The sequence below is a fragment of the Amycolatopsis sp. TRM77291 genome (assembly GCF_054166285.1).
Map to the genome: position 1 here is coordinate 8565669 of NZ_JBSZHF010000001.1, position 110544 is coordinate 8676212.

Annotated in this window: 105 protein-coding genes and 5 pseudogenes (2 of these 110 running past the window's edge); 53 read left to right on the forward strand and 57 right to left on the reverse strand. The window is 69.1% G+C overall.

Features of this window, described 5'->3' with window-relative positions; genetic code table 11:
- Positions 1-240 carry the end of a GMC oxidoreductase gene (locus ACXIZN_RS40270; protein ID WP_457959992.1) on the forward strand. Its footprint begins 1368 nt before the window's first position, so 240 of the gene's 1608 nt are visible here — the last part of the coding sequence; the start codon falls outside the window, past its left edge; the stop codon is at positions 238-240.
- A 1-nt stretch (position 241) separates the two neighbouring features.
- Here the strand turns inward: ACXIZN_RS40270 and ACXIZN_RS40275 are convergent, their stop codons facing one another.
- On the reverse strand, positions 242-847 hold the full coding sequence (locus ACXIZN_RS40275; protein ID WP_457959993.1) for a dTDP-4-dehydrorhamnose 3,5-epimerase family protein: 606 nt from the start codon (positions 845-847) through the stop codon (positions 242-244).
- A gap of 391 nt (positions 848-1238) precedes the next feature.
- Here ACXIZN_RS40275 and ACXIZN_RS40280 point away from each other — a divergent pair, with 391 nt between their 5' ends.
- Entirely contained in the window at positions 1239-2414 is a 1176-nt protein-coding gene (locus ACXIZN_RS40280) for an NAD(P)-dependent malic enzyme (RefSeq protein WP_126735727.1), read from the forward strand.
- A gap of 87 nt (positions 2415-2501) precedes the next feature.
- Here ACXIZN_RS40280 and ACXIZN_RS40285 read toward each other — a convergent pair whose 3' ends face one another.
- On the reverse strand, positions 2502-3191 hold the full coding sequence (locus tag ACXIZN_RS40285; protein ID WP_457959994.1) for a DUF4190 domain-containing protein: 690 nt from the start codon (positions 3189-3191) through the stop codon (positions 2502-2504).
- A gap of 46 nt (positions 3192-3237) precedes the next feature.
- Complete coding sequence (locus ACXIZN_RS40290) at positions 3238-4641, reverse strand: bis-aminopropyl spermidine synthase family protein (RefSeq protein ID WP_457959995.1); 1404 nt, start codon at positions 4639-4641, stop codon at positions 3238-3240.
- A 91-nt stretch (positions 4642-4732) separates the two neighbouring features.
- Between ACXIZN_RS40290 and ACXIZN_RS40295 the strand changes: the two genes are divergently transcribed.
- The 4 genes from ACXIZN_RS40295 to ACXIZN_RS40310 are packed head-to-tail and all read left to right on the forward strand — an operon-like array spanning position 4733 to position 8086.
- Positions 4733-5821: an ABC transporter ATP-binding protein gene (locus ACXIZN_RS40295; protein WP_457959996.1), complete on the forward strand. Its 1089-nt coding sequence runs from the start codon at positions 4733-4735 to the stop codon at positions 5819-5821.
- The gene (locus ACXIZN_RS40300; protein WP_457959997.1) at positions 5821-6504 is read left to right on the forward strand and encodes an ABC transporter permease; all 684 of its coding nucleotides are present in this window, start codon (positions 5821-5823) and stop codon (positions 6502-6504) included. Before ACXIZN_RS40295 ends, ACXIZN_RS40300 begins: the two co-directional genes overlap by 1 nt.
- Positions 6501-7190 carry an ABC transporter permease gene (locus ACXIZN_RS40305; protein WP_457959998.1) on the forward strand — a complete coding sequence of 230 codons (690 nt, stop codon included), beginning with the start codon at positions 6501-6503 and terminating at the stop codon, positions 7188-7190. Before ACXIZN_RS40300 ends, ACXIZN_RS40305 begins: the two co-directional genes overlap by 4 nt.
- The gene (locus tag ACXIZN_RS40310; protein WP_457959999.1) at positions 7187-8086 is read left to right on the forward strand and encodes an ABC transporter substrate-binding protein; all 900 of its coding nucleotides are present in this window, start codon (positions 7187-7189) and stop codon (positions 8084-8086) included. Before ACXIZN_RS40305 ends, ACXIZN_RS40310 begins: the two co-directional genes overlap by 4 nt.
- Positions 8087-8165: 79 nt before the next feature.
- On the opposite strand, the gene ACXIZN_RS40315 is transcribed toward ACXIZN_RS40310, so the two are convergent.
- Positions 8166-8681: a GNAT family N-acetyltransferase gene (locus ACXIZN_RS40315; protein ID WP_219148607.1), complete on the reverse strand. Its 516-nt coding sequence runs from the start codon at positions 8679-8681 to the stop codon at positions 8166-8168.
- 393 nt (positions 8682-9074) lie between these two features.
- Here ACXIZN_RS40315 and ACXIZN_RS40320 point away from each other — a divergent pair, with 393 nt between their 5' ends.
- Both ACXIZN_RS40320 and ACXIZN_RS40325 read left to right on the forward strand, forming a co-directional pair.
- Positions 9075-10640: a S8 family serine peptidase gene (locus ACXIZN_RS40320; protein WP_457960000.1), complete on the forward strand. Its 1566-nt coding sequence runs from the start codon at positions 9075-9077 to the stop codon at positions 10638-10640.
- A 132-nt stretch (positions 10641-10772) separates the two neighbouring features.
- Positions 10773-11489: a hypothetical protein gene (locus tag ACXIZN_RS40325; protein ID WP_457960001.1), complete on the forward strand. Its 717-nt coding sequence runs from the start codon at positions 10773-10775 to the stop codon at positions 11487-11489.
- Here ACXIZN_RS40325 and ACXIZN_RS40330 read toward each other — a convergent pair.
- From ACXIZN_RS40330 to ACXIZN_RS40340, 3 genes and pseudogenes are all read right to left on the reverse strand, one after another.
- Positions 11486-12274 (reverse strand): SMP-30/gluconolactonase/LRE family protein, encoded by a 789-nt coding sequence (locus ACXIZN_RS40330; protein ID WP_457960002.1) that lies wholly within the window; start codon positions 12272-12274, stop codon positions 11486-11488. The genes ACXIZN_RS40325 and ACXIZN_RS40330 overlap by 4 nt on opposite strands.
- A 126-nt stretch (positions 12275-12400) precedes the next feature.
- Positions 12401-13075, reverse strand: a pseudogene (kgd, locus tag ACXIZN_RS40335) (multifunctional oxoglutarate decarboxylase/oxoglutarate dehydrogenase thiamine pyrophosphate-binding subunit/dihydrolipoyllysine-residue succinyltransferase subunit); the annotation flags it as partial.
- A 369-nt stretch (positions 13076-13444) separates the two neighbouring features.
- Positions 13445-13564 (reverse strand): annotated as a pseudogene (locus tag ACXIZN_RS40340) (2-oxoglutarate dehydrogenase E1 subunit family protein); the annotation flags it as partial.
- A gap of 361 nt (positions 13565-13925) precedes the next feature.
- On the opposite strand from ACXIZN_RS40340, the gene ACXIZN_RS40345 reads away from it, so the two are divergent.
- Positions 13926-14192: a hypothetical protein gene (locus tag ACXIZN_RS40345; protein WP_126735715.1), complete on the forward strand. Its 267-nt coding sequence runs from the start codon at positions 13926-13928 to the stop codon at positions 14190-14192.
- Here the strand turns inward: ACXIZN_RS40345 and ACXIZN_RS40350 are convergent.
- On the reverse strand, positions 14189-14758 hold the full coding sequence (locus tag ACXIZN_RS40350) for a DUF4291 domain-containing protein (RefSeq protein WP_457960003.1): 570 nt from the start codon (positions 14756-14758) through the stop codon (positions 14189-14191). The two genes, ACXIZN_RS40345 and ACXIZN_RS40350, sit on opposite strands and share 4 nt — an antisense overlap.
- A 74-nt stretch (positions 14759-14832) precedes the next feature.
- Here ACXIZN_RS40350 and ACXIZN_RS40355 point away from each other — a divergent pair, with 74 nt between their 5' ends.
- Complete coding sequence (locus tag ACXIZN_RS40355) at positions 14833-15144, forward strand: hypothetical protein (RefSeq protein WP_457960004.1); 312 nt, start codon at positions 14833-14835, stop codon at positions 15142-15144.
- Positions 15145-15405: 261 nt separating this feature from the next.
- On the opposite strand, the gene ACXIZN_RS40360 is transcribed toward ACXIZN_RS40355, so the two are convergent.
- The 4 genes from ACXIZN_RS40360 to ald form a co-directional block, all read right to left on the reverse strand.
- Entirely contained in the window at positions 15406-19128 is a 3723-nt protein-coding gene (locus tag ACXIZN_RS40360) for an ABC transporter ATP-binding protein (protein ID WP_457960005.1), read from the reverse strand.
- 124 nt (positions 19129-19252) lie between these two features.
- The gene (locus ACXIZN_RS40365) at positions 19253-20137 is read right to left on the reverse strand and encodes an ABC-2 transporter permease (RefSeq protein WP_005150670.1); all 885 of its coding nucleotides are present in this window, start codon (positions 20135-20137) and stop codon (positions 19253-19255) included.
- Positions 20137-21288 (reverse strand): ABC transporter ATP-binding protein, encoded by a 1152-nt coding sequence (locus tag ACXIZN_RS40370; protein WP_457960006.1) that lies wholly within the window; start codon positions 21286-21288, stop codon positions 20137-20139. Before ACXIZN_RS40370 ends, ACXIZN_RS40365 begins: the two co-directional genes overlap by 1 nt.
- A gap of 596 nt (positions 21289-21884) precedes the next feature.
- Positions 21885-23000 carry an alanine dehydrogenase gene (gene ald / locus ACXIZN_RS40375; protein WP_457960007.1) on the reverse strand — a complete coding sequence of 372 codons (1116 nt, stop codon included), beginning with the start codon at positions 22998-23000 and terminating at the stop codon, positions 21885-21887.
- A gap of 167 nt (positions 23001-23167) precedes the next feature.
- Between ald and ACXIZN_RS40380 the strand changes: the two genes are divergently transcribed.
- From ACXIZN_RS40380 to ACXIZN_RS40390, 3 genes are all read left to right on the forward strand, one after another.
- Complete coding sequence (locus ACXIZN_RS40380; protein WP_457960008.1) at positions 23168-24109, forward strand: zinc-binding dehydrogenase; 942 nt, start codon at positions 23168-23170, stop codon at positions 24107-24109.
- Entirely contained in the window at positions 24109-24528 is a 420-nt protein-coding gene (locus ACXIZN_RS40385; protein WP_457960009.1) for a pyridoxamine 5'-phosphate oxidase family protein, read from the forward strand. Before ACXIZN_RS40380 ends, ACXIZN_RS40385 begins: the two co-directional genes overlap by 1 nt.
- 92 nt (positions 24529-24620) lie before the next feature.
- Positions 24621-24848: a hypothetical protein gene (locus ACXIZN_RS40390; protein ID WP_034309241.1), complete on the forward strand. Its 228-nt coding sequence runs from the start codon at positions 24621-24623 to the stop codon at positions 24846-24848.
- Between the two features lie 122 nt (positions 24849-24970).
- On the opposite strand, the gene ACXIZN_RS40395 is transcribed toward ACXIZN_RS40390, so the two are convergent.
- The 3 genes from ACXIZN_RS40395 to ACXIZN_RS40405 are packed head-to-tail and all read right to left on the reverse strand — an operon-like array spanning position 24971 to position 27345.
- On the reverse strand, positions 24971-26524 hold the full coding sequence (locus tag ACXIZN_RS40395; RefSeq protein WP_457960010.1) for a helix-turn-helix domain-containing protein: 1554 nt from the start codon (positions 26522-26524) through the stop codon (positions 24971-24973).
- Positions 26525-26560: 36 nt separating this feature from the next.
- The gene (locus ACXIZN_RS40400; protein ID WP_457960011.1) at positions 26561-26998 is read right to left on the reverse strand and encodes a VOC family protein; all 438 of its coding nucleotides are present in this window, start codon (positions 26996-26998) and stop codon (positions 26561-26563) included.
- Positions 26995-27345 carry a PadR family transcriptional regulator gene (locus ACXIZN_RS40405; RefSeq protein WP_125788427.1) on the reverse strand — a complete coding sequence of 117 codons (351 nt, stop codon included), beginning with the start codon at positions 27343-27345 and terminating at the stop codon, positions 26995-26997. The genes ACXIZN_RS40400 and ACXIZN_RS40405 overlap by 4 nt, the downstream gene beginning before the upstream one ends.
- A 56-nt stretch (positions 27346-27401) precedes the next feature.
- Between ACXIZN_RS40405 and ACXIZN_RS40410 the strand changes: the two genes are divergently transcribed.
- From ACXIZN_RS40410 to metX, 3 genes are all read left to right on the forward strand, one after another.
- Positions 27402-27800 (forward strand): VOC family protein, encoded by a 399-nt coding sequence (locus ACXIZN_RS40410; protein ID WP_457960012.1) that lies wholly within the window; start codon positions 27402-27404, stop codon positions 27798-27800.
- 78 nt (positions 27801-27878) lie between these two features.
- On the forward strand, positions 27879-29180 hold the full coding sequence (locus tag ACXIZN_RS40415; protein ID WP_457960013.1) for a bifunctional o-acetylhomoserine/o-acetylserine sulfhydrylase: 1302 nt from the start codon (positions 27879-27881) through the stop codon (positions 29178-29180).
- Positions 29177-30271 (forward strand): homoserine O-acetyltransferase MetX, encoded by a 1095-nt coding sequence (gene metX, locus ACXIZN_RS40420; protein ID WP_457960014.1) that lies wholly within the window; start codon positions 29177-29179, stop codon positions 30269-30271. Before ACXIZN_RS40415 ends, metX begins: the two co-directional genes overlap by 4 nt.
- Before the next feature lie 140 nt (positions 30272-30411).
- Here metX and ACXIZN_RS40425 read toward each other — a convergent pair whose 3' ends face one another.
- Together ACXIZN_RS40425 and ACXIZN_RS40430 are read right to left on the reverse strand one after the other, a co-directional pair.
- Positions 30412-30909 carry a hypothetical protein gene (locus tag ACXIZN_RS40425; RefSeq protein WP_005150645.1) on the reverse strand — a complete coding sequence of 166 codons (498 nt, stop codon included), beginning with the start codon at positions 30907-30909 and terminating at the stop codon, positions 30412-30414.
- Positions 30910-30966: 57 nt separating this feature from the next.
- Complete coding sequence (locus ACXIZN_RS40430) at positions 30967-31557, reverse strand: SACE_7040 family transcriptional regulator (protein ID WP_016337026.1); 591 nt, start codon at positions 31555-31557, stop codon at positions 30967-30969.
- A gap of 151 nt (positions 31558-31708) precedes the next feature.
- Here ACXIZN_RS40430 and ACXIZN_RS40435 point away from each other — a divergent pair, with 151 nt between their 5' ends.
- From ACXIZN_RS40435 to ACXIZN_RS40470, 8 genes are all read left to right on the forward strand, one after another.
- Positions 31709-32518, forward strand: a complete 810-nt coding sequence (locus tag ACXIZN_RS40435; RefSeq protein WP_457960015.1) for an SGNH/GDSL hydrolase family protein — start codon at positions 31709-31711, stop codon at positions 32516-32518.
- Positions 32519-32666: 148 nt separating this feature from the next.
- Positions 32667-34280: a carboxyl transferase domain-containing protein gene (locus ACXIZN_RS40440; RefSeq protein WP_457960016.1), complete on the forward strand. Its 1614-nt coding sequence runs from the start codon at positions 32667-32669 to the stop codon at positions 34278-34280.
- 2 nt (positions 34281-34282) lie between these two features.
- Positions 34283-36268 (forward strand): acetyl/propionyl/methylcrotonyl-CoA carboxylase subunit alpha, encoded by a 1986-nt coding sequence (locus tag ACXIZN_RS40445; protein ID WP_457960017.1) that lies wholly within the window; start codon positions 34283-34285, stop codon positions 36266-36268.
- Positions 36265-37419 carry an acyl-CoA dehydrogenase family protein gene (locus ACXIZN_RS40450; RefSeq protein WP_126735697.1) on the forward strand — a complete coding sequence of 385 codons (1155 nt, stop codon included), beginning with the start codon at positions 36265-36267 and terminating at the stop codon, positions 37417-37419. Before ACXIZN_RS40445 ends, ACXIZN_RS40450 begins: the two co-directional genes overlap by 4 nt.
- A 43-nt stretch (positions 37420-37462) precedes the next feature.
- The gene (gene map, locus ACXIZN_RS40455) at positions 37463-38230 is read left to right on the forward strand and encodes a type I methionyl aminopeptidase (RefSeq protein WP_457960018.1); all 768 of its coding nucleotides are present in this window, start codon (positions 37463-37465) and stop codon (positions 38228-38230) included.
- Between the two features lie 9 nt (positions 38231-38239).
- On the forward strand, positions 38240-38746 hold the full coding sequence (locus ACXIZN_RS40460; protein ID WP_125673904.1) for a GNAT family N-acetyltransferase: 507 nt from the start codon (positions 38240-38242) through the stop codon (positions 38744-38746).
- Between the two features lie 86 nt (positions 38747-38832).
- Positions 38833-39696, forward strand: a complete 864-nt coding sequence (locus ACXIZN_RS40465; RefSeq protein WP_038508730.1) for an SDR family oxidoreductase — start codon at positions 38833-38835, stop codon at positions 39694-39696.
- A gap of 117 nt (positions 39697-39813) precedes the next feature.
- Positions 39814-40881: an alpha/beta fold hydrolase gene (locus ACXIZN_RS40470; RefSeq protein WP_457960019.1), complete on the forward strand. Its 1068-nt coding sequence runs from the start codon at positions 39814-39816 to the stop codon at positions 40879-40881.
- 56 nt (positions 40882-40937) lie between these two features.
- Here ACXIZN_RS40470 and ACXIZN_RS40475 read toward each other — a convergent pair whose 3' ends face one another.
- From ACXIZN_RS40475 to ACXIZN_RS40490, 4 genes and pseudogenes are all read right to left on the reverse strand, one after another.
- Positions 40938-42146, reverse strand: coding sequence for an acyl-CoA dehydrogenase family protein (locus ACXIZN_RS40475; protein ID WP_007033833.1), 1209 nt, complete (start codon positions 42144-42146; stop codon positions 40938-40940).
- 18 nt (positions 42147-42164) lie between these two features.
- Positions 42165-43460, reverse strand: a complete 1296-nt coding sequence (locus ACXIZN_RS40480; protein WP_257489893.1) for an acyl-CoA dehydrogenase family protein — start codon at positions 43458-43460, stop codon at positions 42165-42167.
- A gap of 110 nt (positions 43461-43570) precedes the next feature.
- Positions 43571-44795 (reverse strand): annotated as a pseudogene (locus ACXIZN_RS40485) (low temperature requirement protein A).
- A 38-nt stretch (positions 44796-44833) separates the two neighbouring features.
- Positions 44834-46021, reverse strand: a complete 1188-nt coding sequence (locus ACXIZN_RS40490) for a TetR/AcrR family transcriptional regulator (RefSeq protein WP_457960020.1) — start codon at positions 46019-46021, stop codon at positions 44834-44836.
- 146 nt (positions 46022-46167) lie between these two features.
- Here ACXIZN_RS40490 and ACXIZN_RS40495 point away from each other — a divergent pair, with 146 nt between their 5' ends.
- Entirely contained in the window at positions 46168-47379 is a 1212-nt protein-coding gene (locus ACXIZN_RS40495; RefSeq protein ID WP_192743331.1) for an acetyl-CoA C-acetyltransferase, read from the forward strand.
- Between the two features lie 10 nt (positions 47380-47389).
- A complete protein-coding gene (locus tag ACXIZN_RS40500; RefSeq protein ID WP_457960021.1) occupies positions 47390-49561 on the forward strand; it encodes a 3-hydroxyacyl-CoA dehydrogenase NAD-binding domain-containing protein in 2172 nt (723 codons plus the stop codon).
- A 75-nt stretch (positions 49562-49636) separates the two neighbouring features.
- Here ACXIZN_RS40500 and ACXIZN_RS40505 read toward each other — a convergent pair whose 3' ends face one another.
- The 3 genes from ACXIZN_RS40505 to ACXIZN_RS40515 form a co-directional block, all read right to left on the reverse strand.
- Positions 49637-51739: an MMPL family transporter gene (locus tag ACXIZN_RS40505; protein WP_457960023.1), complete on the reverse strand. Its 2103-nt coding sequence runs from the start codon at positions 51737-51739 to the stop codon at positions 49637-49639.
- Positions 51740-51848: 109 nt separating this feature from the next.
- On the reverse strand, positions 51849-52517 hold the full coding sequence (locus ACXIZN_RS40510; protein WP_257484491.1) for a response regulator: 669 nt from the start codon (positions 52515-52517) through the stop codon (positions 51849-51851).
- Positions 52514-53590, reverse strand: coding sequence for a sensor histidine kinase (locus tag ACXIZN_RS40515; RefSeq protein WP_457960024.1), 1077 nt, complete (start codon positions 53588-53590; stop codon positions 52514-52516). The genes ACXIZN_RS40510 and ACXIZN_RS40515 overlap by 4 nt, the downstream gene beginning before the upstream one ends.
- Before the next feature lie 84 nt (positions 53591-53674).
- Between ACXIZN_RS40515 and ACXIZN_RS40520 the strand changes: the two genes are divergently transcribed.
- The 5 genes from ACXIZN_RS40520 to ACXIZN_RS40540 all read left to right on the forward strand — a co-directional run bounded on the left by ACXIZN_RS40520 (position 53675) and on the right by ACXIZN_RS40540 (position 57914).
- Positions 53675-54232, forward strand: coding sequence for an ArsR/SmtB family transcription factor (locus ACXIZN_RS40520; protein ID WP_457960025.1), 558 nt, complete (start codon positions 53675-53677; stop codon positions 54230-54232).
- The gene (locus ACXIZN_RS40525; protein ID WP_457960026.1) at positions 54225-55112 is read left to right on the forward strand and encodes an SRPBCC domain-containing protein; all 888 of its coding nucleotides are present in this window, start codon (positions 54225-54227) and stop codon (positions 55110-55112) included. Before ACXIZN_RS40520 ends, ACXIZN_RS40525 begins: the two co-directional genes overlap by 8 nt.
- A gap of 9 nt (positions 55113-55121) precedes the next feature.
- The gene (locus tag ACXIZN_RS40530) at positions 55122-55874 is read left to right on the forward strand and encodes an SDR family NAD(P)-dependent oxidoreductase (protein WP_457960027.1); all 753 of its coding nucleotides are present in this window, start codon (positions 55122-55124) and stop codon (positions 55872-55874) included.
- 72 nt (positions 55875-55946) lie between these two features.
- The gene (locus ACXIZN_RS40535) at positions 55947-56429 is read left to right on the forward strand and encodes a DUF3761 domain-containing protein (RefSeq protein WP_457960028.1); all 483 of its coding nucleotides are present in this window, start codon (positions 55947-55949) and stop codon (positions 56427-56429) included.
- Between the two features lie 57 nt (positions 56430-56486).
- Positions 56487-57914 (forward strand): MFS transporter, encoded by a 1428-nt coding sequence (locus tag ACXIZN_RS40540; protein ID WP_457960029.1) that lies wholly within the window; start codon positions 56487-56489, stop codon positions 57912-57914.
- A gap of 47 nt (positions 57915-57961) precedes the next feature.
- On the opposite strand, the gene ACXIZN_RS40545 is transcribed toward ACXIZN_RS40540, so the two are convergent.
- Positions 57962-59515, reverse strand: coding sequence for an acetolactate synthase large subunit (locus tag ACXIZN_RS40545; protein WP_457960030.1), 1554 nt, complete (start codon positions 59513-59515; stop codon positions 57962-57964).
- A 12-nt stretch (positions 59516-59527) separates the two neighbouring features.
- Complete coding sequence (locus ACXIZN_RS40550) at positions 59528-60910, reverse strand: FAD-binding oxidoreductase (protein WP_457960726.1); 1383 nt, start codon at positions 60908-60910, stop codon at positions 59528-59530.
- 291 nt (positions 60911-61201) lie between these two features.
- Here ACXIZN_RS40550 and ACXIZN_RS40555 point away from each other — a divergent pair, with 291 nt between their 5' ends.
- Positions 61202-61447 (forward strand): hypothetical protein, encoded by a 246-nt coding sequence (locus ACXIZN_RS40555; RefSeq protein WP_457960031.1) that lies wholly within the window; start codon positions 61202-61204, stop codon positions 61445-61447.
- Positions 61448-61553: 106 nt separating this feature from the next.
- Here the strand turns inward: ACXIZN_RS40555 and ACXIZN_RS40560 are convergent, their stop codons facing one another.
- Entirely contained in the window at positions 61554-62051 is a 498-nt protein-coding gene (locus ACXIZN_RS40560; RefSeq protein ID WP_007033814.1) for a DUF3830 family protein, read from the reverse strand.
- The gene (locus ACXIZN_RS40565; protein WP_457960032.1) at positions 62051-63301 is read right to left on the reverse strand and encodes an aspartate aminotransferase family protein; all 1251 of its coding nucleotides are present in this window, start codon (positions 63299-63301) and stop codon (positions 62051-62053) included. The genes ACXIZN_RS40560 and ACXIZN_RS40565 overlap by 1 nt, the downstream gene beginning before the upstream one ends.
- Before the next feature lie 88 nt (positions 63302-63389).
- On the opposite strand from ACXIZN_RS40565, the gene ACXIZN_RS40570 reads away from it, so the two are divergent.
- From ACXIZN_RS40570 to ACXIZN_RS40580, 3 genes are all read left to right on the forward strand, one after another.
- Entirely contained in the window at positions 63390-64853 is a 1464-nt protein-coding gene (locus ACXIZN_RS40570) for an NAD-dependent succinate-semialdehyde dehydrogenase (RefSeq protein WP_457960033.1), read from the forward strand.
- Positions 64850-65923 (forward strand): tartrate dehydrogenase, encoded by a 1074-nt coding sequence (locus ACXIZN_RS40575; RefSeq protein ID WP_457960034.1) that lies wholly within the window; start codon positions 64850-64852, stop codon positions 65921-65923. Before ACXIZN_RS40570 ends, ACXIZN_RS40575 begins: the two co-directional genes overlap by 4 nt.
- Positions 65924-66424: 501 nt before the next feature.
- Positions 66425-66901, forward strand: coding sequence for a DUF4262 domain-containing protein (locus ACXIZN_RS40580; RefSeq protein WP_457960035.1), 477 nt, complete (start codon positions 66425-66427; stop codon positions 66899-66901).
- Between the two features lie 4 nt (positions 66902-66905).
- On the opposite strand, the gene ACXIZN_RS40585 is transcribed toward ACXIZN_RS40580, so the two are convergent.
- From ACXIZN_RS40585 to ACXIZN_RS40595, 3 genes are read right to left on the reverse strand one after another with little or no spacing between them, the layout of a single operon-like run.
- Complete coding sequence (locus ACXIZN_RS40585) at positions 66906-67598, reverse strand: GntR family transcriptional regulator (RefSeq protein ID WP_192743318.1); 693 nt, start codon at positions 67596-67598, stop codon at positions 66906-66908.
- 3 nt (positions 67599-67601) lie between these two features.
- A complete protein-coding gene (locus tag ACXIZN_RS40590; protein ID WP_457960036.1) occupies positions 67602-68372 on the reverse strand; it encodes a maleate cis-trans isomerase family protein in 771 nt (256 codons plus the stop codon).
- 44 nt (positions 68373-68416) lie between these two features.
- Positions 68417-69157, reverse strand: coding sequence for a maleate cis-trans isomerase family protein (locus tag ACXIZN_RS40595; RefSeq protein WP_126735675.1), 741 nt, complete (start codon positions 69155-69157; stop codon positions 68417-68419).
- A 98-nt stretch (positions 69158-69255) separates the two neighbouring features.
- Between ACXIZN_RS40595 and ACXIZN_RS40600 the strand changes: the two genes are divergently transcribed.
- Together ACXIZN_RS40600 and ACXIZN_RS40605 are read left to right on the forward strand one after the other, a co-directional pair.
- On the forward strand, positions 69256-70245 hold the full coding sequence (locus ACXIZN_RS40600) for a D-2-hydroxyacid dehydrogenase (protein WP_457960037.1): 990 nt from the start codon (positions 69256-69258) through the stop codon (positions 70243-70245).
- Between the two features lie 7 nt (positions 70246-70252).
- Positions 70253-71629: an amidase gene (locus tag ACXIZN_RS40605; RefSeq protein WP_457960038.1), complete on the forward strand. Its 1377-nt coding sequence runs from the start codon at positions 70253-70255 to the stop codon at positions 71627-71629.
- A 52-nt stretch (positions 71630-71681) separates the two neighbouring features.
- On the opposite strand, the gene ACXIZN_RS40610 is transcribed toward ACXIZN_RS40605, so the two are convergent.
- Positions 71682-72902, reverse strand: a complete 1221-nt coding sequence (locus ACXIZN_RS40610; protein ID WP_457960039.1) for an MFS transporter — start codon at positions 72900-72902, stop codon at positions 71682-71684.
- Positions 72899-73417 carry an ArsR/SmtB family transcription factor gene (locus ACXIZN_RS40615; protein ID WP_457960040.1) on the reverse strand — a complete coding sequence of 173 codons (519 nt, stop codon included), beginning with the start codon at positions 73415-73417 and terminating at the stop codon, positions 72899-72901. The genes ACXIZN_RS40610 and ACXIZN_RS40615 overlap by 4 nt, the downstream gene beginning before the upstream one ends.
- A 107-nt stretch (positions 73418-73524) precedes the next feature.
- Between ACXIZN_RS40615 and ACXIZN_RS40620 the strand changes: the two genes are divergently transcribed.
- A complete protein-coding gene (locus ACXIZN_RS40620; RefSeq protein WP_457960041.1) occupies positions 73525-74499 on the forward strand; it encodes an aldo/keto reductase in 975 nt (324 codons plus the stop codon).
- Here the strand turns inward: ACXIZN_RS40620 and pqqB are convergent.
- The 5 genes from pqqB to pqqA all read right to left on the reverse strand — a co-directional run bounded on the left by pqqB (position 74496) and on the right by pqqA (position 77566).
- Positions 74496-75353 (reverse strand): pyrroloquinoline quinone biosynthesis protein PqqB, encoded by an 858-nt coding sequence (gene pqqB, locus ACXIZN_RS40625; protein WP_457960042.1) that lies wholly within the window; start codon positions 75351-75353, stop codon positions 74496-74498. The two genes, ACXIZN_RS40620 and pqqB, sit on opposite strands and share 4 nt — an antisense overlap.
- On the reverse strand, positions 75350-76432 hold the full coding sequence (gene pqqE / locus ACXIZN_RS40630) for a pyrroloquinoline quinone biosynthesis protein PqqE (RefSeq protein WP_457960043.1): 1083 nt from the start codon (positions 76430-76432) through the stop codon (positions 75350-75352). The genes pqqB and pqqE overlap by 4 nt, the downstream gene beginning before the upstream one ends.
- Entirely contained in the window at positions 76423-76695 is a 273-nt protein-coding gene (pqqD, locus tag ACXIZN_RS40635) for a pyrroloquinoline quinone biosynthesis peptide chaperone PqqD (protein WP_378344204.1), read from the reverse strand. Before pqqD ends, pqqE begins: the two co-directional genes overlap by 10 nt.
- Positions 76696-76697: 2 nt before the next feature.
- Positions 76698-77375 carry a pyrroloquinoline-quinone synthase PqqC gene (gene pqqC, locus ACXIZN_RS40640; protein ID WP_457960044.1) on the reverse strand — a complete coding sequence of 226 codons (678 nt, stop codon included), beginning with the start codon at positions 77373-77375 and terminating at the stop codon, positions 76698-76700.
- An 83-nt stretch (positions 77376-77458) separates the two neighbouring features.
- Positions 77459-77566 carry a pyrroloquinoline quinone precursor peptide PqqA gene (gene pqqA / locus ACXIZN_RS40645; RefSeq protein ID WP_126735666.1) on the reverse strand — a complete coding sequence of 36 codons (108 nt, stop codon included), beginning with the start codon at positions 77564-77566 and terminating at the stop codon, positions 77459-77461.
- 294 nt (positions 77567-77860) lie between these two features.
- Here pqqA and ACXIZN_RS40650 point away from each other — a divergent pair, with 294 nt between their 5' ends.
- A complete protein-coding gene (locus ACXIZN_RS40650) occupies positions 77861-78844 on the forward strand; it encodes a PQQ-dependent sugar dehydrogenase (RefSeq protein WP_457960045.1) in 984 nt (327 codons plus the stop codon).
- 51 nt (positions 78845-78895) lie between these two features.
- Here the strand turns inward: ACXIZN_RS40650 and ACXIZN_RS40655 are convergent, their stop codons facing one another.
- Positions 78896-80272: a WS/DGAT/MGAT family O-acyltransferase gene (locus tag ACXIZN_RS40655; RefSeq protein ID WP_457960046.1), complete on the reverse strand. Its 1377-nt coding sequence runs from the start codon at positions 80270-80272 to the stop codon at positions 78896-78898.
- A gap of 95 nt (positions 80273-80367) precedes the next feature.
- Here ACXIZN_RS40655 and ACXIZN_RS40660 point away from each other — a divergent pair, with 95 nt between their 5' ends.
- The 9 genes from ACXIZN_RS40660 to ACXIZN_RS40700 all read left to right on the forward strand — a co-directional run bounded on the left by ACXIZN_RS40660 (position 80368) and on the right by ACXIZN_RS40700 (position 91646).
- On the forward strand, positions 80368-81381 hold the full coding sequence (locus ACXIZN_RS40660; RefSeq protein ID WP_457960047.1) for a glutathione S-transferase family protein: 1014 nt from the start codon (positions 80368-80370) through the stop codon (positions 81379-81381).
- Entirely contained in the window at positions 81365-82522 is a 1158-nt protein-coding gene (locus tag ACXIZN_RS40665; RefSeq protein WP_457960048.1) for an NAD(P)/FAD-dependent oxidoreductase, read from the forward strand. The genes ACXIZN_RS40660 and ACXIZN_RS40665 overlap by 17 nt, the downstream gene beginning before the upstream one ends.
- On the forward strand, positions 82515-83138 hold the full coding sequence (locus ACXIZN_RS40670; protein ID WP_192743304.1) for an MSMEG_1061 family FMN-dependent PPOX-type flavoprotein: 624 nt from the start codon (positions 82515-82517) through the stop codon (positions 83136-83138). The genes ACXIZN_RS40665 and ACXIZN_RS40670 overlap by 8 nt, the downstream gene beginning before the upstream one ends.
- A 120-nt stretch (positions 83139-83258) precedes the next feature.
- Positions 83259-84890 (forward strand): thiamine pyrophosphate-binding protein, encoded by a 1632-nt coding sequence (locus ACXIZN_RS40675; protein ID WP_457960049.1) that lies wholly within the window; start codon positions 83259-83261, stop codon positions 84888-84890.
- Positions 84887-86947, forward strand: coding sequence for a hydantoinase/oxoprolinase family protein (locus ACXIZN_RS40680; protein WP_457960050.1), 2061 nt, complete (start codon positions 84887-84889; stop codon positions 86945-86947). Before ACXIZN_RS40675 ends, ACXIZN_RS40680 begins: the two co-directional genes overlap by 4 nt.
- A complete protein-coding gene (locus tag ACXIZN_RS40685) occupies positions 86944-88641 on the forward strand; it encodes a hydantoinase B/oxoprolinase family protein (RefSeq protein WP_457960051.1) in 1698 nt (565 codons plus the stop codon). Before ACXIZN_RS40680 ends, ACXIZN_RS40685 begins: the two co-directional genes overlap by 4 nt.
- A gap of 2 nt (positions 88642-88643) precedes the next feature.
- Positions 88644-89429 (forward strand): SDR family NAD(P)-dependent oxidoreductase, encoded by a 786-nt coding sequence (locus ACXIZN_RS40690; protein ID WP_457960052.1) that lies wholly within the window; start codon positions 88644-88646, stop codon positions 89427-89429.
- Between the two features lie 4 nt (positions 89430-89433).
- Complete coding sequence (locus ACXIZN_RS40695; protein WP_457960053.1) at positions 89434-90129, forward strand: GntR family transcriptional regulator; 696 nt, start codon at positions 89434-89436, stop codon at positions 90127-90129.
- Between the two features lie 245 nt (positions 90130-90374).
- A complete protein-coding gene (locus ACXIZN_RS40700; RefSeq protein ID WP_457960054.1) occupies positions 90375-91646 on the forward strand; it encodes an aminotransferase family protein in 1272 nt (423 codons plus the stop codon).
- A 289-nt stretch (positions 91647-91935) separates the two neighbouring features.
- Here ACXIZN_RS40700 and ACXIZN_RS40705 read toward each other — a convergent pair whose 3' ends face one another.
- From ACXIZN_RS40705 to ACXIZN_RS40725, 5 genes are all read right to left on the reverse strand, one after another.
- Positions 91936-92346, reverse strand: a complete 411-nt coding sequence (locus ACXIZN_RS40705; protein WP_457960055.1) for a helix-turn-helix domain-containing protein — start codon at positions 92344-92346, stop codon at positions 91936-91938.
- Between the two features lie 38 nt (positions 92347-92384).
- Positions 92385-92807: a VOC family protein gene (locus ACXIZN_RS40710; protein ID WP_126735655.1), complete on the reverse strand. Its 423-nt coding sequence runs from the start codon at positions 92805-92807 to the stop codon at positions 92385-92387.
- Positions 92786-92980 (reverse strand): hypothetical protein, encoded by a 195-nt coding sequence (locus tag ACXIZN_RS40715; protein WP_020631236.1) that lies wholly within the window; start codon positions 92978-92980, stop codon positions 92786-92788. The genes ACXIZN_RS40710 and ACXIZN_RS40715 overlap by 22 nt, the downstream gene beginning before the upstream one ends.
- Before the next feature lie 111 nt (positions 92981-93091).
- Positions 93092-93586: a GNAT family N-acetyltransferase gene (locus ACXIZN_RS40720; protein WP_457960056.1), complete on the reverse strand. Its 495-nt coding sequence runs from the start codon at positions 93584-93586 to the stop codon at positions 93092-93094.
- A gap of 100 nt (positions 93587-93686) precedes the next feature.
- Positions 93687-94466: an IclR family transcriptional regulator gene (locus ACXIZN_RS40725; RefSeq protein WP_457960727.1), complete on the reverse strand. Its 780-nt coding sequence runs from the start codon at positions 94464-94466 to the stop codon at positions 93687-93689.
- A gap of 111 nt (positions 94467-94577) precedes the next feature.
- On the opposite strand from ACXIZN_RS40725, the pseudogene ACXIZN_RS40730 reads away from it, so the two are divergent.
- Positions 94578-95488: pseudogene (locus ACXIZN_RS40730) on the forward strand (SDR family oxidoreductase).
- Here the strand turns inward: ACXIZN_RS40730 and ACXIZN_RS40735 are convergent.
- Together ACXIZN_RS40735 and ACXIZN_RS40740 are read right to left on the reverse strand one after the other, a co-directional pair.
- The gene (locus tag ACXIZN_RS40735; RefSeq protein WP_457960057.1) at positions 95479-96990 is read right to left on the reverse strand and encodes a PH domain-containing protein; all 1512 of its coding nucleotides are present in this window, start codon (positions 96988-96990) and stop codon (positions 95479-95481) included. The pseudogene ACXIZN_RS40730 and the gene ACXIZN_RS40735 overlap by 10 nt on opposite strands.
- On the reverse strand, positions 96987-97484 hold the full coding sequence (locus tag ACXIZN_RS40740; RefSeq protein ID WP_457960058.1) for a PH domain-containing protein: 498 nt from the start codon (positions 97482-97484) through the stop codon (positions 96987-96989). The genes ACXIZN_RS40735 and ACXIZN_RS40740 overlap by 4 nt, the downstream gene beginning before the upstream one ends.
- A 147-nt stretch (positions 97485-97631) precedes the next feature.
- On the opposite strand from ACXIZN_RS40740, the gene ACXIZN_RS40745 reads away from it, so the two are divergent.
- Positions 97632-98552, forward strand: a complete 921-nt coding sequence (locus tag ACXIZN_RS40745) for a proteasome assembly chaperone family protein (RefSeq protein ID WP_457960059.1) — start codon at positions 97632-97634, stop codon at positions 98550-98552.
- Positions 98553-98870: 318 nt separating this feature from the next.
- Here the strand turns inward: ACXIZN_RS40745 and ACXIZN_RS40750 are convergent, their stop codons facing one another.
- Positions 98871-99524: an NAD(P)-dependent oxidoreductase gene (locus tag ACXIZN_RS40750; RefSeq protein WP_457960060.1), complete on the reverse strand. Its 654-nt coding sequence runs from the start codon at positions 99522-99524 to the stop codon at positions 98871-98873.
- 141 nt (positions 99525-99665) lie between these two features.
- Here ACXIZN_RS40750 and ACXIZN_RS40755 point away from each other — a divergent pair, with 141 nt between their 5' ends.
- A complete protein-coding gene (locus ACXIZN_RS40755; RefSeq protein ID WP_457960061.1) occupies positions 99666-100490 on the forward strand; it encodes a class I SAM-dependent methyltransferase in 825 nt (274 codons plus the stop codon).
- Here the strand turns inward: ACXIZN_RS40755 and ACXIZN_RS40760 are convergent.
- The 3 genes from ACXIZN_RS40760 to ACXIZN_RS40770 all read right to left on the reverse strand — a co-directional run bounded on the left by ACXIZN_RS40760 (position 100483) and on the right by ACXIZN_RS40770 (position 101719).
- Positions 100483-100842 carry a hypothetical protein gene (locus ACXIZN_RS40760; protein ID WP_457960062.1) on the reverse strand — a complete coding sequence of 120 codons (360 nt, stop codon included), beginning with the start codon at positions 100840-100842 and terminating at the stop codon, positions 100483-100485. The genes ACXIZN_RS40755 and ACXIZN_RS40760 overlap by 8 nt on opposite strands.
- A 107-nt stretch (positions 100843-100949) precedes the next feature.
- On the reverse strand, positions 100950-101276 hold the full coding sequence (locus ACXIZN_RS40765) for a YciI family protein (RefSeq protein WP_457960063.1): 327 nt from the start codon (positions 101274-101276) through the stop codon (positions 100950-100952).
- Between the two features lie 8 nt (positions 101277-101284).
- A complete protein-coding gene (locus tag ACXIZN_RS40770; protein WP_457960728.1) occupies positions 101285-101719 on the reverse strand; it encodes a MarR family transcriptional regulator in 435 nt (144 codons plus the stop codon).
- Positions 101720-101829: 110 nt separating this feature from the next.
- On the opposite strand from ACXIZN_RS40770, the gene ACXIZN_RS40775 reads away from it, so the two are divergent.
- The gene (locus tag ACXIZN_RS40775) at positions 101830-102504 is read left to right on the forward strand and encodes a nitroreductase/quinone reductase family protein (RefSeq protein WP_457960064.1); all 675 of its coding nucleotides are present in this window, start codon (positions 101830-101832) and stop codon (positions 102502-102504) included.
- 96 nt (positions 102505-102600) lie between these two features.
- Positions 102601-103458 (forward strand): DUF11 domain-containing protein, encoded by an 858-nt coding sequence (locus ACXIZN_RS40780; protein WP_457960065.1) that lies wholly within the window; start codon positions 102601-102603, stop codon positions 103456-103458.
- A gap of 35 nt (positions 103459-103493) precedes the next feature.
- Here ACXIZN_RS40780 and ACXIZN_RS40785 read toward each other — a convergent pair whose 3' ends face one another.
- From ACXIZN_RS40785 to ACXIZN_RS40815, 7 genes and pseudogenes are all read right to left on the reverse strand, one after another.
- On the reverse strand, positions 103494-104720 hold the full coding sequence (locus ACXIZN_RS40785; protein WP_457960066.1) for an RNA polymerase sigma factor: 1227 nt from the start codon (positions 104718-104720) through the stop codon (positions 103494-103496).
- The gene (locus ACXIZN_RS40790) at positions 104721-105116 is read right to left on the reverse strand and encodes a YciI family protein (protein WP_457960729.1); all 396 of its coding nucleotides are present in this window, start codon (positions 105114-105116) and stop codon (positions 104721-104723) included.
- 105 nt (positions 105117-105221) lie between these two features.
- Positions 105222-105776: a 2OG-Fe(II) oxygenase family protein gene (locus tag ACXIZN_RS40795; RefSeq protein WP_457960067.1), complete on the reverse strand. Its 555-nt coding sequence runs from the start codon at positions 105774-105776 to the stop codon at positions 105222-105224.
- A 124-nt stretch (positions 105777-105900) separates the two neighbouring features.
- A pseudogene (locus tag ACXIZN_RS40800) lies at positions 105901-106215 on the reverse strand (2-oxoglutarate and iron-dependent oxygenase domain-containing protein); the annotation flags it as partial.
- A gap of 31 nt (positions 106216-106246) precedes the next feature.
- Positions 106247-107836, reverse strand: a complete 1590-nt coding sequence (locus ACXIZN_RS40805; RefSeq protein WP_457960068.1) for a DHA2 family efflux MFS transporter permease subunit — start codon at positions 107834-107836, stop codon at positions 106247-106249.
- A 67-nt stretch (positions 107837-107903) separates the two neighbouring features.
- Positions 107904-109262: a UDP-glucose dehydrogenase family protein gene (locus tag ACXIZN_RS40810; protein ID WP_457960069.1), complete on the reverse strand. Its 1359-nt coding sequence runs from the start codon at positions 109260-109262 to the stop codon at positions 107904-107906.
- Between the two features lie 97 nt (positions 109263-109359).
- Positions 109360-110544 carry the 3' portion of a hypothetical protein gene (locus ACXIZN_RS40815; protein ID WP_457960070.1) on the reverse strand. Its footprint extends 6 nt past the window's final position, so only the last 1185 of its 1191 coding nucleotides appear in the window; its start codon lies off the right edge, out of view; it ends in the stop codon at positions 109360-109362.

The window sequence follows — 110544 nt, forward strand, 5'->3', positions numbered from 1 at the left end:
CGCAGTGACCTGTTCGGGGATACGCGGTCGTTCGAGAACCGGTTCACCTATCACCCGCTGGGTGGATTGGTGCTGGGTGAGGCCACCGACCTGTACGGCCGGGTGAAGGGCTACCGGAACCTCTACGTCACCGACGGGTCGCTGATCCCGGGCAGTACCGGCGTGAATCCCTTCGTGACGATCACCGCGCTGGCGGAACGGAACGTGGAACGGGTGCTGCGCGAGGACGTGGCGCGCTAGCTCAGTTCGCGGCCCGCAACTTCTCGTAGTAGGCCACGCAGTCGTCGTACTGAGGCAGCAACCCCTGCTCCAGGGCCTCTTTCAGGTACGGCGCCGTGGTGTCCTTTTCGGACAGCAAGGGTTCGATGTCCTGCGGCCAGGGCAGCGCGAGGTCGGCGTCCATCGGGTTGACGCCGTGCTCTCCCGCCGGGTTGTACGGCTCGGAGCAGAAGTACGTCATGACCGTGTCTTCTTCGAGCGCCATGAAGGCGTGGCCGAGGCCTTCGGCGATGTAGACCGCTTTGTATTCGGTGCTGTCGAGCAGCACGGAGGCCGATTCGCCGAAGGTGGGCGAGCCGACCCGGAGGTCCACGATGATGTCGAGCAGCGCGCCTCGCGGGCAGTACACGTATTTCGCCTGCCCGGGCGGGGTGTCCGCGAAGTGCACGCCGCGGATCGCGCCGCGCCGGGAGACGCTGGTGTTGGCCTGGCCGAGGCGAAATCGGTGCCCGACCGCGTCGGCGAACCCCTGCTCCTGGTACGGCGCCACGAACAGGCCGCGGTGATCGGGGAAAACCCGCGGGGTGAACTCGAAACAGTGGGAGATGCTGAGGCGCCTGGCTTGCATGGCCCCAATGCTAACCAGGGCTGAAACCGCCTTCCCAAACCGGATGGACGTCTTGCGAAAGGTCTCTTGAGCTGCGGAAATCGGGGGCGGTCTGTGACATGAACCGCACCAGAGGGGCACACTGGTCCGCATGCCTGTCACAATGATCTGACCGCTGCGTCCGCGGCCGTCGCCACACCCACGGCACCGATGGCCGATTGGACGCTTCGCCGACAGGCCGGCGCTACCGCGCTGGGCTGCCGTGTCGGAGGACGAGTTACCCCAGGTGGCCGGGCCATGCCCAGTTTTGGCCTGCTCACCGGCCAGTTCCCCCGCTCGCAGTCCCAGGAGAAGAATCCCCATGACCTTCGCTCGAATCGAGACTCCGCCGTCCTTAGACACGGCGGAAGCAATGACGGGAACCACGATGACCACGCCAGTGACGGACACCGAGATCTTCGAGGGCCACGAGGGCGGCAAGCTCTCCGTGGCCGCGACGCGCCCGATCTCCTCGCCCCGTGACCTTTCGGTCGCGTACACGCCTGGCGTGGCGAAGGTGAGCCGTGCGATCGCCGAGGACGCGGCCAAGGCGAAGCGGTACACGTGGGCGGACAGGCTGGTCGTGGTGGTCAGTGACGGTACGGCGGTGCTCGGCCTCGGTGACATCGGCGCGAGCGCCTCGCTGCCGGTCATGGAGGGCAAGTCGGTCCTGTTCAAGACCTTCGGCGGGCTCGACTCGATCCCGCTGGTGCTCGACACCACCGACGTCGACGAGATCATCGAGACCCTGGTCCGGCTGCGCCCGTCGTTCGGCGCGGTGAACCTGGAGGACATCTCGGCGCCGCGCTGCTTCGAGCTGGAGGACCGCCTCAAGGAGGCCCTCGACTGCCCGGTCATGCACGACGACCAGCACGGCACGGCGATCGTCACGCTGGCCGCGCTGCGCGGGGCGAACCAGGTCCTCGGCAAGGACATCTCCGGCCAGCGCGTGGTCGTCTCGGGAGCGGGCGCGGCGGGTGTGGCCTGCGCCAGGATCCTGCAGAACGCCGGCGTCGCGGACGTCACCGTGCTCGACTCGCGCGGCATCATCCACTCCGGCCGCGAGGGCCTGAACCCGATCAAGCAGAAGCTCGCCGAGACCACGAACGCGGCCGGTCTGCGCGGCGGCCTCGGCGAGGCGCTGCGGGGTGCCGACGTCTTCCTCGGCCTGTCCGGGGCGACCATCGACGAGACGCTGCTGGCCGGGATGGCCGACGACGCGATCGTGTTCGCGCTGTCGAACCCGGACCCGGAGGTTCACCCGGTCGCGGCGTCGCGGTACGCCAAGATCGTGGCGACCGGGCGCAGCGACTTCCCGAACCAGATCAACAACGTGCTGGCGTTCCCCGGCGTCTTCCGCGGCGCGCTCGACTCCGGCGCGCGGGCGATCACGGAGAACATGAAGCTGGCCGCGGCCGACGCGATCTTCGCGGTCGCGCAGGACGACCTCGGCCCCGACCGGATCGTCCCGAGCCCGCTGGACCCGCGTGTCGCGCCCGAGGTGGCGGCGGCCGTCGCGAAGGCCGCCGAGGCCGACGGCGTGGTGTGACGGTCCTTTTCACGCTCGCTCAAGCGCTGTGAAAGGCCCTTCATTGCGAATTTCGCAATGAAGGGCCTTTCACAGCGTGGGGGTAGGTCAGCTGGTGGGGACGGCGAGGTCGGCGCCGGGGACGAGGACGGAACCGGTCAGCCGTGAGTCGGGCGAGACGAGCGTGCAGAAGACGGTGCGCACACCGTGTTTCCAGGGCTCGCGCTCAGGCTTCAAATAGCCCAGGTCGGTGTAGACACCTTCCGCGTTGAGTCGCGGACTGTCCACGTTCTTGGCCATGATCCGCTGACAGTGGTCCAACGCCTCCGATTTCAGTTCCCCGCCGCCGGGCCAGGGGCCGTCCGTCGCGGTGAAGGCTCCGATCACCTCGGTGCTGTGCGGGGTCCCGCACGCGGTGAGTTCGACGCTCGTGGCGGAGCCCACGGGCTGTCGCAAGCAATCTCCCGGCTTCAGGGTGCAGATGTTGGCGTGCCCGGCGGGCGGGGTCGCGCAACTCGCGCCCGTCGGGCCCGCGGTGTAGCTGTCCGGGCTCCCCAGATTCCCGAGCAAGGCGACCCAGCCGATGATCCAGAATCCGGCGGCCGCGAGGCCGCCGATGGCCAGGCCCCTGCCCTGTTGTTTCCCTTGGCCGGTCTGAGTGAGCGCGACGATGCCCAGGATGATCGCGGGGAGCAGTGGCAGCGCCAGGCAACCGGCCAAGCCCAGTACGAGCGTGGCGATCGCCAGGCCGCTGGTCTTGGGGCGTTGCGGGTAGGCAAACCCGTACGGCTGGTTCATGGGACCGAAACTAGGCAGGGCCCATGAAGTTCCGATGACACGCGCCTCAGGCGAGCAGTTCCGCCAGCCGGTGCCGCGGCAGGTCGATCAGCCGCGCGTCCGTCAGGTCCGGCGGCACGTCCAGTGAGACGTTCGCCAGCCGCGCGTGCGCCCGGGTCAGCAGCTCTTCCTGGTGCTCGGCGGCGTCCGCGACGACGATGGCGTGCCGGTTGTCCGGGGTGCTCCGCAGCAGCCGCAGCTTGTACTTCGCGCCGATCAGCCGGTTCAGCGCGGCCTGCGCCTCGGCGTTCGTGAGGTCGGGATGCGAGTTCGGGACCAGCAGCGCCAGCCGTCGCGCGTTGGTGCCCAGCAGGGTCCGCAGCAGCCACGGCCCGGGGTCGGCCGAAAGGTCCATCGCGACCGCGTCGCCCTCGGGGCCGGAGACGGACCAGTCGACCGGACGCGATTCGAGCGCCAGCCCGCCTTCGGTGGCGATCTCGTGCAGCTTGTCCAGCAGCGACGGCTTGGCCGCGCCGGCGGACTCCACCGACTGCGGGCCGTGCGTGTAGATCGCGGCCTTCCCCTTACCGCCGCGGTTCTTCTTCGATTTCGCGGTCGGCTGGCAGACGTAGAGGTCGGCCGCGCTCCCGATCGCCTGCGCGCCGAAGTACCGGTTGAAGCCCGGCAGGATCGCCTCGAAGGTCAGCCCGAGCGTCGCGAGCGCCCGCTGCACCTGCGCGCCCAGAGCGGGATGGCGCGGGCTGTAGCCGTAGGCGAGCAGCAACCGCCCGTCCGAGGGTTCGGTGAGCGCCTGGACCCCGCGTGCGGCGAACAGCCCCATTCCCTCGGGGGTGTAAGGCGGATCACTGAACACGAGGTCCATCCGCCCGGTCACCGATGGCGGCAGGCCGACGCGCAGATCCGTGTGCAGGGTGCGGATGGACCGCTCGCTGAGTTCGTCGATGTAGGCGAGGACACGATCGTCGAGGTCGACGACGGTGAGGTCGGCGTCGGGCCGCAACGCGCGCACGGCCAGGGAAGTGAGGTCGTGGTCGCCGAGGAACAGCAGCTTCGCCGTGCCGAGGTCGTACCGCTCGTCCAGCCACAGCGCCCGGTTCAGCACCGTTTCCGGGGTCGCCTGCACGTGGTCCAGCGCGGCCAGCGGCGCGGGCACGTTCTCGACGTAGCTGGTGATGATCTTCAGCAGGTCGGGGTCGGGTTTCCGGTCCCGTGCCCCGAAGCGCCCGTACTTCTCGCGCGCGGCGGGGGCCAGCCGGAAGCGGGACTCGTTCCGCTCGAGGTCGTCGCCGAGCGCGTTCAGGACGTCTTCGACGCTCCGGCGTGGCGCGGTGCTGATCCGGACCAGTTCGCCGAGGTCACGCCAATCCGTCCGGAGCAGGGAAATCACCTGATGGAGCGGTCGCACGTGGACACCGTGCGCCGCGAGGACGTCTTCGACGGAAGGACTCACGGGCAGCAGCCTAGTAACCCGGTCCCTGGGACACCGTGCCAACAGGCAGGATCTGGGCTACGGTTTTTCGACCAGACATGGGGAGAGACACGTGACTATCGAGTTCCGTGGCGTGACCAAGCGGTATCCGGACGGGACGGTCGCGGTCGACGACCTGAACCTCACCGTGGAGGACGGCACCATCACCGTCTTCGTCGGGCCGTCCGGCTGCGGCAAGACCACGTCGCTGCGGATGATCAACCGGATGGTCGAACCGACGTCGGGCACGGTGCTGCTCGACGGCAAGGACGTCAGCGACGGCGACCCGGCGTTGCTGCGCCGCGGCATCGGCTACGTCATCCAGCACGCCGGCCTCTTTCCACACAGGACGGTGCTGGACAACGTCGCCACCGTGCCGCTGCTGTCCGGCTGGGACAAGGGCAAGGCGCGCAAGCGCGCGGCCGAGCTGCTCGAAACCGTCGGCCTGCCCGCGGAACTCGGCAAGCGGTACCCCGCCCAGCTTTCCGGCGGCCAGCAGCAGCGCGTCGGCGTCGCCAGGGCGCTCGCGGCGGATTCGCCGGTGCTGCTGATGGACGAGCCGTTCTCCGCCGTCGACCCGATCGTCCGCGAAGAACTGCAGGACGAATTGCTGCGTCTGCAGTCGCAGCTGGGGAAGACGATCGTGTTCGTCACCCACGACATCGACGAGGCCGTGCGGCTCGGCGACAAGATCGCGGTGCTCCGCGTCGGCGGGGTGCTCGCGCAGTACGGCACGCCTTCGGACGTGTTGCGCCATCCCGTCGACGACTTCGTCGCCTCCTTCGTGGGCAAGGATCGCGGCTATCGCGGGCTCTCCTTCCTTTCGGCGGACGGGATCGTCGTCGAAGAGGTCGAACGGGTCGAGGTCGGCAAACCCGCCCCCGGGCCGTCCGGCGACTGGCAGGTCGCGGTCAACGCCGAGGGGCAGCCGCGCGGCTGGCTGCGCCCGGGGTCCACTGTGGACGGTGAGCTGGCGGAGACCGATCTCGTCGCGGGTGGATCCCTGTACGTCCAGGGCTCGCCGATCCGCGGCGCGCTCGACGCGGCCCTTTCCTCGCCCGCGAGCCTCGGTGTCGTGGTCGACGCCGATCTGAAGGTCCTCGGCGTGGTCAGAGCCAAGCAGGTCCTCGAAGTGATCGAAGCGCCGTCGCCGAGTTCCTGATGGGGGACTTCTTCGCGGAGCTCGGCCGCTACCTGGGCAGCGCCAACAACCGGTCGCAGTTCTTCGGCGACCTGCTCGACCACATCTATCTGTCGCTGGTCCCGCTGGTGCTCGGCCTGCTGATCGCGGTGCTGGCGGGCTGGCTCGGCCACCGGTTCACGGCGGTGCGCTCCGTGCTGCTGGTGGTGTCGAACCTGCTGTACACGATCCCGTCGCTCGCCCTGTTCGTGGTGATCCCGGGCATCATCGGTTCCAAGATCCTCGACAGCGTCAACGTCATCGTCGCGCTCACCGTCTACACCGCCGCCCTGCTCGTGCGCCCGGTGCTGGACGCGCTCGACGCCGTCCCGCCGCACGTCGTCGCCGCGGCCACGGCGATCGGCTACAAACCCGCGCGCCGCTTCCTCGCCGTCGAGCTGCCGCTTTCGGTGCCGGTGCTCGCGGCAGGCGTCCGGGTGGCCTCGGTCAGCAACATCAGCCTGGTCAGCGTCGGCGCGCTGATCGGCACGGGCGGGCTCGGCGTGCTGTTCACCGACGGCTTCCAGCGCGAGTACTTCTCGCCGATCGTCGTCGGGATCGTCGCGACCCTGCTGCTCGCGCTGATCGTGGACCTCGTGCTGGTCCAGCTCCGCAATCTCCTCACACCCTGGGACCGGGTGGCGACCACGGCGGGGGCGAAATGATCGGCGACGTCCTGAACTGGTTCGGCGACCCGGCCCACTGGCAGGGCCCCGACGGCGTCCCGGCCCGGCTGCTGCAGCATCTCGGCTACACGGCGCTGGCGCTGGTCTTCGCGCTGCTCGTCGCGATCCCGCTCGGGCTCTACGTCGGGCACACCGGCCGCGGCGCGGTGCTGCTGGTGAGCGGCGGCAACGCGATCCGCGCGCTGCCGACGCTGGGACTGGTGACCTTCCTGTTCCTGCTCTTCACCGAGAGCGAGCTCTCGACGATCATCGGGCTCGTGGTGCTCGCCATCCCGCCGATCCTCGCCGGGACGTACGCGGGCCTGCAGGCGACCGATCACGGCGTGGTCGACGCGGCTCAGGGCATCGGAATGACCGGCTGGCAACGGTTGTGGAAGGTCGAGGTGCCCATCTCGCTGCCGCTGGTGCTCGGCGGGGTGCGGAACTCGGTGCTGCAGCTGGTGGCGACGGCCGCCGTGGCCGCCTACGTCGGGCTCGGCGGGCTGGGCCGGTTCCTGCTCGACGGACTGGCCATTTTGGACTATCCGCAGGTGGTCGCGGGCGCGGTGCTGACGACGTTGCTCGCCGTCGTGCTGGACCTGGCACTCGCGGGCGTCCAGCGGGTGCTGGTGCCCAAGGGAGTTCGGCTGGCGCAGGCGGCGAGCGGGAAGAAGGCGAAGTCATGAGGCGGACGGTGGCGGCCCTGTTCGCCGGGATCGCCCTGCTGGCGGCGGGATGCGGCGACCCGCTCGCCGGAGGCGCCGAGGGCGGGGCGACCGGCGACATCATCATCGGCGCGTCCGACGTCGGGGAAAGCCTTCTGCTGGCCCAGATCTACGCGGGCGCGCTGCGCAACGCGGGCGCCGAGAACGTGACGGTGCGCCCGCCGGTCGGCAGCCGCGAGGTCGTCGTCAAGGCGCTGCAGGACAAATCGCTTTCGGTGGTGCCGGACTACAGCGGGAACCTGTTGCGCTACTTCGACAAGGAGACGCAGGCGACCACGCCGCGGGACGTCTACGCGCAGCTGAAACAGAAGGTGCCGTCCGGGTTCGAGGTCCTCGAACAGGCGCCCGCGGAGGACAAGGACCTGCTGGTGGTGCGGAAGGAACTCGCCGATTCCGGGATCCGGACCTTCTCCGATCTTGGCAAGCGGTGCGGGGAATTCGTCTTCGGTGGTCCCGGCCAGTGGAGCAGCCGCTGGAAGGACAAGATCAAGACGCTCTACGGCTGCGAGTTCGCCGAGATCCGCACGACCGACACCGGTGGCCCGGTCACGGTCGCCGCGCTGAAGTCGGGCGACATCCAGGTCGCCGATCTGTTCAGCACGTCGTCGTCGATCGCCGCGAACGGGTTCGTCCCGCTGGTGGACGACAAGAACATGTTCCCCGCGCAGAACATCGTCCCGCTCGTCGCGAAGGGGACGTTGTCGCCGAAGGAGTCGGACGCGTTGAACCGGGTTTCGGCGGTGCTCACGACCGAGGAGCTCACCGAGCTGAACGTCCAGTTCAGCGAGGAGAAGCGCAACCCGCTCGACGTCGCCGAGGAGTTCCTGCGCCGGCACAACCTCCTCGCGCCCGCCTGATCACCCCATGCATTTAGTCCTCTGGATGCGGTAGTTGCACGCGCAAGGACCGCATCCAGAGGACTAAATGCGGGAGGGGCTAGAGGCGGTCGAAAGCGGGCGAGTAGCGGAACTCGCCCTGAAGGCCGGGCGTGTACGCGCGAAGGGTGCGGACCTGGAAGTGCGGCGCCCATTCCGCGACCGGCGGCGTGATCCCGTGCTGTGCGGCGAGCACGAAACCGAAGCGGGAGTAGTAGTTCGGGTCGCCCAGCAGGACCACTGCGCCGTAACCGAGCGCGTCCGCCGCGCCGAGCACGGCGTGCACGAGCGCGGAGCCGACGCCGGAGGCGTGGTACTGGGGCAGGACACCGAGCGGGCCGAGGCCGACCGCCGACTTCTCGTCCGAGCCGAGTACGGCCGGGCTGCAGCACACGTGCCCGACGACCTTCCCTTCGCGTTCGGCCACGATGGACAGTGCGCCGATCAGGTCACCGTCCTCCCGCAGTTCGTCGACGAGTTTCGCCTCGACCACCGGGACACTGAGTTTCTCGAACGCGGCCAGATGGACGGCGTGGATCGCCTCGCGGTCGGCCGGGGTTTCCTGTCGGAGCAGCATGCGGCCGAGTGTGCTCCATCCGAAGGTAGGATGGAAATCGATTTCCGCGGCCGGAGGTCGCGACTTTAGTAGGCGGCCATCCGTGTGTAGTTCCACGGCGTTGAAACGGCCGGGGGGACGGAAAACGACCACCAGATGTGCGGATCCCCAATTCTTCGTGGGCCGTACGGCGGTAAAACGCGACTAAAGGCGGGGGCTGAACGGTGCCCGAGCTGCGCCGACGCGACGTCCATTACTACCGGGATGTCCGTAATGCAAGGTCTTCCTTGGGGTGAATCCGCCACTTAGTCTCAGCCTGCGCTCCTAAGTGGAACGCGCTTCACCTCTGAGTCACCCCAACGATCCGGCGGGCTTCTTCATGCCCGTGGGTCGACCCTGCCTGGGAGGAATATCTTGAACAATTCCCTGGGAACCTTGAAGAGACGACTGCCCGCCTTCGGCGTGGCCGCGGCCGTCGCCGTGCTGACGGCGCTGGGCGGCACCACCGTCGCGTCGGCGGCCGAGGGTTCGATCGTCAACGCGGGTAGCGACAAGGCGATCAAGGACAGCTACATCGTCGTGCTGAAGGACGGCTCGTCGGTCGAAGCCACCGCGAAGAGCGTGACCCAGCGCCACGGCGGCACGGTCGAGAAGACCTTCGCGTCTTCTGTCCGTGGTTTCTCCGGTGCGCTGACCGAAAAGCAGGCGAAGCGCGTCGCCGCCGACCCCGCCGTCGCCTACGTGGAGCAGAACCAGACCGTCTCGATCTCGGCGGACCAGCTGAACCCGCCGTCGTGGGGCCTGGACCGGGTCGACCAGCAGAGCCTTCCGCTCAACCAGAAGTACAGCTACAGCACCACGGCGTCGAACGTCACCGCGTACGTCGTCGACACCGGCATCCTCACCACGCACCCCGACTTCGGCGGGCGCGCGACCCACGGCCGTGACACCGTCGACAACGACAACGACGCCACGGACTGCCAGGGTCACGGCACCCACGTCGCCGGCACCATCGGCGGTACCGCGCACGGTCTGGCCAAGGGCGTCAAGCTCGTCGCCGTCCGCGTGCTGAACTGCTCCGGTTCCGGGACGACCGCCGGCGTCATCGCCGGTGTCGACTGGGTGACCGCGAACGCCGTCAAGCCCGCCGTCGCGAACATGAGCCTCGGTGGCGGCGCTTCGGCGACGCTCGACCAGGCCGTCCAGCGGTCGATCGCGGCAGGCATCACCTACGGTGTCGCGGCCGGTAACGACACGGGTGCCAACGCCTGCAACGTCTCGCCCGCCCGGACGCCGGAAGCGATCACCGTCGGCTCGACGACGAACACGGACGCGCGGTCCAGCTTCTCCAACATCGGCACCTGCCTCGACATCTTCGCGCCGGGCAGCGGTATCACGTCGACGTGGCTGAACAACGGCACCAACACCATCAGCGGTACCTCGATGGCGACCCCGCACGTCGTGGGCGCGGCGGCCCTGTACGCCTCCGCCAACCCGTCGGCCACGCCGAAGCAGGTCCGTGACGCGCTGGTCGCCAACGGCACCAAGGACAAGGTGACCAACCCGGGCACCGGTTCGCCGAACGTCCTGCTCTACACGGGCGCCGGCGGTGGCCCCGACCCCGAGCCGACCCCCTGCGGCACGCAGACCAACAGCGGCGTCGTCGCCATCCCCGACGCCGGTGCCGCGGTGACCAGCACGATCACCGTCGCGAACTGCGCCCGCAACGCCTCGGCCACCACCAAGGTCGCGGTGAACATCACGCACACCTACGTCGGTGACCTCGTCATCGACCTGGTCGCGCCGGACGGCAGCTCGTACCGCCTGAAGGGTTCGAGCAACGACTCGTCCGACAACATCAACACCACCTACACCGCCAACGTCTCGTCCGAGGCCGCCAACGGTGCCTGGAAGCTGAAGGTCCAGGACGTCTACCGGGTCGACACCGGCTCCCTCAACAGCTGGTCGCTGACCGTCTGATCCACCCCTGGAGTACGTGAAGGCCCCCTTCCTCCTGCTGGGAAGGGGGCCTTCACGTCTCTCGAGAGTGATTCGGCGCCCAGTTGCCGCGTTCGTCCACTAAGGACCTTCGCGAGGCTTTACCCTCTCCGCATGCAGCCCGGACCGCCCTATCAGCAGGGACCTCAGCAGCCGTATCCGCCGCAGGGATATCCGGGATACCCGCCGCCCGGATACGCCCCGCCGCCCAAGAAGTCGAACACCGGCCTGATCGTCGGCCTCGTCATCGGCGCGGTGGTGCTGCTCGGCGGTGGCGGGGTCGCGGCCTTCCTGCTGCTGTCCGACTCGGGTTCGTCGTCGACCGCGGCGCCGACGTCGTCCAAGAAGACCGGACCGCCGGACAAGTACACCTCCATGCCCGCCTGCGAGCGGATCGGGAGCAAGGTGAGGAACCTGCCGCCGCTCGAAACGCCGAAGGGCGAGGAGCCGGCGAGCACGTCGAACGACCAGATCACCTACACCCGTTCGTCCTGCAGCTGGCGTGAGCCCAACGCGCCTTCGGCGACCGTCTCGATGTACCTGTCGAAGTCGAAGGAGCCGGGCTCGGGCGCCGGGGAGGAGTGGGCGAAGGCCGGGGTCGAGAACGCCGTGACCGACGGCGGCGTGCTCATCCCCAGCATGGCGAAGGCGACCAAGGCCGTGCATACCAAGCTCGACTCGTCGAGCCAGTGCCAGATCAAGTTCTACCAGGGCAACGTCGAGGGCGAGATCATCGTGACCGGCCCCGACCCGTCCGGCACGGTCAACCAGACGGTGTGCAAGGAGAACGCCCTGAAGATGGCCAAGGCGACCTCCGAGGCGATCGGCTAGCCGATTTCGGTGACCTGGACCTGCCCGGTCGGCCCGTCGCCGAACGGGTTCTCCCAGCCGTGCCACTCGGCGGCGAGGACGTAGAGCGAACGCCCGTCCTCGCCGCCGAGCGTGCAGGAGAAGCAGCCTCGGTCGGATTCGACCTTCTGAAGCACTTCGCCTCCTTCGCGGACGCGGACGCAGTGCTTGGCCGCCACGTCCGCGTACCAGACCGCGCCGCCGGCATCGAGGCAGATGCCGTCCGGGTGGTCACCGCCGAGGTCGGCCCACACCCGCCTGCCGGACAGCGAGCCGTCCTCGGCGATGTCGAACGCGGTGAGCCTGCAGCCGTACGACTCGGCGACGATCAGTGTTCCGCCGTCGGGCGTGACGGCCATTCCGTTGCCGAACAGGATGCCGTCGGCGACCTGGCGCACCTCGCCGTCCGGGGTGACGACGGCGATGACGCCGGGCGCCTGGAAGTCGTTCATTCCGTTGACGAACGCGTTGCCGCGGTCGTCGGCCACGACCTCGTTCCAGAGGGAGGCGACCGGGCTCAGGTCCGCGTACGTGCTCAGGTCCGCGTTGAGCAGGCGGGCGTTCGGGCCGTCGGCGATGAGCAGCCGGCCGTCGGGGAGCCAGTCGAAGGTGAGCGGCATCGCGTTCGGCACGTTCGCGATCACTTCGCTCTCGCCGCCGGGCGTGACGGCGAGGATCTGCCCGCCGCCCCAGTTCGCCAGCCAGAGACGGCCGTCGTGCCAGCGAGCGGATTCGGGGAGCTTGAGGCCGTCGAGCAGGGTGTTCATGGTGTCTCCTTCGGTCGTTTGCCCACTACACGAACGGGGCCCGCCGTTTTCGACACCTCAACGCCGTGAAGGCCTCCTTCCCTACCTTGAGAGTAGGGAAGGAGGCCTTCACGGACTTCTAGGCGATCAGTCGAAGGCGCGCGCGATCAGCGCCTTCTGCTCGACCTCGTGCACCTTGGACGAACCGGCCGACGGCGCCGCCATCGGACGACGCGACACGACGTCCAGGCTGGAGAACACCTCCGGGAGCTTCCGCGGCAGGTTCAGGCCGAAGAACGGCCACGCACCCTGGTTCTCCGGCTCCTCCTGGACCCAGACCGCGGGGGCGCCGTTGTAGCGCTCGAGCGCCGCCACCAGCTTCTTCTTCGGCAGCGGGTAGTACTGCTCGACACGCACGATCGCGACGTCGTTCGCCTCGCGCTTCGCGCGCTCGGCGACCAGCTCCCAGTACAGCTTGCCCGAGGTCAGCAGGACCTTGCGCACCTTCGACGGGTCGACATCGGCGTCATCGATGACCGACATGAACTTCGACTGGCCGGTGAAGTCCTCGACCGCCGAGGTCGCGGCCTTGTTGCGCAGCATCGACTTGGGGGTGAAGACCACCAGCGGCCGGTTGACTCCGTCGAGGGCGTGACGGCGGAGCAGGTGGAAGTAGTTCGCCGGGGTGGACGGGACCGCGACGGTCATCGAGCCTTCGGCGCACAGTGAGAGGAAGCGCTCGATGCGGCCGGAGGTGTGGTCGGGGCCCTGGCCTTCGTGGCCGTGCGGCAGCAGCAGCACGACGTCGGAGAGCTGGCNGCTCGTCGCCGTCGGCACGGACAGCGACGCGTCCATGTTCTTCGCGATCGCCGCCGCCGCGCCGCGGAGCTGCTTCGACTCCGGCTCGGCGTCCTTCTCGGCGGGCTTGGCGGGGGCCTTCTCGGCCGCCTTGGGGTCGGCCTTGGGCGCGGCCTTGGGTGCCGCCGCCTTCGCCTCGGTCTTCGGAGCGGCCTTCGCGGGGGCGTTCCTCGGAGCGGTCTGCTGCGCGGTGGACTCGGCGTTGCGGACTGTCTGCGGCGACGGCGTGGCGGCGGCCTGGCCGTTGGCGCCGGGGCCCTCATTGCCGGGGTCTCCGGAGTTCTGACGCGCGTCGTCGGCCTTCGTCTGCGCGTCCTGCGTTGGCTTGAAGTCCGCGAAGAAGTCGTGCCAGGCGGCATCGACTGAGCTGGGGTCGGCAAGGAACTGGTCGTACATTTCCTCGACGACCCACTCGTTGGGGCCGAATTGTGACGCAGGGCTGCTGCTGGACACGGCTTGGACTCGCCTCTATCCGTCTCGAGATCTTGAACACCGCTGATGCGCCTACCAGGCTAACCCCCTCGGTCGCAGCCGTGTGATGGAACTGGCCTGTGTGAGGCGTGGCGCACTAGGTGATGGGTCACTGTCTCGATCAAGAGACCGAAAATCGACCGAGCCCGCTTCCGGCGGGGGAGCAAGGGACCTTTGCTGTCACTTTCACCGTCCGTGCAGGTCAGGTCACTGTCTCGTCGGTAAAGGTTGGCTGGGTCGTCGTGCGCGGACAGCCTGGAGTTCACGTCGGGGGGTTTCGCTGGGTGGAGGATGCGGCCGGTGTCGTGCCGGCCGCCGATCGCCCGCGAGGTGGTGGCAGCCGATGTGGCTCGACGAGTGCCCGTCGTTCTGGGACGAGGGGCGCGTGCGCCCGCTGGTCACCGAGTCCGGCAAGGTCGTGCTGATGTGCGACTCGTGCTCGGCGGTCTGGCCGACGCTCGACGACTTCAAGGAGATGGAGCACGTCGAGCCCGACGAGCCGGACTGGACGGTGACGGCCGGGGTGCACGTCCGGCCGGGGACCGTCCGCTGGGCTTCACCTCAGGACCTCGAGGTCGCCGGGATGAGCGGCCTCAAGTGGCGGCCTTAGCCGGGGTACGGACGCTCCGCGGGTAGCAGCGCTTCGGCGTCTTCGATGCGGTTCGCCGCGACCAGGGCGCCGACCTCGCGCATGAGCGGGGTGATGTCGGTGACCGCCGTGATCCACTTGTCGACATAGCGATCGACGGCTTCGCCGCTCAGGCCCATCTGGAGCGAACGGTGTTTCAGCGCGCCGAGCCGGATGCCGCGTTCCGGATCCCACTGGATGCGGACCGGGCTGGCCTTGACCTCGGCCTGCCACGTCTTCCGGTCGGCGTGGACGTCGGGGTCGTAGTGGCTGAGCGCCGCGTGTTCGAGCGCCCAGGCGAAGCCCTCGCGAGTGATGTCGAGGGCGAGTACGCGCTCTTGGCCGGGCTTCGCCGCCCAGCCGCAGCGGTACGCCATCCAGAGGAAGGACGGCTTGATCCACGTCATGCGTTCGCGTTTGAACGGCGGCACGAAAGTGCCCGCCTTCAGTGCGGCGTCGGCGATGGCCGGCGAGTACGCCTGATAGACGCGGATCGTGGTTTCGGTGTGTACGGCGCGGATCTGCCGCGCCGGGATCTCTTCTTTCATTTCCCGTACAGCGTGACAGGTGCCTGGGGCGCGTGCGACCGAAATTCCCTTGCCCGCCGGTTCATGCTGGCTTCATGGCATTGCTGCGCAAAGGATCGCGACGGATCGTCGTCGACGACACCGCTTACCGGTGGATCGTCCGGCGGAAGCCCACCTACGCACAGGACGGCGGGTCTTTCCTTTCGTACGGGGTGGAATCGGAGGACGCGCGGGGTGCGGTGCTGGTGGTCCGGACGGATCACGCGCACCCGTTGAACTACATGGGGGTGCCGTCGAAGGCCGTGCGGCCTTCGGATGTCGAACGGGCCATCCGGCTGGCGCTGGCTCGTGGATGGGAGCCGGAGGCGCCGGGGGCGCAGTTCCAGCTCGATCTCGCCGTTGCGTGAAGACCCGCATTCAGAGGACTAAATGCGGGTCGGAACGCTTCGCCGGAGCCGGGTTCCCGGGTGAGTGACGGCGGTTTCGGGTGACTGAATGGACGTCAGGCGTGATCAGGCGGACGGCACGTGTGATCAGGGGGACGACACGAGCGTGGCCTGGTTCCGCCACGAGCCGACCGCCTGGTCACGCGTGTCGTCCCTCCCGGCACGGGTGTCGTCCGTTCAGTCATGCGAAGGAGGTACCGGAGACATGACCGTCCTTACCGCTCAGCCGAGGGACCAAAGGCGCGCGTAGTGGCCGTTCGCCGCGACCAGGTCCGCGTGCGTGCCCTGTTCGATGATCCGGCCGTGGTCCAGCACCACGATCCGGTCCGCCTTGGCGGCGGTGGCGAGGCGGTGCGCGACCACGAAGGTCGTGCGGCGGCGCGCGAGTTGTTCCGTCGCGCGCAGGACGGCGGCTTCGGTGGACGGGTCCAGCGCCGCGGTCGCCTCGTCGAGCAGGAGGACGTCCGGGTCCACGAGTTCGGCGCGGGCGAGGGCGACGAGTTGCCGTTGCCCGGCCGAAAGAGACCGTCCGCGTTCACCGACGGGCTGGTGGAAACCGGCCGGGAGCGCGGCGACACCGTCGAGCGCGCCGACGGACCGCACCGCTTCCTCGACCTCCGCGTCCGTCGCGGAAGGCCTGCCGTAGCGCACATTGTCCGCGACGGTCCCCGAGAACAAATGCGCTTCCTGGGGCACCACGCCCATCCGCGTGCGCAAGGCGCCCAGGTCGTACTCGCGGATGTCGGTGCCGTCGATCCGGACCACACCGGCCGTCGCGTCGTAGAAACGCGCGACGAGCTTCACCGCCGTCGACTTCCCGGCGCCCGTCGCACCGACCAGGGCGACGGTCTCCCCGGGCGCGACCTCCAGCGTCAGCTGCTTGAGCGCGGGATCATCCGTTGCGGTGTAAGCGAAATCGACGTCCTTGAAGGAGACCTCACCGCGCAGCCGCTCCGGGACCGGCACCGGGTTCTCCGCCGCCGGAACGGAGGTCGGCGTGCGCAGCAGATCGCCGATACGCGTCAGGCCGACCCGCGCCTGCTGGTAGCCGTCGAACACCGAGGACAGCTGCTGGATCGGCGAGAAGAACTGGCCGAGGTAGAGCAGGAACGCCACCAGCACACCGGCCGACAGCGTGCCCGCCGCGACCCGGTTCGCGCCGACGATCAGCACGACCACCTCGGCCAATCCGGAAAGCATTGCCGCGAAAGGGAAGTACGTCGCGACATAGCGCTGGGCCCGCAGCCGCGAACGCCGGTACTCGTCACTGCGTGAGGCGAACTTCTCCGCCGTCCGCTCCTCGCGCGTGTACGCCTGCGCGACCCGCAGCCCGTTCACGTTCTCCTGCATGTCCGCGTTGACGACGCTGACCCGCTCCCGGGCCTCGGTGTACGCCTTGGACGACGCCCGGCGGAAGATCACCGTCGCCACGATGAGGATCGGCAGCACCGCGAGCGCGTACGCCGCCAGCCCGATGTCGGTGATCATCAGCGCCGCCGCGATCCCGACCAGGGTCAGCGCGCTCACCACGGCCTGCGCGACACCGGTCTGCAGGAACGTCGAGAGCGCGTCGACGTCGGTCGTCATCCGGGTCATGATCTTCCCGGACAGCTCGCGTTCGTAGAAGTCGAGTCCGAGCCGTTGCAGATGAGCGTAACTGCGGACGCGCAGCGAATACAGCACCGTCTCGCCGACCCGCGCGGTCATCCTGGTCTGGAGGTAGACCACCAGCCAGTCCGTGAGGATCACCAGCGCGCCGATGCCGGCGGCCAGCCAGATCACCGCCTCCGCTCCCGCGCGCACCCCGCCGTCGATGCCGTACTGGTACAGCGCGGGCATCGCGATGGTGGCCAGCGCGTCCGCCGCGACCAGCCCGATCACCACGGCCAGCGGGCCGCGCACCGGTTTCAGCAGGCGGCCGAGGCGGAACTTCGGTTCGGGCGCGGTGACGTCCGTGCCCGGCAGACGAGGGACATCCGTGGCGGGCGGCAGTTTCCGCACGCCGTCGATGAGCTCCTGGCTCGGCGGCAGGTCGACGTCCCATTCGCCGCCCGAGCCCTTCCGCTCGCCCGCCAGCTCGTCGGCCTTGTCCTGCTCCGGCCACAACGCGGGGGTGATCCCGGCGGGTCCGCAGTCGAGACCTTCGCAACGATGTGGTTCCTCGACGTCGTCACCCGGCCCCGCGACCAGTTCGCGGAACAGCGGACAGCGCGCGAGCAGCTCCTCCTCGGTGCCGACGTCGACGACGCGGCCCTTGTCGAGCACGGCGATCCGGTCGGCGAGGGCGAGGGTGGAGCGGCGGTGCGCGATCAGCAGCGTCGTCCGGCTCGCGGTGACCGAACGCAGCGTGTCGTGGATCGCCGCCTCGGTGACCGTGTCGATGGCGGACGTCGCGTCGTCGAGGACCAGCACGCGCGGATCGGTCATCAGTGCCCTGGCGAGGCCGAGCCGCTGCCGCTGCCCGCCCGAGAGCGTGAGGCCGCGCTCGCCGACGAGCGTGTCGTACCCCTCGGGGAGGCGCTGGATGAACTCGTCCGCCTCCGCCGCCCGCGCGGCCGCGCGGATCTCCTCGTCGCTCGCGTCCGGCCTGCCGTAGGCGATGTTGTCGCGCACCGAGGAGGAGAAGAGGAACGCCTCCTCGAAGACCACGCCGATGACGCTGCGCAGGTCTCGCTGCCGGACGTCGCGGACGTCGAGGTCGCCGACCTGGACCGAGCCGCTGTGCACGTCGTAGAAGCGGGGGAGCAGCAAGGAGATCGTCGACTTGCCGGACCCGGCCGTGCCGACCAGCGCGAGCGTCTCGCCGGGCCGGGCCTCCAGGGTGAGGCCGTCGAGCACGGGATCCGACCGCGTGTAGCCGAAGGAGACGTCCTCCAGCCGGACGCCGAGCGGGCCTTCGGGCAGCGGTTGCGCGTCCGGGCTGTCGACGACGTCCGGCTGCGCGTCGATCAGCTCGTTGACCCGTTCCGCGCCCGCCCTGGTCAGCTGGGCCTGCACGACGAGGCTGGAGATCATCCTGGCCGGGCCGATCAGGATGGACAGATAGGTCGCGAACGCCAGGAAGGTGCCGAGGCTGACTTCGCCCTTCAGCGCGAGGACACCACCCACGGCCAGCACCGCGACCTGACCGGCCGCCGGCAGCGCCGCAGTGGTGGCTGTCGGCAAAGACGAGAGCCGGGCCGCGCGCATGCGTTCCGCGAAGAGCTTCTTCGCCGTCTTCTCCAGCTTCGCGACTTCGCGCGCTTCCTGGCCGAAGCCCTTCACGACGCGCACGCCGGTGACGGTCTCCTCGACCTGCTGCGCGACGTCGGCCGCACGCTGCTGGGCCGCCCACGTCGCCGGGAAGAGCCGCTTCCGGCTCACCGCCATGATGATCGCGATCGCCGGGGCGACCACCATCGCGATCAACGTCAGCGTCGGCGACATCCACAGCATCGCGCCGAGCGACAGCAGCGCGAAGATCACCGAACCCGCCGAAAGCGGCACCTGCATCAGGACCGACGTGACCAGCTGCAGATCCGAGATCGCGCGGGAGGCGACCTGGCCGGTGCGCAGCGCGTCCTGCTTGCCGCCGTCGAGCCGGGAGACCGCGTTGAACACCTGACGGCGCAGATCGTGCTGGACGTCGAGGGCCAGCCGCCCGCCGACGTACCGGCGGGCGAAGGCGTTGCCGAAGGTCAGCACCTGCAGCACCGCCATCACCGTGGCGAGCAGGCCGAGCCGGGAGGTGTCGCCCGCGACGGCGTCGTCCAGCGCCTCGCGGATCAGCAGCGGACCGGCGGCCTGCAGCCCGACGCCGATGATGGCCGCGCCCAGCGAGAGCACGACCAGCCAAGGATGTTTCCAGCACGAAGCGGCCAGGCGGCGGATCCAGCCTCCGGTGGGCGCGGGGGCGGTCTCACGAGCCGGACTGGCTTGACGCGGACGAGGTGGAGCAGTAGTCACCCCGCAAGCCTATGCGTCCGCACCGACAGGATCGGCCGGTTCGCGCAGGGCCGAACGCGATGAAAGGCCCCTTCATCGCGGATTTCGCGATGAAGGGGCCTTTCAGGTCACGTGCGAGTGTGACTCAGGTGATGTCCTTCTTCTGGTTCACGGCCCAGCCGGCGAGGAAGAAGATCATCGTCCAGCCGAAGAAGATGAGCGCCGAGGCCCACCACGAGAACGCGCCGGGAGCACCGGCCGCGTACTGCAGCGCCCACGCCGTCTCGTCCTGCAGGCCGGGCACCTTCACCCCGGCGGCGCCGAACGCCTCGGCGCCGATGGCGCCCACGATGCCGTTGACCGTGCCGTTCGGCAGGACGCCGCCCAGCCAGGTGATGTCGGCGGCGCCGAACATGACGAACACCAGCACGTTCTCGACCACCAGCATCCAGATGGTCAGCGTGATGATGCTGCCGACCACGCTGCGCCACACCGCGCCGACCCCGATGCCGAACAGGGTCGCCAGGATGGTCGCGAGGACACCGGCGCCGAGCACGCCCAGCCACTGGCCCGCCGTCGGCAGGCGCTGGCTGTCGACCGTGATCACGGTGCCGAGGCTCGCCGCGCCCACGATGATCACGCCGTAGATGGCGCCCCAGGCGATGTAGGTGATCATCTTCGCGCTCAACGCCGAAACCCGGTTCGGGGCGGTGAGGAACGTCGTGGTGATCGTCTTCTTCGTGTATTCGCCGGCGAGGGCGAAGACACCGAAGATGATCGGGATCATCGTGCCGATGTTGATGCCGTGCCCGAGCGCGAGCAGCCCGACGGGCAGTTCGCCGGTCGAGATGCCGAGCGCCTCGGTCAGCTCACGGGTGTCGGAGCGGCCGAGGAAGTCGCTGAAGTCGTTGGTGACCATGCCCCAGAACAGGGCGAACGCGAAAGCGAAGACCACCGCGGGGATCATCAGCGCCCACCACGCCTTGAGCGTGAGCGTCTTGCGGAACTCCGCCTTGATCAGGTTGCCCATCAGCCCTGGCCTCCCCAGCCCTCGTTCTGGCCCTGCTGCTGCGCCTGCTGCTGAGGCGGGGCCTGCTGATACTGCGGTTGCTGCTGCTGGAACTGCTGCTGCGGCGGCGCGAAACCGGGCGGCGGCGTGTTCTGCGGCGCGTAGCCGGGAGGCGGCCCCTGATATCCGGGCGGCGGGCCCTGGTAACCCGGAGGCGGACCCTGGTAGCCCGGCGGCGGGCCCTGCTGGAACCCGGGCGGCGGCGCGGCGTACTGGCCCTGCGTCAGCTGGAAGAACATCCGCTCCAGATCCGCGGTCTCCTCCTGCATGCCGTAGACCGCGATGCTCGCCTTGGCCGAGATGTCACCGATCTGCTGCACCGTCGCGCCCGACACCGCGACCCGGCCGTCCGGCATCGGCGAGACCTGCGTGATCCCCGCCTCCTGCAACGCGGAGACGAGGCCGTTCGCGTCAGCCGACTGAACCAGCACGCGGGACTGGTTGCTCTTGCGCAACTGGTCCAGCGAGCCGTTGTAGCGCGTCATGCCCTGGCTGATGATCACGACCTGGTCGATCGTCTGCTCCACCTCGTTCAGCAGGTGGCTCGAGACCAGCACCGTGCGCCCCTCACGCGCGTACGCGCGCAGGAAGTTCCGCAGCCACAGGATGCCCTCGGGGTCGAGACCGTTCGTCGGCTCGTCCAGCACCAGCACCTGCGGGTTCCCCAGCAACGCCGTCGCCAGCGCCAGCCGCTGCCGCATACCGAGCGAGAACCCGCCCGCCTTGCGGTCCGCCGCCGACGAAAGGCCGACCAGCCCCAGCACCTCGTCCACCCGCTGATCCGGCATCCCGATCGCCGCCGAGTACACGCGCAGGTGATTCCGCGCCGTGCGTCCCGGGTGGAAGCCCTCGTTCTCCAGCACCGAACCGACGACCCGCGCCGGATTCCCCAGCTGGTCGTGCGGGCGCCCGTTGATGGTCGCCGTGCCGTTCGTGGGCGTCACCAGCCCGAGCAGCATCCGGAGCGTCGTGGTCTTCCCGGCCCCGTTGGGCCCCAGGAAGCCGGTCACCGACCCGGGCTCCACCGTGAAGCTCAGATTCTGGACCGCGTTGACCGCACCGAACTGCTTGCTCAGGTTCTGCACCGCGATGCGGCCACTGCCGTCGTGCATACCGTCCCCTTTTGTTGACGAAGGCCGATCACGCGACATCCTGCCTCACGGGGTGAGCCCGCACCCGAGGAAGGGGTCAATCCGCCGAAAGCGACCTTCGTCACGTTCGGCGCGGTGACGAGTCCGTCCTCCAGCGCAGCCGTCACTGCGCCGAATAGCCGCTGACTACCGAATATGCGCCGCCGAGCATGGAAAATCACCGACCAGGAAGGAGGCCGGTGAACAAATAATTCGGAAGACATGGCGACCTCATGCAGCGCGACGGCGACTTATTACCTACGATGGAGGAGGCGGCCCGCTCCCAGTGACCCCCAGGCTGGTTGAGCGGGCCGCCCTCAGCCCCTTTGCCCCACCTTGGTCGGTGCTTGCGCACCTTCCCCGAGGTGGGGCTTCGTCGTATCACCCGGGGGGCCGAGCCCCCCCGGACCCCCGCGGTGCGGCTGGCGCCGGTCGGCGGGGTGGTGGCCTAGGGCGCGGAGCGCCCTGGCCTGGTGAGCGAGATCGGTCTCGTTCGTCAAAGGTGTCCATAAAAGGAGCGAGGGACCTTTGCGCACCGGGGTGGCATAGGTCCCTCGCGTGGGGGTGTGGCGTGGGGGTCAGGCCAGGACGTCGGCCAGGTCGGTGGCCGGCAGGCCGTGCGCGGCGGCGACGGGCGCGTTCGTGAGGGCGCCCGCGTGCGTGTTGAGGCCCTTCGCCAGCGAAGCGTCGGCCTGCAGCGCCTTCAACCAGCCGTGCTCCGCCAGCTGCACCGCGTACGGCAACGTCACGTTGGTCAGCCCGTAGGTCGACGTCCGGGGCACCGCGCCCGGCATGTTCGCGACGCAGTAGAACACCGACTCGTGCACCTTGTAGGTCGGCTCGTCGTGCGTGGTCGGCCGCGAGTCGGCGAAGCATCCGCCCTGGTCGATCGCGATGTCCACCAGCACGCTGCCCGGGCGCATCCGCGAAACGAGGTCGTTCGAGACCAGCTTCGGCGCCTTCGCGCCGGGAACGAGCACCGCGCCGATGACCATGTCGGCGTCCAGCACGGACTGCTCCACCGACAGCGCGTTCGAGGTCACTGTGCGGATGCGGCCGCCGAAGTCGTTGTCGATCTGGCGGAGCCGGTCGACGTTGGTGTCCAGGATCTCGACGTCCGAGCCGAGGCCGAGCGCGACCCGCGCCGCGTTGAGGCCCGCGACACCGCCGCCGATGACGACCACGCGCGCCGGGTGCACACCGGGGATGCCGCCGGGCAGCACACCGCGGCCACCGCTCGGCTTCATCAGTGAGAACGCGCCCACCTGCGGGGCCAGCCGTCCGGCGACCTCGGACATCGGCGCGAGCAGCGGCAGCGCGCGGTTCGGGGTCTGCACCGTCTCGTAGGCGATCGCGGTGGTGCCCGCGGCCAGCAGCGCGTCGGTCAGCGGGCGGTCCGCGGCGATGTGCAGGTAGGTGAACAGCACCTGGTCGGCGCGCAGCCGCGGATACTCCTCGGCGATCGGTTCCTTGACCTTCAGCACGAGCTCGCCTTCGGCCCAGGTCTCCTCCGCGGTCGCGAGGATCTTCGCGCCCGCGGTGACGTACTCCTCGTCGGTGATGGACGAACCGAGGCCGGCGCCGGTCTCGACGAAGACGTCGTGGCCGCGCCCGGTCAGTTCGTGCACGCCCGCCGGGGTGAGCGCCACCCGGTATTCGTGCTTCTTGATCTCACGGGGGACGGCGATACGCACGGAAGGCCTCCTGGCGGCGGGGTCTGCGAACAAAGGTGCTGCCACTCACGGTGAGCCACCCGGACGGCGGTGTCATCGTTTGCCCGCGACAGTGTTGGGAACCGATCATGGTTTCGCGGGCACAATCGCTTGACCTCCAGTCAAGTGGAGCTTGCACCTTGGGTCACATGAGAGCCGTGTGGTTGAAAGAGTTCGGCGGGCCCGAAGTGCTCGTCGCGGGCGATGCCCCGGATCCGGTGCCCGCAGCGGGCCAGGTCCTGATCGAGGTGGCGTTCGCCAACATCACGTTCGTCGAGACACAGTTCCGCGCCGGCGGGGGCGGGCCGTTCCGCGCCGAGCTGCCGATGATCCCCGGCAACGGCGTCGGCGGCGTGATCAGCGCGGCAGGCGAGGGGGTCGACCCCGGCCTGGTCGGCAAACGCGTCGTCACCTCGACGGGCGGTTCCGGCGCGTACGCGGAGCGGGTCGCGGTCGCCGCCGACGGTGTCTTCGAGGTGCCGGACGGCCTGGCCCTCGACGCCGCGGTCGCGATCCTCGCCGACGGCCGCACGGCGACCGCGCTGGTGACCGCCGCGCGTATCCGCCCCGGCGAGCGCGTCCTGGTGGAAGCCGCGGCGGGCGGCGTCGGCGGGCTGGTCGTCCAGCTCGCCAAGGCGGCCGGCGCCGAGGTCGTCGGCGCGGCGGGTGGCGCGGCGAAGACCGAGCACGTCCGGGAACACGGTGCGGATGTGGCGCTCGACTACCGCGAGCCGGACTGGGCGGCGAAGGCGGGCGAGGTCGACGTCGTGTTCGACGGCGTCGGCGGCGAGATCGGGGCGACGTCGTTCGGGTTGCTGAGGCCGGGCGGCCGGATGCTGATCTACGGGCTGTCGAGCGGTTCGTGGACGGAGGTGTCCGATGAGGACGCCGCCGCGCGCGGGGTCACCGTGATCCGGGGACTCGGCGGGCCGGCCGAGATGCGGGCGTTCACCGAGTCGGCGCTCGCCGAAGCCGCCGCCGGACGGCTGGAACCCGTGATCGGCCAACGGTTCCCGCTCGACCGGGCGGCCGACGCGCACGCGGTCATGCAGTCGCGTGGCGCGATCGGCAAGACCTTGCTCGAGGTCTGATGTTCGACGTCGACGAATTCCTCGCCGGTCCGCTCACCGCCAGGGTCGCCGCGGCGGGGCCGACCGTGCGGCCGGTCTGGTACCTCTGGGAGAAACAGGCCTTCTGGATCCTGACCGGACCGTGGGCGCGGCTGGCCGGTCTCGTCCGCGAGTCGCCGTCGATCGCGGTGACCGTCGACGTGTGCGACGTCGGCACCGGCCTCGTGCGGCAGGTGCTGGCGCGAGGTGAAGCGGAGGTGCTGCCGTTCGACGTCCCTCGTGGACGGCGGCTGCTGAGCCGGTATCTCGGCCGGGACGAACGCAAATGGGATGCGCGTTTTCGTTCTTACCTGCACGATGATCCCGAGGTGAAAGGGACCGTCTGGGTCCGGATGGTGCCGAAGCGATTCGTCGCCGAGGACCTCGGGTATCGGGTATGACGAACGGCCGTGCAACCTGCGAAACGGTAAATGCAGCACGATCGAGTCAAGATGTTGATCTTACTGGCCGGTAAGCTGCCATTCTGTTCCGCATGACAAATCAGGACTGGCGGCGGGAGCGGCGTGTCCGCACCGTCGACACCGAAGGCAATCCGGCAGATGTCATCGTGGGCCTGGTCGAAACCCCGGGAAACGGCTACGAAGCCGCGCTGCGGGTCGACGGCGGCCCCGGTGTTCTTTTGCCGCTTTACCCCGGTGCCGATCTGCTCGCCGCGGTGCGGCAGACCATTGAGGACGGTTATCGCGCCAGCGCGCACTGAACCGTCGGATGTCAGGAAAGGGTCTTTCAAGATTTTTCTCGTCCTGAAAGACCCTTTCCTGACGTCTGGGCGCGGTTTTGTAGAACTACAAAGTGTTCGTTGTCGCACAGTTTGTCGTCGAATCAGCTCCATCGCAGGGAAACGAGTTGCGTGATCAGCGCCAGCCGGACGTCGGGATCGTCGAGGTCCAGCGGGACGAGATCGAGCAGCCGCCGCATCCGGTACCTCAGCGTGTTGGGATGGATCCGGAGTTCCTTCGCGGCCGCGCGCGGGTCTCCGGGATGACGCAGCCACTGGTAGAGCGTGTCGACGTAGCCGCTCTCGTGGGCTTCGTCGTGCGCGCGCAGCAAGCCGAGCGGGCCGAGCTCGGCGACCCTCGCGGTACTGGCCGCCGTCGCCCCGCGATGCAGTGAAAGGGCGGTCCACGCCTCGTCGAAGACCACGACGCGACCGGGCACCAGCTTCGCGCGAAGCAGCCCCAACGCCTCGTCGGCCTGAAGCCGCGACGTCGCGAGTTCGCCGATTTCGCAGGCCGATCCCGCGGCCGCCCGCGGGGTCCCGCCCTTCCTCGACGACGGCAGGGCTTCGAGCGCGGCCCGGAGTTCGTCCCAGCCGTCGCCGTCCGGGACGACCGCGTAGAGCACGCCCCCGAGTTCGGTGGCCACCGGCCGCCTGCCGACCCCCTGCGAGATCCGTTCGAGGAGGGCGAGCCGCAGGCCCTCGTCGTCGCGGCCGTCGCCACCGGCGACCTCGATGACGACGACGCGATGCGGCTCCTCGGAGAGGTCGAGTTCCGCGATCGCCTTGCGCGGGCTCGCCTTCCCTTCCAGCACGGCACGCAGGAGTTCGGCCGAGACCCGGCGTTGCGAATCGGTGTGCGCGCGGCGGCGCAGCAGGTGCAGCGCGACGACGGGCGCCGCGTCGGCGAAGGCGGCCGCGCGTTCGTCGGAGACCGGCCCCGCGACGACCGCCCACATCGATCCCAGCAGCTCGCCGCCCATCCGGATCGGCACGATGAGCCGGGGCAGGGTGCCGTCGCGCTGCGCGGGCACGAAGATCGTTTGCCGCCCGCGGGAAAGCTCGCGGAACACCCCACGCGACCGGAACCGCGCGAGCACGTCGTCGGGGATGCGGCGGCCCATGATCGTGGACACGCGCGCCGAGTCGGTCAGGTCCTGCCGGGCGGAGTAGGCGAGCACCCGCGAGTTGGTGTCCTCGATGGTCACGGGCGCGTCGACCACCGACGCGACGGCGTCCGCGAGCCGGAACAGGTCACCGGAACCGGGTCCGCCGCCGTCCTCCAGCGCGTCCGACTCGTCGGCCAGCGCGTCGAGGACCGTCCTGAGCAGCCAGACGAGCTGGGCCCACGACGTCGCCGAGCGCACCTCGATCAACGCGATGTCCGCCGATTTCGCCGCCCGTTTCACCGAGGGTTTCGCCGCGAGCGGCGGTTTCAGCAGGACGGCGGCGGCGCCTTTGGCCGCGCTGAGCCGGACGAGTTCCGCGGCGTCCGGCGTCTCGGTGATCGCGACACCGAGGACGAGGTCGCCCGCGGCGAGGGTGTTGCCGGGTTCGGCGATGACGACGTCGCCGACGGCCGGGGACTCCTCGGGGACCTGGAGGGCGTGCAACAGCGTCGGCCCCACCCGGTCGACGACACTGCGCACGGAAACCATGGGGCGATTGTCCAGCAGGTGGGACCACCGCACACGTCAGACCTCGCGTGGCGTCCGCGCGTCGATGTCCTCGGGCGTGAACCGCTCCCGTTTGGTCGTCAGCGCCCATCGGTGGCCGTCCGGGTCGATGATCCGGCCGTAGCGCTCGCCGAAGAACATCTCCTCGACCGGCGCCTCCACCCTGGCGCCCGCGAACACGGCGCGCCGCACGAGGTCGTCGGGGTCCCCGGTCTCCAGGACCAGCAGCATCGGGGTGCCGCCGAGGGTGGCGGGCGCGAGCGCGTCCAGCTGCGGGATCTCCTGGCTCACCAGCAGCCGCGCGTCGCCGACCGCGACTTCCACGAACAGCACGACCCCGTTCGGCAGCACGTTGCGGAACAGCTCCACGGCGCCGAACGCCTTGGTGTAGAAGGAAAGCGACGCGTCGACGTCCTTCACGAACAGATGCGGCGTCAAACCGAGCGGCCTGCTCACGCCGACTCCGCCCGCTTCAGCAGCCCGGCCTGCCCGGCCACGGCGACGAGCCTGCTCAGGAACTCCGCCTCGCGGGCGGCGACCTCCCGGCCTGCGCGGGTCAGCCGGTAGTAGCGGCGGCGCGAGTCGTGCGGCTGGTCCTCGCTCGCGTCCGGGGCTTCCTCGACCAGGCCGTCGGCGACGAGCCGGGCGAGCGTCCGGTACAGCGTGCCGGGACCGAGCTGGGCGGTACCGCCGCTCACCTCGTCGACGAAACCCATGATCGCGTAGCCGTGCGCGCGGCCTTTCGCGAGCGCCAGCAGGGTCTGGAACGCCGCGGGGGTGAGCTGTGGGTTGCCGTCGGCCATCCGGGAAGCATACACTCCGATCTCGTTATATCCATGATGGATACAAAGGGGCCGGTATGGCGATTCAGGGCGTGCACAAGATCGTCGTCGGGGTGCGGGACCAGGACCGGGCGAAGCGGTTCTGGTCCGAGGTCGTCGGGTTCGCGATCACCACCGACGTGCCGTATGACGACGAAGGGAACCGGTGGGTCGAGGTCACTTCGGCGGATGGTGCGACGTCACTCGTTCTGAGTACCGCGCCGGAAGACCTCGAGCGGTTCGAAGTGCGTGACGAACTCCCGACGGGCAATTTCTTCTTCTACGCCGACGACATCCAAAAGACGTACGAGGAGCTTTCGGCGAAGGGTGTCGACTTCCCCGCCCGGCCGGAGAAGCAGCCGTGGGGCTGGTGGGCGATGTTCACCGACTCGGAGGGCAACAGGTTCGCCCTTCAGGAAAAGAATCCCACCTCCTGAGAGCAGTTGGGTGCTCCGTCCGGCGGAGCTAGCGTCGGTGACAACAGCCGAAACCCTTGAGCCGCTAGGAGAATCGCGATGAGCGCGGACGGATGGTCGTTCGAGACCAAGCAGATCCACGCGGGTGCGGCGCCGGACACCGCCACCGGCGCGCGGGCGACCCCGATCTACCAGACGACCTCGTACGTGTTCCGCGACAGCCAGCACGGCGCCGACCTCTTCAGCCTCGCCGAGCCCGGCAACATCTACACGCGGATCAACAATCCCACGCAGGACGTGCTGGAGCAGCGGCTCGCCGCGCTCGAAGGCGGCGTCGCGGCGCTGGCGTTCGCCTCCGGGAGCGCGGCGACGACGGCGGCCATCCTCAACGTCGCGAACGCCGGTGACCATTTCGTCTCCAGTCCTTCGCTGTACGGCGGCACCTACAACCTCTTCCACTACACGCTTCCCAAGCTCGGCATCGAGGTCTCGTTCGTCGAGGACCAGGACGACATCGAGCAGTGGAAGGCCGCCGTCCGGCCCAACACCAAGCTGTTCTTCGCCGAGACGCTGGCAAACCCGGGCAGCAACGTGCTCGACATCCGCGCGGTCGCCGATGCCGCGCACGAGTCCGGGGTCCCGCTGGTCGTGGACAACACCGTTCCGACGCCGTACCTCGTGCGCCCGATCGAGCACGGCGCCGACATCGTGGTCCACTCGGCGACCAAGTACCTCGGCGGGCACGGCACCACGGTCGCCGGGGTGCTGGTCGACGGCGGCACCTTCGACTTCGGCAAGGACCCGGCGCGGTTCCCCGGGTTCAACGAGGCCGACCCGAGCTACCACGGCCTCAAGTACTGGGAGGCCCTCGGCCCGGGCGCGTTCGCCGCCAAGGCCAGGGTCCAGATCCTGCGCGACACCGGCGCCGCGATCGCGCCGTTGAACAGTTTCCTGATCCTGCAAGGGATCGAGACGCTTTCGCTGCGCCTGGAGCGGCACGTGTCCAACGCGCAGGCCCTGGCCGAATGGCTTGAGCAGCGCGACGAGGTCGAGAAGGTGTACTACGCCGGGCTGCCGTCGAGCCCGTACCACGAGGCCGCGAAGAAGTATCTGCCGAAGGGGGCAGGCGCGGTGCTGTCGTTCGACCTGCGCGGCGGCGTCGAAGCCGGACGGGCCTTTGTGGACGGTACGGAACTGCACAGCCAGCTGGTCAACATCGGTGACGTGCGCAGCCTCATCGTGCACCCGGCCTCGACCACGCACAGCCAGCTCACGCCGGAGGAACAGGCATCCAGCGGTGTCACGCCCGGGCTCGTGCGGCTCGCCGTCGGGCTGGAAGGGATCGAGGACCTCAAGGCCGATCTCGAGGCCGGATTCCGGGCGGCCAAGGCCGCTCTGTGACCGGTGCGTGGCGAGAGGGAGAGCCGCCTGGACGTCGTCGTTTCGTCGCCGGCGTCCAGGCGCTCGAAACCGGCGGCACGCTGCCCTTCACGCTCGCCTACGAGACGTGGGGGACACTGGATCCCAGTGCCTCCAACGCGATCCTCGTCGAGCACGCGCTGACCGGGGACAGCCACGCCGCCGGTCCCGCGGAGGAGGGTCACGTCAGCCCCGGCTGGTGGGACGGCCTGATCGGGCCGGGCAAGGCGATCGACACCGACACGTTCTTCGTGGTGGTCCCGAACGTGCTCGGCGGCTGCCAGGGCTCGACCGGTCCGTCTTCACGGCATCCGGACGGAAAGCCTTGGGGCAGCAGGTTTCCCGCCGTGACCGTGCGGGACCAGGTGGGCGCCGAGGCCGTCCTCGCCGACGCGCTGGGCATCGGCCGGTGGGCCGCGGTGATCGGCGGTTCCATGGGCGGGATGCGCGCGCTGGAATGGGCGGTGAGCGCACCGGACCGGGTCTCGGCACTGCTCGTGCTCGCGTCGACGGCGCAGGCGTCGGCCGACCAGATCGCCTGGTCCGCGCCGCAACTGCACGCCATCCGCGCCGATCCGGGCTGGCACGGCGGCGACTATCACGACGTCCCCGGCGGCGGCCCGGACGCCGGCCTCGGCATCGCACGGCGAATCGCGCACGCGACCTACCGCAGCGAAGCCGAACTGGCGCAACGCTTCGGGCGTCGTCATCAGGACGGCGAAGACCCCTTGCGCGGCGGGCGGTTCGCTGTCGAGTCCTATTTGGACCATCACGCCGGGAAGCTGTCGCGCCGGTTCGACGCCGGCAGCTACGTGGTGCTCACCGAATCGATGAACACGCACGACGTCGGGCGCGGGCGGGGTGGTGTCGCGAACGCTCTAGGCCGGATCACCGCGCGGACGATCGCGGCCGGGGTGGACAGTGACCGGCTCTACCCGCTGTACCAGTCGCGGGCCATCGCGGACGGGGTCGGCGGGGCGGAGTTCGCGGTCATCGGCTCGCCGTACGGGCACGACTCGTTCCTGATCGAGACCGAGCAGATCGGGCGGCTGGTGAAGCTGCTGCTGGGGTAGCCCCGGGGTTGCTGCTGCCCGCGGTGCTGGGATGGCTCCAGATGCGCCGGTCGGGCGGGGTTGCGAAAGCCACTTTCGGGACATCAGGCGCCGCGAAAGTGGCTTTCGCGACACGGCCGCACGGGGCGGGCGCGCGACCGCTAGTCCGCCACCGCGTCCGAGATCCAGGGCGCCACCGGCAGGTCCCGGTCCAGGCATTCCGCCGACAGCCTGATCGTCCAGCGCAGCGCCTGCAGCACCAGGCTGTCGACCTCGTCCGGCGCGGCGTTGGCGAGCGCGATCTCGACCTGTTCCTGCGCGGCCTCGCTGTTGCCGTGCACCTCGGCCAGCAGCGTGCGCACGGCCGTCCGCACGGGCGGGTCCGCCTGGTCGATCGAGACCTCTTCACCGTCCTCGTCGAACACCTGGACCTTGACCGGCGCGCTGCCGCCGTCACCGAGGGTCGACACCATCGCGCTGCATTCACCGAAGAGCATCATCACGAGCTCCTTGGTCTCTTCGGAGCGGGCTCGGGGCTCGACGGCGGTCGGCGTGAGCTCGTCGAGCGCCTCGGCGTCCTCCCCGAGGCTGATCGCCACGAGCGCACGCTGCGCCTTTTCGACGAGCCTCCGCTCGTACTCGCTCCTGTCCGGCTCCACGTGCCTATCAAACACCAGCGGACGGAAAAGTGGGGATAGGCCGAAACCCGGTCGTGGTCACTTGGCGGAGTGCAGTGCACCCAGCGCGAGGCGACAGAGCATTTCCGCCAGTTCGCTGTCACCGAGATGGCGGTTGTACGGCGTCGAGTTGATCAACCCGAAGACCGCGTGCGCCGCCGAGCGCGCCTGCCGCTCGCCGATGCCGGGGACGGCGTCGCTGATCGCGCGCACCCACACCTCGACGTACTGGCGCTGCAGGGCGCGGACCTGTTTGCGGTCACTGTCGGTGAGATTGGCGAGGTTGCGTTCCTGGACGGTGATCAGCGCGGGATGCGTGAGCGCGAAATCGACGTGAAAATCCACCAGTGCTTCGAGAACTTCGCCCGGCTCGTCCCGCTGGCTCGCCCTCGCCGTCCCGCCGTCGAGGAGGTAGCGGCTGATCGAGTTCAGCATCTCGCCGAGAATGGCGTCCTTACTGCGGAAATGCCGGTACAGCGCCGGTCCCGAGATGCCGACGGCCGCGCCGATGTCGTCGATGCCGACGCCGTGGAAACCGTGGTGGGCGAAGAGCTCGGCGGCGGCGGCCATGATCTGTTCGCGCCTGTTCGCCTTCTCGCCGTTCACGAGTGGGGTGGGGTTCGCCGGCATCTGGCCATATTAAGGCCGCGTGTTAGCGAGCGCTAACACGCGGCCGTACTTCCAGCCTGAGCCAAGCGGGTTACCTGGGGAAATGACCCTTTTGCGTGGGGCTACCACCTGGTAATGCTGTCTCTCGTTAACTTGTCACGAAGGAGTGACCATGGCCGTCCCTGCTCGGATCAAAGCTCTTTCCTTCACTCGTTTAGGTGCGGCCCTGGGGGTCGCTGTCCTTGCCACCTTCGGTCTCGCGGGCACCGCTCAAGCGGCGACCAACTACGTGGCGCTCGGTGACTCGTACTCGTCCGGCGTCGGTGCCGGCAGCTACGGGAACTCGGGCGACTGCATGCGCAGTGCCAACGCCTATCCCCAGCTGTGGGCCAACGCCCACGCCGGGACCACCTTCAAGTTCGTCGCGTGCTCGGGGGCGCGCACCGGCGACGTCCTCAACCAGATCGCGAACGTCACCTCCAGCACCACGCTGGTGACGGTCTCGGTCGGCGGCAACGACGCCGGGTTCGCCGACGTCATGACCACCTGCACCACCGGCAGCGACCAGACCTGCGTCAACCGGGTCAACACCGCGAAGAACTACGTGAACAACACGCTTCCGGGGCTGCTGGACAACGTCTACAGCAAGATCAAGTCGAAGGCGCCCAGCGCGAAGCTGGTCGTCCTGGGGTACCCGCGCTTCTACACGGTGCCGGGTTCGTGCTCGGTCGGGCTGAGCGACACGAAGCGCTCGGCGATCAACTCGGGCTCAGACACGCTGGCGTCGGTGCTCTCGGCCCGTGCCGCCGCGCACGGCGCGAAGTTCGTGGACGTGCGGGGTGCCTTCACCGGGCACAACATCTGCTCGTCGGCCGACGACTACCTGCACAGCCTCACCTGGCCGATCGTGAACTCGTACCACCCGACCGTCGCCGGTCAGCGCGGCGGCTACTACAACCCGCTGGTCGCCGCCATCGGCTGACCGTTTCGCGCGTGAAGGCCCCCTTCCCTCGGCTCAGCCGAGGGAAGGGGGCCTTCACGCGCTGCCGGGGGCGCGGTGGACAAGCGACGTTAGTGGACGTTAACCTGTGCGGGCGAGTTAACGACGGCTAACTTGGCGACGAGGAGCCATGGACACACCCGTACTGAGCACTTCGGCCGATCCGGGCAGCGACGAGTACGCCCGCAGCGTCACCTCCCATGCCGAGCTGGTCGAAGACCTGCGCAAGCGGCTCGCCGCCGCCCGGCTCGGGGGCCCGGAGAAATCCCGCACCCGCCACGTCGAGCGGGGCAAACTCCTGCCACGCGACCGGGTCGACACCCTCCTCGACCCGGGTTCGCCGTTCCTGGAGCTGTCCCCGCTGGCCGCCACCGGACTGTACGACGACGAGGCGCCCTCGGCCGGGATCATCACCGGGATCGGGCGGGTCTCGGGCCGCGAATGCGTGATCGTCGCCAACGACGCGACGGTCAAGGGCGGCACGTACTACCCGATGACGGTCAAGAAGCACCTGCGCGCGCAAGAGGTCGCGCTGCACAACAACCTGCCGTGCGTCTACCTGGTGGACTCCGGCGGCGCGTTCCTGCCGCGACAGGACGAGGTCTTCCCGGATCGTGAGCACTTCGGCCGGATCTTCTTCAACCAGGCGACGATGTCGGCGCGCGGCATCCCGCAGATCGCCGCGGTGCTCGGGTCCTGCACGGCGGGCGGCGCGTACGTCCCGGCGATGAGCGACGAAGCGGTCATCGTGCGGAACCAGGGCACCATCTTCCTCGGCGGCCCGCCGCTGGTGAAGGCCGCGACCGGCGAGGTCGTCACGGCCGAAGAGCTCGGCGGCGGCGACGTCCACTCGCGTCAGTCCGGCGTCACCGACCACCTGGCCGAGGACGACGCCGACGCGTTGCGCATCGTTCGCTCGATCGTGTCGACTTTGGGCCCGCGCGCCCCGCGCCCGTGGGACGTCCTCCCGACGGAGGCCCCGGTCGCCGACCCGAACGAGTTGTACGGAGTCGTCCCGACCGACCCGCGCGTGCCCTACGACGTCCGCGAGGTCATCGCCCGGATCGTCGACGGCAGCCGGTTCGGCGAGTTCAAGAAGGAGTACGGCTCGACGCTGGTCACCGGGTTCGCCCGGATCCACGGCCACCCCGTCGGCATCATCGCGAACAACGGCGTCCTGTTCGCCGAGTCCGCGATGAAGGGCGCGCACTTCATCGAGCTGTGCGACAAGCGCTCGATCCCGCTGCTGTTCCTGCAGAACATCACCGGCTTCATGGTCGGCAAGGCGTACGAGGCGGGCGGCATCGCCAAGCACGGCGCGAAGATGGTCACCGCGGTGGCCTGTGCGCGCGTGCCCAAGCTGACCGTCGTCATCGGCGGCTCGTTCGGCGCGGGCAACTATTCGATGTGCGGCCGCGCGTACTCGCCGCGGTTCCTGTGGATGTGGCCGAACGCGCGCATCTCGGTGATGGGTGGCGAGCAGGCGGCGTCGGTGCTTTCGACGGTTCGCCGGGACGCCATCGAGGCACGCGGCGGCGAATGGTCCACTGAGGACGAAGAGGCCTTCAAGGAGCCGATCCGCGACCAGTACGAGGCGCAGGGCAGCCCGTACTACTCGACTGCGCGGCTGTGGGACGACGGGGTGATCGACCCGGCGGACACCCGCACGGTGCTCGGCCTCGCGCTGTCCGCGGCGGCCAACGCGCCTTTGTCCGATGTCAACTACGGCGTCTTCAGGATGTGAGCATGTTCGACACGGTTCTGGTCGCCAACCGCGGGGAGATCGCGGTCCGCGTGATCCGCTCGCTGCAAGGGCTCGGCATCCGTTCGGTCGCGGTGTACAGCGACGCGGACGCCGACGCCCGGCACGTCCGGGAGGCGCACACCGCCGTCCGCATCGGCCCGGCCGAAGCGGCGAAGAGCTATCTGTCCATCCCGGCGATCGTCCAGGCGGCGGTCGACACGGGCGCGCAGGCGGTCCACCCCGGTTACGGCTTCCTCGCGGAGAACGCGGAATTCGCCCGCGCCTGCGCCGACGCCGGCCTGGTCTTCATCGGCCCGCCGGTCGAGGCCATCGACGCCATGGGCGACAAGATCCGCGCCAAGGCGACGGTGTCCAGGGCCGGGGTCCCGGTGGTGCCCGGAGCGTCCGATGTGGACATTCCCGAAGGCGGTTTCGCCGCCGCCGCGGAGAAGGTCGGGTTCCCGCTGCTGCTCAAGCCGTCCGCCGGTGGTGGCGGCAAGGGGATGCGGCTGGTCAACGAACTGTCCGAACTGGACGCGGCCGTCGAGTCGGCGCGGCGTGAGGCCAAGGGCTCGTTCGGTGACGACACCCTGCTCATGGAGCGGTTCGTCACCACGCCGCGCCATATCGAGATCCAGGTGCTCGCCGACACGCACGGCAACGTGATCCACCTCGGCGAGCGCGAGTGCAGTCTTCAGCGGCGGCACCAGAAGATCATCGAAGAGGCGCCGTCCGTGCTCCTCGACGAAGCGACGCGCGCGAAGATGGGCGCGTCCGCGGTCGAGGCCGCGCGCTCGGTGGGTTACGTCGGCGCGGGGACGGTCGAGTTCATCGTTTCGGCCACCGCGCCCGACGAGTTCTTCTTCATGGAGATGAACACCCGGCTCCAGGTCGAGCATCCGGTGACCGAGCTGGTCACCGGGCTGGATCTCGTCGAGTGGCAGGTCAAAATCGCCGCGGGTGACGTGCTCACCGTGTCGCAGGACGACGTCCGGCTGGACGGTCACGCCGTCGAAGCCCGCGTCTACGCCGAAGATCCCGCCCGCGGTTTCATCCCGACGGGTGGCACCGTGCTCGCGGTCCACGAGCCGTCGGGTGAGGGCGTGCGCGTCGACTCGTGGATGAGCGAGGGCGCGGTCATCGGCTCGAACTACGACCCGATGCTGGCCAAGGTCATCGCCTGGGGCCCCGACCGCGCGGCCGCGTTGCACCGGCTCGACCTGGCGCTCGCGGACACCGCGCTGCTCGGCGTCGGCACCAATGTCGCCTTCCTGCGCGGGCTGCTCGCCGACGGCGACGTCCGCGACGGCAAGCTCGACACCGGCCTCGTCGACCGGCGTCTGTCCACTTTGGTCTCCGAGGAGGTGCCGCCGGAGTTCTTCGTGGCGGCGGCGCTCGACAGGCTGCTTTCCCTGCAGCCACAGGGATCCGTCATCGACCCGTGGGAAGTGCCGGACGGCTGGCGGCTCGGCGGTTCCGGCGGGATCGACTTCGCGTTGAAATCGGGAAGCTCCGAAGCCGTCGTGCGGGTGCAGGGCACGCCGGCGAAGGCGCTCGTGAGTGTCGACGGCGCCGAGCCGATCCGGGTTTCCGCCCGGCGCGAGGGCGATCTGCTGGAGGTCCGGCATCCCACCGGTTTCCACCGCTACCGGCACGCGGCCGGGAGCGGGCGGACGGTGTGGCTCGCGCGGGACGGTCACAGCTTCGCGATCGGCGAGCGTGAACGGCTGCGCTCGGCCGCCGGTGCCGCGGGCGGCGCCGGGCCGGTCACCAGCCCGATGCCCGGGACCGTGCTGGTGGTCAAGGCCGCCGCCGGTGACGTGGTGAGCGCCGGGACGCCGCTCGTGGTCGTCGAGGCGATGAAGATGGAGCACACGATCACCGCGCCGATCGACGGCGTGGTCAGCGAACTCCCCGTCCGGGCGGGCCAACAGGTCGCGCTGGACGAGACGGTAGCCGTCGTGACACCCCAAAAGGATGAGCAATGATCGACTTTCGGCTGGATGACGAGTACGAGGCGCTGCGCAAGACGGTCGAGGAATTCGCGCGTTCCGAGGTCGCCCCGGTCATCGGCGACCTCTACGAGCGGGAGGAATTCCCGTACGAGATCGTCGCGAAGATGGCCGAGATGGGCCTGTTCGGCCTGCCCTTCCCCGAGCAGTACGGCGGCATGGGCGGTGACTACTTCGCGCTCTGCCTGACACTGGAGGAGTTGGCTCGCGTCGATTCTTCGGTCGCGATCACCGTCGAGGCCGGTGTTTCCCTTGGCGCCATGCCGATCTACCGGTTCGGCACCGAGGAGCAGAAGGAGAAATGGCTCCCGGAGTTGTGCGCCGGCACCGCGCTCGGCGCGTTCGGCCTCACCGAACCCGGCGGCGGCTCGGACGCCGGCGCCACCCGCACGCGCGCGAAACTCGACGGCGACACCTGGGTGATCAACGGCAGCAAATCGTTCATCACCAACTCCGGCACCGACATCACGAAACTGGTCACGGTCACCGCCGTCACCGACGTGAAGGAGAACGGGCGCAAGGAGATCTCGGCGATCATCGTCCCGTCCGGCACCCCGGGTTTCGCCGTCGCGCCGAAGTACTCCAAGGTCGGCTGGAACTGCTCGGACACGCACGAGCTCTCGTTCGACGACGTCCGTGTCCCGGCCGAGAACCTGGTCGGCGAACGGGGCCGGGGGTATGCCCAGTTTCTGTCCATTTTGGACGAAGGCCGGGTGGCGATCGCCGCGCTGAGCGTCGGGCTCGCGCAGGGCTGCGTCGACGAATGCCTGCGGTACGTCAAGGAACGTGAGGCGTTCGGGCACAAGATCGGCGAGTACCAGGCGATCCAGTTCAAGATCGCCGACATGGAGGTGCGCACGCACACCGCGCGGCTGGCGTACTACGCGGCGGCGTCGAAGATGCTGCGCGGTGAGCCGTTCAAGAAGGAGGCGTCGATCGCGAAGCTCGTCGCGTCGAACGCCGCCATGGACAACTCGCGCGACGCGACGCAGATCTTCGGCGGGTACGGCTTCATGAACGAGTTCCCGGTGAGCCGGTTCTACCGGGACGCGAAGATCCTGGAGATCGGGGAAGGGACCTCGGAGGTGCAGCGGATGCTGATCGCGCGGCACCTCGGCGTCGCCTGACACTCTTGACCATGCCGATAATTATACCGGTATAGTTATCGGCATGGTCGAGCTGAAATCCGCCGCCGAGCTGGACGTCATGCGGGAGTCCGGTCGTGTCGTGGCGCAGACGTTGCGAGCGGTGAAAGAGGCGTCCGCGATCGGCGTGAGCCTGAAAGAGCTGGACGACGTCGCCGCGCGGGTGATCAGGGACGCCGGCGCGAAACCGTCGTTCCTCCACTATCGGCCGCATTCCGCTCCGACGCCGTTCCCCGCCGTGATCTGCGCGAGCGTCAACGACGCCGTCGTCCACGGCATCCCGTCGGACTATCGCCTGTGTGACGGCGACCTGGTGAGCATCGACGCCGGCGCCTACATCGACGGCTGGCACGGCGACGCGGCGATCAGTTACGTCGTCGGCGAGGCCGACCCCGCCGACCTCGAACTAATCGCGACCACCGAACGCGCGCTGGCCGCGGGGATCGCCGCCGCCCAGGCGGGAAGCACGATGGGCGACATCTCCCACGCCGTCGGCACTGTCGGGCGTGAAGCGGGCTACGGCCTTCTCGCGCACCACGGCGGCCACGGGATCGGCCGCAGCATGCACGAGGACCCGCATCTGCCGAACGAGGGCAGGCCGGGGCGCGGCATGCGGCTCAAGCCGGGGCTGGTGCTGGCGATCGAGCCGATGTTCATCGCCGACGGCCGCGACGGCTACCGCATCGAGGACGACGGCTGGACGCTGCGCACCGTCCGCGGCGCCAGGGCCGCACACGTCGAGCACACCGTCGCGATCACCACAGAAGGTCCGCGCGTCCTCACGATGTTGTAGAACGGATGGATGAGCGACTTCATCATCCGCCAGGGTGGTTCTGGGGATTTCCAAACGTTGCTGGACATGTTCGACGAGGTCGTCGCGTGGCTGGCCTCGCGCGGCAGCGAGGGGCAGTGGGGGAGCGAGCCGTGGTCCACGATCCCGAAACGCGTCGAGCGGGTCCGGGGGATGGCCGACGGGCCGGGGCTGTACATCGCCGAGATCGATGGCCAGGCGGCCGGGGCGATCATCCTCGGTGACCGCTTCCCGCATGTCTCGCCGGTCGACGAGCCGGAGATCTACATCGGCCTGCTGCTGACCTCGCGCCGGTTCACCGGCCACCGCGTCGGCTCGCGGCTCATCGAGTTCGCGCTGGCCGAGGCGCGGGAACGCGGTATCGGCCTGGTGCGGGTCGATTGCTGGGCCGGTGGCGACGGCGACCTGCAGCGCTACTACGAGAGCCAGGGCTTCAAGCCGACGGAACGCTTCGACGTCAAGGGCTGGATCGGGCAGGTGTTCGAGCAGCGGCCGTAGGACTGGCGTCCTCGCGGCTTCCGGTGCACCATAGTTGACACAACGCCAACAGTGCCCCGGACAGTGAAGTCGCAGAGGAGCCCAGCATGGCCAAGCGTGAACGTTCCCTAGCGGGCAAGGTCGTCGTGATCACCGGAGCGGCGCAGGGCATCGGGGCCAGCACCGCGACGGCGCTGTCCCGGCTCGGCGCCAAGGTGGTCATCGGCGACCTGGACCAGGTCCTCGCCGAGAAGACCGCCGCCGAACTGGGCGCGGAGGCGCTGCCGCTCGACGTCACCGACACGAAGGGCTTCACCGAGTTCCTCGACGAGGTCGAGCGGCGCGTCGGCCCGATCGACGTGCTGATCAACAACGCGGGCATCATGCCGCTCGCGCCGCTCGACGAAGAGGACGACGCGGCGACCCGCAGGCTGCTCGAGATCAACCTGCACGCCGTCATCCACGGCACCAGGGAGGCCGTGAAACGGATGCGCCCGCGTGGCACCGGCCACATCGTCAACATCGCCTCGATGGCGGGAAAGGCCGGTTTCCCCGGCGCCGCCACCTACTGCGCCACGAAACACGCCGTCGTCGGCCTGTCGGAATCGGTGCACCTGGAATTGCACGGGACGGGCGTGCTGGTGTCCTGCGTGATGCCCGCGGTGGTGCGCACGGAACTGGCCAGCGGGCTCGGCGAGGCGAAGTTCTTCAAATCGGTGCAGCCGGAAGATGTGGCGCAGGCCATTGTCGATGCGTTGCGCCGTCCCAAGTTCGACGTCTTCGTTCCCGCGTCGCTGGACGCCATGGGCAGGATCACACGGCTGCTTCCGCGCCGCCTCGGCGAGGGACTGCTCCGTGCGCTCGGCGGCGACAAGATTCTGTCCTCCGCAACGCATTCCAGTGCTCGCGCGGAGTACGAATCGCGTGCCGCGCGGAGTGCTCCGGCGGCGGAAAAGGGTGCCGATTCTTAACTCGTACGGCCTAGCCACTGTCCGAAATGGACCGGCTGTGACGGCCGGGGTGTTGAGTCGTGCGCTCCCAGGCGGCAAGATTACGTCTTACCGCGTTGATTCCCCAGGAGGCACCCCATGGCCACACCCCCGGCACGGCTCGCCGCCGCCGCGTCGAACGTCGTCGGGAAGGTGCTGCACGGTGGTGTCGCCGATCTTCGCCCGGTGCCGCGCGTCCTGATCGACCAGGGCCCGAATCGTTCGCTCTACCGGCTGACCAACGGCAAGGCGCCCCAGGCCGGCCCGCCGGTGCTGCTGGTGCCGCCGCTGGCCGCGCCCGCGCTGTGCTTCGACCTGCGCCGCGGCTGCAGCCTCGCCGAGCACCTGGTCGAGGGCGGCCGTAACACCTACCTCGTCGACTACGGGAACGTCGCGTTCTCGGACCGGCGCCTCGGTATCGAGCACTGGATCGAGGAGGTGCTCCCGCGCGCGATCCGCAAGGTCAGCGAGGATTCCGGCGGCCAGGGCGTGCACGTCGTCGCCTGGTGCCTCGGCGGGATCTTCTCGTTGCTGACCACCGCCGACCAGCCCGATCTGCCGATCGAATCGATCGCGACCATCGCGTCGCCGTTCGATTTCACCGCGATCCCGCTGATCGCCCCGTTCCGCCCGCTGGTGGACCTCACCGGCGGCCACCTGCTGACCCCGTTCTACCGTGCGCTCGGCGGCGCACCGTCCTATTTGGTCAGCCGGGTCTTCCGGGCGACCGGGATCAGCAAGGAGATCACCAAACCCCTTGCCATCCTGAAGAATCTCGACGACCGGGACTACCTGGCGCAGATCGAGGCCGTCGACCACTTCATGGACAACATGATCGCCTACCCCGGGCGGACGTTCGGCCAGATCTACCACCGGTTCTTCCGCGCCAACGACCTCGCCGAGGGCACGGTCGACCTCAACGGCCGCATCATCGCGCTGTCCGGGGTCAAGGTGCCGACGCTGGTCATCGCCGGGCAGAACGACACGATCGCCCCGCGCGCGGCCGTCGAACGGCTCACCGACCTGCTGGACAACTCGCCGTCGGTGACCTTCGAGACCGCGCCCGGCGGCCACCTCGGCGTCCTCACCGGCCGGAAGGCGCGCGGGACCACGTGGCGCTACCTCGACCGTTTCCTGGACGAACAGATCGCTCCCGAAAGCGCGTGAAGGCCTCCTTCCCTCGGCTGAGCCGAGGGAAGGAGGCCTTCACGGGAGGCCGCGCCTTACTTGAGCTCGGCGCTCGTCTTGCCCAGGATCCGGCGCGCCACGATCAGCTGCTGGATCTGTTGCGTGCCTTCGAAGATGTCCAGGATCTTCGCGTCCCGGCTCCACTTCTCCAGCAGCGATTCCTCGGTGTAGCCCAGGGTTCCGGCCAGTTCGACGCATTTCAGCGTGATCTCGACGACCGACCGGCCCGCCTTCGCCTTGGCCATCGAGGCCTGCAGCGAGTTCGGCTTGCGGTTGTCGGCCATCCACGCCGATTCCATGGTCAGCAGGTACGCCGCTTCGTAGTCGGCCTCCAGTTGCAGGAATGTCGCCGCCGCGGCGTGCTGGCTGTGGACGGGCTTGTCGTAGTCGATCGTCACCCCGGCGTCGGTGAGGATCTTCCGGGTCTCCTCCAGCGCCGCGCGGGCGACACCGATGGCCATGGCGGCGACCAGCGGGCGGGTGTTGTCGAAGGTCTGCATGACCCCGGCGAAACCCTTGGCGGTGTCGATCTCCGGTGTACCGAGGAGGTTCTCCTTGGGCACGCGGACGTTCTCGAAACGCAGCACGGCGGTGTCGGAGGCACGGATGCCGAGCTTGTGCTCGACGCGCACCACCTCGAAGCCGGGCGTGCCCTTCTCGACGACGAACGACTTGATCGCCGCGCGGCCCTTCGTCTTGTCCAGGGTGGCCCAGACGACGACGGCGTCGGCGCGCTCGCCCGCGGTCACGAAGATCTTCTCGCCGTTGATCACGTACTCGTCGCCGTCCAGCCGCGCGGTCGCGGTGATCGCGGCGGAGTCCGAGCCGCAGTCCGGCTCGGTGATCGCCATCGCGGCCCACAGCCCGGAGAACTTCTTGAGCTGTTCGTCCGTGGCGACCGAGCCGATGGCGGCGTTGCCGAGCCCTTGGCGCGGCATGGACAGCAGCAGACCGACGTCGCCCCAGCACATCTCGATCGTGCCGAGCACGATGTTGAGGTTGGAACCGTTGCGGTTGCCCGGTTTCTCGTTCTTCTCGGACCGGCGCACACCCGCCGCGCCCGCGCCGCCCTCGCCGGAGGAGTTCAGCCCGTCCAGCAGTGCGGCGAACATGTCGAGCTCGGCCGGGTAGGTGTGCTCGGCGCGGTCGTACTTGCGCGAGATCGGCCGGAACACCTCGGCCGCGGCCTGGTACGCCTGGTTGATCAGCGTGCCGGCCTTCTTCGGAACCTCAAGGTTGATCATGATTGCCTTTCGAAAGTCCTAGAGAAGGACGGCGCCTTCCATGACGCCGATCGCGCGGAGGTCGCGGTACCAGCGTTCGACCGGGTGCTCCTTGACGAACCCGTGTCCGCCGAGCAGCTGCACCCCGGCGCTGCCGATCTGCATTCCCTTGTCGGCGGCCAGTTTCCGGGCCAGCGCGACCTCGCGGGCGTACGGCTTGCCCTGTTCGGCGCGGGAAGCGGCGCGGAGCGTGACCAGCCGCAGCCCTTCCAATTCGATCGCGATGTCGGCCACCGAGAACGCGACGGCCTGCCGGTGGCTCACCGGTTCGCCGAACGCCTTGCGCTCGTTGACATACGGCACCACGTAGTCGAGGACGGCCTTCGCGGTACCGGCGGCCAGCGCCGCCCAGCCGAGCCGTGAGAGCCGGACGACCTCGGTGAAGACCTCGGCCTTGCCGCCGCCGAGCAACGCCCCGGCGGGCAGCGCGACCTTCTCCAGGTGCAGCTTCCCGGTCGCCGCGCCGCGCAGGCCCATCGCCGGTTCGGACTCGATGGTGACACCGGAGTTCGAAGACTCCACGAGGAACAGCGCCGGGCCGCGCCCTTCGAGGTCGGCCGAGACGATGAACAGTTCGGCGTCCGCGGCCCGGGGGACCAGCGACTTCACGCCGTCGAGCTGGTAGCCCTTCGGCGTACGGCGGGCCTTGGTCGCGGGCTTGAACGGGTCGAACAGCGCGGTGCGCTCCTGCAGCGCGAGCGCCGCGGCCGGGACGTTCTCGCCGACGAACGCGGGCAGGTAGTCCGCCTGCTGCTGCTCGTCGCCGTAGGACACCAGCGCGGTGCTGACCGCGGACGGCGCGAGCACCGCGACCGCCAGGCCGAGGTCGCCGTGCGCGAGGGCCTCGGCGACCAGCGCGTTCGTGACCACCGACCGCTCGGTGCCGACGCCGCCCAGCTCCTCGGGGATGCCGACGAGCGTGATGCCGAGTTCGGCGGCACGGCTCAGCAGGCCCTCGGGCGCGTGGAGCTTCGCGTCGGCGTCGGCCGCGGCGGGCCGCAGTTGTTCGGCCGCGAACTCCGTGACGGTCTCGACGATGAGCTGCTGATCCTCACTCGGGGTGAGGTCGAACAGTCCGGTGTCCTCGGCAGGCGCGAGCCGCGCGGGTTTGCCGAGCTTCTGTGCGGATTTGAAGGTCCGTCCCGCCGCGCCCGCGACCCGGAAGCCGTTGCGCGTCCCGGCACTGACCAGGTTCTGCACGGGCTTCCGAAGTCCGGCCCGTTCAATGACCTTGCTCCCGGCCAGCCGGGTGAGCGCGGACAGGCCAAGGCCCATCGCGTCTCGTTTCCTAGGCGCACCCACGGTGAGTCTCCCTGCCTCGCTTACCTACTCGTGAGTAGGTTAACTCCCCTCGGGCGGATGCGCTACTACAGGGGAGGCGAACGTCACGCCGGTGAGTGATTCCGGGGGTCGACGAGCCCAGGATTACTCAAGATCTTGCGCCTCTCGAAGACCACGAGACCCACCGTCGCCAGCGCCACCACTCCGACCAGCACGATCGCCGGCACCAGCTCCAGTAGTGGCGTCGCGGCCAGCAGGACCACCGCGAGCACCGGCCGCTGGACGTTCCAAGAACCCAGGTTCCGCCGCCGCAGCCCGCTCAGTGCGATCAGGTACAGCGCGAGGCCCGTCGGTGAGCGCCCAGATCGGGGTCCCGTGAAGGCCGTCGGCGAGGCTGTGGTGCGCGGTGTCGGACACGTACAGCAGCGACTTCTTCAGCCCGAGCGCCACGAGCACGATCCCGGCGATGAGCGGCAGGTGCAGGAACGTGTACGTGTCCGTCCCGATCCGCACCCGCTCGACACCGTCCGCGCGCTTGAGGTTGTGCTCGGAGACGTGCGCGACGACGGCGAAGTACATCCACCACATCGCCGAAGCGAGCGTGAGCCCGAAGACGGCGGCCAGCGTGATCGGCCACGACATCGGGTACGAGCTGATCCCGATGCCGATCGCCACGATCGATTCGCCGAGCGCGATGATCACGATCAGCCCGAATCGCTCGGCGAAGTGGCCGGGCTGGTGCAGCCGCCAGTCCGACGACCGGGTCCGGAAGACGTTGACGTAGTCGGCGAGCAGCGCGACGGCCCAGATGCCGAGCTGCGCCCAGCCGGAGAAGAACGCGGCGACGGTCAGCAGCGCGACGCTCGGCAGCAGCCCGGCGAACATCTTCATGACGGTCTTGCGCAGCTCGGGGTTGGTCCGCGCGGCACCGAAGTACGCGGTCAGGTGCAGCAGCCGGACGAGGAAGTAGCAGCCGACGAACATCAGCGGCGCGTACAGGCCGCCGGGGAGGTCGGTGAACGCCTCCGGGATGGTCAGCGAGACCAGGAACATCGTCCCCATCGCGGCGAACATCGCCAGCTGGGCGATGCCGCGGTCGACGTGCAGGGTGTTGGCCAGCCAGGCGTAGGCGCACCAGCACCACCACAGCACGGCGATCATCGCGACGCCCTGCCCGATGCCGAGCGGGGTGAGGTGATCGGCCATCAGCTGCGTGGTCTGGGTGATGGCGTAGACGAAGACCAGGTCGAAGAAGAGTTCCAGCGTGGTGACCTTGTGGTCTTCTTCCCGGGTCACCAGATGCAGGCCCCGTTTCTTGGGCACGCGCATATCGTGCCCGTCACGTCTTGGCCGGACACGGGAGTTTGCTAAGAGCTGACTTTCAGGACGGCGTGCGTCAGCGTGGTCAGCTCGGCCTCGAAGTTCGGGCGGCCGTTGACGCGCCGGGTGCGCGCGAGGTCGTTCGCGATGGTCAGCGCCGCGTGCACGGTGATCTTCACTTCGCGCAGGCTCAGTTCCGGATGGACCTCCGAGGTCAGCGCGATCCAGCGCGCGACGTAGTCCCGCTGGACCCGGATCAGGTCCGCCTTGTCGCGTTCCGGCAGTTCCATGGGGCTCCCGGAGAATGACACCAGCAGTTCGGGCGTGTGCAGCAAGGTGTGCACATAGGACGCCGCGAGCCTGCGGAGCGCGTCGCGTTCGTCGCCGGTCCGCAACGCGCGTTCCGCGGCGAGCGCCAGCCGGTCGGCCGCGCGATGCCCGATCGCCACCATCAGCGCGGCCTTGCTGGGGAAGTGCCGGTACACGCTCGGCCCGGCGATCCCGGCGGCCGCGCCGATCTCCTCCATGCTCACCGAACGGAAGCCGCGTTGCCCGAACAGTTCCGTCGCGGCCGCGAGGATCTGCTCGCGGCGGGACGGCTCACCGAGCGCGAGCGACGGCGTCTCCTCCGGCGGCTCCGAGGGCTCGGGCAGTGTGACATGCAGCACCGACTCCGCCAGCTGCACCAGGATCTGCGCGAAGCGTTTCTTCGCCACGGACGTGTGATGCACGGAGACGCTGCCGAACACGCTCAGCCCCGCCCAGCACAGCAGTTCGGCGTCGTCGGGGGTCAGTTCGGGACGCAACGCGAGCAGCGCCTTCGACCACGCTTCGAGCACCGCGCCCGACCGGCGGCGGATCTCGCGCCGCTCCTCCCGGGGCAGATGCCTGCCCTCCCAGCGCCACAGCGCGGCGACCTCGCGCCGCTCCACCGCCTGCGCGGCGAGGGTGCCCAAGAGGGCGTTGACCTGGGCGGGGACGGGGAGACCGTCGGCGAGCGTCTCGGTGGTGGCCGCCTCCATGTCGTCGATGCCGGAGAGCACGACGTAGGACAGCACGGCCTGCTTGTCCGCGAAATGCCGGTACAGCGCCGGCCCGGTGATCCCGGCCGCGGCGGCGATGTCGTTGATGCCGACGCCGTGGAACCCGCGGGCGCGAAACAGCTCCGCGGCGAGGCCTGCCAGCTGGGCCTTGCGGTCGCGCGGTCGGGTCGAGCGCTCGGTCGGGTGCTCCATAGGTGAACACACGATAGCGCCGGTTGCGTGCATCGCAACCCATTGACACCATGGGGTTATCGCGGTTTATGTTAATCGGCATTAGCATGGCTACCGGCCGGTACGTTTCACCCCTGATACAGCGCCGTACGCGGAGGAGTTTTTCTGTGAGTAGCGAGGCCTACATCTACGAGGCGATCCGTACGCCTCGCGGCAAGAACAAGGGCGGTGCCCTCCACGGCACCAAGCCGGTCGATCTCGTGGTCGGCCTCATCGAAGAACTGAAGGTCCGGCACCCGAACCTCGACCCCGCCGTGATCGACGACATCGTCCTGGGCGTCGTGTCCCCGGTCGGCGAGCAGGGCGCCGTGATCGCGCGCACCGCCGCGCTGAACGCGGGCCTGCCGCAGTCGGTCGCCGGCGTACAGCTGAACCGCTTCTGCGCCTCCGGCCTCGAAGCCACCAACACCGCCGCCCAGAAGGTGCGTTCCGGCTGGGACCAGCTGATCATCGCCGGTGGTGTCGAGTCGATGTCGCGTGTGCCGATGGGCTCCGACGGCGGCGCGCTGTTCATGGACCCGGCCACCGCGTACGACAACTACATCGTCCCGCAGGGCACCGGCGCCGACCTGATCGCGACCATCGAGGGCTTCTCCCGCGAGGACGTCGACGCGTGGGCCGTGCGTTCGCAGGAAAGGGCCGAAGCGGCCTGGTCCGGCGGCTACTTCGCGAAGTCCGTCGTCCCGGTGAAGGACATCAACGGCGTCACGATCCTCGACCACGACGAGCACCGTCGCCCGGGTAGCACCATCGAGGGCCTCGGCAAGCTCAAGCCCGCCTTCGCCGGTATCGGCGAGCTGGGCGGCTTCGACGCCGTCGCGCTGCAGAAGTACCACTCGGTCGAGAAGATCGACCACGTCCACACCGGCGGCAACTCGTCCGGCATCGTCGACGGCGCCGCGGTGGTGCTGGTCGGCAACGAGCAGATCGGCAAGGACTTCGGCCTGACCCCGCGCGCCCGCATCGTGGCGACCGCGACCGTCGGCTCCGAGCCCACGATCATGCTCACCGGCCCGACCCCGGCCACCGAGAAGGTCCTCAAGATCGCCGGCCTCACCCCGGACGACATCGACCTGTGGGAGCTGAACGAGGCCTTCGCCTCGGTCGTCCTCAAGTGGATCAAGGACCTGCACCTCGACGAGGAGAAGGTCAACGTCAACGGCGGCGCCATCGCGATGGGGCACCCGCTGGGCGCCACCGGCGCGATGCTGGTCGGCACCGTCGTCGACGAGCTGGAGCGCCGTCAGGCGCGCCGCGCCCTGGTCACCCTGTGCATCGGCGGCGGCATGGGCGTCGCGACCATCATCGAGCGGGTCTGAGGAAGAGACAATGACTGAAGCGAAGACCATCCGCTGGGAGCAGGACGCCGACGGCATCGTCGTGCTCACCCTGGACGACCCGAAGCAGTCCGCCAACACGATGAACGCCGACTTCCGCGAGTCGCTCGGCGTCGTCGTCGACCGCCTGGAGGCGGAGAAGGACAGCATCACCGGTGTCGTCCTCACCTCGGCCAAGAAGACCTTCTTCGCCGGCGGCGACCTGAACGACCTGATCCAGGCCAAGCCGGAGAACGCGGCCGAGATCACCGAGAGCAGCGGCCTGATGAAGGGCCAGATGCGCCGGCTCGAGCAGCTGGGCAAGCCGGTCGTGGCCGCCATCAACGGCGCCGCGCTCGGCGGCGGTCTCGAACTCGCGCTCGCGACGCACCACCGCATCGCGGCCGACGTCAAGGGCAGCCAGATCGGCCTCCCCGAGGTCACCCTCGGCCTGCTCCCCGGCGGCGGTGGCATCGTCCGCACCGTGCGCCTGCTGGGCATCCAGAGCGCGCTGCTGAACGTGCTGCTGCAGGGCCAGCGCCACCGCCCGGCCAAGGCCAAGGAGCTCGGCCTCGTGCACGAGCTCGTCGGCACCGTCGAGGAGCTGGTCCCGGCCGCGAAGGCGTGGATCAAGGCCAACCCCGAGGGCGGCGTGCAGCCGTGGGACGTCAAGGGCTACAAGATCCCGGGCGGCACCCCGTCGAACCCGAGCTTCGCGGCGAACCTGCCCGCCTTCCCGGCGAACCTGCGCAAGCAGATCAAGGGCGCGAACATGCCCGCCCCGCGCGCGATCCTCGCCGCGGCCATCGAGGGTTCGCAGGTCGACTTCGACACCGCGATCACCGTCGAGACCCGCTACTTCGTCAGCCTCGCCACCGGCCAGGTCTCGAAGAACATGACGAAGGCGTTCTTCTTCGACCTGCAGAGCATCAACTCCGGCGGCTCGCGGCCGGAGGGCTTCGAGAAGTACACCGCCAAGAAGGTCGGCGTCGTCGGCGCGGGCATGATGGGCGCCGCGATCGCGTACGTCTCGGCGAAGGCCGGTATCGACGTCGTGCTCAAGGACGTCACCCTCGAAGGCGCCGAAAAGGGCAAGGGCTACGCGGTCAAGCTGGAAGAGAAGGCGCTCTCCCGCGGCAAGACCACGAAGGAGAAGTCCGACGCGCTGCTCGCCAAGATCAAGCCGACCGACAAGGCGGAGGACTTCGCCGGCGTCGACTTCGTGATCGAGGCCGTCTTCGAGAGCGTCGAGCTGAAGCACAAGGTGTTCCAGGAGATCGAGGGCATCGTCAACCCCGACGCCGTGCTCGGCTCCAACACCTCCACGCTGCCGATCACCGCGCTCGCCGAGGGTGTCCAGCGGAGCGAGGACTTCATCGGGATCCACTTCTTCTCGCCGGTGGACAAGATGCCGCTGGTCGAGATCATCTGCGGTGAGAAGACCTCGCCCGCCACACTGGCGAAGGTCTTCGACTACACCCTGCAGATCAAGAAGACCCCGATCGTCGTCAACGACAGCCGCGGCTTCTTCACTTCGCGCGTCATCGGCACGTTCCTCAACGAGGCCGTCGCCGCGCTGGGCGAGGGTGTCGAGCCGGCGTCGATCGAGCAGGCCGGTTCGCAGGCCGGCTACCCGGCCCCGCCGCTGCAGCTGATGGACGAACTGACCCTGACACTGCCGCGCAAGATCCGCAAGGAGACCCGCGAAGCGATCGAGGCCGCCGGCGGCACCTGGAACGCGCACGCGTCCGAGGGCGTCATCGACCGGATGGTGGAGGAGTTCGACCGCAAGGGCCGCTCTACCGGCTCGGGCTTCTACGACTACGACGAGGACGGCAAGCGGGCCGGGCTCTGGCCGGGCCTGCGCGACGCGTTCAAGTCGGGCAGCGCCGAGGTTCCCTTCGAGGACCTCAAGGAGCGCATGCTGTTCGCCGAGGCGCTCGAGACCGTGAAGTGCTTCGACGAGGGCGTGCTCACCACCGTCGCCGACGCCAACATCGGCTCGATCTTCGGTATCGGTTTCCCGGCGTGGACCGGTGGTGTCATCCAGTACATCAACCAGTACGAGGGTGGCCTGCAGGGCTTCGTCGACCGGGCTCGTGAGCTGGCGGAGCGCTACGGCGACCACTTCACCCCGCCGGAGTCGCTGGTCGCGAAGGCCGCGAAGGGCGAGATCTACGAGTAAGCCGCTTCACCGCTTTAGCGTGCTAGGAACGGTCCTTTCCTTGCGAATTTCGCGAGGAAGGGACCGTTCCTTGTATCAGCGGGCCGACGGTTCCAGCGCCACGTGCGGCAGCCGCCGGTCCAGCCACCGCGGCAGCCACCAGGCGCGTTGCCCGAGCAGCCGCATCACCGCGGGCACCACGAGACAGCGGATCACGAACGCGTCCACCAGCACCGCGACCGCCAGCCCGAGACCGAACTGCGCCAGCATCCGGTCGGGGTTGAGCAGGAACGCCCCGAACACCACGATCATGATCGCCGCCGCGGCCGTGATCACCCCGCCGGTGGAGGCGAGTCCTTCGCGGACCGCGTGGCGCGCGTCGCCGGTGCGCCGCCATTCTTCGTGCATCCGGGAAACGAGGAACACCTCGTAGTCCATGGAAAGCCCGAACACGATCGCGAAGATCAGCACCGGCACGAACGCTTCGATCGGCCCCGGCTGCGTTCCGAACAGGCCGTCGCCGAACACCGCGGTCATCACCCCTAGCGCGGCGCCGATGCTCAGCAGGTTCAGCAAGGCGGCCTTCAGCGGGATCAGGATCGAGCGGAACACGACCATCAGCAGCAACGCCGACAGCCCGACGACCACCAGCACGAACAGCGGCAACCGGTCACCGACGGCGTCCGCGAAGTCCGCCGCCGCCGCGACACTCCCGCCGACCAGGTACTTGCCCGGCAGTCCCGGCAACACCTCCGTCCGCAACCGTTCCACCAGCTCGGCGGTCGCCGCGTCCTGCGGCGACGACGTGGGGAAGGCGAGAACCGTCGTGACGCCCTGCCCCATCGGCGGTGTCACCTCCGCGATCCCTGGTGTGGCTTCGAGTTTCCGTCGCAGGGCGGCACCATCGCCGTTCTCGGTGACCACGATCAACGGCTCGCTGAACCCGGGACCGAAACCCTCCGCCATCAGGTCGTAGGCCCGCCGGGTGGTCGAGGACTCCGGATCCGTGCCCGAGTCGGCGAATCCGAGGCGCATGCCGAGCGCTGGCAAGGAAAGACCGATCAGGACGAGCAGCCCGATCGCGAGCGGCACCATCGGCCGTCGTTGGACCGCGTCCCCGAGCTTGCCCCAGGCCCTGCCGTGTTCCCGTTTCGAGGCGTGCTTGCGGATCCCTTTTTCCAAGCGGCGGCCGAAAAAGGACAGCAGCGCGGGCAGCAGGGTGATCGAGGCGAGCATCGTCACGAGCACGGTCAGCGCCACGGCGAGGGCGACCCCGCGCAGCGAACCGAGACCCAGCGCGAGCAGGCCGAGCAGCGCGATGATCACCGTGCCGCCGGCGAACAGCACCGATCGGCCCGCGGTGTCCAGCGCCCGCCGCGCCGCCCGCTCGCGGTCGAGGCCGGCCAGGATTTCGCCGCGATAGCGGGAAAAGATGAGCAGCGCGTAGTCCACGCCGACGCCGAACCCGACCAGCATCATCAGCGGTGCCGTGTAGCTCGCGATGTCGACGAACCTGCTCACGAGCACGATCACGCCGAGGGTGCTGCCGACGGCGAAGATCGCCGTGATCACCGGGAGCCCGGCGGCGAGGATCGAGCGGAACAGGAAGACGAGGATCACGAGCGCGGCCAGCAACCCGACGCCTTCCGAGGGGCCGCCGCCCCCGCCGGTCCGCTTGATCGGGTCGCCGCCCAGCTCGACCTGGAGCCCGGCGGACTCCGCCTTTTTCGCGGTGTCGACGACGCGCACGATGTCGTCGTACGGCAGATCCTTCGACTCGAGGTCGAAGGCGACCGCGGCGTAACCGATCGTGCCTTCGCGCGAGATCGCCGTCGGGGTGTCGAAGGGGCTCGTCACCGCCTTCACGTGCGGCTGGTTCCGGACTTCGGCGAGCATCCGGTCGATCGGTCCGCGTGCGGTCGCGAGGCCGCCCTCGGTCTTGAAGACGATCTCGGCCGTCGCGCCGGTCCGCGCCGGAGCCTGTGCCTTGAACACGTCCATGATCTGCTGGGATTCGGTGCCCGGCAGGGAATGGTCGTCGTGGTACGCGCTGCCCGCCAGTTGTGAGCCCAGCGTGACACCGACGAGGGTGAGCAGCCAGAGCGAAACGGCGAGCCAGCGATGACGCTGCGACCAGCCCGCCAGCTTCGAGAGCGCGCCCCCAGGCGGCTGTCTCGGGGAAAGAGTGATGGTGTCCATGGCGGAAAGCATCGGCTTTCCCGGCCCGCATATCGTCGGGCTCCGGCGGGCACTCCGGCCGCAACTTCTGGGTACCCCTAAGGCTCCTCCCGTACTACCGGGGTTGTGGTCACGGGGTCAACCAGCGAGGGGTGACCATGCCCGATTCGTAGGCGAGCACGACGAGCTGGGCGCGATCACGGACGTCCACCTTGGTCATGATCCGGCTGACGTGCGTCTTCGCCGTCGCCGGGCTGAGCACGAGTTCCTTCGCGATCTCGTCGTTGGACAGGCCGGCCGCGACCAGGCTCATCACCTCGCGTTCCCGTTCGGTGAGCCGGTTCAGGGTGGGCGAGGGGGCGGGCCGGTCCACCCGGCAGGCGAATTCGGAGATCAGGCGGCGGGTGATCGACGGCGCGAGCAACGCGTCGCCCCTGGCGACCACGCGGACGCCGTGGATCAGCTCCTCCGGTTCGGTGTCCTTGACCAGGAACCCGCTGGCGCCCGCGCGCAACGCGCCGTAGACGTCCTCGTCCAGGTCGAAGGTGGTCAGGATGACGACCTTGATCCCGGTCAGCGCCGGGTCTTCGAGCAGGTGCCGGGTCGCGGTGAGCCCGTCCATCCCGGGCATCCTGATGTCCATCAGGACTACGTCGGGCCGGTGTTCGTGCGCGGCTTGGAGGGATTCGCGGCCGTCGGCCGCTTCGGCGACCACGGTGATGTCCGCTTCACCGTCCAATATGGACTTGAAGCCGGCGCGGACCAGCCGCTGGTCGTCGACGAGCAGGACCCGGATCATTTCTTCACCCGCAGGGGAAGCCGGGCGCGCACCCGGAAACCGCCGTCTTCGCGCGCGGCCGCGACGAGCTCGCCGCCGAGTGCCTCGGCCCGTTCGGTCATGCCGCGGATGCCGTTGCCCGGTTCCGCGGTGCCGCCCCGGCCGTCGTCGTCGATCTGCACGGACACATCATGGGGCGTGTAGCCGATCCGCACCACGACGGTGTTCGCGGCGGCGTGGCGCGCGACGTTGGTCAGCGCCTCCTGGACGACCCGGAAGGCGGCGTGCTCGACGTCGGGCGGCAGTTCCGTGGCCGTGCCGTCGATCTCGGTCCGGACGGTCAGCCCGTGCGCGCCCGCCGACGCGGCGAGGTCGGCCATCCTGGCCAGGCTGGGGGTGTCCGCCTGCCGCAGCATGCCCAGGGTGGCGCGGAGTTCGCGCAACGCCTCCTTGCTGGTCTGTTTGATCGTGGTCAGTGCCTCCTCGGATTTCGCCGGATCCCCGCCGTGCAGGGCCGCGCCCGCCTGGACGTTGATGAGCGCCAGGTTGTGGCCGAGGACGTCGTGCAGTTCACGCGCGATCCGGAGCCGCTCGTCCGTGGCCCTTCGCCGTGCCTCGGTCTCCTTGGTGCGTTCGGCCTCGCGGCGGTAGTACGTCACCGCCCCGACCGCGACGAGCGCGATGAACCAGCCCGCCATCAGCAGGAACGCGAAGTCGTCCACCTGTCGTGCGGTGCCGGCCCGCGCCTCGCCGATCGCGACGCCGCCCATCGAGGCCGCCGCGACGACCGCCGCGCTGCGGATCCGCCCGGTCGAGGCGGTGTTGTACAGCGCGAAGGCGAACGCGAGCAGCACGAATCCGTCGGGGTCGGTCCGCGGGTAGTAGATCGCGCAGCAGGCCGCGGTGAAGATCGCGACGGGGAGCGGATACCGGCGGCGCAGGAACAGCGCCGCACAGGCGAGTATCACGCAGACCCAGCCGACGACCGCGTTGCGCGGTGCTTCAGCGCCGTCCCCGAGCGAGGCCACGACGGAACCCGCGATCACCGCCGCGGTGACCGCGATGTCCGCCGCGTACCGCCGCAGGATCGCCACACGACGAGAGTAGCGCGATCCGGCTCGATTGACAAAATGGATTTTTACGTTCAAACTGATTTTTGTGATCAAAGGTGTGGCGCCGTGAGAGACGTGGAGTACCTGGAGCGGCTGGAACAGGCGGAGGCGTTGCTGAAACCGCAGCGGGTGGACGTGCTGCGGCAGCTGGCCGAGCCGCGGTCCTGCACCGAGGTGGCGGCGGCGCTGGATCAGACGCCGCAGCGGGTCTATTACCACGTGAAGCGACTGGTGGAAGCCGGTCTCGTGAAGCAGGTGTCGGAGCGGAAGGTGCGCGCCGTCAGTGAGGGTGTGTACCAGGCGACCGCCCGTTCGTACTGGATGTCGCCGGGGCTGGTGGGACGGCTCGGCCCGCGGGCGGCGCGGGACGAGCTGAGCCTGGGTTATCTGGTGGACCTCATGGAAGAGGTCCAGGCGGACGTCGCCGCGCTCGACCGGGCCGCGCCGGAACTGCCGTCGATCGGTGTCTCCGGCGAGATCCGGGTCGAGCCGGAGCGGCGTCAGGAGTTCCTCGACGAACTGAAGACCACTTTGCAGGATCTGTTCACCCGCTATGGCGGAGCGGAAGGCGACGCCTTCAAGCTCGCCTTGGCCTGTTACCCGAAGGGAAACTCCCGTGACTGAACCGATGAGGTTCGAGGTGCGCCTGCGCGCGCCGATCGACGAGGTCTGGCACGCGCTGACCGATCCAGGGGCGCTGCGCGTATGGCTTTCCGAATACGCGGAGGTCGACTTGCCGTCCCGGTACGAGTTCTGGGGCCGCTACACGCCGGAAGGCGATCGTCCGCGCCAGCGGCTGCTGTCGGCCGAGGACAACGTCCTGCGGTTCGCCTGGGCCCTCGGCGGGAAGGAGACCGTCGTCGAGATCGCGCTGACGGAGGACGGGGACGAGACGTCCTTGTCGTTCAGTCAGAGTGGTCTTCCGGATTACGCCACGATGCTCGCCGACTCGTATTCGTCACTCAGCCTGATGCACACGTTCTGGGCGCTGTCGGTCGCGAACCTCGTCGACCACGTCGAAGGACGACCGCCCATCGCGCGCTGCGACCTCACATCCCCGCTGATGAGCGAAGAAGTGCGGATCGACGCGCCCCGAGGGGAGGTCTACTCCTCGATCGCCGACCCCGACGTGTTCACCCGCTGGTTCGGCGCCCGGATCGAGGCGGAGACCCATGTCGGCGGCCGCTGGGCGATGGGGTCGCTGGACAAGGACCCGGATCCGGCGAAGATCGTCGACCTGGTGCCCGGCTCCAAGATGTCGCTCGCCTACCAGGACGGTGTCGTCGCCTCCTGGGAACTCGAGGACTCCGATGGCGGTACGAAGCTGACCTTCGTCCAAAGTGGATTCGCGGACGAGAAGCCGCCATACGGCATGTGGATGGGCTGGCTCAGTGGTCTGGCGGAACTGCGCAGGTTCCACGAGCTCGACTCGTGGCGCTCGTCGTGGGTCGACGTCCACCTGGAGGGAACACCCGACGGACTCATCACCCTGGATGGCAAGTAGGAGGAATCGATGTTGCTCGAAGGCAGGAACGCGATCATCTATGGGGCCGCCGGTGGAATCGGCGGCGCGGTCGCCCGCGGGTTCGCCAGGGAGGGCGCGACCGTCCACCTCACCGGTCGCACCTTGAAGAAACTCGACGCGCTGGCCGATGAAATCCGGGCAGCGGGCGGGAAAGCCGAAACGGCGGAGTTCGACGCGCTCGACGAAGCCGCCATCGACGAGTATGCCGCTTCGGTGGCCTCGTCGGCGGGCAGTGTCGACATCTCGATGAACGTGATCACGCACAACGACGTCCAGGGCACTCCGCTGGTCGAGATGTCGTTGGAGGACCTCGAAAGCCCGGTCCGGACGGCGGTGCGGACGAACTTCCTCACCGCGCGGGCCGCCGCCCGGCACATGATCGGGCAGGGGTCCGGAGTGATCCTGATGTTCGGTGGCGACGGTGATCCGCTGCCGGGGTACCATCTCGGCGGGTTGCAGGTCGCGTTCAGCGCGATGGAGGCGTTGCGGCGAGGGCTGGCGTGCGAACTCGGGCCGCAGGGCATCCGTGTCGTGACCCTTCGCACCGGCGGGATCCCGGAGACGATTCCGGCGGGCGCCGGCCTCGACGACGCCATTCGTGACATGGTCGACGCGACGATGCTCAGGCGGACGGCGTCGCTCGAAGACGTCGCCCGGGTGGCCGCCTTCGCCGCGTCGGACCATGCGCGCAGCATGACGGCGACGGCGTTGAACATCAGTTGCGGCGCGATGGTCGACTAGGCGCCGGCCTCGCCGTAACAACGGCGGACGATCTCCCGACTACGCGGCACTACCGGTGCTGGGGAGGTCGTTATGCCGAAGAGGACGACGAAGCTGGGCATGGCACTGGCGATCGGGCTTCTGGTCGCCGGAGGCTGCGGCGTGGAGACCGTGCCCACCGGGCGGGTCACGCCGCAAAGCAGCCCGGTGCCAACGCTGTCGACGGTGCCGGCGTCGTCCAGCACTGAGACGCCGCCCACGAGCACGGCCATTCCTACTCCGGCACCCCAGCGGTTCGTGCCGACGACCACGGCCGCGGTCGAGGTGCCGAAGCAGGTCGAGCCCAAACCGGCGAAAACACCTCCGAAGACCACACAGGCCGCGAAGGCGCCGAACCCGGCGGAGTGTGGAAGCGACTACTACCGCAACACCGACGGTGCCTGTGTCCACCGGCCGTCGGCTGGACCCGGCGCGGCCGACGGAGCGACCGCCCTCTGCAAGGACGGTTCCTATAGCTACAGCCAGAATCGCCGCGGTACCTGCTCCGGCCATGGTGGGGTTCGCACCTGGCTGTGATCCCGTCGGTCAACCGTTCACTGGAAAGGGTGGTGCTGTGTAAGGTCGGATCATGGGATGCGCATGGTGAAACCGGTCGGACGGGCGCCTTCGCCCCGGGTCTTCGTCGTCGTGCTCGCCACCTGCGGTCTGGTGGCCTCGTTCATGCAGACGCTCGTCGTCCCGCTCATCCCCGCGTTTCCCAGGCTGCTCGACGCGACCCCGTCGGACGCGTCGTGGGTGGTGACGTCGACCCTGATCGCCGGAGCCGTGGTGATGCCGGTGAGCGGCAGGCTCGGCGACCTCTACGGCAAACGCCGGTTGCTGCTGATCAGCCTCGGCTTCCTGGTCGCCGGTTCGGTGGTGTCCGCGCTGACGAGTTCGCTCGCGCTGATGGTCCTCGGGCGAGGGCTGCAAGGTTGCGCGATGGGTGCGATCCCGCTGGGTATCAGCATCATGCGCGACGAACTCGCGCCGGAACGGGTCGGCGCCGCCATCTCGGTGATGAGTTCGACGCTCGGCGTCGGCGGCGCCATCGGGCTCCCGGTGTCGGCGCTGGTCGCGCAGAACGCCGACTGGCACGTCCTGTTCTGGGCGTCGGCGGGGCTCGGGCTCATCTGTGGCCTGCTGATCCTGTTCGTGGTGCCGGAGTCGCCGGTGAAGACGCCGGCGCCGTTCGACTTCCTCGGCGCGCTGGGGCTGACGGCCGGACTGGTCTGCCTGCTGTTGCCGATCGTGAAGGGCGGCGAATGGGGCTGGGGAAGCGGCCGCACCCTCGCCTTCGCGGGAAGCGCGGTGGTGATCCTGCTGGTCTGGGGCGCCTACCAGCTGCGGCGGCGTGATCCGCTCGTGGACCTGCGGGTCTCGGCGCGGCGGCCGGTGCTGTTCACCAACCTCGCGTCGATCATGATCGGGTTCGCGCTGTACTCGATGGCGTTGTCGTTCCCGCAGTTGCTGCAGGCACCCGCGTCGACCGGCTACGGCCTCGGCCTGACCATGGTGCAGGCCGGGCTCTGCCTCGCGCCGAACGGCCTGGTCATGTTCATGTTGTCGCCGGTTTCGGCCCGGCTCATCGAGCGCTACGGACCACGTACGACGCTGATGGCCGGTGCGACCACCATCGCGGCCGGATACGCCTTCGCGACCGTGTTGATGGAAAACGCCTTCGAGCTGATCACGGCGTCGATCATCATCGGCGGGGGTGTTGGCATCGCTTACGCGGCCATGCCCGCGTTGATCATGGGTTCGGTCCCGGTCACCGAAACCGCGTCCGCGAACGGGTTGAACTCGCTGATGCGCTCCGTCGGCACGTCGACGTCCAGTGCGGTGATGGCGTCCATGCTCGCGTCGCTGGCGATCACCGTCGGCGGGGTTTCCGTTCCGTCCGCGACAGGGTTCCGCCTGAGCTTCGTGGTCGCCGCCGGTGCGGCGCTCCTGGGACTCGTCCTGACCGCTTTCGTGCCGAAACAACGCCAGACCGAATCAGTGGTCGCCTCGGTCCGCTAGCGCCCTGCGTGCGATGACGGACCTCATCGCACGCAGGGACGCTCCGCTCAGAAGAGCGTCGGGACGATCGCGTCGATCAGGTGCGGGCCCGGTTCGGCGAGCGCGCGCTGGAACTGCTCGGCCAGCTCCTCCGCCGTCGTCGCCCGGGTCGCGGGGACGCCCATGCCTTCGGCGATCTTGACGAAGTCCATGTCGGGGCGGGAGAGATCGAGCAGTTCGTTCGCCTTGGGGCCGTTCGCGTCCGCGCCGACCCGCTGCAACTCCAGCCGCAGGATCGCGTACGCGCGGTTGTTCAGCAGGACCGTGGTGACGTTGAGGTTTTCCCGCGCCTGCGTCCACAGCGCCGAAATGGTGTACAGCGCGCTGCCGTCGGACTGCAGGTTGATCACCGGCCGGTCCGGTGCGGCGACGGCAGCCCCGGTCGCGACGGGCATGCCGTGGCCGATCGCGCCGCCGGTCAAGGTCAGCACGTCGTGCCGCGGTGCGCCGGCGGTCGCGGCGGGCAGCAGCAGTCCGGAGGTGTTCGCCTCGTCCGCGATGATCGCGCGCTCCGGCAGCAGCGCGCCGATCACGTCGACCCAGTTCTGCGGCGTCAACGGCCCGGACGGCAGAGCGGGCCGGGAGGCTTCCTGCAGCACCGGCTCCGTCTCGGCGGCGACCAGCTCGGCGACGTCATTCAGCGCTCGCGGCACATCTTGCGCGACTTCGGCCAGCACATGGACCTGTGCGCCTTCGGGAACCAGGTTGCTCGCCTTACCGGGGTAGGCGAAGAACGAAACGGGCGCCTTCGTGCCGGCGACGATCACGTGCTTGATCCCGTCGAGCTGGTACGCGACCTGCTCGGCGAGGTAGCCCAGCCGCTCGATCGTCGGCAGGCCTTCGCCGCGTTCGAGCCGGGCGGGGAAGGTCTCGACGAACGCCTTCACGCCGGTCGCGGCAGCGATCCGGCTGGTCGCGCGCAGGCCGGCCTCACGGCAACCGCTGCCGCCGACGAGCAGTGCGACCGGTTCACCACTGGACAGCACCTCGGCGATGTTCTTCACCGTCGTCGCGTCGACGACCTGGGGGATCCGCGGCGGGATGGGCGCGCAGGTCTCGCCGCCCTCACCCCAGGACGCGTCGGCGGGGAGGATCAGCGTCGCCACCTGGCCGGGGGCGTCCTGGGCGGCCGCGACCGCCGCGGCGGCGTCGGCACCGACGTCCTTCGTGTGCTCGGAGCGGCGGACCCAGCCTTCGAGCGAACCGGCGACGGCCTCGATATCCGATTCGAGCGGGGCGTCGTACTGCTTGTGGTAGGTCGCGTGGTCGCCGATCACGTTGACGATCGGGGTGTGCGCGCGGCGCGCGTTGTGCAGGTTCGCCAGTCCGTTGCCGAGACCCGGGCCGAGGTGCAGCAGCGTGGCCGCCGGCTTGTCGGCGATCCGCGCGTAACCGTCCGCGGCACCGGTGACGACGCCTTCGAAGAGGCCGAGCACACCGCGCATCTCGGGCACGGAGTCGAGGGCGGCCACGAAGTGCATCTCCGAGGTACCCGGATTCGAAAAGCACACGTCGACACCGCTGTCGACAAGCGTGCGGATCAGGGACTGGGCGCCGTTCATCTCACTCACTTTTCAAGCCCTCTCAGCGAAAAGAACGCCGGGGTTGAGGATCCCGGCCGGGTCGAAGCTCTCCTTGATCCGGCGCATCAGCGCGATCTTCGCCGGGTCCTCCAGTTCGAGGAAGTAGCCGGATTTGGCCCGGCCGAGGCCGTGCTCGCCGGAGATCGCGCCGCCGAGTTCCATGCCGAGGGCGAAGATGTCGGTCAGCAGCTGCTTCCGCTTCTCCGGGTCCTTGCAGAAGATGGCCAGGTGGACGTTGCCGTCGCCGGCGTGCCCGCAGCCGAGCGCGCCCGACTCGCGCGACAACGCCATTTCCCTGGCCTTGCGCAGGAACTCGGGCATGGCGGACCGCGGGACGACCACGTCGATGACGTCGTCCGCGCCCGCCGCCTTGGCCGTCCAGAACGCCTTCTCGCGTGCCTCGATCAGCTTGCGCGCCGACGGTCCTTCCAGCACGTACACGTCCATCGCGCCGACGTCACCCAACAGGCCGCCGAGTTCTTCGACGTCGGCGTGCAGGCGGTCGCTGTCGCGATTTTCCAGTGCCACCACCAGATACGCCTGCGCCTTGTCGCGGATCGCGTCCGGGACGCCGAGGCTGAGCTTCTCGTTGTAGCTGATCGCGGCGAGCGTCAGATTGTCGATGTACTCGAGGATGTGCGGGGCGAGACCGCTGGCGACGATCTTCGGGACGACCGTCATCACCTCGTCGAAGGTCTCGAACGGGGCGAACACCGTGGCGCCGTGCGGGAGGCGCGGGTACAGCTTCACGATGACCTCGGTCGCGAGCGCGAGGGTGCCTTCGGAGCCGATGATCAGCTGGGTCAGGTCGTACCCGGTCGACACCTTCGAGGTCTTGCCGCCGGTCCGGATGATCTCGCCGGTCGGCAGCACGGCCTGCAGGCCCACGACGTTGTGCCGCGTGACGCCGTACTTGACCGCGCGCATACCGCCCGCGTTCGTCCCGACGTTGCCGCCGACGCTCGCGCTCAGCTCGCCGGGGTAGACGGTGTAGCCGAGTCCGGCTTCCGCGGTCTTTTCGTCCAATTCGGACAGTGTGACGCCGGGCTGGACGACGGCGACGTGGTTCTCGGTGTCGATCTCCAGTACCGCGTTCATTCGCTCGAAAGAGATCACCAGACCGTCCTCGCGTGGCCGCGCACCACCCGAGAGCCCCGTGCCCGACCCTCTCGCGGTGACCGGCACGCCGTGTTCACTCGCGGCCTTGAGCAGCTCCGCGACCTCCTCGGCGCTTCCCGGTTTCGCCAGGTGGGCGGGCCGCTGCGCGGTGGTGGTCAAAGCCTCGTCGTGCGCGTAGTCCTCGGGGATCGCCTCGCCCGAGAGCAAGTTCGTGTCCCCGACGATCTCGGCGAACCGTGCCGCAACATCGCCCATCGACTGCCCTTCCTCACGCCTCTTCGCCTGGTTACCGAAGCGTAGTACGTCGTGGGCGAGGATGGCCATGAATCCTTTTCATGTTTGCTCTCCCCGGGAGCCGCAACCTCGTGACAACCTCGCTCGGTTACCCCTGTCGCAGAGGGCCGGGCGGCCCGCCGGAAGGGGTGGACGCCCGATGGGATCCAGGATGGGACGGATCGCGGCGTCTGGGGGCGGCGCTGGCGATCACGTTCGGGCTCGCGGTACCAGCCGGCCGAAGACGGGCAGGCGGCCTGCACGGTGCCCGTGGTGAACGTCAGCGGAGTCAGTCAGGCCGAGGGGGCGCGCCGGGTACACCCCCTTCCCTTCACCGTTTCACTCACCGACGGCGGCCGCGCGCCGCAGGGCACGGTCGAATACCGGACGATCGAAGGCAACGGCTCGCCGGTCGATCCGGCGTTCATCGCGGGGGAGAGCGTCGGCTATCTGCCGCGTGCGGGCACGCTGACCTGGACCGGAAGGGCGGACGTGCAAACGGTCGGACCAGCGCGGTGAAGAGGTCGGTGGGGTCGAATGCCGGCTCGCCGAAGCGCGGCAGTAAGCCAGGATGGGGTGCCGGCCCGTGGGCGGTGAGGGTGAAAACCCGCACCGCCCACGGGTTTCACGCGCGTGCGAACGAAAGCGTCTCGCCCTCGACACCTCGCAGCCAGAGATCCTGGGCGGCTTCGGCCATTTCCGCCAGTCCTTCTTCGATCGTCGCGAACACGTTGCCGGGCACCCAGCCCGCGTCGCCGTTGATCAGCAGGTTGTTGCGGCCGTAGAAGATCGCGAGGTCCGTCGCGCCCTGGTCGCTGTGCGCCTCACTGCCTTCGTCGTAGCCGTACGCCGGGTTACCGATCTCCCAGGCCTCGAACCCGAAGTACACGACATCCCCCGGAATCGGGGTGACCGTGGGGTTTTCGCGGCCCGGCTTCGGCTCGGCGAAGGGCGGCACGAGCGTGTAGACCTCATTGCGCGCGTATTTCGCGTGGTACGCCGAACCGCTCTGCGGCAACGCGTCCCAGACCGCGCGGCAGGTCCGCGGGGCTTCGGCGTCGAGCAGCCGGGCTCGGCAGGACACCCCGCGCTTGTCGAGCGTGATCGTTATGTAGCGGGCCATCACTCGACCCCCGCCACCACGTCACCCCAGATGCGCAGCGCCTCGTCGACCTGCGCGGAGTCGACGATCAACGGTGGCACCATCCGGACGACGTTCATGTACGCCCCGCAAGTCAGCAGCAGCAATCCGTTGGAGGACGCGGCTTTCTGGGCCGCCTGGGCCTTCGCGGTATCCGGTTCGCCGTCCGGCGTGGTGAACTCGGAACCGACCAGCAGGCCCAGCCCGCGGACGTCGCCGATCGACGGTGATTTGTCCGCGATCACCCGCACGCCCTCCAGGAGCTGGCGTCCACGTTCGGCGGCGTTCTCGACCAGGCCTTCCTGCTGGATCACCTCGAGCGTGGCGATCGCCGCCGCGCAGGCCACCGCGTTGCCGCCGTAGGTCCCGCCCTGGGAACCGGGGAGTGCCTTCGCCATCAGCTCCTCCGGCGCGGCGATGCCCGAGATCGGGAACCCGCTCGCGAGCCCCTTCGCGATGAGCACGATGTCCGGGCGCACGCCGAAGTGCTCGTGCCCCCAGAACCGGCCCGTCCGGCCGAAGCCGGTCTGGATCTCGTCCATCACCAGCAGGATGCCGTGCTTGTCGGCGCGTTCCCGCAGCCCGGCCAGGAACTCGGTGTTCGCCGGGACGTACCCGCCCTCGCCGAGCACCGGCTCGATGAAGAACGCGGCCGTCTCGTTGGGCGCGCAGACCGTCGCGAAGAGGTAGTCGAGCTCGCGCAGCGCGAACTTCGTCGCCGTCTCCTCGTCCCAGCCGTAGTGGAACGCGTAGGGGAAGGGCGCGACGTGCACGCCGGACATGAGCGGCGAGATCCCGGCGCTGAACCGGGTGCCCGACGTCGTCATCGTCGCCGCCGCGACGGTCCGGCCGTGGAACCCGCCCTGGAAGACGATGACGTTGGGCCGCTTCGTGGCCTGCCGCGACAACCGGAGCGCCGCCTCGACCGCCTCGCTGCCCGAGTTCGCGTAGAAGAGGGAATCCAGGCCTTCCGGGAGGACGCCGCCCAGCTTCTCGGTCAGCTCCAGCATCGGCTTGTGCATGACCGTCGTGTACTGCCCGTGGACGAGTTTGCCGATCTGCTCCCGGGCCGCGCTCACCACGTGCGGGTGACAGTGACCGGTGCTGGTCACGCCGATACCGGCGGTGAAATCCAGGTGACGTTTGCCATCGGTGCCGTAGAGGTAAACCCCTTCACCGTGGTCGACCACGACCGGCGTTGCCTGCTTGAGCAGCGGTGATAGCTGGGCCATGGGCTGCGCTCCTAGGTCGGCTGAGCTGTTGTCGATTGTTGACAATATCCATAGCATGGCGTTCGGGACAACATGGAGGAGCGTTGGGATGAGCTCGATCAGTGAGGCCGGCGTGGTCACGTCGGTCGGCAAGGAACTGTTCATCGGCGGCAAGTGGGTGCCCGCCACGGACGGGAAGACCTTCCCCGTTCTCGACCCCTCGACAGGTGAAGCCCTGTGCGAGGTGGCCGACGCGTCACCGGCGGACGGTGTCAGCGCACTCGACGCGGCCGTCGCCGCACAGGCCGACTGGGCGAACGTCGCCCCGCGCGAACGCGGCGAGATCCTGCGCCGCGCCTACGAGCTGCTGATCAAGCGCGCCGACGAACTCGCGCTGCTGATGACCCTCGAGATGGGCAAGCCGCTCGCGGAGTCGAAGGGCGAGATCACCTACGCGGCCGAATTCTTCCGCTGGTTCGCGGAGGAGGCCGTCCGGATCGACGGTGGTTACGCCGTGGCTCCCAACGGGTCGGGCCGGTTCCTCGTGACGAAGCAGCCCGTCGGCCCGTGCCTGCTGATCACGCCGTGGAACTTCCCCATGGCGATGGGCACCCGCAAGATCGGGCCCGCGGTCGCGGCCGGCTGCACGATGGTCATCAAACCCGCCGCTCAAACCCCCCTTTCGATGTTGGCCCTCGCGGCGATCCTCGCCGAAGCGGGACTGCCGGAAGGTGTGCTGAACGTGCTCACGACGTCGGACTCCGGCGGCGTGATGGAGCCGTTGATCCGCGACGGCCGCGCGCGGAAGCTGTCCTTCACCGGCTCGACCGGCGTCGGGCGGAAGCTGCTGGAGCAGTGCGCGGACAAGGTGCTCCGGACCTCGATGGAACTCGGCGGCAACGCCCCCTTCCTCGTCTTCGAAGACGCCGACCTCGACGCGGCGATCGAGGGCGCGATGACCGCGAAGATGCGCAACATCGGCGAGGCCTGCACGGCCGCGAACCGCTTCTATGTCCAGCGAGGCATCGTCGACGAGTTCTCCCGGCGCCTCACCGAGCGTATGGAGGCCCTGCCGATGGGGCGCGGCACCGAGGAGGGTGTCGTCGTCGGCCCCCTCATCGACGAAGCCGCCGTCGAGAAGGTCAGCGGCCTGGTCTCCGACGCCACCGAGCGAGGGGCGCGCGTCCTCACCGGTGGGTCCACAGTGGACGGTCCGGGCAACTTCTACCAGGCGACGGTCCTCACCGACGTGCCCAAGGACGCCAGGCTCGCTTCGGAAGAGATCTTCGGGCCGGTCGCCCCGATCACTCCGTTCGACAGCGAGGACGAGGCCATCGCGGCGGCGAACGACACCGAGTTCGGGCTCGTGTCCTATGTGTACACCTCCGACCTCAAACGGGCACTGCGGGTTTCGGAGCGGCTGGAAGCCGGCATGATCGGCCTCAACCAGGGACTGGTTTCGAACCCGGCGGCGCCGTTCGGCGGGATCAAGCAATCCGGGCTCGGCCGTGAGGGCGGCAGCGTCGGCATCGACGAGTTCCTTGAGACCAAGTACATCGCGGTGGCCCTGTGATTTCTCGAGCAGGGACCTCCTATCGGATCGCGAGCATTCCCGGCGACGGGATCGGCGTGGACGTGACGGTCGAGGCCCGCAAGGTCCTCGACCGCGCGGCGGCATCGCATGGTTTCTCCTTGTCCTGGACGGAGTTCGACTGGAGCTGTGAGCGGTACACCAAGACCGGGGCGATGATGCCCGCCGACGGGATCGAACGGCTTTCCGCTTTCGACGGGATCTTTCTCGGTGCCGTCGGCTTTCCGGGCGTCCCGGACCATGTGTCGTTGTGGGGTCTCCTCATTCCGGTCCGGCGTGCGTTCAGCCAGTACGTCAACCTCCGGCCGGTCCGGCTGCTGCCGGGGACGACGTCGGCGCTGGCCGGCCGCGGCGCCGACGAACTGGAGATGGTGATCGTCCGGGAGAACTCCGAGGGCGAGTACTCGGAGCTCGGCGGCAGGCACAATCGTGGGCTGGGGAACGAGTTCGTCTTACAGGAATCCGTGTTCACGAGGGTCGGGGTCGAGCGGATCATCCGCTACGCCTTCGAACTGGCGAAGACGCGCACGGGACGGGTCTGTTCGGCGACCAAGTCCAACGGGCTCATCCACTCGATGCCGTTCTGGGACGAGATCTTCGCGGAAATCTCCGCGGAGTACCCGGACGTGCACGCCGAGCAGTGTCATGTCGACGCGCTCGCCGCGCGGATGGTGCAGGCGCCGGACCGGCTCGACGTCGTGGTGGCTTCCAACCTGTTCGGCGACATCCTGAGCGACCTGGCGGCGGCCGTGACGGGCGGGCTCGGAATGGCACCTTCGGGCAACATCAATCCGACCGGTGAGCTTCCTTCCATGTTCGAAGCGGTGCACGGCAGCGCTCCCGACATCGCCGGACAGGGCATCGCGAATCCGGTGGCGCAGATCCTGGCGGGGGCGATGCTGCTCGACCATCTCGGGGAAACCGTTGCGGCACAAGATGTACGCGCGGCGGTGGAAAAGGTTCTCGAGGAGGGGGCCGTGCAAACCCCCGACCTCGGCGGGAAGTCCACCACCGCCGAACTCGGGTCCGCGGTGGTCGCCGCTCTATCTTGAACCATCCGCATAGTGGCGTGTCAAGTCCCGGAAGTCATGAACGGTCCATTCATGACTTTTGAGTACAGGAAGGCCCCTTCTTTGCGTTAAGCGCAGGGAAGGGTTCTTCGTGTACTCAAGGGAGGTAAGGCTGTAGTGGTGTTTCGAGTAGGGCATCCGTGCTTCGGGGTTCCCAATGTCGCATTAGGGACACTCGGCGTCTCGAATACGACATTGGGAACCTGGCCGACTGTCGAGCCGCCGCTCACGACACATATCGGGTGACCGGTTCGGTGCTCCAGGCGTGGCATGGGGGACGCGGGCCCGGGCAGTTCGGCGCGCGACCGCCCGCTCGGCGAATTTTCTCAAGTAAGGTGAAAATGTTGCCCTGAAAGGGAATCTCGGCGCGAAAACGAGCACGAAAGCCCGTTCGCCGCCTGTGCGTCATCTCGGGTCGCGAGTTTTTGTCGGTGCCCCGGTGCACAGTGCCGGTCATCGGATTCGACGACTTGAGGAGCGCTGATGTGCTGGCATTGCGACAACCCCGGGAAGACCCGCGCCGACTACCTCGTCGAGGAGGTGCGACCGCTGATCCGGAAGTACGGCTGGATGGTGCAGACGGTCGAGCGCGGCACGGTCCAACCGGGCTTCGCGTACACGGTCGGGCTCACCGACGCCGGGCTGCCGGAACTCGTCGTCACCGGCCTGAGGGAGCGAAGATCCGGCCAGCTGCTGAATTACTTCGCCCAGCAGGTGGTCCGGTCGAGGCCTCCGGAGGCGGGTGAGGTGCTGCCCGCCGCGGTGGGATGGCCGTCGTTCGAGGTCGTTTCGCTCAGTTCGCCGTCGGCCCACCTGCTCACCGCGGTGCTCCTGTACGGCGAAGAATTCCGTGCGCTGCAACTGGTCTACGAGGACGAGCACGGCAATTGGCCGTGGGACAGGGATTTCCGCGGCGGGACGGGTGGACAGCCGGTGCTGGGGGTGCGGGGCCGTGGCTGAAAGCTCAAGGCACCGCGGGCGCTTCACCTTCCCGCAGGCTGGTTCCCGGGGCCAGCCGCTGGACGGCGTCCTCCATATGGGCTTCCAGCAGCGACAGCGCGGTCTCTTCGTCGCCGGCGCGCAGGGCTTCGATGATCCTGGTGTGCTCGGTGACCCGTTCTTCGACCCGCTGATAGGTGCCCTGCAGGGCGGTGAGGCACATGCGGGTCTCGATCAGCAGGGTCCTGGCCATGCGCACGAGCCGTTTGCTGCCGGAGGCCGCGATCAGCGCCTCGTGGAAACGGAGGTCCGCCCAGGAGAGCGCGGTCGGGTCGTCGTCGTCCGCGGCGGTGGCCATGGCGCGCACGGCCTCTTCGAGTTCGGCGGCGACCCGTTCCCTGTCCCCGCGCAGTGCCCGCAGCATCGCGGCGCGCTCGATGGCCGAGCGCGCCGAGTAGATGTCGTAGACGTCGCCGGGTTCGAGGTCGATCACGAACAGGCCGCGGTGGCGTTCACTCCGCAAAAGCCCTTCGGAAACGAGGTGCTGCATCGCCTCGCGCAGCGGTCCCCGCGAAACCTGGAACCGGGAGGCCAGATCCGTTTCACCGAGCTGGGTGCCGGGCGGGAGAGCGCCGGTCATGATCGCGTCCCGCAACTGACGCGCGATGATCCCGGCGGTCGACTCCCGGCTGACCGGCTCGATATCCGGCAAGGACATGGTTCAGTGGCCCCTTCTCCCGAACAGCGCGCCCAATGTGCGGACGAGCGGCGACTTCCCGGTGAGCCGCAACCCTTCCCAGACGGTGACCTGGTTGGCGGTCAGCACGGGCTTGCCGAGCCTGGTTTCGAGCGTGTTGATCTCGCCGAGTGTCCGCATGGCGGTGTCGGGGACGAGCAGCGCGTCGGCGGCCGGGTGGTCACGGCTCACCGCGAGCTCGACGACGGCTTCCGGGCTGAGTCCGCCGACCTCGGCCGCGGTGTCGATGTCCGCGCTGCCCATCGAGACCACTTCGACCCCGCCCGCGCCGAGGAACTCGACGAACAGCCGGGCGACGTCGTCCGGGTAGCTGGCGGCGACCGCGACCCGCCGGACACCGAGGGCCCGTGCGGCGTTGACGAAGGCGAAGGAGGTGCTCGACGCCGGGACGCCCGCGACGGCGGAGAGCCGGTCGGCCTGATCGCGGGCACCTTCCCAGCCGTAGACGAAACTGCCGCTGGTGCACGCCCACACCACCGCGTCGGGTTCGTGTTTGGCCAGGAGCGCGGCGCCGTCGGCGAGCCGGCTTTCGCTGCCGAGGTCCAAGAGCTCGGGAACGGCGTGCAGATCGGTTCCGTAGATGTGCTCGACCGGCAGCTTGATCCCGGCCATGTCCCCGCCGAGGAGCTGTTCCGCGAGCGGGTAGTCGTCTTCGGCCGCGTGATCGGGGTAGATGAACCCGATGGTGGTCGTCTCGGACGGCGGCTCGGGTGGGGCGAACGGCGTGATGGGCACGGAACCTCCGGAGGGCAGATTGTCGACAATCGTAGGCGAAGAGGTCAGTCGACCTCCCGGAGCCACTTGCCGGGCCCGACGATCGGCAGGTTCATCCGCCGGAGGCAGGCCCACATGGTGAGCTGATTCGCGGTGAGGACCGGTTTGCCGAGCGCGCTTTCGAGCGGCTCGATCAGATCGTAGGTGGGGAGGTTGGTGCAGCTGACGAAGATGGCTTCGGCGTCGGCGTGGTCGGCGGCGAGGATGCGTTCGGCGATGGTCCGGTAACTGACCTTCCAGATGCCGCCACCCAGGCCGAGATGGTCGCTCGAGACGGTGTCGACGCCGAGCTCGGCCAGGAAGTCGTGCAGCTTCCCGGTCAGGTCGCCGTCGTAGGGGGTGAGCACCGAGACCCGGTGGAGGTCGAGCTGATGCAAGACCTCCGCCAGCGCCCCGGACGTGGTGACGGCGTCCGTCGCACCCGCGTCGCAGATCGCCTTGGTCAGAGAGCGTTCGTAGTCCACGCCGTTGACGAAACTGCCGGAGGTGCACAGATAGGCGACGACTTCGGGCTCCACGTGGAGCACGTCCCGCGTGGCGGCGGCGAGATGCCTGCTGTCGCTGACGAGCTGGGCCATCTCCATGCTGACGGGCACGGGCTCGTACGGTGTCCGCGCCAGATGAAGGGAGACCTCCATGGGCACCCAGCGCCACAGCTCGCGTTCCAGGGCCAGGTCGAAGGGGGCGATCACGCCGATACCGCGCTGCGCCAACGGGCCTTCGAACTCCAGTAAGTCGAAATCCAAGTCTCAGCCTCCGGAAACTTCTGCTGTCACAGTCCGGTGCTCCGGGGGTCGTTCCTCGGATTGTTGACAATCATACGAGCCACTTTTACGGTGTCAACGTGATCGCCTCGGAGACCCCTGTGCTGGCGGTGCTCTGCGGAGACACGCGCCCACCGGACATGCGCGCTATCGAAGACCGAGCGGTGGTTCGTTACACCGACGAGGCCGGGTTGGCCGACGCGTTATCCGGAGCCGACGCGTTCTTCGTCTACGACTTCCTTTCGACCGCCGTCCCGGGGGCCTGGCACGCGGCCGACAAGCTTCGCTGGCTGCACATCGCCAGTGCGGGCGTCGACCCCGTCCTCTTCCCGGGGCTGCAGGAGAGCGATGTCGTGCTCACCAACTCCCGAGGGGTCTTCGACGGGGCCATCGCCGAGTACGTCCTCGGAGTCGTCCTCACGTTCGCCAAGGACTTCGTTCGTTCGTGGGACCTGCAGCGGCGAAAGCAGTGGAAGCACCGCGAGAGTGAACGGATCTCCGGCCGCCGGGTCCTCGTGGTCGGCACCGGGCCGATCGGCCGGTCGATCGCGCGGCTGCTGCGGGCGGCCGGGATGTCGGTGGCGGGCGTCGGACGGCGTCCTCGTGAGGACGACCCCGACTTCGGGGACGTGTACGCGTCTTCGGATCTCGCCCGTCATCTTCCCGTGGCGGACTACGTCGTCGCGGTCGCGCCACTGACCGAGCAGACGAAGGGCATGTTCGACGCCGAGACCTTCGCCGCGATGAAGCCCGGAGCGCGGTTCGTCAACGTCGGCCGCGGCGAACTGGTCGTCACCTCGGACCTGATCGGCGCACTGCGGGACGGACCGCTCGGCGGCGCGGCGCTCGACGTCTTCGACACCGAGCCGCTCCCCGCCGACAGTCCTTTGTGGACTATGGAGAACGTGCTGATTTCGCCGCATATGTCGGGTGACTTCGTCGGCTGGCGTAATACTCTGGTAGAGGTGTTCGCGGACAACTTCCGTCGCTGGCGCGCGGGGGAGCCGCTGCGCAACGTCGTGGACAAGCAGCTCGGGTACGTGCCGTCGGAGACGCTTCGCCAAGGTTAGGGGCCGGATGAACGACACCAAGTTGACCGCGAGCGAGCTCGTCGCCGCGTATGCCACCGGAGAGCTGTCGCCGGTCGAGGCCACCCAGAACGCCTTGCGCGCCATCGAAGAACGCGACGGCGAGACCAACGCCTTTTGCCTGGTCGACGCCGACGGCGCGCTCGAACAGGCGAAAGCGTCCGAGATCCGCTGGCGGGACGGCAACCCGATCGGCTGGCTCGACGGCGTTCCGGCCTCGATCAAGGACATGTTCCTGACCCAGGGCTGGCCGACGTTGCGCGGTTCGCGATGTATCGACCCCGACCAGCCGTGGGACGTCGACAGCCCGGTCACCGCGCGGCTGCGTGAGAACGGCTTGGTGCTGCTGGGAAAGACCACGACACCGGAGCTGGCGTGGAAGGGCGTCACCGACAACACGCTGACCGGGATCACCCGCAACCCGATCGACCCGTCGACGACGGCGGGCGGTTCGAGCGGGGGCAGCGCCGCGGCCGTCGCGGCGGGGATGGGTGAACTCTCCGTCGGCACCGATGGCGGCGGCTCGATCCGGATCCCGGCTTCGTTCTGCGGAATCGTCGGGCTCAAACCGACACACGGCCGGATCCCGCTGTTCCCGGCGAGTCCGTTCGGCCCGCTCTCGCACGCCGGCCCGATGGCGCGTTCGGTCGATGACACCGCGCTGCTCCTCGACGTCCTCGCCCTGCCGGACCACCGTGACCCGGCCGCGCTCGCCCCGCCGGTCTCGACCTATCGCGAGGCCGTCCGGCGGGACGTGCGCGGGCTGATCGCCGCCTACTCGCCGACGCTCGGCTACGTCGACGTCGACCCGGAGGTCGCGGAGATCGTCAAGTCGGCGGTCCGGTCGCTGGGCGACGCGGGCCTGCACATCGAAGAGACCGATCCCGGTTTCACCGACCCGAAAGCGGCCTTCGACATCCTTTGGTCGACGGGGGCGGCCAAGTGGCTGGACACCTTCCCCGCCGGTTCGGAGACGAAGGTCGATCCCGGGCTGCGCAAGGTGTGGGAACTCGGCAAGACCTTCTCGGCGAGCGACTACCTCGGCGCCAACGCCGATCGGGCCGCGCTGGGCATCCTGATGGGCGAGTTCCACACGCGCTACGACGTGCTGATCACGCCGACCCTCCCGATCACCGCCTTCGAGGCCGGGCACGAGGTGCCGCCGGGCAGCGGGCTGAGCGGCTGGCCGGACTGGACGCCGTTCACCTACCCGTTCAACATGACCCAGCAGCCCGCCATCAGCGTGCCGGCGGGCCGCACCTCCCGTGGCCTCCCGGTCGGCCTGCAGATCGTCGGCCCGCGGCACTCCGACGACCTGGTGCTCGCGGTCGCGAAGCTCCTCGAGGAGGTCCGTCCCTGGCCGTGACCTGCGGAAAGGGAGCAAGGGACCTTTGCTACCACTTTTGCGGGACGCCGGGTCAGGGCTGCGCGGCGTGGGACTTCCGGACCAGGCCGCGCACCTGGCCGCTGCACAGCGCGAGCCCGGTGGCTGCCACGACCAGAGCGGCGCACGCGAGCAAGGTGGTGCTGACCCCGAAGTGCTGCGCGGCGGGCCCGGCCGCCATCTGCCCGAGGGGCAGGGCGATGAAGGAACCGAGCATGTCGTAGGAGTAGACGCGCGCGAGCTTGTCCTCGGGCACGTTCTCCTGCAGCGAGACGTCCCACGCGACCACGAACTGCTCGATCGCCAGCCCGGAGACGAACATGGCCGCCAGCAGCAGCGGCAGCAAGGGTGCCTGGCCGAGGAGGATCAGCGGCGGCGCCTCGAAGAGGATCACCGCGACACCGACGAACAGCGCACGCCGCGGCTGCCATCGGGCCACGAGGATCCCGCCGACGAGTGAGCCGATCGTCTGCGCGGCGAGGGCGAATCCCCAGCCGGTGCGTCCGAAAGTGCCGTCGGCGACGACGGGGCCGAGCACCGCGATCCCGCCTGCGATGACGGCGTTCACCACCATGAACTGCACGACCACGACCCAGACCCAGGTGCGCGAACGGAACTCGTGCCAGCCTTCGACGAGTTCCGCCAGCGGGCGGCTGCCGGGGATCCGTTCCCGGCGGCTGAGGCGGATGCACCGGTAGGACAGGGCGGAGCCCAGGAACAGCAGGGCGTTCCCGGCGAGCGCCCAGCCGGGGCCGACCGCGGTGACCAGGATGCCGCCGAGCCCGGCGCCGGCGATCCGTCCGGAGTTCGACAACAGCCTGGCCAGCGCGTTGGCCTGCGCGAGCAGGGTGGCGGGCACTGTCAGCGGGGTGAGCGACGCCGACGCCGGTGCGGAGATCGCGGCCACCGCGCCGTTGATCACGCTCAGGCCGACCAGCAGCGGGATCGACGCGAATCCACAAAGGACGCTCGCCGCGATGACCGCCTGGGTCAGCGTGGCGGCGAGTTCGGTGCCCTGCAGGATCACCGACCGCGGCAGCCGGTCCGCCAGCACCCCGCCGAACAGCAGCAGGACCACGCTCGCCACCGACCGCGCGCCGACGACGATGCCGATGTCGACGGCCGAACCGGTCAGGTCGATCACCGCGAACGCGAGCGCGAGCGGGGCGACGGCGTTGCCGAACTCCCCGAACGTGCGGCCGCCGATCAGCCAGCGGAAGTTGTGATGGCGCAGTGGTTCGCGCAGGGACGTCACCGTCGCCTCATTTCGAACAGCGAGACCGTCGCGCTGACCGGGATCGTGCCCCGGGTGCGGGGTGGCTTCGCGGCGGAGTGCAGAAGGTCGCTCAGTTCGCGGGCGTGTTCGAGCGCCTTCCCCCAGGTCTCGCGGTCGACCCACATCTCCGCGTCGCTCGTCGACCCCGGCCTGCCGGGAACGCGGAATTCGCTGCGGCGCTTGAGTTCTTCGGCCATTGTCGCGATGAGGAGCTGTTCCTCCCGCGGATTCGCCGAGGTGAACCGTGAGCCGGACTCCGGATCGTGGCGGTAGCGTTTCGCCAGCCCGCCCCGGATCCGGACCTCCTCGGCGACGTCCAGCAGGCCGGCCTCGTGCAACCGCCGCAGGTGATAGCTGACATTCGCTTGTGTCTCACCGAGTTCGCGCGCGGCTTCGGCCGCGCTCATCGCGGCACCGGTCAAAAGGGACAGAATGCGCAGCCGGACGGGATGGGCGAGGACGCGCAGCTCGTCGAGGCCGGGGGACTCGGGCATGGGACGAGTATCGACTGCCGGGACGCGAACCGTCAAACAGTTATTTGGGGGTGTCATTGGCCGGGAGATCCGGTGCGGTGATCGGATGTCTGTGCTCTGCTGGAGACATGCGTACGACGACATTGGGCAGGAGCGGTCTCGAGGTGTCGAGGATCGCCTTCGGCACTTGGCAGCTCGGCGGGGACTGGGGTTCATTCGACGAGGACGCGGCCATCGCGGCGATCCACCACGCCCGCGAACTCGGGGTGAACTTCTTCGACACCGCACAGGCCTATGGTTTCGGGAAGTCCGAAGCGATGCTGGGGAAGGCGCTGCGCGAGGAACTCAAGCGCGACCGCGACAATCTGGTCATCGCCACGAAGGGCGGCATCAAGCCGCGTTCCGGACGGCCGCGCGACTCGCGGCGTGAGTGGCTGTCGCAGGGCATCGAGGACAGCCTCCGTTTCCTCGACGTCGACCACATCGACCTCTACCAGATCCACTGGCCCGACCCAGGCACTCCGGCCGAAGAGACGGCGGGGATCCTCCAGGAGTTCGTCGACGCCGGGAAGATCCGGCACGTCGGTGTCTCGAACTACGACGCCGCGGGGCTGGCCGCCTTCGACAAGACCCGGCCCGTGGAAACCCTTCAGCCGCCGTATCACCTTTTCCGCCGCGACATCGAGACCGATCCTCTCCCGTACGCACGCGAGAACGACATCGGCGTGCTCGTGTACAGCCCGCTCGGCAGCGGGCTGCTGACCGGATCCTTCACGCCGGAGACGACGTTCGAGAAGACCGACTGGCGGTCACGGTCGTCGGCGTTCACCGGCGAGACCTTCCGGCGCAATCTCGCCGTCGTCGACCGGCTCAAGGAATTCGCGGCGGGCAAAGGAATCTCCGTCAGTCAGCTCGCGATCGCGTGGACACTCGCCCAGCCGGGTGTGCACGTCGCGATCGTGGGTGCGCGGAAGGCGGCCAACATCGAGGCCAGCCTCGCCGCCGCGGACATCGACCTGACGGCGGACGATCTCGCGGAGATCGACCGGCTCACGGCCGGCGCCGTTCCCGTGTCGGGCGCGAGCCCCGAAGGTGTCGCCTAGAGCTTGAATTCGGTACCGTCCAAGGGAAGCGAGGCGCCGCCGTCCAGTACGGCGGCGTGTTCGGGCGACGTGGGATCGACCACCGGGTTCGTGTTGTTCAGGTGGGTGTACGCCCATCGAGGGCCGGGCCGGAGCTTCGCGAGACTGCCGGTGATCGGCAGATGCCCCATCGCCGGTTGAGCGCCGGCTTCGGCCGCGGTGGCGCCCGACATCTCGTCCGCTGCGTAGAAGGTCCCGTCCAGAAGCACGAGGTCGGCGTCGCGGGTGAAGTCGTCGAATCCGTCCGGCCAGCTCTTCAGGCAGGGCGCGTAAACGAAGACGCCGCCGGTCCCGACGTCTTCGATCCGGTACGCCACCACCCAAGGACCGTCCTCAGCGGACGAACGTGCGTACTTCGGCCGTTTGTCGCTCACGGGAAGCACGCTCACCCGAAGACCGTCGATGGAGACATCCGACGATGGCAGCCAGTCCCAGCCGCCGTATCCGTCGATGATCGACCGCGCGGGGAACTGTTCGGACAAGGCGCCCAGCACGGCGTCCGGAGCCCACACGGGCAGGCCGCCCGCTTCCCGCAGGAGAAGCAGTCCGAGTGAATGATCGAGTTCGGCGTCGGTCAGCAGCACCCCGCGCAGCGGGATTTCCCGGGGCCCCGGCCCGGCACGCAAGGGCGGCGTGGCGAGGATCTGCGCGCGGATGTCCGGCGACACGTTGAGCAGGTACCAGCCCTCGCCGTCCGCGCTCACCGCCACGCAGTCCTGCGTCCGCGGCGGCGCGCCCGAAACACACAACGCGCAGGCACAGTTCCACTGCGGGAATCCGCCGCCCGCCGCCGTGCCGAGCAGGATCACCCTCATCGTGCCGTCCGCATCACGAGTTCGCCCGTTTTCGCCTGCGTGGCGAGGATGAGGTCGACGACCTGCCGATGCGGCGAACGCGAGCACACCGGGTCCGTCGCCGCGGCGTCACCGGTGAGCTGGAACGCCTGGCAGCGGCAGCCGCCGAAGTCGATCCCGCGCCGATCGCACGTGCCGCAGGTGTCCGGCATCCAGTCTTCGCCGCGGAAGGCGTTGAAGGAGCCGGATTCGTACCAGATCCACGCCAGCGGCTTGTCGCGCACGTTGTCGAATTCCAGTGTCTCGATCGCCGTCGACGCGGGGCACGGCAGCACGTTCCCGTCGGGCGCCACGGTCAATTGCCGTGCGCCCCAGCCGTACATGCACGGCTTCGGGTACTTCTCGTAATAGTCGGCGACGACGTAGATGATCTCCATGCGGCCACGCAGCCGTTCGGCGGCCGCGCGCACGATCGGCTCGGCCTCGTCGAGCTGACGCCGGGTCGGCATCAGGGCGTCGCGGTTGCGCAGGGCCCAGCCGTAGTACTGCGTGTTGGCCAGTTCGAGCCGGTCCGCGCCCATTTCCTCGGCGAGGTCGATGATCCCGGCGAGCTGATCGTGGTTCTGCCGGTGCAGGACGACGTTCACCGACAGCGGCAGCCCGGCCTTCTTGATCAGTCCGGCGGCGACCAGTTTCCGGTCGTGCGCCCGCGCCCCGGCGAGCCGGTCCGCGCGTTCGGCGGTCGCGCCCTGGACGGACAGCTGGATATGCGCGATACCGCGTTCGACGAGATCGTCCAATCTGGACTCGGTCAGGCCGAGCCCGGACGTCACCAGGTTGACGTAGCACCCCAGTTTCGTGGCGTGTTCGACCAGGACGGGCAGATCCGGTCTGGCGAGTGGCTCGCCGCCGGACATGTGCACCTGGAGCACGCCGAGTTCTCGCGCCTGGGTGAGCACGGAAAGCCATTCCTCTGTGGACAGTTCGCTGTCGCGCGTGATCAGCTCGACCGGATTCGAGCAATACGGGCAATGCAGCGGGCAGCGGTGGGTCAGTTCGGCGAGCATGCCCAGCGGCGCCGCCGCGGTGTTCAGGTCCATTCGACGATCCGCCGTTCTCCCAGCCGGGTCAGGACGTCCAGGATCTCTTCCTCGCGCACCCCGGTGTAGCGCTCGCGCAGTGCCGAAGCGATCCCCGCGACGTCTTCGACGCCGTCGCAGAGGGAGAGCACGGCCGCGGCGGTCGGATTCGGGACGAGCACGCCTTCGGGGAACAAAAGGACGTGTGTCTCCCTGGTCTGGTCGTAGCTCAGCCGGACTCCGCGCCGCAGCCGCGGCACCGAGCCCGGTTCGAGGGTCGTCATCGCTACTCCTTGGCCGCGCGCTCGATGGCGTCGAGCATCGACCAGAGCACGTCGGTCTTGAACGACAGCGCGGCGATCGCCTTGTCCTGCTGCTCGCGGGTGACGGCGTGCCGGACGACGATGTCGAGCGTGCCCTTGCCCTCGCCGGAGACCTTGTCGATGCGATTGGTGAAATAGGCGAGGTCCTCCGGCGCGATCCACGAATAGTTCGCCAGCATATCGGCGACCCGCCGCTGCATGAGATGGCCGGCGAACATTTCGGTCAGCCCCGACGCGACCGCTTCGAGCCAAGGTTTCGTGCGGGCGAAATTCACGTAGGCGTCGACGGCGAACCGCACACCGGGGGCGACGTGCCGCTGATCGAGAACCTCTTCGCGGTCGAGCCCGACCGCGGTGCACAACCGGAGCCATCGCTCGATTCCGCCGTCACCGGCCTTCGTCCCGTCGTGGTAGACGATGCGGTCGAGCCATTCCCGGCGGATCTCCGGCAACGGGCAGTTGCTGATGATCGCCGCGTCCTTCTGCGGGAGAACGCATTGGTAGTACCAGCGGTTCGCGGCCCAGATCTTCAGCTCGCGCGCGGACAGGTCGCCTTCGTGCATCCGCACGTGGAACGGGTGGGTGCCCCAATAGCGGTCCGAAAGCCCGCGCAACGCCGCGATGAACTCCGACGACGACATGAGGGACACCGTGCAGCCTCCGGGTGTTCGCTGATCGGGACGGCGGCGGTGGTGGGGGACGGCCCCCACCACCGGATGCGGATTCAGTCCTCCATGCGGGCCGCGTAGGCGGTGACCTCCATGGGGGTCTCGTACTCGACGAAGTCGGGGGTGGTCCATTCCTCGATCATTTCCGCTCCTAACGTCCACATGGGATCGAACAGGGCCGAGCCACCGTCACCCTAGAAGCGCGTCGCCGATTCTGACCAGACGTAAGGACCGACTTCCGGCGGTATTTTGTAAAGTTTCCTACCTATGGCCGATCGACCGGGGCGGGCCGTCACGCTCGGCGCACACAACGGTTAACGGCCGGTGGGTCCGATAGCCCGTCCAGTGGTGTCCGTTTCGTTCCGTTGTGTGTTTCTATCCAACTCGACGGGTGCACCCCGACCACCCGCCTACCGCCGCCATCCGAGCTCCAGGGGTGTAGCTGAAGGAGGCGTCCCATGTCCTTACGTCGTACTCTCGCCGTCACGTTCGCCGCGGCGACGGCCGTGTCGATCGCGGCCGTCCCGGCGGCCGCCGAAGCGCCGTCGATCCAGGCGATCAGACAGCTCGCGGGCGGCCTCAACCAGGCCTGGTCGATCGATTTCCTGCCCGACGGCACCGGTGTCTTCACGCAGAAGGACGCCAGGACGATCAGCAAGATCGACAAGGCGGGCAAGGTCACCACGGTCCAGACCGTCCCCGGGGTGAGCGTCACCGCGGAGGCCGGTCTGCTCGGCATCGCCGTCTCGCCGAATTACGCCACCGACGAGACGGTCTTCATCTACTACACGACCAGTTCCGACAACCGCATCGCCAAGCTGAAGCTGGGCCAGGCACCGACGCCGATCGTCACCGGCATCCCGCGCGGTTCGCAGTACCACCACGGCGGGCGGATCAGGTTCGGCCCGGACGGCTACCTCTACGCGGGTACCGGCGACGGCCAGTACGGCGCCAACGCGCAGAACAAGAACTCCCTCGGCGGCAAGGTCCTGCGGGTCACCACCGACGGCGCGGCCGCGCCCGGCAACCCGTTCAACAGCCGCGTCTACTCCTACGGCCACCGCAACGTCCAGGGCCTGACCTGGGCGAACGGCCAGCTGTACGTTTCCGACATCGGCGCCAACCGGCTCGACGAGCTGAACAAGATCGAGCCCGGCAAGAACTACGGCTGGCCGACCTGCGAGGGCCCGTGCAACACGGCCGGGATGACCAACCCGGTCAAGTCCTGGCCGACGTCCTCGGCGACGCCGAGCGGGCTCGCGGCCTACAAGGGCTCGCTGTACATGGCGTCCCTCAAGGGCGGTACGTACAAGCTCGACCTGAACGGCAACGGCGGCAAGCTCTGGACCAACCTCGGCCGCACGCGTGACGCGACCGCCGGCCCGGACGGCCAGCTGTACACGATCACCCCGGGCGCCATCTACGTCTCCGACGGCAGCTAGCCCCCTGCGCGTTCAGTCCTCTGGATGCGGTTGCCCACCGCATCCAGAGGACTAAACGCGGGGCAGGGAGACCGAGTGTTCGAGTTCGGCGAGCGCGGTGTCCAGGTGGGTCAGGATGCGCTGCAGATGCGGCACGCTCCGCCGGCAGCCGGTGATGCCGAAGTCCAGGTTGTCCCCGTTGCTGGTCAGCGTGATGTTCAGCGCCTGCCCGTCCAGCAGCACCGACGCCGGGTAGATGCCGTCGAGCGCCGCGCCGTTCCAGTACATCTGCTTGCGCGGCCCCGGGACGTTGGAGATCACCAGGTTGAACGGCGGTTTCGTGTTGTTCACGAAACCGGGGATCGGGGACACGCCGAGCTGGGCGACGTTGATCCCCGACAGCAGCAGCGTCTGCAGCGGGGTCAGCTCCGAGAAGAGCTTCTTCCCGTTCCGCATGGACGCGTTGATCGTCGCCAGCCGCGCGGCCGGATCGGTCAGATGGGTGGCGAGGTTGCACAGCAGCGCGCCGATGTTGTTCCCCGCCGCGTCCCCGCTGTCCTTGCGCCGCAAGGAAACCGGGACCATCGCGGTCAGTGGCACGTCGGGGAGCGCGTTCTGTTCCATCAGGTAGTCGCGCAGCGCGCCCGAGCACATCGCGAGGACGACATCGTTGCGCGACACCCCGGCGGCGGTCGCCACCTTGCGCACCCGGTCCAGCGACCAAGACTGCGCGGCGAACCGCCGGGCCCCACCGATCGGCACGTTCAGCATCGTCTTCGGCGCCTGCGCCGGCAGCGTGAGCGTGTGCTCCTGGAACGCCTCACGCGCCACCTTCATCGCGGCGGGCGCGATACCGGCGAGCTGGTTGACCGTCTTGCCGAAGGTTCGGAACACCGAGGGCGACACCTTGCCGTTGCGGCCGCCGTCCGGTTTGGCGCGGCGTCCCCACGGCGGCGGGCAGTCGAGGTCGGCCGGGTCGTCCGACAGCGTGCCCTGCAGATGCCGCAGCGCCGAGACGCCGTCCATCAGCGCGTGGTGGATCTTGCTGTAGATCGCGAACCGGCCGTCCTGCAGGCCCTCGACCAGGTGGATCTCCCACAGCGGGCGGTGCCGGTCGAGCAGGGTGCTGTGCCAGCGCCCGGTCAGCTCCAGCAGTTCGCGGATCCGGCCGGGCTGGGGCAGCGCGGAATGCCGGAAGTGGTAGTCGAGTTCGAGGTCGGTGTCGGTCGACCAGGCGAGGTGGCCGGCGGTGTTCACCGGCCGGGCGGGACGGCGCCGGAACACCGAGCGCATGTTGTCGGAATCGAGCAGGCTCTTGCGGACGTCACGCAGGTAGTCGGTGCCGGCGCCCTCGGGTTTCTTGAACAGTTGCAGTCCGCCGACGTGCATCGGATGTTCGCGCGTCTCCACGAGAAGGAACATCGAGTCGGTCACGGGCATGAACGGCATCGTCGGACCACCTTCCGCGCGGCGGCGTGCGGACACGCCGGGTGCCAGAGTCTACGCACACCGAAACCACCTTCTCACGCTTTAGGGTGGCTCACATGACGATCCCGACCGATCCGCAGACGGGTGAGTTCCGTCGGTCCGCCAACCATTTCGACGCGCGTGTCACCGCCGACGGCCGCGACGGCTGGCCGGTGGAGGCGGGGAGATACCGGCTGGTGGTCAGCCGGGCCTGTCCCTGGGCCAGCCGTGGCCTGGTCGTCCGGCGCTTGCTCGGCCTCGAGTCCGCGCTGAGCGTGGCCGTCGCCGACCCGATCCAGGACGAGAAGAGCTGGCGGTTCACCCTCGATCCCGGTGACCGGGATCCGGTGCTCGGCATCAAGTACCTGGCCGAGGCCTATCACGCCGCGGATCCGCACTACATGGGCGGGATCAGCGTTCCGGCCATTGTGGACATTCCGAGCAAACGGCTGGTGAGTAACGACTATCCGCGGATCACCCTCGATCTGTCCACCGAATGGACCAGCCTCCACCGGCCCGGCGCGCCCGACCTTTACCCAGAGCGACTTCGCGGCGAGATCGACGACGTCAACGCGGGGGTCTACGCCGACGTCAACGCCGCCGTGTACCAAGCCGGTTTCGCGACCAAACAGGCCGCGTACGAGGACGCCTACACCCGGTTGTTCGCCATGCTGGACGCGCTTTCCGACCGGCTCGAAAAGCAGCGCTACCTCGTCGGTGACACGATCACCGAAGCGGACATCCGGTTGTTCACCACGCTCGTCCGCTTCGACGCCGTCTACCACGGGCACTTCAAATGCAACCGGAACAAGCTGACCGAGATGCCGGTGCTGTGGGCCTACGCCCGCGACCTCTTCCAAACGCCCGGTTTCGGTGACACCGTCGACTTCGGCCACATCAAGCGGCACTACCACGCGGTGCACGAGCAGGTGAACCCGACGCGGATCGTCCCTTTGGGACCGGACCTGTCCGGCTGGACGACGCCGCATCACCGGGAGCAGCTGGGCGGGCGCCCGTTCGGCGACGGGACGCCGCCGGGACCGCCGCCCGAGGACGAACGGATCGGGGACACGGATGGAGTCACTGCCTGAACGCACCGACGTCGTCGTGATCGGCGGCGGCATCATCGGGGTCGCCTGCGCGTACCGGCTCGCCGCCGCCGGCGTCCCGGTCCTGCTGCTCGAACGCGCCATCCTGGGCGCGGGCTCGACGGCGAAGGCGGCGGGCGGGATCAGGTCGTCGTTCACCACCCGGGTCAACATCGAAATCGGGCTGCGCGGGCTGGCCGAGTACGCCTCCTTCGCCGAGACGTACGGGACCGAGATCGACTTCCGCCGCGACGGCTACCTGTACCTGGTCACCGACCCCGCGGATCTGCCCGAGTTCGAGCGCTGCGCCGAACTGCAGAACTCCTACGGCGTCCGCAGCCGTCTCGTCGAGCCCGCCGAAGCGCGCCGGCTCTCCCCGCTGATCGAGACCGAAGGCGTCGTCGCGGCGCTGTGGTCGCCGGACGACGCGAAGGCGACTCCGGACTCCGCGGTCCAGGGCTACGCGCGGGCCGCTCGCGCGCATGGCGCGGTGCTCAGGACCGGCGTCGAGGTCGTCGGGATCGAACGCGACGGTGACGAGATCACCGGTGTCCGGACCTCGGCCGGCTTCGTGCGGACGGACGCGGTGGTCTGCGCCGCGGGCGCGTGGTCGGGCCGGATCGGCGAACTCGCCGGTGTCGACCTCCCGGTCCGGCCGTTCCGGCGCCAGGTCGTGTTCACCGGCCCGGTCGCGGAGCTGCCCGGATCCGTGCCGCTGACCATCGAGATGCCGTCCGCCTTCTACTTCCACCGCGAGGGTCTCGGCCTGGCGATGTCCTTCTGCGACGGTGACGGCGACCCCGGCTTCGACACTCGCTACCAGCCGGGCGAATGGCTGCCGAAACTCGCCGAGATCGCCGCGCGCCGGGTGCCCGCGGTGCTCGACGCGGGGATCCGCGGCGGCTGGGCCGGGCTGTACGAGATCACGCCCGACCGCAACCAGATCGTGGGGGAAAGCGTCCACCTGTCGCGGTTCTTCTACGCCACCGGCTTCTCGGGACACGGGTTCCAGATGGGCCCGGCGGTGGGTGAGCTCGTGCGGGACCTCTACCTGGGGCGGGTCCCGGAGATCGACATCAGCGGGCTCGACGTCCGCCGGTTCGCCGGCGACCGGGCCGTGACGAGGGAGCACAACATTGTCTGAGTTCGTCGAAGTCACCACCGAGGCCGAGCTGCGCGAGATCCTGCCGCCGCCGCTGGAACGGACCGCGAACAAGGCACGCCCGAAGCTGCACGAGATGGACCGCCAGTGGCTCGCGGAGTCGCCGTTCGTGCTGATCGCGACGTCGGCGGCGGACGGTACCTGCGACGTCTCGCCGAAGGGCGACCCGGCCGGGTTCACGCTGGTACTGGACGACACGCGGATCGCCATCCCGGAGCGTCCCGGCAACCGGCGCGCCGACGGGTTCCGCAACGTGCTGTCGAATCCGCACGTCGGACTGATCTACCTGATCCCCGGCCGCGGCGACACCCTGCGGATCAACGGCCGCGCGCGGCTCGTGCGGGAGGCGCCGTTCTTCGACGACATGATCGTGAACGGCAACCGGCCGAAGCTCGCGCTGGTCGTCGACATCGACGAGATCTTCCACCACTGCCAGAAGGCGTTCATGCGCTCGAAGCTCTGGTCGCCGGAGAGCTGGACGCCGGACGCGCTGCCGTCACGGGCGGTGATCTCCAAGACCTTCGAGCGGCCGGAGGACAGCCTGGCCGACCTGGAGGCGTACTACGCCCCCGCCGCCTACTCGGCCGGTCTGTACTGAAGCCGCCGTCCGTGAAGGCCTCCTTCCCTACTTTCAGGGTAGGGAAGGAGGCCTTCACGGACCGCTGAAGCCCGACCGTGTGGTTGCTGGATCGTTGAACGATCTGGCACTATCGGCGGGGTGCCTGCACCCACCGGAGCCCAGCATCTCGCCGACGCGCTGACCGCTCTGGGGACCGAAGTCGTCTTCGGTCTCCCCGGGGTGCACAACCTGCCGTTATGGGAGGCGCTGGCCGATACGGACATCCGGCTGGTGGGGGTCCGGCACGAGCAGACGGCGGGGTACGCGGCCGACGGTTACGCCCGCGCGACGGGCAAGCTCGGCGTCGCGCTGGTGACCACGGGGCCCGGCGCGGCGAACACGCTCGCCGCCGTCGGCGAGGCCATGGCGTCGGCCGCTCCGGTGCTGATCATCGCGACCGACATCCCGTCAACGCTGCGGCGGCCGGGCGTGGTCCGCGGCGTGCTGCACGAGACGTCGGACCAGCAGGCGATGTTCGCGCCGGTCACCAAGGCGGGGTTCACCGTCACCAGCGCCGACCAGGTCGCCGCCACCCTCCACCGCGCGGCCCGGCTCGCGCTCCAGCCGCAGAGCGGGCCGGTCTACCTCGGCATCCCCGCCGACTTCCTGTCCGAGCGGACGCCCGCGCGCCGTCCGCCGCGGTCGCACGCCCGGCCCGCCGAGATCCCGGATCTCACCGAGGCCGAGGCCCTGCTCGCGGCCGCCGACCGGCCCCTGATCTGGGCGGGCGGCGGCGCGCTGCGCGCCGAGGCGGGTGAGGCGATCGGGAAACTCGCCGAACGGCTGGCCGCGCCGGTGCTCACCACGTTCGGCGCCCGCGGGCTGCTGCCGGTCGACCATCCCTGCCTCGCCCCGAATCCGGTGCACGCGCCCGAGGTCGGCGCCTTGTGGGACGAGGCCGACGTCGTCCTCGCGATCGGGACCGACTTCGACGGGCTGATGACGCAGAACTGGCTGATGCCGCAGCCGAAGAAACTCATCGCGATCAACGTCGACCCGGACGACGCGGCCAAGAACTACCAGCCGGACATCACGCTGGTCGGTGACGCCAGAGTGCTCGTCGAGGCGCTGAAGGTCGAGGAACGGCCGGGTATCGCGGCACTCGTCGGCAGGCTCGCCAAGGTCTCCGCCCGGGTACGGCGGCGGATCAAGGAGGAGGAACCGCAGGCCGCGGATCTTCTGTCCACTTTGGACGAAGTATTGCCACAGGACGCGGTCGTGGTCGCGGACATGTGCGTGGCCGGGTACTGGATCGGCGGGTTCCATCGTGTCCGCGCGCCGCGCAAGCTCGCGTACCCGATGGGCTGGGGCACCCTCGGCTACGGCTTCCCCGCCGCCCTCGGCGCGAGTGCCGCGGGCGCCGGCCGCGCGATCTGCGTCAGCGGTGACGGCGGTTTCCTGTTCGGCTGCGGCGATCTGCACACGCTGGCGCAGGAACAGTTGCCGGTCACGGTGATCCTCGTCGACGACGGCGGCTACGGGATGCTCCGGTACGACCAGGATCGCGCGGGATTGCCGCGTCGAGGGGTCGACTGGGACAGTCCCGATTTCGTCGGCCTGGCGAGGGCCTTCGGCGTGCACGCGGACCGGGTTTCCGGGTTCGGGCGGGCGTTCCGGCGGCTGCTCGGTGAATTCGTCGAGTCCGACGAGCCCAACGTGCTGGTCGTGCGCGCGAAGATGGCACCGCCGCTCAACACCTCGCCGCGCTGGTACCGCAAGGAATCCTCGTGACCGGGCTCCGCGTCGGCGTGGACATCGGCGGTACCTTCACCGATCTCTGCGTGCTCGACGGGACCGGAATCGTGGCCGTTGGCAAGGTGCTGACGACCCACGGCGAACCGGCCCGCGCGGTCGAGGAAGGTCTCAAGAAGACACTCGCCGACGCCGGGCTGGACGCGGGAGACGTCGAGCAGTTCGTGCACGGCACCACGCTGGTGACGAACGCGCTGATCGAACGCAAGGGGGCGCGCACTGCGCTGCTCGCGACCGCCGGTTTCCGCGACGTGCTGGAGATGCGGCGCGAGCATCGGTACGAACTGTACGACCTGCTCATCGAATTGCCCGCCCCGCTGGTGCCACGGCACCTGCGGTTCGACGTCCCCGAGCGGATACTCGCCGACGGTACCGTCCACACAGGACTGGACGAGGAGTACGTCGCGCGGCTCGGCCGGGAGCTCGACGCCAGGGGCATCGACGCGGTGGCGATCTGTTTCCTGCACGCCTTCACGAATCCCGCGCACGAAAGACGAGCCGCCGAGGTGCTGCGGGAGGTCGCGCCCCGGCTGCGGGTCGCGCTCTCCAGCGAGGTCGTCCCCGAGATCCGCGAATTCGAGCGGATGTCGACCACCGTCGGATGCGTCTACGTCCAGGATCTCACCGAGCGTTATCTGCGTGATCTGGAAAGGCGCCTGCACGAGGCCGGGGTGCGGCCGTCGCCGCACATCATGCTGTCCAACGGGGGAATCGCGACGGTGGACACCGCCGCGCGGTACCCGATCCGTATCCTCGAATCCGGCCCGGCGGGCGGGGCGCTGGCCGCGTCCGCGATCGGTGCCGCGGCCGGTGTCGAGGATCTGCTGGCCTTCGACATGGGTGGCACGACGGCGAAACTATGCCTGATCTCCGATGGCGCGCCGCTGGTGACGCACGAGTTCGAAGTGGACCGGAAGTACCGGCTGCTGCCGGGCTCCGGGCTGCCGGTCAAGGTACCGGTCACGGACATGATCGAGATCGGGGTCGGCGGCGGTTCGATCGCGCGGATCGACGCGCTCGGCCTGCTCACCGTCGGCCCGGATTCGGCGGGATCCGAGCCCGGCCCGGTCTGTTACGGACGAGGCGGTGCCGAGCCGACCGTGACGGACGCCGACCTCGTGCTCGGTTATCTGGACCCGGGCTATTTCCTCGGCGGCGGAATGACTTTGGATCTCGAAGGCGCGCGCGAGGCGATCCGCTCGAAGATCGCCGGGCCGCTCGGTGTCAGTGTCGAGGAAGCCGCCTGGGGTATCCACACCAGCGTCAACGAGGACATGGCGAACGCGGCCCGCGTCCACGCCGTCGAGCGCGGCAAGGATCCGGCGAAGCTCCCGATGTTCACTTTCGGTGGCGCCGGTCCGGTGCACGGCGTCGGGGTGGCGCGGGCGCTCGGCGCGCCCGAGGTGGTCGCGCCGCCCGCCGCCGGAGTGCTCAGCGCGGCGGGATTCCTCACCGCGCCACTGGCTTTCGACTTCGTGCGTTCGGCGCGCTCCGCGGTACTGGACCTTTCCTGGGAACAGGTCGACGCGCGGTTCGCCGAGATGGAGGCCGAGGGCGCGGAGCTCCTGGAGAAGTCCGGTGTGGACGGTGACGAGGTGACGCACCGCCGGATCGCCGAGATGCGGTATTCCGGGCAGGGCTACGAGATCCGCGTGCCGGTCGGACGGGGGAGCTGGCCGGAGTCGCTCATCGACGCGTTCACCGAGACCTATCGGACGCTGTACCGGCGGACCGGGCCGGACGTGGCGATCGAGGTGCTGAACTGGCGCGTCGTCTCCAGCGGTCCCACGCCCGAGGTCACGCTGAAACTCGCGGGCGCCGAGGCCGAAGGCAACGCGCGAAAGGGAAGTCGTCCAGCGTACTTCCCCGGCGAAGGTGGATTTGTCGACACGGCGGTATTCGACAGATACCGGCTCAAGCCGGGTGATCTCGTCGACGGGCCGGCCATCGTGGAGGAACGCGAGTCCACTGTGGTCGTTCCGCCGGGTGCGCGCTGTGTCGTCGGCGCGGACGCCGGTCTGGTGGTGACGGTATGAGCGTCGACCCGATCCTGGTCGGGGTGCTGGGAAACCGGCTGCACTCCATCCTTGCCGAACAGCAGAACGCGCTCGTGGACACGGCGTTCTCTTCCGTGGTGCGGGAATCACTCGACCTCGCCTGCGCGGTGTTCGACTCCCGCGGCGAGATGATCGGCCAGTCCGTCGGCGGGACACCGGGCCACATCAACGCGATGGCGACCGGGATGCGGCATTTCGTCGCCGCGTACCCGCCGGAGACGCTGGAATCCGGCGACGTCCTGCTCACCAACGACCCGTGGCAGACGGCCGGGCAGATCAACGACATCACCGTCGCGACGCCGGTGTTCCTGCGGGGACGCCTGGTCGCGTGGTTCGCTTCCTGCTGCCACGCCCCGGACATCGGTGGGCGGCTGGTCTCCGCAGAGGCCAACGAGGTCTTCGAGGAGGGCCTGCGCCTGCCGATCATGAAATTCCTCCGCGCGGGCGAGGTCAACGCGGATCTCGAACTGCTGATCCGCGCCAACGTCCGCACTCCCGAGGAGACCATCGGCGATCTGTACGCCCAGGTCACCGGCAACGAGGTCGGCGCGGCGGGCCTGGTGCGGCTGCTGGAGGAATTCGGGCTCGATTCCCTGGACGACGTCGCCGCGGAGATCATGAACCGCTCCGAGCGGGCGCTGCGGGACGCGCTGGCGAAACTGCCGGACGGCACCTACACCAGCGAGCTGGTGACCGACGGATTCGACGACGAAGAGATCATCCTCAAGGTCGCCGTGACCATCGACGGCGAGGACATCCACCTCGATTTCACGGGATCGTCGCCGCAGAGCCGCCGCGGGATCAACGTCGTCCTGAACTACACCCGGGCGTACGCGTCGTTCGCGATCAAGGCGGCGATCTCGCCGGAGGTGCCGCACAACGCGGGCTCGTTCCGGCCGGTGCACGTCACCGCGCCGGAGGGCTCGGTGCTCAACTGCACGCCGCCCGCGCCGGTCGCGTCCCGGCACCTGATCGGGCACTTCCTGCCTTCGCTGCTGATCACGGCCCTGCCGGGGAGCGCCATGGCGCACAGCGCGGACGCGTTGTGGATGACGATCTGGCGCGGCGCCGACGCCGAGGGTCGCGAGTTCATGCTCAACGTCTTCCAGACCGGCGGGATCGGCGCGCGATCCACAAAGGACGGTCTCAGTACCACCGGATTCCCGAGCGGGCTGCGGTCCACGCCGACGGAGGTCATCGAGACGATGGCCCCGCTGATCCAGTGCGAACGCGTGCTGCGCACGGATTCCGGCGGCGCCGGAAAGTGGCGCGGCGGCCTCGGCCAGTGCACCACCATGGCCGCCCGCGGCGAGATCTCCTGGAGTGTCAACGGGAACGTCGACCGGGTGCGCCGTCCGGCGTCCGGTGTGGACTCGGGACACGACGGGGCGGTGGGCCGGTTCGAGCTGACCCGTGGCCCACTGCCGTCGAAGAGCCGGGTGAATCTGCGGCCCGACGACGTGGTGAACGTGATCCTGCCGGGCGGCGGCGGTCACGGCGACCCCCGCGAGCGCGATCCGGAGGCCGTGCTCGCCGACGTCGTCGACGGGTACGTCTCGGTGGAAGCGGCGCGCGAACTGTACGGCGTCGAAGTCACCTATCACGGGGATGCCGAGGCGCTGGTGCGCCTTCCGGAGGACTACACGGCGGTTTCGCTGAGAGGGAGGAAATGAGCATGGGCCGGCTGGCAGGCAAGGTCGCGGTGGTCTTCGGGGGCGCGAGGGGTATCGGCCTCGCCACCGTGAAGGAGTTCGTCGCCGAGGGCGCGACCGTGTTCTCCAGTGACATCCGCGAACCCGCGGAATCCGTCGAAGGCGCCCGTCACTCCCTTGTGGACGCCACCGACGAAGGTCAGGTCGACGAATTCGTGCGCGGTGTGGCCGCCGAAACCGGGCGGATCGACGTACTGTTCAACAACGTCGGCATCCACCTCGGGAAACCGCTGGTGGACACCACACTCGCGGAGTTCGACAACATCTTCGCGCTGAACGTGCGCGCGGCCTTCCTCGGCACGCGGGCGGTGCTGCCGCACATGATCGCGAACAAGGCGGGCAGCATCGTCACGACGTCGTCCAACGGCGGGGTGATGGGCCGCCCCGGCGACCCCGTGTACAACGCCACCAAGCACGCGCTGGTCGGCCTGACGAAGTCGATCGCCGTCGCGCACGCGCACCAGGGGATCCGCGCGAACACGGTGAACCCGGGCGCGATCGACACGGACATGCTGCGCGGCACCCTCGCGTCGCCGGAGGACTTCGAAGCCAAGCAACACCAGTTGACCGCGAGCACGCCGGCGGCGCGGGTCGGCGAGGCGTGGGAGGTCGCGAAAGCGGTCGTCTTCCTTGCGAGCGACGAGTCGCGTTTCGTCAACGGGGTCGCGCTTCCCATCGACGGCGCCAAGGCCGCCGGTGCCATGCCGGGTGACCGGTACAGCCTCGACTTCGAACTCGGTGTCAGGTAGCGCCATGTCCACATCTGCCGCCGAGGAGACGCTGGCCCGCGACAGACCCTTGCTCGAACGGAGCGGGACGGCGGAACGGGTCGCCGAGATCCTGCGCCAGCGCATCACCGAAGGCGTGTTCCCGCCCGGGTCGAGACTTTCGGAACCGTCGATCAGCGCCGCGCTGGGCGTCTCGCGCAACACCCTGCGCGAATCCTTCCAGCTGCTGGCGCACGAACGGCTGGCGGTGCACGAACTCAACCGCGGTGTGTTCGTCCGCGAACTGACCGCGCAGGACATCTCGGATCTCTATGTCATGCGGCGGGTCACCGAATGCGGTGCGCTGCGGCGCGCGGCCGAGCTGTCCACTGTGGACCTCTCGGCGGTCGCGGCGGCGGTCCGGGAGGGCCGTGCCGCGGCCGGCGAAGGCGACTGGCTGGCCGTCGGGACCGCGAGTATCGCGTTCCATCAGGCGTTGGGGGATCTGGCGGGCAGCGAGCGGGTCAGCACGACGATGCGCCAGGTGCTGGCGGAGACGCGGCTCTTCTTCGTGCTGGCGGAGAACACCCGTGCGTTCTTCGAGCCGTTCCTGGAGCGGCACGAGCGGATCCTGCGGGATCTGGAGCGGGGGCGGTTCGGGCCCGCTGAGACGGCGTTGGAGAAGTACCTGCGGGATGCGGAGAAGCAGCTTCTGGCGGCTTACGACCGTCGGGAGTCGTGACGGCGCTTTTCGCAACGTCGGCGGCCTGCCAGGTGGTTCGGGCGCGTGTCGCGAAAGCCACTTTCGGGACGTGGGATGTCCCGAATGTTCGGGACGTGGGATGTCCCGAAAGTGGCTTTCGCGACACGGACGCCGACGGGGCCGACAAGCCGGACAAGTCCGCGGCGCGAACTGTGCACGATGGAGTGTTCGCGTTCCGGCCGGATCCGGGTGAGGATGGGGGCACGAGCACGAGGAGGAAGAACATGGTTTCGTCGGCGTCCGCGCGCAATCCGCTGTGGCACCCCTTCGCGGACATGGGAGCGGTCGACGGCGACCGGCTCGTCATCACCCGCGGTGAGGGTTCCTACGTCTGGGACGACGAAGGCGAGCGGTACTTCGACGCGACGGCGTCGCTCTGGTACGCGAACTTCGGGCACGGACGCGAGGAGATCGCGCTGGCCGTCGCCGACCAGTTGCGGACGCTCGACTCGTACAACCTGTTCGGCTACAACGCCAACGAGCCCGCGCTGAAGCTGGCCGAACGCGTCTCCGCGCTGGCACCCGAACCGGGCTCGAAGGTGTTCTTCGGGTCGGGCGGCGGCGACGTCATCGACACCGCGGTCAAGATCGCCCGTTCGTACTTCGCCCACACCGGGCGCCCGGAGAAGGTGCACGTAATCGGCCGGGTGCAGGGTTACCACGGCACGCACGGCTTCGGCACGGCCGTCGGCGGTATCGCGGCCAACGCGGCGGGCTTCGGCCCGCTGCCGGGTGACATCTCGCACGTCCCTTACGACAGCGCCGAAGCGCTCGAAGCCGAGATCCTGCGGGTCGGGCCGGAGCGGGTCGCGGCGTTCTTCTGCGAACCGGTGATCGGCGCGGGCGGCGTCCTCCTTCCCCCGGACGGGTACATCGAGACGGTCGCCGGGATCTGCCGCAAGCACGACGTGCTGTTCGTCGCGGACTGCGTGATCGCCGCGTTCGGACGGCTGGGCACCTGGTTCGGGATCGACCGGTGGGCGGTGAAACCGGACATGATCACGACCGCGAAGGGCATCACCGGCGGCACGATCCCGCTGGGCGCGCTGATCGTCGCGCCGAGGGTGGCCGAGCCGTTCTTCACCGGCTCGCCCGGTGCGCCGGTGCTGCGGCACGGCGCGACCTACGCCGGGCATCCGGTCGCCTGCGCCGCGGGGAACGCGACACTGGACATCTACGAGCGCGACGGGCTGATCCCGCGCGGGCGGGAACTGGAGAAACCGCTGGCGGACGCGCTTTCCGGGCTCGCTTCGCATCCGTTGGTCGCGGAGGTCCGGGCCGGGCTCGGGTTCCTCGGCGCGGTCGAGCTGAAGGCCGAAGTCATCGAGGCGAACCCCGGCGCGGCGAACCGGTTGCAGCGGCTGGCGCGGGACGAAGGCGTCCTCGTGCGGAACCTCGCCAAGGGGATCGCGGTCTCGCCGCCGCTGATCGCGGGCGAGGCCGAGCTCGACCTGCTCACGACCGCTTTGCCGCGTGCGCTGGACAAGCTCGTTTAGACGCTGTCCGGTAAGCCCTGTCGGGGATCCCCGCGCCCAGGTGTCGCGAAAGCCACTTTCGGGACATCAGGCGTCGCGAAAGTGGCTTTCGCGACACGGCCACCGGGCGGACAACGTCCTTTGTGGACGAACAAAACGGAGATGTTCCCCGGGGGCCACTCGTGGACATCGACACGATTCAGCACGATTGAACTCGNTTCGGGCCCCCCCCCGACACACTCCGGCCGCACGACCGCTTGCGGCAAGAACGTCCTTCGTGAGCACTGGGTCAAGGCTCGCCTAGACGTCGTCATCCCGCGGCGGCGGTCACCGATGGCTGCCGCGGGAACGCGTTCCGGTACGCGCCGGGCGAGACGCCGACCTGTTTGAGGAAGTGGTGGCGCAGGTTGGTCGCGGTGCCGAGACCGCTGAGTTCCGCGATCCGCTCCACCGGCAGGGCGGTCGATTCCAGCAGGCTCTGCGCCCGGGAAAGCCGCTGGGTCAGCAGCCATTGGAGCGGTGTCGTGCCGGTCGCCTGCTGGAGGCGCCGGTAGAAGGTCCGGCGGCTCATCATGGCGCGCCGGGCGAGACCTTCGATCGTCAACGGCCGGTCGAGATGGGCCCTCGCCCAGTCGAGCACCGGTGCCAGCCCCTGGTCGTCGGTGGCGGGAACGGAAAGATCGATGAACTGGGCCTGCCCGCCCGGCCGGTGCGCGGGCACGACCATCCGGCGGGCCAGCGGGCCCTCGCAGGCCCGCCTCAGGAGAGACAGAGTTCGTTGCCCTCCGGGTCCGCGATCGTGATCCACTCGGCGGGCCCTTGCTTGCCGCGGTGCAGGAACGTCGCGCCGCGCGCGGTCAGCCGCTCGAGCTCGGCCTCGATCCTACCCGCCCCCATCCGGATGTCGAGGTGCAGCCGGTTCTTGACCGTCTTCCCCTCGGGCACCAGCTGGAAGAGGAACCGCTGCCCGGTCTCCGGGTGGACGATCGCCGCGCCGTCCTTCCACACCAGGACACCGTTGTGCGTGGTCGTCGCTTCTTCGGCGGCGTAGCCCTCGGAGACCATCTCGCGGATGAACTCCTCGTTGCTCTCCTCGACCCGCCACCCGAGCATCTCGGCCCACCAGTCCGCGAGGGCGTGCGGACGGGCGGAGTCCACCGTCACCTGGAAGTCATACGCCATACCGGCACATTAACGACCCGCCCCGACAATTCCGGGCGGTCGTGCCCGCTGACCACGGTGAACCGCCATTTGTCGACCCCGCCGCCGATGATCTCGGCGTAGCGCCGGGCGCCGTCCGCGTTGGCGAAACGCACCTGCTGCCCGTTGGTGAGATGGGTGATCTTGACGGCCATCCGTGCCTCCCTGAAGTCCGGTGCCGGCCCGCGGAGCTTCCCCCTCCGGGGCCGGCGCCGACAGTAGAACACATGTTCGATACCCGTCGCCAATCCGGCCCCCCGGGCGGGTCATCTCCGCATGGTCACCCGCGGCCACGCGTCCAGGCCGCGGGCGATTTCGTGGTCCCGGACGGCTCGCAGGCCGTCTGTGAGGCTCTCCTCGTCGAGTGTCACGAAGCCGAGCCGGGCGTAGTACGGCGCGTTCCACGGCACCTCGGCGTACGTCGTCAGCGTCAGCCCGGCGAGCCCTTCGCGCGAAGCCCACTCCGCGGCGTGCTCGATCAGCCGCCGCCCGAGGCCCCGGCGCGCGTGATCCGGATGGACGGACACCTGCTCGATATGGCCGTGGCCGTCGACGATCTCGGCGAGCAGGTACGCCACCGGTCTGTCGCCCGCGTCCCACACCCAGGCCCGGTCCGCGCGCTGGAAGGCCGTGAGGTCCGCGATCGACGGCGGGTCGTCGTCGGCGATCGCGGCCATGCCGAGCGCGCGGAACGGTTCGCCGGCGGCGCGTTCGATGTCCTGGAGTGCGGGCAGGTCGTCGGGGGTGGCGAGTCGGATCACGGTTCGAGTTCTACCCCGCCGCGGCGCGTGGGGCGCGTGAATCAGAGGGCGAGGCGGCCGGTTCCCGTGACCGGATGGACGACACTCGCGTGGGCGCCCTTCAGAGGGCGAACGACGAAACGGCGCGGTGGATCCGGCTCGCGTACGACTGGAGCGCGACGATGGCGGCCCGCTTCGCGTCGTCACCGATCCGGGTGGCGGGGGCGGCCAGCGTCAGCACCGCGGGCCGGTGCCCGGTGCTCGGGATCGGCACGGAACACGACCAGACGCCGTCGTCCAGCTCGCCCCAGCTGACCGCGAACCGGTTCGTCCCGGCGCGTTTGACCTCTTCCCGCACGCTCGGGCCGCGGCGCTGGACGATCGACGAAAGGCGCCTTTCGCGTTCGCTCTCCGGCAGCATCGCGAGCAGCATCTTGCCCGACGCGCCGGTGCCTAGCGGGACGGAATGCCCCGGCTGGAAGGTGAAACGCATCGCGCGTTCGCATTCGACCCGGTCCGCGCAGACCGCGGATTCGCCGAAATGCTGGAACAGTAGCACCGTCTCGCCGAGGTCGCGGGCCGCCTCCTCCATCGCCGGACGGGCCAGCCGGACGAGGTCGTTGGCCAGCTGCGCGGCCCGCGCGAGCGGCATCACCTGGCTCGTCACGTGATAACGCCCCGTCCTGCCCTCCTCCAGGAGCTGGAGTTCCTTCAGCAGCGCGACATAGCGATAGGTCGTGGCGACCGGGGTGCCGATCCTCGCCGCGAGTTCGGCGACGCTCGCGTCCCAGCGGCGTTCGGAAAAGGAGAGCAGCAGCTGCAGTACTTTGCGCGAGCTGCTGGCGCCGGGGGTGCGTTTCGGCGGTGCGGTGGGGTTCAGGGATCGTGCGGCAGGCGTCATCTCGACCTCTCGCCGGAGAATCACGAAGAGTCAAGAAACTAGCACATTGTGTGAATTGCGGACCAGGGTCTTTGGTCAACGAACAAGCGGACTTCTTGCTAGGTTCGGCCAATGGGGAAGCCATTGGCGGGCAAGATCGCGTTGGTCGCCGGGGCGACTCGCGGGGCCGGGCGGGGAATAGCGGTCCAGCTGGGCGCCGCGGGCGCGACCGTTTACGTGACCGGTCGCAGTACCGGTTCCCGGCGATCGGAAATGGACCGCCCGGAGACGATCGAGGAGACGGCGGCGCTCGTCGACGAGGCGGGCGGGCGCGGGATCGCGATCGCCGTGGACCATTTGGCGGCGGACGAGGTCCGCGAACTGGTGGAACGGATCGACGCCGAACAGGGTGCGTTGCACGTGCTGGTCAACGACATCTACGGGGCGCCCATCGAATGGGGCAAGACGGTCTGGGAGTCCACTTTGGACGTCGGGCTGCGGACGCTGCGGCTCGCGATCGACACCCACGCCATCACCAGCCATTTCGCGCTTCCGCTCATGATCAGGGAATCCGGGCGCGCTGGTCGTCGAGGTCAACGACGGCACCGCCCGCGTACAACGCGGAGAACTACCGGGTTTCGTTCTTCTACGATCTCGCCAAGACCGCGGTGAACCGGATGGCGTTCGCGCTCGGGCACGAATTGGCGCCGCATGGCGGTACCGCGGTCGCCGTCACGCCGGGCTGGTTGCGTTCCGAAGCGATGCTCGACGCTTATCGGGTGACCGAAGGGAATTGGCGGGACGCGACGAAGGTGCAGCCGCATTTCGCCATTTCTGAAAGCCCGGCGTTCGTCGGCAGGGCGGTCGCGGCACTGGCCGGTGACGCGGAAGTGGCGCGCTGGAACGGGAAATCGGTGTCCAGTGGCGAATTGGCGAAGGAATACGGATTCACCGACCTCGACGGCAGCCGTCCCGATTGCTGGCGCTATCTCGTCGAGGTCCAGGATCCCGGCCTGCCCGCGGACGTCACCGGCTACCGCTGAACCTCCCGGCGAAGGAACGGCGTGAGGAGGCCGGGCGCCGCCTGCTCCGCCATCGCCAGCCCGGCCGATTCGCCGACGTCGACCACCCGGTAGCCGCCCTTGCCCGCCGCGATCGGGGCCGTCACGGTGATCAATCCGGCGCGGCGCTGGAAGAACGACCGGCTGACGACGACGCCGGTGAGGCCCTCGCGCCGGATCGCCACCGTCGCCCGCGCCAGCGAACCCGACCGGCTGACCAGGTACCGCCCGACGATCGCGTGGCCGAGGTTGCGGTAGCGGTCCCAGCCCACCAGCGCGGCGAGCGGGACCAGGCCGAGCGCGACCTGCCACACCCACGACGGCAGGAAATCGATCCACGCCAAGCCGAAGAGGACGGCGGCCAGGATCAGCACGCCGCCGACCGCGCGGGTGAGCCGCCTGGTCAGCGCCCGCCGGGGATGCCGGTTCAGCGGGACGGTGGCCGGGTCGAAGTTCTCCCGCAGGACTTCGGCCGCGACCTCGTGGACCCGGCCGACGGGCGCGGGCGGCAGCAGGAGCCCGCCACCCTTGTCCCCGCCCTTGCCCTCACGCAGCCCGCCGACGATCGCGGTGAGCCGCGCCCCGCCCGCGATCCGCAGCGGCAGCGGCTCCTTCACTTCGACGCCGCGAAGCCGTTCTTCTTCGATGGACACCGACCGCGTGGTGATCAGGCCGCGCCGGACGTGCAGCGTGCCTTCGGTCTCCCGGGTGAGCTTGAAGTTCCAGAACGACAGCACGTAGCCGCCGACGGAAAGCAGGGAGACGACCACGAGCAGGGCGACCGCCGCGACGACCACGATCAGCCACACCGCCGTGTTCGCCAGATCGTCCATGAGATCCCGCAGCGGGCCGACGTTCTCCGGCGCGATGTCCAGCTGGTGCGCGAAATGCCAGACCGCGGCGAAGATCGCGCCCACCACGGCGAGCCCGGACAGCGTGAACGGCGCATATCGCACCCACTTACGGTCGACCTCCGCCACGACCTGCTCGGGAGGTGGGGCGGTCTCGGTGATCTCCTTGCGGTGCAAGAGAACCGTGCGCAGCCGGTCGGCCTCGGTCCGGCTGACGGCGTCGAGCACCAGCTGGTCGCCGTTCGCGCCCTGGGCGGGTGAATGCCGTCCGGTGCCGATGCGCACGGCGCTGAGGGAGAACAGGCGGTGCTTGGGTTCCGAGGTGACGTCGACCGTGCGCACCCGGTCCAGCGGGATCGCGCGATGCTTGCGCAGCAACAGGCCCGTGGTCCATTCCACCTGACCGTCGGCGATGCGGTACCGCGAAGTGAGTACGTGCGAGATCCCCACGAACACGGTCAGCGCGGTGACGCCGAGCCCGAACCATTCCCAGCCGTTGCCCCGGCCGAGGATCACCGTCCCGATCAGCACCGGCAGCGATTTCACGACGTCGAGCACGGGGCGGATCAGCAGCATCCGGCGGTCGAGCCGGTGCCACTGGCCGGCGGCGTCCGGCGGTGCCTCGGTGCTCACGTCGCGTCACCGGGCGTGGCCTGAGTGGTCTTCGTGAGCTCCGCGGCCAGCTTCAGCGCTTCGGTGTGGTCGAGACCGGCGATCTTGACCGGGCCCGCGGCCGACGCCGTCGTCACGGTGATCTTCGCCAGCCGGAACAGCTGCTCGACCGGGTCGCGTTCGATGTCGACGGTCTGGATCCGCGAGATCGGCGCGATCCGCCAGTCCTGGCTGAGCCAGCCTTCCTGGGTGTACACGGCCTCGCCGGTGACCTCCCAGCGGTGGATCCGGTAGCGCCACTGCGGCATGACCAGCAGATGCAGCGGCGCGATCACGCAGGAGATAGTCAAGGTCACCGTGAGCCACGTCGGCGCGTCGTCGCTCGTGAGCACGAACACCGTCTGCACCGCGATGAGGATCACCCAGCCGACCGCGGCCCACACCGTCCAGTAGCCGATGGCGCGCCTGCTCACCCGGTTGGCGGGCGGGCGCAGGCCGAGCGTCTCTTCTGTCACCCCTCCACCCTGCACCACGTCCGTGCGGACCGCCCACGACGGCTGTCACGGACCGATAGGATCCAAGCCGCCGTCGGCGGAATGGATACCCCCTATCGGGGCGTTGGTACCCGTGGACGGTCGTACCCACGAAACCTGGAGGATCTGGTGGCGCTGGACCCGGAAGACCTGTACGAGGTGGACTCGGACGTCCCTGACCTCGGCGGGGCCGTGCTCCTGCACTACTTCGACGGATTCATGGACGCGGGCTCGGCGGGCAAGCTCGTCGCCGAGCAACTCCTGAACTCCTCCGAGCACCGGGTGATCGCGCGGTTCGACGTCGACCGCCTCATCGACTACCGCTCGCGCCGCCCGGCGATGACCTACTCCATCGACCACTGGGAGGCCTACGACGCCCCCGAACTGGTCGTCCACCTGCTGCACGACGCCGACGGCGTGCCGTTCCTGCTGCTCACCGGCCCGGAACCGGATCACGACTGGGAGCGGTTCTGCGCGGCCGTGCGCGGGCTGGTCGAACGCTGGGACGTCCGGCTCACCACCGGTTTCCACGGCATCCCGATGGGCGCGCCGCACACCCGCCCGCTGGGCGTGACCGCGCACGCGACGCGGAACGAACTCGTCGGCGAGCACCGTCCGCTGCCCAACCGGATGCAGGTGCCGGGCAGTATCGCCGGGCTGCTGGAGTTCCGCCTCGGCGAGTGGGGGCACGACGCGTCCGGGTTCGCGGCGCACGTGCCGCACTACCTGGCGGACTCGACGTACCCGAGCGCCGCGCTGAACCTGCTCGGCGCCGTCGCCGCGGCGACCGGGCTGAACCTGCCGGACGGCGACCTGCGTGAGGCTTCGCACGAGGCGGAGGCCGAGATCGCCCGCCAGGTCGCCGGCTCGGAGAAGGTCGCCGACGTCGTGCGCGCGCTGGAGCAGCAGTACGACACGTTCATGGAGGCGTCGGGCAAGGAAAGCCTGCTCGCGGAGTCGGTCGAGCACATGCCGACCGCCGAGGAACTGGGCAACCAGTTCGAGCGGTTCCTGGCCGAGCAGAACGGCGGCGACGCCCCGGAGCGCTAGTCCCACGTTGGCCCGCACGTACATGAAGGCCCCCTTCATTGCGCTAGACGCAGTGAAGGGGGCCTTTATGTACTTGGGGTGCCGGCGATCGTGTCGCGAAAGCCACTTTCGAGACGCCTGGTGTCCCGAAAGTGGCTTTCGCGACACCATCTCCGAACAGTCCAGGCCACCGTCAGTGGTCGATCGCGACCATGACCCGTGAATGCTTCGGCCGCTCTATCTCGTCGACCAGCGCGACCGNGCGAAAGCCACTTTCGAGACGCCTGGTGTCCCGAAAGTGGCTTTCGCGACACCATCTCCGAACAGTCCAGGCCACCGTCAGTGGTCGATCGCGACCATGACCCGTGAATGCTTCGGCCGCTCTATCTCGTCGACCAGCGCGACCGCGAGATCCGCGTAGGAGAACGGTCCCGCGTCCGCCGCGCGCGGCAGCACCCGGTGGTCACCGCTGCGGTACTCGCCCGTGCGTTCGGCGTGCTCGTCGAGCATCACCGGCGGCGGCGCGACGACCACCCAGTCGAGCCCCTCGCCGGACGCACGGAAGACCTCCAGTTCCGCCGTGTGCCCGAGCGAGAACTCGCGGTGCTCGGGCGGCCAGCCCGGCTGGTCGTGGAAAGCGACGCCCGGAGCGATCTCCAGCGCCGATCCGACGCCGACGACGACCAGTCTCGTGACACCGGCCCGGCCGAGGCCGTCGATCAGCGCGTGCGCGGCGGCCGGGTAGTACTCGCGTGACGGGAGATCCGCGCGGTAGATGGAACTGATCGCGGCGTCGTGCCCGGCGGCGGTCTTCGCGACGTCGTCCGCGACGGTGACGTCGGCGGCGGTCAAGGTGACGTTGTCCCCGGCGAGATCCTTGTGGCGGCCGGGATCCCGCACCGCGGCGGTGACCCGGTGCCCGCGGCTCACGGCTTCGGCGACGGCTCGGCGCCCGCCGCGTCCGCCCGCCCCGAAGATGACGATCCTGCTCATCGTGCTCCCTTTTCCCGTGCCGGCAACCGAATGCCGGCGGTGATCCCGATGCTAGGAGCGGACCCCTCGGTTACCGCAACGAAACCGACCCCGCGCGTTCCGGGCCCGTTCACCCGGATGGCGCTGGTGTATCGTCCCGGGATGCGTCACCTGGTACCCCAATCAGCCTTGAAAACCCTGGGCCGGTCGGCCCGTGGCGCGCTCGGCCGGGGCCTGCACCGGCTCGCCCGCCGATTCCATGATCCTTATACGGAGGAATTGGAACGGGTCGCCGCGGAACTGCGCGAAGAGATCGTCCGGCAGGGGGATCGCTGTTTCGATCGGATCGTCGAGTTCGAAATCCGGAGCCGTCGCGACATCATCTACGCGGGCGACCAGGACGCGGCCAGGGACAGCAATCGTTTCGCCCGTGAGCAGCTGACCGGGACCAAGCATTTCGCGAGTCCGGAAGAGACGCTCGCGTACGCGCTTTCCCTTGCCCCGTCCGGAGGAATGGCCCTCGAATTCGGCGTCGCGACCGGGAACACGCTGGGCGCGATCGCCAGGGCCCGCGGTGGCGCCGAGACCTACGGATTCGACTGGTTCCAGGGGTTGCCGGAGAACTGGCTCAACGGGATGCCCGCCGGCTCGTTCGCGCGCGACGACCTGCCGGAGGTCCCCGGCGCCGAACTCGTCGTCGGTCTTTTCGCGGACACGCTTCCCGGTTTTCTCGAGCGGCACGAAGGCGTCGTCGATTTCCTTCACGTGGACGGCGATCTGTACAGCTCCGCGAAAACCGTGCTCGATCTGGTCGGCCCGCGGCTGCGGTCCGGCAGCATCGTGCATTTCGACGAGTTCTTCAACTATCCCGGCTGGCAGCGGCACGAGTACAAGGCGTGGCTGGAGTACGTCGAACGCACCGGTGTCGAATTCGAATACGTGGCCTACACCTACACCGACAACCAGGTCACCGTCCGGATCAGCTAGGCCGTGTCCGGTGAGTCTGTTCGCGGTCTTCGCGCCCAGGCGGTCCCTGGCGGCACGGGTGGATGCGGCCGAGTACGACCCGGTACGAGGCCGATCCGCCCGCACCGCCAGGAACCACCTGGATCACGAAGCCCAGGATGCGGCCGAGTACGACCCGGTACGAGGCCGATCCGCCCGCACCGCCAGGAACCACCTGGATCACGAAGCCCATCGAGCGGCCGAGTACGACCCGGTACGAGGCCGATCCGCCCGCACCGCCAGGAACCACCTGGATCACGAAGCCCATCGAACAGCCGAGTACGACCCGGTACGAGGCCGATCCGCCCGCACCGCCAGGAACCACCTGGATCACGAAGCCCATCGAACAGACTAGTACGACCCGGTACGAGGCCGATCCGCCCGCACCGCCAGGAACCACCTGGATCACGAAGCCCATCGAACAGACTCACCGGACACGGCCTAGAGCAGTTCGCGGACCTCGATCGTGCCGATCGCGGCCCACGGGTGGCTCTTCGCCGCCTCGACGGCCTGTGCACGGCTGTCGCATTCGAGGATGTTGATCCCGCCGATCTGTTCCTTCGTCTCGGCGAACGGACCGTCCGTGAGCAGTGCCTCGCCACCGCGGACGCGGACGGTGGTCGCCGACGCGGGCGGGTGCAGTCCCATTCCGTCGACACGCAGGCCGCGCCGCGTCATCTCTTCGCCCCAGGCGCGGCAGGGTTCGGTGATGTCGGTGGTGACCGCCGGATCGCCGGCGGTCCCGCAGAGCATGAGCAGGTAGCGCACCGCTCCTCCTAGTCGGTCAGTCCGTCTTCGTAAGCGCGCAGGGTATCGATGAACAGGCGCCGTTCGGCCGGGGTCAACGGCGTGAGCGCCTTCTGCCAGGCGCGGGCGCCCTGCGCGAGCCAGCCGTCGATCGCGGGCCGCATCCGCTCGGCGATGGCGACGATCCGCCGCCGCCGGTCCGCCTCGTCCTCGCGCCGGTCGAGCACGCCCTTCTTGGTCAGTTCGCCGACCATCAGGCTCACCGTGGTCGGGGCGACCTCGAGCCGTTCGGCCAGTTCGTTCACCGTCATGGGCCCGTCGAAGAGCAGGTACGACAACAGGGACAGGTGACGCGGAGCCAGTGATAGCGACTGGAGCTCTTCGGGGACCTTGAGCCGCTTCGCGCGCCCGACCATCCGCGGCATGAGCAGCAGCAAAGCCCGCACGGCGTCGTCGGCTTCCATGTCCTCGGTTGACACCGGCCACCCTCCTGGATACCTTTGCAAGCAAAGAGACTTTGCTTGCAAAGCAAAATAGCTTTCACGATGATGCTACCTGGGGAGTACCGGTGCTGATGACCACCGCGGACGCCGAAACGGGGCGTCCCCGCACCACTCGTGTCGACTGCCGCCCGTCCGGAAGCCGGTACCTGGTGTTCGCGCCCGGCGAGGATTCGGCTTGGTATCGCGATCTTCTGGCCAGTCCACAAGCGACACTCGAAATCGACGGTGTGCCGCATGCCGCGCGTGCCGTGCCGCTCGAAGGCGGGGAACCGGGTTTCGCGCTGCACCTCTTGGAGGTCGACGCCGCCCGCGGCCGGGCGATCGCCCATCAGCTGCTCGTCCACCACGGGGAGCTCCGCAAGACACTGGCGGCGGCGCGGGCCGAACTCGACGGCGCGCCCGCCGCGGGCCGGACGGAGCTGCGGGGCGAGCTGCTCGGCCATTGCGTGACCTTCTGCAACGACCTGCGCATGCACCACCTCCGCGAGGACGGCGCGTTCACCGCGATCGAGAAGGCCCATCCCGGGCTCGCGCCGGCGCTGAAGCGGCTGCGCCAGGAGCACGAAACCGTGTCCCGCGCGCTGCGCGATCTCGATCGGCTGCTGCAAGGTAAGGGGAAGATGGAACGCGCCGCGCTGCGCGAGGAGTTCGAGCGCGTCGTGACGGGCCTCGAAGAGCATTTCGCCTACGAGGAGGCGAACCTGATTCCCGCGCTTCGCGGCGACCAGGTTGCTCCGAGCGGGTGAAAGCGACGGGCCGGGCGGCGGAAAGCACCGGTAACGAATACCCGTCCTCCGGCGACTGATCGTTGTCCGCACCGACGTCCGGGATTGTGAGAACCGATGAAGCTTCGAAGAGCCACACTTCTGTCGCTCGTGGTCGCGGCCGCCACCATCACGCTCGTGTCACCGGCGCCCGCCTTCGCCGAGACTCCCACCAGTTCGGTGGTGGTCGGCCCGACCACTGTCCAGCGTGGACAGACGTTCACCGTCGAGCACTCGCTGTACAACGCGCTCACGGACGCGGCCATCGAGGGCGGGGCGGCGACGCTCTACACCGCCGAGACCCCGCTCACGGGGATCGCCGATGTCGTCTCGTGCCCGGGCGCGCTGAGTTGCAGCTCGCACGTCGTGAGCATCCGCGGCGGGGTCGGGGACGTGGCTCCCGGAGACAGCCGCAAGGTGACGTTCACCCTGCGGATCAAGGACGACGCCCCGCTCGGCCCGGTGACCCTGCGGCACCAGTTCCTTGGTGAGAACTACAGTTTCGAGACTTTCGACGGCCCCGTCCTGACCGTCACCGGCGGCACGACCGCCGCCGATCTCGGGGTCACGCTGACCGCGTCCCCGCGCGGGCTCCTGACGTCGTCGATCGACTACACGGTCAAGGTCACGAACGCCGGCCCGGCCGCGGCGTCCGGGATCCGGGTGGCGTCGGCCCTCGGCAACGGGCTGCGCTTCACGGGCTCGCCGGCCTGCTCGAACCCGGGCGGCACGAAGGTCGTCAACTGCGACTTCCCGTCGCTCGCCTCCGGAGCCAGTGCCACGGCCAAGTTCTCGGTGGCGGCCGGGCTGCTGACCGTCGGGCCGGTCAAGACGACCGCGAAGATCACGCAGAGTTCGGTCGCCGACCCGAACGCGGCCAACGACACCGCGTCGTCGACCTGCACGGCGATCACCGGGCTGCTGGTCAGCTGCTGACACTCCTGGTGGGTCGTGAGTGGCGTTTTCACCACTCACGACCCGCGCAGGCGTTCGGCCCGCGCGTGGAGATACCGCTGCTGCGGCAGGTTCGTGGCCCGCCGCGCGGCGTCCACATAGGACTCGATGGCATCGGCGGTGTCCCCGGCCATCTCCAGCAGATGCGCGCGGGCGGCGTGGAACCGATGGTCGCCCGAGATCCGGTCGCCCAGCTTTTCCAACGCCACCAAGCCTTCCCGCGGCCCTTCGGCCATCCCGACGGCGACGGCGTGGTTCAGCGCCACCACCGGATTGTCGGAGAGCCGCAGCAGAAGTGCGTACAGCGCCTCGATCTGCGGCCAGTCGGTCTTCTCGGCGCTCGGCGCCTCGTCGTGCAGCGCGGCGATGGCAGCCTGGATCTGGTACTGCCCGGTCGGCCCCTGCGGCAGCGCTTCGGACAGCAGCGCGATGCCCTCCGCGACGTACTCGGTGTTCCACCGGCTCCGGTCCTGTTCGGACATCGGGATCGGCGCGCCGTCCGGCCCCGTCCTCGCCGGACGGCGCGCATCGGTGAGCAGCATCAGTGCGAGCAACCCCGTGACCTCGCTGTCGTCCGGCAGCAGCCGGTGGACGATCCTGGTCAGCCGGATGGCTTCGGTGGACAGGTCGCTCCGCACGAGATCGGGGCCGGACGTGCTCGCGTATCCCTCGGTGAAGATCAGGTACAGCACGTGGAGCACCGCGTCGAGCCGTCCCGCTTCCGGCGGCATGCCGAACGGGACACCGCCGGCCTTGATCCCGGCCTTCGCGCGGCTGATCCGCCGGGTCATCGTCGCTTCGGGCACCAGGAACGCACGGGCGATCTCCGCGGTGGTGAGGCCGCCGACCGCCCGCAGGGTCAGCGCGATCTGCGATGACGGCGACAGTGACGGGTGGCAGCACAGGAAGAGCAGGACGAGCGTGTCGTCGGAGTCGGCGGCACGCCGGTCCGCGGCGGGGGCGAGGTATTCCTCCGGCAACGTCCGCTGGACGACGGTGTCCTCGCGACGGCGCCGCGCCTGCTCGGCGCGGAGCAGGTCGGTCAGCCGCCGCGAGGCGACGGTGATGAGCCACGCGCGCGGATTTTCGGGCCGTCCTTCGGCGGGCCACTGCGTCGCGGCCGCGAGCAGCGCCTCCTGCGTCGCGTCCTCCGCCAGGTCGAAGTGACCGTAGCGGCGGACGACGGCGCCGAGGACCTGCGGCGACAGCTCGCGCAGCAGGTCTTCGACGCCGCTGTCCGGCACCTAGAGCTCCAGTTCTTCGAAGCTGTCGGCGCACGGCCGGATGTCGACGTACCAGTCGCGGCCGAGGTCGGCGCCTTCCGGATGCGGGGTGGCCGCCAGCTGGGCCGCGATCTCGGTCGCGCGGTCGTAGCTCGCGCAGTCGACGGTCGTGTATCCGACCAGGACCTCCTGCGTCTCGGCATACGGTCCGTCCGTCACCACGAGGGAGCCGTCACGCAGGGAGACGCGGCGGGCGTGCGCCGGCTGGGAGAGGCCCTGCGCGTCGACGAACTCGCCCGATTCGACCAGGTCGTTGTTCCACTTACCCATGAACTCGTGCAAGGCCTTGACCTCGTCGCTGCTCCAGGCCCCGGCGATGTCGGTGAGGTCCTTCTGCGACCCGAACATCATGATCATGTACTTCACGGTTCTCTCCTCTCGGCGGGCACCGCTCCGGTGCCTTCTGCCGGGGACGTCGGAGCCGCCGGAGGGGACCGGACATGGTCCGCCGGGAATTCTCCCTCAACCGCGGTCCGCCACGGTGTTCATCGCGTCGGCCGGTTCCAGGGTCCGCCCGCCGGTGATCTTGGCGTAGAGGTGCTCGCCGCCGAGGACCGGCGGATACTTCGGCGGGTTGCCGGCGGAATGGCAGGTCGGGAGGCATTCGAACCGCGCGTCGTGGTCGCCGTCGAAGAAGAACGCCACGCTCCGCCGCCGTGACGGCCCCGGCCCGGACGGCGGCACGACCCGGTGCAGGGTGGAGCGCCAGCGGTCGTTGGTCCACTGCGCGGTGAGGTCGCCGAGGTTCACCACCAGCGCGTCCTCGGCAGGGATGACGTCGTGCCAGGCCCCGTCGGGACCGTGGATCTGCAGGCCGGGGACCGGGTCGGCGTAGAGGACGGTGACGATGCCGTAGTCGGTGTGCGCGCCGAGCCGCATCTGGCCCGGCAAGGGCTCGGGCGCTCCGGCGCGGCGCTCGAAGTGATTCACCCGCAAGGTGCGGGTCGGATGCCGCGTGTACGCGCCGAGGTAGCCGTCCGGCAGCCCGAGCGCCTTCTCGAAGATCTCCAGCAGCACTCGCGCGACCCGGTGCGCTTCGTCGGCGTACGCGGTGAGCGCGGGACGCAGGGTTCTTCGGCGCCTCTGGCCAGATGTTGGGGGCGAAGAAGCCGTAGGGGTCCTCGCCGTCGATGTGCTCCGCGCCGATGACGAACGATTCCGACAGGTCGGGCGGCGTCTTCTCGCCGAGGCTGTACGCCAGCCCTTCGGTGCCTTCGGCCGCATACCCGCGATCCGAGGCGCGGTCCGCGGGCGCGGATCGGAGCTTCTCCTCGACGGGGAGCGCGAAGAAGGCAGCGGTCGCTTCGCACATGTCGTCGATCGTCGCCCGGGGGATGCCGTGCCCGGCGACCTGCAGGAACCCGACGCTCCTCAAGGCCTCGTCGACGGCGTTCGCGAGCCGCGTGCGGTCGCCGTCGTGCCAGGTGCTCAGGTCGACCGTCGGTACGAGAGTCATACAGCGACGGTAGCCAGGTCCGCGCCGGTGATCACCGGGCCGCGGGCATCCGATCGGGCGATCCGCGTTGCCCGATCGGTCCCCGCAGGTTCACCGAGCACACGAGGCCGAGGAGCAGCGCGCCGACGGGAAGCAGGAAAGCGGCCTTGACCGCGTCCGTGAGCGCGGCGCCGGTGACGTGCGCGGCCAGCTCACGAACCTGGGCCGCGATCTCGGACGGCAGATCCGCGGGGATCCCGGGAGCGCCGCCGAACTCGCTGGCGGCGGCCGCCGCCCCGGCCTCCCCGGTGAAACCGTCGACGAACCGCTGCCGGAATTCGGCGGGCAACGCCGCCGCCGCTTCGCCCGCCCGTGCCGTCATCGAGGCAGCGGCCCGCGCCTCCACCAGGACACCGACGGCCGCGCCACCGAGCACCCCGCCGACCTGGCGCGCGGTGTTGAAGATGCCCGACGCGCTGCCGACCAGCGAACGCTCGACGGAGTTGAGGGTCACGTTGTTCATCGGGGAGAAGGTGAAGCCGACCCCGAGGCCGCAGAGCAGCAACCCGGGGAGCAGGGCCTGCGGCGAACTGGCCGGGATGATCACCAGCGAGACGAGGCACAGGCCGCTGCTCAGGGAGAGCATCCCGAACGCCAGCAGGTACTTGGGATTCACCCGGTCCGAGAGCCTGCCCGCGAACGGCGCGACGCCGCCGGACACCAAGGCGAGCGGCGCGATGAGCAGCCCGGCGTCGGCCGGGGACAGCCCGAGCACCGATTGGACGTAGACGACGAACAGCAACAGCATGCTGGTCATCGTGAAACCGACCGTCACCGCCGACGCGGCGCCCAGGGAGAAGTCGCGGTGGCGGAAGATCCGTAACGGCAGCAGTGGTTCGCGGCGGTTGGCCCGTTGCCACAGGACGAAACCACCGAGCAGCAGCACCCCCGCCCCGATGACCTCGAACGCCGTGCCCCAGCCGTAGGTCTGTCCATTTTGGATACCGAAGACGACGCAGACGAGACCGGCGCCGAAGAGCAGGATGCCGGGAACGTCGAAGCGGTGCGAATTCCCCGGCCGCCAGTCGGGGACGAGGACGGCGGTGAGCGCCAGCGCGATCAGCCCGACCGGGACGTTCGCGAAGAAGATCCATTCCCAGCCCAGCCGGTCGACGAGCACCCCGCCCAGTACCGGACCGGCGATCATGGCGAGGCCCGCGACGCTGCCCCAGGCCCCCATCGCCGGGCCGCGTTCGTCCGGCGGGAACAGATGCGTGATGAAGGCCGTGGTCTGCGGAGTCATCAGCGCGGCACCGAAACCCTGCACCGCGCGGGCGGCGATCAGCGTCTCGACGTCGCCGGCGAGCCCGCACCAGAGCGACGCCGCGGTGAACACCAGCAGCCCGGCGACGAAGACGCGTTTCGGCCCGAACCGGTCGCCCAGCCTGCTGGCGGGCAGGATCGGGACGGCGTAGGCGAGCAGGTACACACTGGTCACCCAGATCACCGCGGTCAGGTCGGTGCCGAGTTCGCGCACCATCGACGGCACCGCGATGTTCACGATGCTGATGTCGAGCATGACCATGAAGAAACCCAGGCACAGTGCGAAAAGCGCGGGCCAGGGCCGGGTTCGCTTCGGCATCCGTCCTCCTGTTCCGGCACCGGAAGGGACGGACGACGGGCCGGATCGCCCGCCGTCCACCCCGTGGTCATCCTGCTTGCGTGACCATTTCGGCGACGGGCGCCACGGGGGCCCAGACGCTGTCCGGACGGCCGATGCCCTGATAGGCGAGCCCGGTCCGCGCCACGGTGTGCGGGTCGAGCAGGTTCCGGGTGTCGATGACGGACCGGCCGTGGAGCCGGTCGGCGATCCGTCCCCAGTCGAGGGCGCGGAACTCCGGCCATTCGGTCAGCAGCACGACCGCCGCCGCCCCGTTCGCCGCGTGATAGGCGGTCCCGGCGACCCGCACGTCGTCCGTCACACCCGCCACCGGCGCGTGGACGCTGGGGTCGTAGCCGGTCAGTTCCGCGCCCTCGGCGGCCAGCAACGCCGCGATCGCCAGCGACGGGGAATCCCGCAGATCGTCCGTCCCGGCCTTGAACGTCAAGCCGAGCAGGCCGATCCGGACGCCGGCGAGGTCGCCGCCGACGGCCTTGCGCACCTTGTCGACCACGAGCTCCTGCTGCTTCACGTTGGTTTCGATCGCCGCCCGCAGCAAGGCGAAGTCGCTGCCCGCCGATTCCGCGGTGCGCAGCAGCGCGAAAGTGTCCTTCGGCAGGCAGGAGCCACCCCAGCCGGGGCCCGGCCGCAGGAACGACTTGCCGATCCGCTCGTCGTAACCCATCCCGGTCGTCACGTCGTCGATACTCGCGTCGAGATACTCGCACAGCTCCGCGACGGTGTTCACAAAGGACAGACGCGTCGCGAGGTAGCAGTTGGACGCGTACTTGATCATCTCGGCGCTCGCGGAATCGGTCACCAGCACGGAGGTGTCGAGCTTGTCGTACAGCTCGGCGACCCGGCGGGCGGGGGCCGGGTCGCGATCGGCCGAACCGACCACGACCCGGTCGGGGTTCAGGAAGTCGTGGACCGCGAACCCCTCGCGCAGGAATTCGGGATTGGACACGACCGCGACGTCGGGGCGATCGATCAGGCCGGCGACGCGGGCCGCCGTGCCGACGGGGACCGTCGACTTGTTCACCACGACGCAGCCGGGCGGCAGGAGATCCCGCACCTCGGCCACGACGGATTCCAAGGCGGTCAGATCCGCCGCGCCGCTCGCGCCCATCGGTGTCGGCACGCAGAGGATGACGATCTCCGCCGCCGCGGCCGCCGCGCTCGCGCCGAGGACGAACCGCAGCCGTCCGGACGCCAGCCCGTCCACCACGAGTTCGCAGATCCCCGGTTCCCTGATGGTCGCTTCACCGCGCTGCAGCGCGTCGAGCTTTTCCTGGTCGACGTCCGCGCAGACGACGCGGTGTCCCAAGGACGAAAGGCACGCGGCCGTGGTCAGCCCGACGTAGCCCGCGCCGATGACGGCGACCTCTGCCCCCATAGTTGCACTCATTCCCTTACCCTCCAGTTTTCGATGCCGCCGGGCAGCACGGAACCGCACTGCCCGGCGGCATCGCGAGATACGGATTTTCAGCCGGACGGACGTCGTGTCACTTGGCGTGCGGGATCGCCCTGATCCCCTCGTACGGGGTCTCCCGGCCGAGGTAGTCCACCGTTTCGAACAGGCCGATGGCGTCCATCGGGTAGCGCGCGCCCGCCTCCGCCGCGAAGACGCACGGCAGGATCTGCTTCCGCTCGGAGGCAGCGGCCTGACCGCCCTTGCGGATGTGCTTGTGGGTGTGGATCAGGATCGGCATGTAGCCGCCGCCGAGGAACGAACCCGACTGCAGCACCGCCCCGCCGACGCAGTCGATCACGCAGCCCTTGCCGAGGATCGCGTCGCGGCCCTGGTAGTAGTACGAAGGCGTGGCGAGCGTGCCGTGCTCCACATGGAAAACGCCCGCCGAAAGGCCGATGATCGAGCGGCCGCAGGTGCGCAGCACCGACCGGTAGAAGTCGACCAGGATCGGCCGAACGGTCGTGTCCGGAAGCGAGAATTCGCCGCACATCAAGGTGATGCGCACCAGTTCCGCGAGCGTGAGGCCGGAGCCGTGCTCCCCGGGGAATTCCTGGTCCCACGGCACGAGGTAGTCCGACGGCGCGACCATGGTCGTCCCGACGTCTTCGAGGATCAGCCGCTCCGGCTCGCCGGCCGGTTCCTCCGGCAGGACACCGTTCGCGAGGACGCGAACGGCGAGCATGTGCCTGCTCTCCAGCGTTTTCGCCCGGCTGGCCGCGATCAGGAGGTTGAGCCTGCCGGTCACCGTTTCGGGGATGTCGAAGAGGTGGTCGATACCGTCGGTGGGGACGGCGATCTTCGCCTGCAACCCGCGGGCGGGCAGCGGTTCGTAGGAGTCGACGACCTCCTGGAGGGCGCCGGCGTACTCGCCCGTCCCGGCCTGTACGAGCCGTTCCGCGGCCAGAGCCCGGTAGTCGTAGGGGATCGAGGTCGACGTCGACAGCACGACGTCGGCGAGCAGGGCGCGATACCGGTCGTCGTCCAGCGACGACGCGGCCAGTTCCAGTGACAGGTAAGGGGATTCGTCACCGGGGCCGTGGATCCAGCTCGCGGTGAACGGTGCCTCGAACCGGCACGCCTTCGAGAACAGCGCCCGGGCGGCGTCGTCGTTCTTGATCTGGCCGGTGACCTCGGCCAGCGCCACGTCGCGGTCCGAGACCTCGGGCAGCATGTCCTTGGCCGGCCGCAACAGTGTCGAAAGATCCTCGATGCTTCG

What these genes read in the sequence shown, in the direction of transcription:
- ACXIZN_RS40275 (WP_457959993.1), bottom strand. Translation starts at nt 847, where the DNA reads ATGCAAGCCAGGCGCCTCAGCATCTCCCACTGTTTCGAGTTCACCCCG.
- ACXIZN_RS40280 (WP_126735727.1), top strand. Translation starts at nt 1,239, where the DNA reads ATGACGGGAACCACGATGACCACGCCAGTGACGGACACCGAGATCTTC.
- ACXIZN_RS40285 (WP_457959994.1), bottom strand. Translation starts at nt 3,191, where the DNA reads ATGAACCAGCCGTACGGGTTTGCCTACCCGCAACGCCCCAAGACCAGC.
- ACXIZN_RS40300 (WP_457959997.1), top strand. Translation starts at nt 5,821, where the DNA reads ATGGGGGACTTCTTCGCGGAGCTCGGCCGCTACCTGGGCAGCGCCAAC.
- ACXIZN_RS40305 (WP_457959998.1), top strand. Translation starts at nt 6,501, where the DNA reads ATGATCGGCGACGTCCTGAACTGGTTCGGCGACCCGGCCCACTGGCAG.
- ACXIZN_RS40310 (WP_457959999.1), top strand. Translation starts at nt 7,187, where the DNA reads ATGAGGCGGACGGTGGCGGCCCTGTTCGCCGGGATCGCCCTGCTGGCG.
- ACXIZN_RS40315 (WP_219148607.1), bottom strand. Translation starts at nt 8,681, where the DNA reads ATGCTGCTCCGACAGGAAACCCCGGCCGACCGCGAGGCGATCCACGCC.
- ACXIZN_RS40325 (WP_457960001.1), top strand. Translation starts at nt 10,773, where the DNA reads ATGCAGCCCGGACCGCCCTATCAGCAGGGACCTCAGCAGCCGTATCCG.
- ACXIZN_RS40330 (WP_457960002.1), bottom strand. Translation starts at nt 12,274, where the DNA reads ATGAACACCCTGCTCGACGGCCTCAAGCTCCCCGAATCCGCTCGCTGG.
- ACXIZN_RS40345 (WP_126735715.1), top strand. Translation starts at nt 13,926, where the DNA reads ATGTGGCTCGACGAGTGCCCGTCGTTCTGGGACGAGGGGCGCGTGCGC.
- ACXIZN_RS40350 (WP_457960003.1), bottom strand. Translation starts at nt 14,758, where the DNA reads ATGAAAGAAGAGATCCCGGCGCGGCAGATCCGCGCCGTACACACCGAA.
- ACXIZN_RS40355 (WP_457960004.1), top strand. Translation starts at nt 14,833, where the DNA reads ATGGCATTGCTGCGCAAAGGATCGCGACGGATCGTCGTCGACGACACC.
- ACXIZN_RS40365 (WP_005150670.1), bottom strand. Translation starts at nt 20,137, where the DNA reads ATGGGCAACCTGATCAAGGCGGAGTTCCGCAAGACGCTCACGCTCAAG.
- ACXIZN_RS40370 (WP_457960006.1), bottom strand. Translation starts at nt 21,288, where the DNA reads ATGCACGACGGCAGTGGCCGCATCGCGGTGCAGAACCTGAGCAAGCAG.
- ACXIZN_RS40380 (WP_457960008.1), top strand. Translation starts at nt 23,168, where the DNA reads ATGAGAGCCGTGTGGTTGAAAGAGTTCGGCGGGCCCGAAGTGCTCGTC.
- ACXIZN_RS40385 (WP_457960009.1), top strand. Translation starts at nt 24,109, where the DNA reads ATGTTCGACGTCGACGAATTCCTCGCCGGTCCGCTCACCGCCAGGGTC.
- ACXIZN_RS40390 (WP_034309241.1), top strand. Translation starts at nt 24,621, where the DNA reads ATGACAAATCAGGACTGGCGGCGGGAGCGGCGTGTCCGCACCGTCGAC.
- ACXIZN_RS40395 (WP_457960010.1), bottom strand. Translation starts at nt 26,524, where the DNA reads ATGGTTTCCGTGCGCAGTGTCGTCGACCGGGTGGGGCCGACGCTGTTG.
- ACXIZN_RS40405 (WP_125788427.1), bottom strand. Translation starts at nt 27,345, where the DNA reads ATGGCCGACGGCAACCCACAGCTCACCCCCGCGGCGTTCCAGACCCTG.
- ACXIZN_RS40410 (WP_457960012.1), top strand. Translation starts at nt 27,402, where the DNA reads ATGGCGATTCAGGGCGTGCACAAGATCGTCGTCGGGGTGCGGGACCAG.
- ACXIZN_RS40415 (WP_457960013.1), top strand. Translation starts at nt 27,879, where the DNA reads ATGAGCGCGGACGGATGGTCGTTCGAGACCAAGCAGATCCACGCGGGT.
- ACXIZN_RS40430 (WP_016337026.1), bottom strand. Translation starts at nt 31,557, where the DNA reads ATGCCGGCGAACCCCACCCCACTCGTGAACGGCGAGAAGGCGAACAGG.
- ACXIZN_RS40435 (WP_457960015.1), top strand. Translation starts at nt 31,709, where the DNA reads ATGGCCGTCCCTGCTCGGATCAAAGCTCTTTCCTTCACTCGTTTAGGT.
- ACXIZN_RS40440 (WP_457960016.1), top strand. Translation starts at nt 32,667, where the DNA reads ATGGACACACCCGTACTGAGCACTTCGGCCGATCCGGGCAGCGACGAG.
- ACXIZN_RS40445 (WP_457960017.1), top strand. Translation starts at nt 34,283, where the DNA reads ATGTTCGACACGGTTCTGGTCGCCAACCGCGGGGAGATCGCGGTCCGC.
- ACXIZN_RS40450 (WP_126735697.1), top strand. Translation starts at nt 36,265, where the DNA reads ATGATCGACTTTCGGCTGGATGACGAGTACGAGGCGCTGCGCAAGACG.
- map (WP_457960018.1), top strand. Translation starts at nt 37,463, where the DNA reads ATGGTCGAGCTGAAATCCGCCGCCGAGCTGGACGTCATGCGGGAGTCC.
- ACXIZN_RS40460 (WP_125673904.1), top strand. Translation starts at nt 38,240, where the DNA reads ATGAGCGACTTCATCATCCGCCAGGGTGGTTCTGGGGATTTCCAAACG.
- ACXIZN_RS40465 (WP_038508730.1), top strand. Translation starts at nt 38,833, where the DNA reads ATGGCCAAGCGTGAACGTTCCCTAGCGGGCAAGGTCGTCGTGATCACC.
- ACXIZN_RS40470 (WP_457960019.1), top strand. Translation starts at nt 39,814, where the DNA reads ATGGCCACACCCCCGGCACGGCTCGCCGCCGCCGCGTCGAACGTCGTC.
- ACXIZN_RS40475 (WP_007033833.1), bottom strand. Translation starts at nt 42,146, where the DNA reads ATGATCAACCTTGAGGTTCCGAAGAAGGCCGGCACGCTGATCAACCAG.
- ACXIZN_RS40480 (WP_257489893.1), bottom strand. Translation starts at nt 43,460, where the DNA reads ATGGGCCTTGGCCTGTCCGCGCTCACCCGGCTGGCCGGGAGCAAGGTC.
- ACXIZN_RS40490 (WP_457960020.1), bottom strand. Translation starts at nt 46,021, where the DNA reads ATGGAGCACCCGACCGAGCGCTCGACCCGACCGCGCGACCGCAAGGCC.
- ACXIZN_RS40500 (WP_457960021.1), top strand. Translation starts at nt 47,390, where the DNA reads ATGACTGAAGCGAAGACCATCCGCTGGGAGCAGGACGCCGACGGCATC.
- ACXIZN_RS40505 (WP_457960023.1), bottom strand. Translation starts at nt 51,739, where the DNA reads ATGGACACCATCACTCTTTCCCCGAGACAGCCGCCTGGGGGCGCGCTC.
- ACXIZN_RS40510 (WP_257484491.1), bottom strand. Translation starts at nt 52,517, where the DNA reads ATGATCCGGGTCCTGCTCGTCGACGACCAGCGGCTGGTCCGCGCCGGC.
- ACXIZN_RS40530 (WP_457960027.1), top strand. Translation starts at nt 55,122, where the DNA reads ATGTTGCTCGAAGGCAGGAACGCGATCATCTATGGGGCCGCCGGTGGA.
- ACXIZN_RS40535 (WP_457960028.1), top strand. Translation starts at nt 55,947, where the DNA reads ATGCCGAAGAGGACGACGAAGCTGGGCATGGCACTGGCGATCGGGCTT.
- ACXIZN_RS40540 (WP_457960029.1), top strand. Translation starts at nt 56,487, where the DNA reads ATGCGCATGGTGAAACCGGTCGGACGGGCGCCTTCGCCCCGGGTCTTC.
- ACXIZN_RS40545 (WP_457960030.1), bottom strand. Translation starts at nt 59,515, where the DNA reads ATGAACGGCGCCCAGTCCCTGATCCGCACGCTTGTCGACAGCGGTGTC.
- ACXIZN_RS40550 (WP_457960726.1), bottom strand. Translation starts at nt 60,910, where the DNA reads ATGGGCGATGTTGCGGCACGGTTCGCCGAGATCGTCGGGGACACGAAC.
- ACXIZN_RS40560 (WP_007033814.1), bottom strand. Translation starts at nt 62,051, where the DNA reads ATGGCCCGCTACATAACGATCACGCTCGACAAGCGCGGGGTGTCCTGC.
- ACXIZN_RS40565 (WP_457960032.1), bottom strand. Translation starts at nt 63,301, where the DNA reads ATGGCCCAGCTATCACCGCTGCTCAAGCAGGCAACGCCGGTCGTGGTC.
- ACXIZN_RS40570 (WP_457960033.1), top strand. Translation starts at nt 63,390, where the DNA reads ATGAGCTCGATCAGTGAGGCCGGCGTGGTCACGTCGGTCGGCAAGGAA.
- ACXIZN_RS40580 (WP_457960035.1), top strand. Translation starts at nt 66,425, where the DNA reads ATGTGCTGGCATTGCGACAACCCCGGGAAGACCCGCGCCGACTACCTC.
- ACXIZN_RS40585 (WP_192743318.1), bottom strand. Translation starts at nt 67,598, where the DNA reads ATGTCCTTGCCGGATATCGAGCCGGTCAGCCGGGAGTCGACCGCCGGG.
- ACXIZN_RS40605 (WP_457960038.1), top strand. Translation starts at nt 70,253, where the DNA reads ATGAACGACACCAAGTTGACCGCGAGCGAGCTCGTCGCCGCGTATGCC.
- ACXIZN_RS40615 (WP_457960040.1), bottom strand. Translation starts at nt 73,417, where the DNA reads ATGCCCGAGTCCCCCGGCCTCGACGAGCTGCGCGTCCTCGCCCATCCC.
- ACXIZN_RS40620 (WP_457960041.1), top strand. Translation starts at nt 73,525, where the DNA reads ATGCGTACGACGACATTGGGCAGGAGCGGTCTCGAGGTGTCGAGGATC.
- pqqB (WP_457960042.1), bottom strand. Translation starts at nt 75,353, where the DNA reads ATGAGGGTGATCCTGCTCGGCACGGCGGCGGGCGGCGGATTCCCGCAG.
- pqqE (WP_457960043.1), bottom strand. Translation starts at nt 76,432, where the DNA reads ATGGACCTGAACACCGCGGCGGCGCCGCTGGGCATGCTCGCCGAACTG.
- pqqD (WP_378344204.1), bottom strand. Translation starts at nt 76,695, where the DNA reads ATGACGACCCTCGAACCGGGCTCGGTGCCGCGGCTGCGGCGCGGAGTC.
- pqqC (WP_457960044.1), bottom strand. Translation starts at nt 77,375, where the DNA reads ATGTCGTCGTCGGAGTTCATCGCGGCGTTGCGCGGGCTTTCGGACCGC.
- pqqA (WP_126735666.1), bottom strand. Translation starts at nt 77,566, where the DNA reads ATGTGGACGTTAGGAGCGGAAATGATCGAGGAATGGACCACCCCCGAC.
- ACXIZN_RS40650 (WP_457960045.1), top strand. Translation starts at nt 77,861, where the DNA reads ATGTCCTTACGTCGTACTCTCGCCGTCACGTTCGCCGCGGCGACGGCC.
- ACXIZN_RS40655 (WP_457960046.1), bottom strand. Translation starts at nt 80,272, where the DNA reads ATGCCGTTCATGCCCGTGACCGACTCGATGTTCCTTCTCGTGGAGACG.
- ACXIZN_RS40660 (WP_457960047.1), top strand. Translation starts at nt 80,368, where the DNA reads ATGACGATCCCGACCGATCCGCAGACGGGTGAGTTCCGTCGGTCCGCC.
- ACXIZN_RS40665 (WP_457960048.1), top strand. Translation starts at nt 81,365, where the DNA reads ATGGAGTCACTGCCTGAACGCACCGACGTCGTCGTGATCGGCGGCGGC.
- ACXIZN_RS40685 (WP_457960051.1), top strand. Translation starts at nt 86,944, where the DNA reads ATGAGCGTCGACCCGATCCTGGTCGGGGTGCTGGGAAACCGGCTGCAC.
- ACXIZN_RS40690 (WP_457960052.1), top strand. Translation starts at nt 88,644, where the DNA reads ATGGGCCGGCTGGCAGGCAAGGTCGCGGTGGTCTTCGGGGGCGCGAGG.
- ACXIZN_RS40695 (WP_457960053.1), top strand. Translation starts at nt 89,434, where the DNA reads ATGTCCACATCTGCCGCCGAGGAGACGCTGGCCCGCGACAGACCCTTG.
- ACXIZN_RS40700 (WP_457960054.1), top strand. Translation starts at nt 90,375, where the DNA reads ATGGTTTCGTCGGCGTCCGCGCGCAATCCGCTGTGGCACCCCTTCGCG.
- ACXIZN_RS40710 (WP_126735655.1), bottom strand. Translation starts at nt 92,807, where the DNA reads ATGGCGTATGACTTCCAGGTGACGGTGGACTCCGCCCGTCCGCACGCC.
- ACXIZN_RS40715 (WP_020631236.1), bottom strand. Translation starts at nt 92,980, where the DNA reads ATGGCCGTCAAGATCACCCATCTCACCAACGGGCAGCAGGTGCGTTTC.
- ACXIZN_RS40725 (WP_457960727.1), bottom strand. Translation starts at nt 94,466, where the DNA reads ATGACGCCTGCCGCACGATCCCTGAACCCCACCGCACCGCCGAAACGC.
- ACXIZN_RS40750 (WP_457960060.1), bottom strand. Translation starts at nt 99,524, where the DNA reads ATGAGCAGGATCGTCATCTTCGGGGCGGGCGGACGCGGCGGGCGCCGA.
- ACXIZN_RS40755 (WP_457960061.1), top strand. Translation starts at nt 99,666, where the DNA reads ATGCGTCACCTGGTACCCCAATCAGCCTTGAAAACCCTGGGCCGGTCG.
- ACXIZN_RS40770 (WP_457960728.1), bottom strand. Translation starts at nt 101,719, where the DNA reads ATGGAAGCCGACGACGCCGTGCGGGCTTTGCTGCTGCTCATGCCGCGG.
- ACXIZN_RS40775 (WP_457960064.1), top strand. Translation starts at nt 101,830, where the DNA reads ATGACCACCGCGGACGCCGAAACGGGGCGTCCCCGCACCACTCGTGTC.
- ACXIZN_RS40780 (WP_457960065.1), top strand. Translation starts at nt 102,601, where the DNA reads ATGAAGCTTCGAAGAGCCACACTTCTGTCGCTCGTGGTCGCGGCCGCC.
- ACXIZN_RS40790 (WP_457960729.1), bottom strand. Translation starts at nt 105,116, where the DNA reads ATGATCATGATGTTCGGGTCGCAGAAGGACCTCACCGACATCGCCGGG.
- ACXIZN_RS40805 (WP_457960068.1), bottom strand. Translation starts at nt 107,836, where the DNA reads ATGCCGAAGCGAACCCGGCCCTGGCCCGCGCTTTTCGCACTGTGCCTG.
- ACXIZN_RS40810 (WP_457960069.1), bottom strand. Translation starts at nt 109,262, where the DNA reads ATGAGTGCAACTATGGGGGCAGAGGTCGCCGTCATCGGCGCGGGCTAC.